Source organism: Melioribacteraceae bacterium (genome assembly GCA_019638015.1).
GTDB lineage: Bacteria > Bacteroidota > Ignavibacteria > Ignavibacteriales > Melioribacteraceae > JAHBUP01.
In genome coordinates this window covers 3,921,657-4,015,158 of record JAHBUP010000001.1, presented here as the reverse complement: position 1 = coordinate 4,015,158, position 93,502 = coordinate 3,921,657, and the positions used below count along the sequence as shown (strand labels likewise).

73 protein-coding genes (1 of these 73 running past the window's edge) are annotated in these 93,502 nt (G+C 33.9%); 47 read left to right on the top strand and 26 right to left on the bottom strand.

Translation table 11 applies throughout. From position 1 onward, the window contains the following. Nucleotides 1–50: 50 nt before the first annotated feature. The 34 genes from KF816_17125 to KF816_16960 all read left to right on the top strand — a co-directional run bounded on the left by KF816_17125 (nt 51) and on the right by KF816_16960 (nt 42,088). On the top strand, nt 51–1,139 hold the full coding sequence (locus KF816_17125; GenBank protein ID MBX3009750.1) for a hypothetical protein: 1,089 nt from the start codon (nt 51–53) through the stop codon (nt 1,137–1,139). A 334-nt stretch (nt 1,140–1,473) separates the two neighbouring features. Then, nucleotides 1,474–2,034 carry a hypothetical protein gene (locus KF816_17120; GenBank protein ID MBX3009749.1) on the top strand — a complete coding sequence of 187 codons (561 nt, stop codon included), beginning with the start codon at nt 1,474–1,476 and terminating at the stop codon, nt 2,032–2,034. Nucleotides 2,035–2,233: 199 nt separating this feature from the next. Next, the gene (locus KF816_17115; GenBank protein MBX3009748.1) at nt 2,234–3,046 is read left to right on the top strand and encodes a hypothetical protein; all 813 of its coding nucleotides are present in this window, start codon (nt 2,234–2,236) and stop codon (nt 3,044–3,046) included. A 239-nt stretch (nt 3,047–3,285) separates the two neighbouring features. Beyond that, nucleotides 3,286–3,801 (top strand): hypothetical protein, encoded by a 516-nt coding sequence (locus KF816_17110; GenBank protein MBX3009747.1) that lies wholly within the window; start codon nt 3,286–3,288, stop codon nt 3,799–3,801. A 223-nt stretch (nt 3,802–4,024) separates the two neighbouring features. Continuing rightward, nucleotides 4,025–4,966 carry an FRG domain-containing protein gene (locus tag KF816_17105; GenBank protein ID MBX3009746.1) on the top strand — a complete coding sequence of 314 codons (942 nt, stop codon included), beginning with the start codon at nt 4,025–4,027 and terminating at the stop codon, nt 4,964–4,966. A 192-nt stretch (nt 4,967–5,158) separates the two neighbouring features. Further along, complete coding sequence (locus KF816_17100; GenBank protein ID MBX3009745.1) at nt 5,159–5,647, top strand: hypothetical protein; 489 nt, start codon at nt 5,159–5,161, stop codon at nt 5,645–5,647. 238 nt (nt 5,648–5,885) lie between these two features. Further along, nucleotides 5,886–6,776: a hypothetical protein gene (locus KF816_17095; GenBank protein ID MBX3009744.1), complete on the top strand. Its 891-nt coding sequence runs from the start codon at nt 5,886–5,888 to the stop codon at nt 6,774–6,776. Nucleotides 6,777–7,096: 320 nt separating this feature from the next. After that, a complete protein-coding gene (locus KF816_17090; protein ID MBX3009743.1) occupies nt 7,097–8,440 on the top strand; it encodes a DUF4041 domain-containing protein in 1,344 nt (447 codons plus the stop codon). Nucleotides 8,441–8,647: 207 nt separating this feature from the next. Further along, nucleotides 8,648–9,286, top strand: a complete 639-nt coding sequence (locus KF816_17085) for a hypothetical protein (GenBank protein ID MBX3009742.1) — start codon at nt 8,648–8,650, stop codon at nt 9,284–9,286. Between the two features lie 212 nt (nt 9,287–9,498). Beyond that, a complete protein-coding gene (locus tag KF816_17080) occupies nt 9,499–10,296 on the top strand; it encodes a T9SS type A sorting domain-containing protein (GenBank protein MBX3009741.1) in 798 nt (265 codons plus the stop codon). 201 nt (nt 10,297–10,497) lie between these two features. Next, nucleotides 10,498–11,334 (top strand): hypothetical protein, encoded by an 837-nt coding sequence (locus KF816_17075; protein MBX3009740.1) that lies wholly within the window; start codon nt 10,498–10,500, stop codon nt 11,332–11,334. A gap of 194 nt (nt 11,335–11,528) precedes the next feature. Then, nucleotides 11,529–12,113 (top strand): hypothetical protein, encoded by a 585-nt coding sequence (locus tag KF816_17070; GenBank protein ID MBX3009739.1) that lies wholly within the window; start codon nt 11,529–11,531, stop codon nt 12,111–12,113. A gap of 235 nt (nt 12,114–12,348) precedes the next feature. Continuing rightward, nucleotides 12,349–14,001, top strand: a complete 1,653-nt coding sequence (locus KF816_17065; protein MBX3009738.1) for an ATP-dependent helicase — start codon at nt 12,349–12,351, stop codon at nt 13,999–14,001. Between the two features lie 228 nt (nt 14,002–14,229). Next, the gene (locus KF816_17060) at nt 14,230–14,790 is read left to right on the top strand and encodes a hypothetical protein (GenBank protein MBX3009737.1); all 561 of its coding nucleotides are present in this window, start codon (nt 14,230–14,232) and stop codon (nt 14,788–14,790) included. Beyond that, nucleotides 14,787–15,548 carry a hypothetical protein gene (locus KF816_17055; protein MBX3009736.1) on the top strand — a complete coding sequence of 254 codons (762 nt, stop codon included), beginning with the start codon at nt 14,787–14,789 and terminating at the stop codon, nt 15,546–15,548. Before KF816_17060 ends, KF816_17055 begins: the two co-directional genes overlap by 4 nt. A 195-nt stretch (nt 15,549–15,743) precedes the next feature. Beyond that, the gene (locus KF816_17050) at nt 15,744–17,180 is read left to right on the top strand and encodes a caspase family protein (protein ID MBX3009735.1); all 1,437 of its coding nucleotides are present in this window, start codon (nt 15,744–15,746) and stop codon (nt 17,178–17,180) included. Nucleotides 17,181–17,398: 218 nt separating this feature from the next. Next, nucleotides 17,399–17,887, top strand: coding sequence for a hypothetical protein (locus KF816_17045; protein MBX3009734.1), 489 nt, complete (start codon nt 17,399–17,401; stop codon nt 17,885–17,887). A 230-nt stretch (nt 17,888–18,117) separates the two neighbouring features. Next, nucleotides 18,118–18,540 carry a GNAT family N-acetyltransferase gene (locus tag KF816_17040; GenBank protein MBX3009733.1) on the top strand — a complete coding sequence of 141 codons (423 nt, stop codon included), beginning with the start codon at nt 18,118–18,120 and terminating at the stop codon, nt 18,538–18,540. A gap of 210 nt (nt 18,541–18,750) precedes the next feature. Then, on the top strand, nt 18,751–19,341 hold the full coding sequence (locus KF816_17035; GenBank protein MBX3009732.1) for a DUF4145 domain-containing protein: 591 nt from the start codon (nt 18,751–18,753) through the stop codon (nt 19,339–19,341). A 220-nt stretch (nt 19,342–19,561) separates the two neighbouring features. Then, a complete protein-coding gene (locus KF816_17030) occupies nt 19,562–20,341 on the top strand; it encodes a hypothetical protein (protein MBX3009731.1) in 780 nt (259 codons plus the stop codon). A 259-nt stretch (nt 20,342–20,600) separates the two neighbouring features. Further along, entirely contained in the window at nt 20,601–21,107 is a 507-nt protein-coding gene (locus KF816_17025) for a hypothetical protein (GenBank protein MBX3009730.1), read from the top strand. A gap of 785 nt (nt 21,108–21,892) precedes the next feature. After that, nucleotides 21,893–23,173, top strand: coding sequence for an HlyC/CorC family transporter (locus KF816_17020; GenBank protein ID MBX3009729.1), 1,281 nt, complete (start codon nt 21,893–21,895; stop codon nt 23,171–23,173). A gap of 1,096 nt (nt 23,174–24,269) precedes the next feature. Beyond that, nucleotides 24,270–24,929, top strand: coding sequence for an outer membrane beta-barrel protein (locus KF816_17015; GenBank protein MBX3009728.1), 660 nt, complete (start codon nt 24,270–24,272; stop codon nt 24,927–24,929). Between the two features lie 266 nt (nt 24,930–25,195). Then, entirely contained in the window at nt 25,196–26,404 is a 1,209-nt protein-coding gene (locus tag KF816_17010; protein MBX3009727.1) for a serine hydrolase, read from the top strand. Between the two features lie 183 nt (nt 26,405–26,587). Further along, nucleotides 26,588–27,094: a DinB family protein gene (locus KF816_17005; protein ID MBX3009726.1), complete on the top strand. Its 507-nt coding sequence runs from the start codon at nt 26,588–26,590 to the stop codon at nt 27,092–27,094. A gap of 142 nt (nt 27,095–27,236) precedes the next feature. Then, complete coding sequence (locus tag KF816_17000) at nt 27,237–28,670, top strand: DUF1593 domain-containing protein (GenBank protein MBX3009725.1); 1,434 nt, start codon at nt 27,237–27,239, stop codon at nt 28,668–28,670. A gap of 37 nt (nt 28,671–28,707) precedes the next feature. Continuing rightward, entirely contained in the window at nt 28,708–29,106 is a 399-nt protein-coding gene (locus tag KF816_16995) for a hypothetical protein (protein ID MBX3009724.1), read from the top strand. A 54-nt stretch (nt 29,107–29,160) separates the two neighbouring features. After that, nucleotides 29,161–29,571 carry a hypothetical protein gene (locus KF816_16990; GenBank protein MBX3009723.1) on the top strand — a complete coding sequence of 137 codons (411 nt, stop codon included), beginning with the start codon at nt 29,161–29,163 and terminating at the stop codon, nt 29,569–29,571. Between the two features lie 1,464 nt (nt 29,572–31,035). After that, nucleotides 31,036–32,484 carry a T9SS type A sorting domain-containing protein gene (locus tag KF816_16985; protein ID MBX3009722.1) on the top strand — a complete coding sequence of 483 codons (1,449 nt, stop codon included), beginning with the start codon at nt 31,036–31,038 and terminating at the stop codon, nt 32,482–32,484. A gap of 77 nt (nt 32,485–32,561) precedes the next feature. Beyond that, nucleotides 32,562–34,157: a T9SS type A sorting domain-containing protein gene (locus tag KF816_16980; GenBank protein ID MBX3009721.1), complete on the top strand. Its 1,596-nt coding sequence runs from the start codon at nt 32,562–32,564 to the stop codon at nt 34,155–34,157. A gap of 34 nt (nt 34,158–34,191) precedes the next feature. Next, nucleotides 34,192–35,259: an alpha/beta hydrolase gene (locus KF816_16975; GenBank protein ID MBX3009720.1), complete on the top strand. Its 1,068-nt coding sequence runs from the start codon at nt 34,192–34,194 to the stop codon at nt 35,257–35,259. A gap of 239 nt (nt 35,260–35,498) precedes the next feature. Further along, the gene (locus tag KF816_16970) at nt 35,499–37,379 is read left to right on the top strand and encodes a right-handed parallel beta-helix repeat-containing protein (protein MBX3009719.1); all 1,881 of its coding nucleotides are present in this window, start codon (nt 35,499–35,501) and stop codon (nt 37,377–37,379) included. A gap of 140 nt (nt 37,380–37,519) precedes the next feature. Next, a complete protein-coding gene (locus KF816_16965; GenBank protein ID MBX3009718.1) occupies nt 37,520–41,038 on the top strand; it encodes a CotH kinase family protein in 3,519 nt (1,172 codons plus the stop codon). Between the two features lie 159 nt (nt 41,039–41,197). Next, nucleotides 41,198–42,088, top strand: a complete 891-nt coding sequence (locus KF816_16960) for a hypothetical protein (GenBank protein MBX3009717.1) — start codon at nt 41,198–41,200, stop codon at nt 42,086–42,088. A gap of 77 nt (nt 42,089–42,165) precedes the next feature. Here the strand turns inward: KF816_16960 and KF816_16955 are convergent, their stop codons facing one another. The 4 genes from KF816_16955 to KF816_16940 form a co-directional block, all read right to left on the bottom strand. Next, on the bottom strand, nt 42,166–44,544 hold the full coding sequence (locus tag KF816_16955; GenBank protein ID MBX3009716.1) for an alpha-glucosidase C-terminal domain-containing protein: 2,379 nt from the start codon (nt 44,542–44,544) through the stop codon (nt 42,166–42,168). Between the two features lie 58 nt (nt 44,545–44,602). Then, the gene (locus KF816_16950; protein MBX3009715.1) at nt 44,603–45,247 is read right to left on the bottom strand and encodes a cobalamin-dependent protein; all 645 of its coding nucleotides are present in this window, start codon (nt 45,245–45,247) and stop codon (nt 44,603–44,605) included. A gap of 53 nt (nt 45,248–45,300) precedes the next feature. Further along, complete coding sequence (locus KF816_16945) at nt 45,301–45,942, bottom strand: hypothetical protein (GenBank protein ID MBX3009714.1); 642 nt, start codon at nt 45,940–45,942, stop codon at nt 45,301–45,303. A gap of 230 nt (nt 45,943–46,172) precedes the next feature. Then, nucleotides 46,173–46,676: a septal ring lytic transglycosylase RlpA family protein gene (locus tag KF816_16940; protein MBX3009713.1), complete on the bottom strand. Its 504-nt coding sequence runs from the start codon at nt 46,674–46,676 to the stop codon at nt 46,173–46,175. A 582-nt stretch (nt 46,677–47,258) separates the two neighbouring features. On the opposite strand from KF816_16940, the gene KF816_16935 reads away from it, so the two are divergent. Then, nucleotides 47,259–48,260, top strand: a complete 1,002-nt coding sequence (locus KF816_16935; GenBank protein MBX3009712.1) for a DUF4922 domain-containing protein — start codon at nt 47,259–47,261, stop codon at nt 48,258–48,260. Here the strand turns inward: KF816_16935 and KF816_16930 are convergent. Genes KF816_16930 through KF816_16915 form a run of 4 tightly spaced genes read right to left on the bottom strand, consistent with a single transcriptional unit; the run spans nt 48,257 to nt 53,081 of the window. After that, nucleotides 48,257–49,372 carry a SpoIIE family protein phosphatase gene (locus KF816_16930; GenBank protein ID MBX3009711.1) on the bottom strand — a complete coding sequence of 372 codons (1,116 nt, stop codon included), beginning with the start codon at nt 49,370–49,372 and terminating at the stop codon, nt 48,257–48,259. The two genes, KF816_16935 and KF816_16930, sit on opposite strands and share 4 nt — an antisense overlap. A gap of 57 nt (nt 49,373–49,429) precedes the next feature. Further along, nucleotides 49,430–49,771: an STAS domain-containing protein gene (locus KF816_16925; GenBank protein ID MBX3009710.1), complete on the bottom strand. Its 342-nt coding sequence runs from the start codon at nt 49,769–49,771 to the stop codon at nt 49,430–49,432. Between the two features lie 11 nt (nt 49,772–49,782). After that, nucleotides 49,783–51,165, bottom strand: coding sequence for a sigma-54-dependent Fis family transcriptional regulator (locus KF816_16920; protein MBX3009709.1), 1,383 nt, complete (start codon nt 51,163–51,165; stop codon nt 49,783–49,785). Between the two features lie 14 nt (nt 51,166–51,179). After that, a complete protein-coding gene (locus KF816_16915) occupies nt 51,180–53,081 on the bottom strand; it encodes a PAS domain-containing sensor histidine kinase (protein ID MBX3009708.1) in 1,902 nt (633 codons plus the stop codon). A gap of 208 nt (nt 53,082–53,289) precedes the next feature. Here KF816_16915 and KF816_16910 point away from each other — a divergent pair, with 208 nt between their 5' ends. Continuing rightward, entirely contained in the window at nt 53,290–54,510 is a 1,221-nt protein-coding gene (locus tag KF816_16910; GenBank protein MBX3009707.1) for a U32 family peptidase, read from the top strand. Here the strand turns inward: KF816_16910 and KF816_16905 are convergent, their stop codons facing one another. From KF816_16905 to KF816_16875, 7 genes are all read right to left on the bottom strand, one after another. Continuing rightward, nucleotides 54,511–54,888 carry an STAS domain-containing protein gene (locus KF816_16905; protein ID MBX3009706.1) on the bottom strand — a complete coding sequence of 126 codons (378 nt, stop codon included), beginning with the start codon at nt 54,886–54,888 and terminating at the stop codon, nt 54,511–54,513. Nucleotides 54,889–55,181: 293 nt separating this feature from the next. Further along, nucleotides 55,182–55,943 carry a hypothetical protein gene (locus KF816_16900; GenBank protein ID MBX3009705.1) on the bottom strand — a complete coding sequence of 254 codons (762 nt, stop codon included), beginning with the start codon at nt 55,941–55,943 and terminating at the stop codon, nt 55,182–55,184. A gap of 287 nt (nt 55,944–56,230) precedes the next feature. After that, the gene (locus tag KF816_16895; protein MBX3009704.1) at nt 56,231–57,811 is read right to left on the bottom strand and encodes a serine/threonine protein kinase; all 1,581 of its coding nucleotides are present in this window, start codon (nt 57,809–57,811) and stop codon (nt 56,231–56,233) included. Further along, nucleotides 57,811–59,307 carry a sigma 54-interacting transcriptional regulator gene (locus KF816_16890; protein ID MBX3009703.1) on the bottom strand — a complete coding sequence of 499 codons (1,497 nt, stop codon included), beginning with the start codon at nt 59,305–59,307 and terminating at the stop codon, nt 57,811–57,813. The genes KF816_16895 and KF816_16890 overlap by 1 nt, the downstream gene beginning before the upstream one ends. An 11-nt stretch (nt 59,308–59,318) precedes the next feature. Continuing rightward, the gene (locus tag KF816_16885; GenBank protein ID MBX3009702.1) at nt 59,319–61,031 is read right to left on the bottom strand and encodes a carboxypeptidase-like regulatory domain-containing protein; all 1,713 of its coding nucleotides are present in this window, start codon (nt 61,029–61,031) and stop codon (nt 59,319–59,321) included. 98 nt (nt 61,032–61,129) lie between these two features. Next, nucleotides 61,130–61,918, bottom strand: coding sequence for a PhzF family phenazine biosynthesis protein (locus KF816_16880; GenBank protein MBX3009701.1), 789 nt, complete (start codon nt 61,916–61,918; stop codon nt 61,130–61,132). Between the two features lie 41 nt (nt 61,919–61,959). Then, complete coding sequence (locus tag KF816_16875; GenBank protein ID MBX3009700.1) at nt 61,960–64,344, bottom strand: M20/M25/M40 family metallo-hydrolase; 2,385 nt, start codon at nt 64,342–64,344, stop codon at nt 61,960–61,962. 181 nt (nt 64,345–64,525) lie between these two features. Here KF816_16875 and KF816_16870 point away from each other — a divergent pair, with 181 nt between their 5' ends. The 3 genes from KF816_16870 to KF816_16860 all read left to right on the top strand — a co-directional run bounded on the left by KF816_16870 (nt 64,526) and on the right by KF816_16860 (nt 72,678). Next, entirely contained in the window at nt 64,526–71,659 is a 7,134-nt protein-coding gene (locus tag KF816_16870) for a lamin tail domain-containing protein (protein ID MBX3009699.1), read from the top strand. A gap of 8 nt (nt 71,660–71,667) precedes the next feature. Then, nucleotides 71,668–72,138, top strand: a complete 471-nt coding sequence (locus tag KF816_16865; GenBank protein ID MBX3009698.1) for a CoA-binding protein — start codon at nt 71,668–71,670, stop codon at nt 72,136–72,138. An 87-nt stretch (nt 72,139–72,225) separates the two neighbouring features. Beyond that, nucleotides 72,226–72,678, top strand: coding sequence for an Rrf2 family transcriptional regulator (locus KF816_16860; GenBank protein MBX3009697.1), 453 nt, complete (start codon nt 72,226–72,228; stop codon nt 72,676–72,678). Here the strand turns inward: KF816_16860 and KF816_16855 are convergent. The 6 genes from KF816_16855 to KF816_16830 form a co-directional block, all read right to left on the bottom strand. Continuing rightward, nucleotides 72,649–73,386 carry a class I SAM-dependent methyltransferase gene (locus KF816_16855; GenBank protein ID MBX3009696.1) on the bottom strand — a complete coding sequence of 246 codons (738 nt, stop codon included), beginning with the start codon at nt 73,384–73,386 and terminating at the stop codon, nt 72,649–72,651. The two genes, KF816_16860 and KF816_16855, sit on opposite strands and share 30 nt — an antisense overlap. A gap of 76 nt (nt 73,387–73,462) precedes the next feature. Further along, nucleotides 73,463–74,224: an iron-sulfur cluster repair di-iron protein gene (gene ric, locus KF816_16850; GenBank protein ID MBX3009695.1), complete on the bottom strand. Its 762-nt coding sequence runs from the start codon at nt 74,222–74,224 to the stop codon at nt 73,463–73,465. A gap of 1 nt (nt 74,225) precedes the next feature. Then, complete coding sequence (locus KF816_16845; protein ID MBX3009694.1) at nt 74,226–74,885, bottom strand: SCO family protein; 660 nt, start codon at nt 74,883–74,885, stop codon at nt 74,226–74,228. Next, entirely contained in the window at nt 74,882–75,736 is an 855-nt protein-coding gene (locus tag KF816_16840; protein MBX3009693.1) for a formylglycine-generating enzyme family protein, read from the bottom strand. Before KF816_16840 ends, KF816_16845 begins: the two co-directional genes overlap by 4 nt. Beyond that, nucleotides 75,696–77,141 (bottom strand): nitrite reductase, copper-containing, encoded by a 1,446-nt coding sequence (gene nirK / locus KF816_16835; protein MBX3009692.1) that lies wholly within the window; start codon nt 77,139–77,141, stop codon nt 75,696–75,698. Before nirK ends, KF816_16840 begins: the two co-directional genes overlap by 41 nt. A gap of 335 nt (nt 77,142–77,476) precedes the next feature. Beyond that, nucleotides 77,477–78,307 (bottom strand): 4Fe-4S binding protein, encoded by an 831-nt coding sequence (locus tag KF816_16830; protein MBX3009691.1) that lies wholly within the window; start codon nt 78,305–78,307, stop codon nt 77,477–77,479. A gap of 100 nt (nt 78,308–78,407) precedes the next feature. Here KF816_16830 and KF816_16825 point away from each other — a divergent pair, with 100 nt between their 5' ends. From KF816_16825 to yjjX, 6 genes are all read left to right on the top strand, one after another. Beyond that, nucleotides 78,408–79,484: a 4Fe-4S binding protein gene (locus KF816_16825; protein MBX3009690.1), complete on the top strand. Its 1,077-nt coding sequence runs from the start codon at nt 78,408–78,410 to the stop codon at nt 79,482–79,484. An 8-nt stretch (nt 79,485–79,492) separates the two neighbouring features. Further along, a complete protein-coding gene (nrfH, locus tag KF816_16820) occupies nt 79,493–80,107 on the top strand; it encodes a cytochrome c nitrite reductase small subunit (protein ID MBX3009689.1) in 615 nt (204 codons plus the stop codon). A gap of 15 nt (nt 80,108–80,122) precedes the next feature. Then, nucleotides 80,123–81,619: an ammonia-forming cytochrome c nitrite reductase gene (nrfA, locus tag KF816_16815; protein ID MBX3009688.1), complete on the top strand. Its 1,497-nt coding sequence runs from the start codon at nt 80,123–80,125 to the stop codon at nt 81,617–81,619. Between the two features lie 48 nt (nt 81,620–81,667). Continuing rightward, nucleotides 81,668–82,873, top strand: coding sequence for an alginate export family protein (locus tag KF816_16810; protein MBX3009687.1), 1,206 nt, complete (start codon nt 81,668–81,670; stop codon nt 82,871–82,873). A 158-nt stretch (nt 82,874–83,031) separates the two neighbouring features. Then, complete coding sequence (locus KF816_16805; protein MBX3009686.1) at nt 83,032–84,168, top strand: hypothetical protein; 1,137 nt, start codon at nt 83,032–83,034, stop codon at nt 84,166–84,168. Beyond that, entirely contained in the window at nt 84,165–84,704 is a 540-nt protein-coding gene (yjjX, locus tag KF816_16800) for an inosine/xanthosine triphosphatase (protein MBX3009685.1), read from the top strand. Before KF816_16805 ends, yjjX begins: the two co-directional genes overlap by 4 nt. Before the next feature lie 205 nt (nt 84,705–84,909). On the opposite strand, the gene KF816_16795 is transcribed toward yjjX, so the two are convergent. After that, a complete protein-coding gene (locus KF816_16795) occupies nt 84,910–85,629 on the bottom strand; it encodes a hypothetical protein (GenBank protein ID MBX3009684.1) in 720 nt (239 codons plus the stop codon). A 289-nt stretch (nt 85,630–85,918) separates the two neighbouring features. Here KF816_16795 and budA point away from each other — a divergent pair, with 289 nt between their 5' ends. Next, nucleotides 85,919–86,671 (top strand): acetolactate decarboxylase, encoded by a 753-nt coding sequence (gene budA, locus KF816_16790; GenBank protein ID MBX3009683.1) that lies wholly within the window; start codon nt 85,919–85,921, stop codon nt 86,669–86,671. A 3-nt stretch (nt 86,672–86,674) separates the two neighbouring features. On the opposite strand, the gene KF816_16785 is transcribed toward budA, so the two are convergent. Beyond that, entirely contained in the window at nt 86,675–87,145 is a 471-nt protein-coding gene (locus tag KF816_16785; protein MBX3009682.1) for a hypothetical protein, read from the bottom strand. A gap of 54 nt (nt 87,146–87,199) precedes the next feature. Further along, complete coding sequence (locus KF816_16780; GenBank protein ID MBX3009681.1) at nt 87,200–89,050, bottom strand: U32 family peptidase; 1,851 nt, start codon at nt 89,048–89,050, stop codon at nt 87,200–87,202. Nucleotides 89,051–89,264: 214 nt separating this feature from the next. On the opposite strand from KF816_16780, the gene KF816_16775 reads away from it, so the two are divergent. Next, entirely contained in the window at nt 89,265–91,565 is a 2,301-nt protein-coding gene (locus KF816_16775; GenBank protein MBX3009680.1) for a TonB-dependent receptor, read from the top strand. Nucleotides 91,566–91,623: 58 nt separating this feature from the next. On the opposite strand, the gene KF816_16770 is transcribed toward KF816_16775, so the two are convergent. Together KF816_16770 and KF816_16765 are read right to left on the bottom strand one after the other, a co-directional pair. Next, entirely contained in the window at nt 91,624–92,769 is a 1,146-nt protein-coding gene (locus KF816_16770; protein ID MBX3009679.1) for a helix-turn-helix transcriptional regulator, read from the bottom strand. Nucleotides 92,770–92,777: 8 nt separating this feature from the next. Beyond that, nucleotides 92,778–93,502 carry the 3' portion of an aldo/keto reductase gene (locus KF816_16765; protein MBX3009678.1) on the bottom strand. 259 nt of this gene lie beyond the right edge of the window, so the window shows 725 of its 984 coding nt (coding positions 260–984); its start codon lies off the right edge, out of view — the gene reads right to left on this strand; its stop codon occupies nt 92,778–92,780.

Here is a 93,502-nt window from a genome sequence, read left to right as displayed (position 1 = left end):
TGTGCACTTAAAGAGCATTATTTTAATCATTAAAATTAATTGAACGAGAAATGAGTATTCTTCCGAACGAAGAACTAATCAAGTTAACTTCTGGAGAATTAAAACAACAATTATTCAGTGTTCCAATTCATAGAGTAAAACTACTCTATTTCACTAAAAATAATCCACCCACGCATATTTCTAGAGCCAGTAAATCAATAGAAATTAAAATATCAGCTTCGATTGGAGGGCTACCTCTAAACGATGAGAATGTTGAATTGTTGTTTAAAGAAAATCCATATTTACAAGGATTAAGTGAAGAACAATTTATGGAATACATTAAGAATAATGTGGAAGTGAAAGTAAATGATTATACACTTGAAGAAGACGAACCAAGTATGATATTTTTAAGTCTCCCTATAGAAAAACCAAAAAGTGTAGTTGAAAATAAATTTAATCTTAATAACACCCCCAACTATTTAGAATTTAGCCCAGTCCAAAGATGGGAATATTTTAAAATGCTAGAAGATTTATCGAAACCCTATAGTCGAGATATAGTTTTAGTTTATCTGTATTGTCTTGAAAGAAGACTTCTCGAAAAAGAAGCTTACACGATAGCGACTAATGAAATCATCTCTTTAGTAAATTATAATAAGTTTTTACAAGACCAAGATTATCTAATTAAAATATTAATATTTGTGACCATAAAGTGGAATGATTCTTATTTTATTAAGTTATTACTAAAGGAATTAAACAAATATCCGATTAATCGATACAGTCTTATGATTAAATATCATTTAAAAATATCACTTAAAGCTGAGGATTTGTTTGTTTTGGTACAACAAACACCCAATATCAACAAGAGATACTTAAAGGAAAATTCAGATTTATATTTTAATGTTTTGGAAAACACATTTGAAGAATTCTTTGGTAGTAAAGAATATCACTTCTACAATGAATTTGATAAAGAAGAGATTCCACTAAGCTATTTTAATCCATTTCAAAATTATTCCAAATCATTGAGTGAGGAAATTGCAACATTTAAGATTTATGATTTTGTGTATTTTAATACTTTTCAACAGATAATTATATCATTTCACACCACTGTTCATGCTAGAATTAAAGAATACAAAAGGAAAAATAGAGCAAAAAGTAAGTGATTTTATACTCTTAGAAACAAAGATTGTCTACTTTAACCGATAGAATAAGTAAAGTCTATTGTCGTTTAATAAAATATATGCACATAACCCGCACTTCAGCCCGACCGCTTCCCTGCCTGCCGGCAGGCAGGTGTCGAATCGGTCGTAGTGAAAAGTTATTGGGTTTGGTATTTCAAAGTTAGTTGCTCATAAAATTGTGATTGCAATAAAAAACTGAATTATAAATAAAGTTGTGCATTTCAAACCGTCATTGTAATTATTGGCGGCGGGCTAAGCGCAACGCCGTTATACCGTAAATAAGGAATTGAGTGTTATGAAAAGTAATATGAAAAAAATGCTCATAAACATTATTATTCCCACTATATTTTTTGTGGTGCTGGGTATATTCTTTGTCGGTGGTTTTATAATTGATCCGCGCAATACTCTGTTTACTTTTACTATATATGGTTTTGCGGCAGTCCTTTTTTATAATCTTATCATTCGATATAGTGTATTGACATTTATTTTGTTCGGGCTACTGTTCTCATTGCTTGCATTAGTGATCTTCAAACCAACTGTAAATATTATGATGAATATTAGAAACATAAATTGGTTTATCCTGATTGGTATTATGGCATATATTATTTCAAGATTAAAAAAGAGGGGATATTATAAGGATTCCATAGTAAAAGTAATCGTTTCTTGGTTTATAGGATTTATAGTTGTCTATGTTACAATGACCGTACTAAATATATACATATATCAGTTCTATCAAGTAGATGAAAGGATTGGTTTATTATTCTACTTGAAACAAGCAATAAAGCTAGGCAGTATTTTGGGAATAGGAATTGGTTTTGGTATTATAGTAGCTCAATCACTTAACAACAGTACTGGAAATAATATTAAAACGGTATAACCCGCACTTCAGCCCGACCGCGTCTCCGACACGGTCGTAGTGAAAAGTAATTGGGTTTAGTTTTTCAAAGTTGGTTGTTCATCAAAGTGTGTTTGTAATAAAAAAATAGATTAATAACTAAAGTTGTGTTTTCATCCCGTCATTGTAGTTATTGGCGGCGGGCTAAGCGCAACGCCGTTAGGTGAACGGAGGGATAAAGATGAAAATAGGATTAATAACAATTCTACTTATTACTATTTTTATTTCAGCGGGATGCCGTAAAGAAGTAGTGACATTAAATCCGTATGAGCAATCCATTTTAGAAAGCGCAGTCTTTGCCAATATTACAAAACTACAATCCGGGAAAGAAAAAGAGATACTAACAAAAAATAATATCAGGAATATGATATTTATAAAAGAATATACTGATAGCAATATAATTGATAGTCTCGATTTCGTGGAACTTGATCAAAAAGGCAAGATAATTAGAAGAACATATTATGATGAATGTTTAGAAAAGATGGTTCGACAAGATTTTAACTATAATGATGAAAGGCTTTTAAGAGTAGATCATTATACATACAGATATCTGACAAATTCAGTGTTAGAGAGCTGGATGGAAAAGGATACTTCACGATTAATAAGTTTTGAATGGGAAGATTATACTTATAATGGCGACACAATTACTGTAGAATCTGGAGCTATGATTTGGAAATATATAATGGATGAAAATGGTAATATCAAAAAGAGTCAAACTATTGCGAAAACCAACAGCAATAAAATAGAAGGTATTTATTTAACTACTCCTCAAGGTATCCAATTAGAAATTATTCAAGAATTTAACGGATCACCTGTAAAAGATCAAAAACAATATATTGTATCTATAAATAAAGTAATTGAATGGAGTAGTTTATCCTCAATGCACATTCGAAAAGAGAATATCTATGATGAAAGAGGATTATTGATTGCTATGAATTATTACAGAGATGATAAACTTTATGCGATAACAAAAGTAAAATACAGCTATTACTAATCTGTAAGTATTAGTTCACCTAACCCGCACTTCAGCCCGACCGCTTCCCTGCCTGCCGGCAGGCAGGTGTCGAATCGGTCGTAGTGAAAAGTTCTGGGGTTTAGTTTTTCAAAGTAAGTAGCTCTTAAAATTGTGATTGCAATAAAAAACTGATTTATAAATAAAGTTGTGCTTTTCAAACCGTCAATGTTGTTCTTGGCGGCGGGCTAAGCGCAACACCGTTAGGTAGCGGGGTTAAAATGAAAAATAGAGTTGTAGTTTTTGTTCTGTTTCTTCTTTTTATGGCTTGTTCAAATAATGCTGTTGAGTATCCAAATATTGATACTAAATCATTATCTGCTCAGTTAAAGTGGGACATGAATTACAATTCTGTTAAATCCATTCTTACTGATAATTTTCAACTGAGATTTAGCAAAAAGATTCCACAAATGAATTCTGAAGGAACCGCCTATGAATATCTTGGTGGTAAATATCACAACTTTGCTACACATAGCTGGGTTGTTGCTTTTGAATCTGATTCCCTTCGCATGTTTTCAATTAAAATTGCTAAAGAGCAACCAGCTGACAATGAGATTGTTTATAATCAACTGATAGAACAATTTAATTCTGAATTAGCAAGTGATACGGTCGATGAATCTGACTCAAACAAATGGTATGTAAAAAACAATAACAATATAATTTCTGAGGTTTTGATTAGCATAACCTCTGATAAGACTGGAATAGCAATTATATTTTCAAAGTCCATAATTAAATAATAACGCTACCTAACCCGCACTTCAGCCCGACCGCGTCTCCGCCAGAGGCGGACAAGTTCGATGCGGTCGTAGTGAAAAGTTATTGGGTTTGGTATTTCAAAGCTAGTTGCTCATAAAATTGTGATTGCAATAAAAAACAGATTAATAAATAAAGTTGTGCATTTCAAACCGTCATTGTAATTATTGGCGGCGGGCTAAGCGCAACGCCGTTAGGTTTATTTCTATGTGGGACATAAAAACAGATTATAAAAATCTTTCTAAAGTTGAAACTTCGCTTTATGGAGAAGTTTGGGCACCAAATGATTTTGGACAGTATTCTAGATTTGTTTCATATCTAGCTGAGGTTATTGGCCAGAATGCAATTTGGAGAGGACAGTCAATAATTAACTGGCCATTCCATTCTTCGGCAGTTCGTAGAATCTTAAAATTTGGTTGGTCTGAAAAAGGAGGTATAGATAGTCCGCATGCTAAATTCGACTATGAAACTAATAATTTGCGGAAGGTAGTCACAGAGTATGAACAACAACTATTAATCGAAGCTAGAAGAATGGGATATGATTATCAAAACGGTAGAAGATTATACGACCTTGAATTATTAGCTATTCTTCAACATTATGGTGCAGCTACACGTTTAATTGATTTTACTAAAAACGCTTTTATTGCTCTTTGGTTTGCGTGTCAATCTGATAAGAATGAAACTGGTGTTGTTTTTACTGGAAGACTGGATAGTAAAAAAGGTAGAACAAAAAGGCTTATAAATTATAATGATATTATGATACCAATAGATAAACTATTAAGAAACAACCAAGATACAATGTTCATTTGGGAACCTATGCACATATTTCAAAGAATGAAAATGCAACAAGGAATATTTTTAGTTAGCGAACCGATTGCTGATACATGGGGTAGTTTACCAATAAAGAGTGTTGGCATTCCAGATCCAAAAGTTTGGAACTTTGACTGTAGTCTTATTCCGATTGCGATCACTCCAAAGCTTAAAGAAGATATGAATTCTATGGAATCAAATTATTGGAGTGGACTATTTGGTTATTCTGTTGCGACTTTATTCCCTGAAATAGATGGTTTTTGTAAGTATCATAGTTCTGAACAAGATTATGATTTAAATTTTCCTTTCCCAGAAAAAGTAAAATGGGAATTCTTATAAACCTAACACGCAACTCAAAACCGACTGCTGTATCCGGTCGTGGCATTAGCAGTTTAGCTTGGTAGTGTTTTATGAAAGTGAGAAGTAATTAAATAACATAATCAGTAAATCGTGGTGTTGGTAGCGTAAACCGTGCGGCAGCGGTTTAGTTGCAACATCGTTAGCCATACAATAAACAAATGGAGGTGTTTAATGAAAAAGTATTTCATTATCGTTTTATTATTCAGCATTCTTTGCTCATCATTCTCATTTGCTCAAAATTATTCGCTTAATACTTCTTATCAGCTTGGTAGAGATGGTGAATATTATGGCGTTTCTGCCTCAAGATGGATTAAAACATGGAATAATGAAAAGGTTATTCTAAGAGGAACGGCTGGGTTTGTTGTTGGCACTCATTGGGGCGAGAAATCAGATGTTAATGAATTTAGAAGAGTTGAACTTGGTATTGAAAGTCGAAATACTATGGTTACCGGCAAAGACTTCTTCAATATTATTAATGTCAGTTATCTATTAACATCTTACAACAGACAAGATGAAACTAATCTTGTGGGCATGAAAGAGAATGGTTGGATGTTTTCATTTGGTTTCGGAACGCGGTTAATTTCTCCAGCATTAGTTACTGCAAGATATGTCTGGGGACCACAAAGAGGAATACGTTTAGGAATTGAATTCGATTTCTAGAAAAGCTTTTTATGTTTTTTATTAGTCCAGAATTGTAATGGCTAACCAGTTCTTCAAGGCCGACCGCTTTAAACGTTGCGGCTTTTGCGTGGTTATTAAGTTGCGTTGTAATTATTAGTTGCTCTTTGAAGTAGGTTACAAAAGAAAAATAAATTATAAATAATCGGCATTGGTTTTCAAAGTTGCATTGCTGTGTTGGGCGGCGGCTTAAAAACAACGCCGTTAGCTAGCTAAATTTATGCAAGATATTTATTTCTATTACAAATTAATTGATGGATTCCAAAATTCTGAAGAAGAGTTTAATGGCTTATATGAAGATTTGGGAGAATGCATTGATTCTCTTGCATTTCTTGTTAATACGATATGGCAAGAAGGAATAAAAGATGATCCTTGGAATTATTATGCTGAAACGCTTGGGATTAAGTTTATTACACAATTATCATCATTAAAGAATCTTTCAAAGGGCACAAATCTAGTTTTTAATACATTCTCAAAATCAATAAATGTTATTGACGTTTCTTCCTTATATATCCTTATTAGATCGTTGATAGAGAACTATCTAATATTTTATTATTTGTATATCGAGAATGTGTCTAAAGAAGAAAAGAGAGCTCGCTGGATTGTTTATGAAATAAGTGGTTTGAAATCAAGACGAAAGATTCTTGATCCTAAAATAGTTTACGAAGAGAAAAGAATTAAACTAGAGTCAGAAAAATTGCAAATTGATAGTTTAACTCAAGAATTGAATAATAATATTTTTTATCAAACACTCGATCCAGAGGTTAAGAAAAAAATAAAAAAGAATAACCTGGCTAAAATTAAAGATTGGAGTGCAATTATTATTGAATCTAATCTAAGTGATAGATTTAGAAGAGCGTGGAAATTATATTCTAACTATTCACACAATGAATACCTCTCCTTGATGCAGATTAAAGATTATTGGTCGAAAGCAAATGATACTTTATCAGTTAGAAATCATGAGCTTTTTAATTGCTTGACATTATGTTCAGCAGTAATAATAGAATACACCAATCTTTATCCAGAAATTAAAATTAATTATGAAGGTCTGGATAACCATAAAAAACGAATTATTAATCTCTTAAATGGAGTTGCTAAAGGCGCTAGCTAACCCGCGTCTCAGCCCGACCGCTTCTTTGAATCGGTCGTAGTGAGTTTTTCGGGTTTGGTTTTTCAAAGTTAGTTGTTCTTAAAAGTGTGATTGCAAAACAAAACTGATTTATAAATAAAAGTTACGTTGACAAAACTTAGCCGTTTGTTATGGGCGGCGGGCTAAACGCAACGTCGTTATGTTGCTAAGTAAATTAACAAATTGAGGTTTTAGTGTTTATTAACCTTGACATCCAGATTCTTATTCAATTGCTCATCTCATTAGTCGTGATTTTTATCATTCTTCTCTTTCTATATCGAAAAAGTAAAAATTATTTCAACTTGTCCCAGAAGTATGAGCTAAATGTTAAAGAGCATAATGAATTTATTGATAGATATAAAGGTGTTATCAATATTGATGAAGCATTAAAGTCAAGACAGACTGAATTATTAGAAAAAGAGAAAGCAATATCTAACTTGCAAAGCGAATACATTGACAAAGAAAATAACTTGAATAATGAATATGTGGCAAAAAAGAAAATATTTGATTCATTATTACACGAATTACAAATACTTGAAGAAGATTTAGAATTTAAAAGCTTTGGACTATATAATCCCCACTATGATTTTGATACTTCGGAAAAATATCGTGCTAAATTAGATGAAATAAGAAATCAACAAAAAGAGATGCTTAAAAATAATACCGCTGCCGTTTGTCACGTTGAATGGACAGTAAACGGAAGAAAACGAGAAGGTCAACAGTTCACAAAAAAATATCAGAAATTAATGGTACGTGCTTTTAATAACGAATGTGATGCAACAGTACTTAAAGTTAGATGGAATAATGTTACACGCATGGAAGAAAGGATTAATAATGCTTTTGAAGCTATTAACAAACTTGGTACTGTACATAATATTGAAATAACAAACTCCTACTTGCATCTAAAAATGGAAGAACTTCGGATAGCTTTTGAGTATGAAGAGAAGAAACAACAAGAAAAAGAAGAAGCTAGACGTCGTAGAGAAGAAGCTAAAGAAGAAGAACAAGTACAAAAGGAAATCGATGAAGTTTTAAAGCAAGCTGATAAAGAAGAAATGATTTATCAAGATGCCTTGGAAAAAGCACGAAAAGAAATATCAACTGCCAAAGAAAATGAAATTATTGGATTAAATAATAAAATTGAAGAATTGCAAAAGAGATTATCTGAAGTAAATGAAAGGAGAGAACGAGCAATATCACGTGCACAATTAACAAAATCTGGTTATGTGTATGTTATATCAAATATAGGTTCGTTTGGCGAAAATATTTATAAAATAGGTATGACTCGAAGATTAGAACCACTAGATCGAGTACGTGAACTAGGTGATGCTTCAGTTCCATTTCGTTTTGATGTTCACGCTCTGATTTATTCAGATAATGCCCCTGAACTAGAAAATAATTTACATAAAGCTTTTGATTTGAAACGTGTGAATATGGTCAATAATAGGAAAGAGTTCTACAATGTTACTTTAGAAGAAATTGAAAAAATTGTAAAAGATGCCAATGGCGAAATAGAATTTATAAAATTACCAGAAGCACGTGAATTTCGAGAAACTCACGCTATACTTAATAAAAGTGCAGAACAAATTGAGAATAAACAGAAATATAATTTCCCAGATTCTTTATTAAATCAAGTCGCAACATAACCAGCCAATCAAGACGGACGCCGTTTTCGCATTTGGCATTTGTGTAATTATTGGCTTTGTAGTTCCGTGTAATATTGCTTGTGGAAAGTAGTTCTGTTAAATAAATTTTTTAATAATCATTGGTGTTTGCTTTTTAAGTGGCATTCCTGCTCTGGGGCGCCGCTTATCGGCAACGCCGTTAGGCGTATAATTAAATAGCGGAATTTTATGGAAATATTTCCAATAATAGCATTGGTAGTTAGCTTCGGTGTAAGTGTTCTACTATTACATTTTTATAATCGACGCTTTAAAAAAATACGAGAAATGAAAAAGGAACAGTGGGATGATTTTGTTAAAAAAATATTAAAAGCTTTTCAAGATGAAGTTATTAATAATTATAAAGACATTGTCGATTTATTTGACGGGCATCGTATTTCAATAAATTTCAGCCGAGGCAAGATCTGGAACATTAATAAATTACTTAAAGAAGTAAAACTTTCACACATAATTCAAACTAGTTTGAGAAAAGATGAAAAGAATAGTGTATTGAAAAAAATAAACCTAATTATTAGCGAGTCTGATGAAATAGTATCTCAACAAGAAGTTAACATACCTTTTGAGAAAGTTCCAGCTGAAGAAAGGAATATCTTGTTGGATTTATTAAACTATCACCAACTAAAAAATGATGAATATATATTTACAAAATTAAAGTCTCTATCAGCATTAATTATAGTTAGAGAAGAGACATTAAAAAAATTAAGTGAAGAAAATGCTGAATCACTGAAAATTACAAAGAGGAGTTATTATTTAGCCGCCATATCAATTTTCATAACAATTGCATTGGCAGTTTATTCTTTTTTAAAGTAAACGCCTAACCCGCACTTCAGCCCGACCGCTTCTTCGAATCGGTCGTAGTGAAAAGTAATTGAGTTTAGTTTTTCAAAGTAGGTTTCTCTTTAAAGTGTGATTGTAATAAAAAACTGATTTTTAAATAAAGTTGAGCTTTTCAAACCGTCGTGGTTGTGTTGGGCGGCGGGCTAAGCGCAACGCCGTTAGTTGCCAGTTTATTAGAGGCGATTATGAAAAAGATATTAATGATTTTGAGTATTCTGTTCTCTATTTCGCTGATTGAAAAAGTAAATGCTTGTAGTTGTGAATGGATTGGACCATTTTTTACAGTAGCCAAGGGAACGCATCTTGTTGTTCTAGTAAAAATTAAAAACTATGGTTCATTCTCCGGAAATATGCCAATGTCGATGGAAGTAGAAGTAATAGAGCTTATAAAAGGAGATGATACTAGAAAAATAATAAAAGTATGGGGAGACACTGGAATACTATGCCGTCCATATCTCAGCAGATTCCAAAGTGACAGTATTTGGGTGTTGTCTTTGTTCAAGAGTCGTAGTGAAGGTTATTCAAGACATCCTGAAGAAAAAGAAGGCGATTATAATATATCCGGTTGTGGTGAATATTATATGAAAGTTAAAAACGATACAGTTATTGGGTTGATTGAAAACGTCAATTATAATGATCTACCTCAATATATGAATCTTACGAATTTCATTGCTTCAGCGAAGCAAATACTTACATCTGTCAAAAAAGAACTACCATATTCCTTCGAGTTGAGCCAAAACTATCCTAATCCTTTTAATCCAACAACAAATATTTCATATTCAATAAAAGAAGAGGATTTCGTAAAATTAAATATCTATAATACTCTTGGAGAAGAAGTTGCTGTTCTAGTTAATGAGCGGCAGAAGAGAGGGAAATATTCAGTAACATATACCGCGCATAATATTTCAAGTGGTTTTTATATTTATAGAATTATAGTAGGTAATTCCTATAGTTCAGTAAAGAAAATGATGTATCTAAAATAAAAGGCAACTAACCCGCACTTCAGCCCGACCGCGTCTTTGACACGGTCGTAGTGAAAATTTATTGGGTTTAGTTTTTCAAAGTTGGTTGCTTTATAAAGCGTGATTGTAATAAAAAACAGATTAATAAATAAAGTTGAGCTTTTCAAACCGTCGTGGTTGTGTTGGGCGGCGGGCTAAGCGCAACGCCGTTATACAAAGATTATGATGAAATTTTCGGAAAGACAAGGATTTAAGAATTTTAATGATTTCATTCAAACTGATTCAATGGATGATTCATTACGTAATTCAATATGGAATACAATTCTCACTGTTTATTATTCTAAGCATATCCATAATTGTGTTAAAACAATTGCTTATCATTTTAGAAAAACTCCACTAGACGAACTCCCATATGAAGATTATGCTAAACGTGAATGGTTAAAAAAATATTTCTTTGGTCTCAACTGGTATGAAGTCTATGACTTGATTGAATTCTTGGTAACGCATCACAATTTAATTATTGAAGAAAAATACTCTAGTAAAACACGACAACAATGTGAGATGTGGAATTATATTCTTGAAAGAGATAATTCTGGCTATAGATTTATTGGTGAATCATTGGCCCCAATTTCTAGTCCTGTAGAAATTAGTGAGGTTAATAAAACTTTAGAATTAACTACAAAATATAGACTTAAAGGTCCCTTTGATCATATTACAACTGCTATAGAACATTTAAGTAAAAAACCAGAACCAGATTTCAGAAATTCGATCAAGGAATCAATAAGTGCTATTGAATCGATTGCAAAGATCATCTCAAATGAAGATTCTCAAGGTTTATCTGGTGCATTAAAAATATTAGATGAAAAAGTAAATATACACGGTGCACTAAAGACTTCATTTCTGAATTTATATGGTTATACGAGTGATGAAGGTGGAATAAGGCACTCATTACTTGAACAGTCTAAAGTTACTTATGATGAAGCTAAGTTTATGTTAGTTAGTTGCTCGGCTTTTTTAAATTATCTTATAGCCAAATCTGTTGAAGCGAAAGTATTATAATCACTTTGTATAACATGCGTCTCAAGCGGAACGCTGAGGCCGGTCGTGGTATTTGCAGTTGAACATTGTTGCAAAGAGAAAAGAAAAGTAATTAAATAACATAAACAGTAAATCGTTGTGTAGGTAGCGTAAACCTTGTGGCGTCCGCTTAAACGCAACGCCGTTATATGGTTAAAAATCAAGGGAGGGTTAAAATGGTAAGGATGATAGTAACAACATTACTTTTTATTTCATTATCTACAACTCTATTGTGCCAAGAGGCAAAACAAAATTATAATATTCTCTTTACGAAGGAATGCAGTTTACCAGACGCTTCCGATATATTATATAATGCATATTCAAACGTTTCCGGAATAGAAAATATTACAGATTTGAAGCTAGAAAGAATCCAATTCAACTATGGGAAAATATCAATGCATATTGATGATAAGCCTAATTCAGAACAAATTGATAAATTGTTGAAAAGCCAAAATCTTGTTTCGTATGAAATTATCATCACTAAAAATATGTATAAAGATTATCATGAAGTACAAAAGAATAGTAACAAAAAACAAATCGGCTATTCCCAACCAAAGAAATATCAATTGAATCTCAAGTATAATTTCAAAACAAATCCTCAAGAGGAAATAAATTTGCTAACTGAAGTATTTGGCAAAAATAATTATGAATTTGAAAAAGATGCAAATGAGCTTATAATATCCATCCCGAAAAATAAATCAGAATCATTTATCAACGGATTAAAGAATAATAATAAAATTGTATATGTCCAAGCTCTGTAACCATATAACCCGCACTTCAGCCCGACCGCGTCTCCGCCAGCGGCGGACAAGTTCGAACCGGTCGTAGTGAAAAGTAATTGGGTTTAGCTTTTCAAAGTAAGTTGTTCTTAAAAGTGTGATTGTACTAATACATAGATTAATAAATAAAGTTGTACATTTCAAACCGTCATTGTTGTGTTGGGCGGCGGGCTAAGCGCAACGCCGTTATATGCTTAGTGAATAAATAGGTAAATGAATGTCTGAAGAAAATAAATATGAAAAATCTGATAAAGAACGAAGTGAATCTGTAAATAAAATTCTAATATCAACCTCATCAAAAAAAGTTGTCGTAGCCGGTCCTGGGACTGGGAAAACTTTTCTTTTTAAAGAAATTCTAAAAAACAAATCAAATACGCTAACTCTTACTTTTGTTAATTCCTTAGTTGAAGATTTATCTCTTGAATTATATGGAATGTCCGATGTTAGAACACTTCATAGTTATGCAAGGGGAATGCTTGCTAAGCTCTCAAATTCCGAAATTAATGTATTTCACAAATTTTCCAGAATTGTTAAAGAAGATGCCAAGATTCTACTCAATGTAGAGATAGATTCCAGTAAATTATTTCACGAAAGAGATGATGATAATGATCATCTTAAATTTTTCAAAAAAAGGCGTGACTATTATAATTATTACGGCTATGCATCGATCATTTTTGCAATTGTTAAATATTTTGAAAAATATAAAGAAAAAGTTCCTATTTACGAACAAATATTAATTGATGAATTCCAAGATTTTAATTTATTGGAAGTTTCACTTATTGACCTATTATCTGAGAAAAGTCCAATTTTGTTGGCTGGTGATGATGACCAAGCACTTTATGTATTTAAGAGCGCAAAAACAAAATACATTCGAGAAAGATATAGCGGAGTAATACCAGAATATGAAGCATTTACACTTCCATATTGTTCTCGTTGCACAAATGTAGTTGTTGAAGCTACAAATGATGTTATTAATGAAGCTAAAAAGCACGGATTATTAAACGGACGTATTGAAAAGGAATACAAATATTTCAATGATGAAAAGAAGAATAAGATTTGTGAATTACATCCTAAAATATCATATGCACAAGTATTTGATAAACAAATTCCTTGGTTTATTGAAAAGAGTATAAAAGAACTAGTCAAGCAAGAAAGAAAAAGTTTTTCAGCATTGATAATCTCGCCATATAAAAAGCAATCACATAATATTGCTGATAGCCTGATCGCAAAAGGGTTTCAGAATATTGATTTCGTTATCAAGGACGATGATGATATCAACATACTAGATGGATTCAAATTATTAATAGAAAACAAGAATGACAATCTTGGTTGGAGGATTGTAACCAAATTTATTCTACCAGAAGAAGACTTTATTTCTTTGATAAAGGGAACTGATGCTCAACCTGATAAACCAATCAAAGAGTTTCTTACGAAAGAGTATAGGGACAAGATCAATTGTATATATAAAGTTCTCAAATATATTAAAGAAGATAAGCCTATTAATAAAGATGATTTTGATAAGGCAACTTCTACACTTGATATTAGTTCTTATTCAGTTATAAAAGAATATCTATACAAACAAATTGATAATAACAATATAAGAACCGGAGATCCTGCATTACGAAAAATTCCTATTAAGTCTACGACAATCCAAAGTTCAAAAGGGTTAGCTGCTGATATTGTTTTTATTACACATTTCGATGATCGTTATTTCATAAAAGATACAAATGTTACCGATCAAGACATTTGCAATTTTCTCGTAGCAATTACAAGAACTAGAAATAAACTATTCTTGATTTCATCCCTTAAGGAGGAACCAACATTTTTAAAATGGTTGAATAAAGATCGTTATGAGAAAGTTACAGATTGAATAATAATAAAACGCATATAACCCGTTTTCCAAGCCGACCGCTTTAAACGTTGCGGCATTTGCATGGTTATAAAATAGCGTTGCAAAAGTTAGTTGCTCTTTGAATGTAGTAAAGTAAACAATGTTTATAATAAATTATTGGCATTGGCTTTTCAAAGCTGCATTGCTGTTTTGGGCGGCGGCTTAAAAACAACGCCGTTATGTGGTTTAATAAAATCGGAGGTATAAATGAGTAATCCTAATATTTCTGAAATTGATGCACTTAAAATTGTTGACGATACTCTCAGTAAAGTCAGCGAACAAGATGGTAAAAAAAGAATTATTGAGTGGATAATATCTAAATATTTTAATGACTCAAATGCGTCATTTTTTGAACCTACTATTGAAAAGAAAAAACGCGCAGCAAAGAACAATAAGCCCAAAAAGCAAAGTAAAGTAAAAGCATCCTATAGTATCATAAAGGATATGATACTAAAACCAAAAAACAAAAAGTCACTAAGAGACTTTGTTAATGATAAAAAACCTTCTAATCATAAAGAAAAAATAGTTGTCTGCATTTACTATTTAACCAAAACACTTGAAAAACAGAATGTGAATATTAATCACATTTATACTTGTTATAAAGATGTAGATTGGAAAGTCCCCAAAGACTTTAAGAATATGTTGCATCAAGCTGGATCTGAGGGTTGGCTAGATACAAAAGAGGGAGAAAATCTTCTAGTAACTCCTATTGGTGAGAATTTAGTTGAACATGATTTACCTCGTAAAGAAAAGGTGAAAAATAAATGAAACCTGAGGAAATATTAAATAATCTTCCACCGAAAATAAAAGATGAATTATTTAATTCGTTTAATGAGGTTCTGAGAAATTATAGAGAGCAAAGATGGGAGCCCTCTGAATTGAATGGTGGCAAGATGTGTGAGATTATTTATACAATAATTCGTGGTCATGTTGATGGACATATTCCTGATACGTCTTCAAAACCTCGTAATTTTGTTGATGCGTGTAGAAATTTAGAACAAGCACCTAATACATTTTCTCGTTCTATTAGAATTCAGATTCCAAGAATGCTTATAGCACTTTATGAGATTAGAAACAATAGAGGTGTTGGTCATGCTGGCGGTGATATTAATCCCAATCAAATGGATGCAATTGCTGTTGTGTATATGACCAAATGGCTCTTGTCTGAACTTATTAGAATATTCCATAATGTTGAAATTGAGATTGCACAACAAACAGTTGAAAAAATTATTGAGATTCTTTCACCAATTATTTGGGAAGTTGAAGGTAACCTTAGAATTTTACAAACAGATTTGACTATGAAAGAATCTACTTTATTGCTGCTATATCATTCCCAAAATGAATTAGATGAAACTAAACTAATCCAATATCTGGAACATTCAAATTCTACAGTATATAGAAGAGATGTATTAAGAAAGTTACATAAAGATCGGCTTATTGAATACAATGAAAAGACTCGAGTATGTCGAATATCTCCGAAAGGTATTGAATATGTAGAAAAGGAGGTATTACCCAAAACCACATAACCAGCGTTTCAGCCCGACCGCTTCTGGCGAACCGGTCGTTTGGTTGGTCGGGTTTGGTTTTTCAATGTAAGTTGTTCATTAAAGTGTAATTGTAATAAAAAACTGATTTTAAAAATATAGTTGTGTAAAGTTTGTTGCATTGTAGTGTTGGGCGGCGGGCTAAACGCAACGCCGTTAGTTTACTAGGAGTTATTAATGAAAATCGCAATAGTCGTTGGAATAAGTGAACATGACAATGTGTCGTATAATTTAACCGCTCCTCAAAATGATGTTGATTATATATATGAAGCATTGCACGAGACTGGTAATTATGAAGAGTTATTAAAAATTTCTGAAAAGTTATCTAGTGTAAAATTGAAGGAAAGAATAACAGATTTTATTGAAAAATTCAAAGAACAAGATATAGAGGAAGTATTCTTTTATTTCAGTGGGCATGGTAATTTCGATGGCAAAGAATTTCATTTTATTCTGAGCGATTATAAAGATACCCAACCCAAACAAACTTCTTTAGAAAACTCAGAATTAGATAGTTGGTTAAAATCAACAAATCCACAACTTGTTATTAAAGTTGTTGACGCATGTAATGCTGGTGTTCAATATGTAAAAGATCCGCAAGCATTTAAAAAATATATAGATGATTCGAACAAGAAATTTAATAATTGTTATTTCATGTTTTCATCTCTTAGCAATCAATCATCGGTTGCCAGTGACAAAATAAGTCTGTTTACAAGTAGTTTTTTACATTCTTTAACTACAAATGCCAATGCTATCATTAGATATAAGGATATAATCGATTATATTTCTGATGATTTCGAAAATAACACATATCAAACTCCTTATTTTTTAGTGCAAGCAACAAATACAGAAAAATTTGGAGCTGTTTCAGAGGCTTATCGCAAAAAAGTTGATGATTTTATGGCCGATAAAGTTAAGAATGACGATATTAAAGATGATGAGAAAGAAACAACCCCAGATATTTTAGACTTTGTAAAAAAGGAAGCTGCTAAATATTGCACCGAAGATGAACTAATATCCCGCCTTGAACATATTAAGAACCAAATCATCGACTATAAATTAAATTCAGAGTTAAGCAATCTGTATGATATCAAATCAACGTTTTTAGAAGAATATGGCTCGTTTTTCAAAGGTTTAAATCAAATAGGAGATTGGCTAGAAGAAAATGATGCTAAGTATTTCGCCGAAGTTAAAAGAGAACAAGAAGCATATTATATAGCAGATCCATTTGATGCTATGACGGCACTTACGGGTGGAGAACGAAGAAAAATTAAAAAGTATAGAGAAGTTATTGTTGGCATTGAAATCACACAAGAAGTGCCTTACAAGGCAATTGAGATTATCGGTTATCCAAAGTACGAAAACTTGGAATATAACGGTTTGTTATTACTTTTCGTTTTTTCTAAAACAAAAATTAGGTTCTTCTATTCTTTTATTTCGTTCAAACAATTAAACTGGAATGAAAAAAGAATTAAAGGAGAAACGAAATGGAAGACACTTGAATGTGATTTGAAAGATATTGAAACCGTATCTAATGAAATCAATAACATTTTGGGAATGTACCAGAAATTTATATTAGACCCATTAGAAAACAGATTTCGTGATGACGTAAACTAACCAGCCGCTCAAGTCCGCCCGCTGAAACGATTTGAGTGTTGTGCAGTTTTAAGGTTACCTTTTTCGTTCAGCATTTTGTTCTAAGTAGTTTGTAATCGTAAGCTGGGTCGCCGCCAGTGTTGTGAAATATACTGGCGGCTACAAATTAATAACATTCGTTGTTAGTTAAGCATTGCTGTTCTGGGCGGCGGCTTAGCGGCAACATCGTTAGGTGCAAAGTGAAATTAAAAATATATAAAGTTATCACTGTGGTTTACATTAGTGGAGTTCTGCTATCTTTATTGTTAATGTTAGTCATAAACAATAATGACCCCTCACAAGAAAAATATAACTTGTGGTATCAAGAGCTGTCAAAAGAGAAAAGTCCTTTCTATTGCAGTGGATGTAAAAATCAACTTTCAAAAAATGAAGTAATGAATATAAACGTTGATTGGTTAATAAGTGAAAAAATTGTTAATTGTCCCTACTGTGGTATTGCTCTGTATAATAGTAAAGATAAAGGTTCAATTAGTAAGCTTAGAGAATTTCAGAACGAAGAGAAGCAATTATTTATCGGTAAGTATGGTTCGATCCAGCCAAAATGGGAAAGATTTGCTGGTTGGCTTTTTTATTCTTTCATCTTGTTTGTAATTATATTTTATATAATTAGTAAGGTATTTTTATTTCTTGCTTGGATAAATAAAAAAAAGATACTAAATGAATCCTAAATAATAGTTTCAAATATTGCACCTAACCCGCGTCTCAGCCCGACCGCGTCCTCGACACAGTCGTAGTGAAAAGTTATTGGGTTTGGCTTTCAAAGTCGGTATCTCTTAAAAGTGTGTTGAACTTATAAATAGATTAATTAATAAAGTTGTGTATTTCAAACCGTCGTGGTTGTGTTGGGCGGCGGGCTAAACGCAACGCCGTTAGCTTTACAAAAACCGTAAGGTATATTATGATAAGAGAATACCATGAAACAGATTTAAAATATGTTATTGAAGTATGGCATAGCTCAGTATTGATTGCGCATAATTTCCTAACGGAAGAATTTATTAGAATCGAGCAGAATAATTTGATAGATGTATATATCCCAAATACGAAAACATTTGTTTATTTGTATGATAATATTGTAGTAGGTTTTATATCATTAATTGGAAACGAGGTTGGAGGATTATTTGTTTCTCCTCTTTATCAACGCAAAAATATTGGTAAACTACTAATAGAGTATTCTGAAAAATTAGTTGGCAAATTAGAAGTTGAAGTTTTTGACAAGAATATTATTGGTAAATCTTTTTATTATAAGAATAATTTTTTGTTAATAAAAGAATCAATACATAAAGAAACAAGCGAAAAAGTTTTGCGTTTACGTCAAAAGTAAAGCTAACCAGCTCTTGCACCCGACCGCTTCTTTTCAAAGCGGCATTGGAGAAATTATTGGGTTTGGTTATCAAAGTAAGCGTATAGATGAAGTTTGTTCTAATAAACAAATTAGTTAAAAAATATTGGCAGTGGTTCTTCGTTTCGTCATTGCTGTTCGGGGCGGACGGGTGAAAAGCCACGCCGTTAGGCCAATTGTTAAGGAGTTATTATGATTTCAGAAAAAAGCACACAGTCATATTGGGATACTTTTTTTAAGAATCAAATTGAAGGTGAATCTGATAGAGCTACGGTTATAATAACTTCTTCAATACTTGATCAAGCTCTTGAATCAGTTCTTAGAAATTACTTAGTTCAACTTAATTCAACTGATGATCCATTGTTCGACAGCGCATATGCACCATTATCAAATTTTAGTGCTAAAATAGATTTGGCATTTCGAATTGGCTTACTTCCTCCAAATTTTGCTAAAGCTTTGCACCTCATTAGAAAAATTAGAAACGATTTTGCACATAATGTTAGTGCTTGCACATTTAATGAACCTCAAGTTAGAAATCGCGTTCTTGAACTTAATAAAACGATAGGTGTGACAAATTTGCTATCTGGTAAATTAAAGAATTTCCAGCCTGGAGTACGTGGTGATTTTGAGATGAATTCTTCTTTACTTATATGGATGATTTGGGCAGATGCTGAAAGGATTCAAGCTCTAAAGACTCCAGATGAATGGAAACCTTCAGAAGAATTAACAAATAAGATTATTGATTCTGTTGAAAAAGTACAAAAACAGACGAATACTGTTTAATAAATATTTTCTATGGCCTAACCCGCAATTCAAAGCGACCGCTATCTTCGATGCGGTCGTTTGATGTGGTTATCGGCATTCGTTTTCGAAATAAGTTTGTTGTGTAAGTTGGATTTAGTTAACAAAATAGATTTAAAACAAAAAGGTAGTTTGCAATTGTGGCATTGTAGTTTTGGGCGGCGCTTTAATTGCAACGCCGTTATACGCTCGGAGTTAATATATGTCAGATTCATTTTCAAAAAGAAAAGGTTTCATTCCACAAGAAATAGAAATTAAAATCAGAGAAGAGGCGCCATTTGAACTCAGAGGTGTATTAGTAGATTTATTTTACGAAATCGGATTTACTCCTAGCTCTCTTAGGGCAATTTTTTGTCAAGTTTTACGAAAACGTGCTGATGAAAATAATTGGTCAGAATATCCAAACATTGATAACGAAGTTAGATATTTGATTGACAATTGTGAGTGGTATAAAGTTTATGATATTGTTGAACAAATCGCTCAATCACTAAATTCGCACAATTACGAAAAGTTTGAGAATGAGTTAAATGAATATTTCAAATCAGAAGGCATTGGCTGGAATTTAGAAAATGGTTATTTAGAAATGAGAGGTTCTGAAGCTTTTCAAAAAATTGTTCATGATGCAAAAGCTACAATGGAAAAAGAAAACAAAGTTACTGCAAGTAGTGAATTGCACGAAGCTATTCAAGATTTATCACGAAGACCTGATCCAGATATTACTGGGGCTATTCAGCATTCAATGGCTTCATTGGAATGTATTGCAAGAGAAATAACTGGAGACAAAAAATCAACTTTGGGAGTCATTTTAGGAAAGAATAAAAAAATGATTCCTCCACCTCTGGATAAAAGTGTTGAGCTTGCTTGGGGCTTTGCATCAGAAATGGAACGGCATTTGCGAGAAGGTCGAAATCCAAGTTTTGAGGAAGCGGAATTAATTGTTGGTATTTGTGCTTCTGTAGGTAACTATTTATTAAAAAAATAAAATGTCGCGTATAACCAGCGTCTCAGCCCGACCGCTTCTCCGCCAGAGGCGGACAAGTTGGAATCGGTCGTAGTGAAAAGTAAATGGGTTTGGTTTCCCGTAAAAAGCACGGGACAGGTTTCAAGGTTGGTTGCCCATTAAAGTGTGATTGTACTAATAAATAGATTAATTAATAAAGTTGTGCATTTCAAACCGTCATTGTTGTTGTGGGCGGTGGGCTAAGCGCAACGCCGTTATACTGCGAAGGTTATCACTAAATATGGAATCTATTTTAGAAAATAAATTAATGACCTTATATAAAGATCAGATGATTTCCTTCTTAAAATCTAACCCAGAGCATTTTGATGAAGCAATTCAATTGGCAATTTCTGATAAACAACCATACTCATGGCGAGCGGCATTTTTATTATGGGGAAGTATGGAAGAAAACGACAAACGAATTCAGAAACACATTAGAGCAATTGTAAATTGTATTCAAGAAAAGGAAGATGGTCATCAAAGAGAATTACTAAAAATTCTTTATAAGATGAAAATTAGTGCAAAATGTGAAGGACGGATATTTAATATATGTATGAATTTATGGGAACAAAGAAGTAAAGCTCCATCGTTGAGAATGACCTCATTTAAATTTATTGTGAAAATTGTTAAAGAACATCCAGAATTATTAGAGGAAATTAATATTGTTACACAAGATCATTACTTAGAATCATTGTCCCCTGGTGTAAAAAGATCAATAGAAAAACTAATGCAAGAGATAATTCAGTAAAAGGCGGTATAACCTGCACCTCAGCCCGATCGCTTCTCCGCCAGAGGCGGACAAGTACGAAGCGGTCGTAGGGAAAAAAAATAGTTGAGTTTTACAAACATAAAAAGTAGAAGTGGTGGGATTCATACAGTAAAAAAAATAAAACAAAAAAGGTATTCAGGTAAAGTAGAAATAGCTGCTATTGACGGCGCTTTACCCGCAACGCCGTTAGGCTCCAAGATTTGATGTATCGTAATATTTAAAACAATAATTGGTTTTATATAAAAACTGGTTTAGCTTTTTATAAGTTCTATATAAGGGGAAATCAAGAGAGTTAGCCACCAACCGAAATTGGTTCAGAATCTGGTTTTAAAGTTGCATTTATAAAAAGTGTTGGTAGCTTATAAAGCTAACAGAGTCATCAAAAAGGGCTGGCAAAAAAGTGAAATAGTCGAGATATTGAGTTGAGGATAATATTTATATAACATTTTCATTACGGGGTTGTTTGTTCATTTAAGAATGGGCTTAAGTTAAAAAATGTATAAACCTAACCCGCGTCTCAGCCTTACCGCTTCTCCGCCAGAGGCGGACAAGTTCGACACGGTCGTACTGAAAAGTAATTGGGTTTAGCTTCCCGTAAAAAGTACGGGACAGGTTTCAAAGTAAGTAGCTTTATAAAGTGTGATTCTTAAACAAAACTGATTTTACAAATTAAAGTTGAGTTTACATTCCGTCATTGTAGTTCGTGGCGGCGGGCTAAGCGCAACGCCGTTATGTTGCTAAAATTATGAAAGGATAATTTAAATATGTATGAAATAGTAATTATTATAATTCTTCTGTTGCTAAATGGATTGCTTGCAATGAGTGAAATCGCTTTTGTATCTGCCAAACGTTTCAAACTAGAAGAAAGAGCAAAAAAGGGGAATGTATCAGCTAAGAAAGCATTGTTGTTATTAACGGAGCCTGAGAAATTTTTATCAGCAATTCAAATTGGGATTACATTAATCGGAATTCTGGCTGGTGCATTTGGTGGTTATGCAATGGCTGAAGATTTAAAACCATTTTTTGAAAATATTGCTTATTTAAAACCATATTCAATTGAATTATCATTTTTTCTAATTGTTACAATTATTACTTACTTATCATTAGTAATAGGTGAACTTGTTCCCAAAAGTATTGCCATGAATAATCCAGAAAAAATTACATTACTAATGGCGCCCATGATGTATCTTATTACAAAGGTATTTACTCCACTAGTTATCTTTTTAAGTATGTCAACAAAAATAGCATTGTTTCTGATACGGGTTAAAAAAAACGAGGAACCACCTGTTACAGAAGAGGAACTAAAATCGCTATTAACAATTGGAACATTACATGGAACTTTTGAGAAAGAAGAATCAGAAATGATTAAAAGGATATTTAGTTTTAATGACAAACGTGTTCCTTCTATAATGATTCCAAGAACTGAAATAGAATGGATAGACTCTTCGATGACAAACGAAGAAATTTTTCAGTTTATATCTTCGCATCATCATTCAAGATATTTTGTATGCGAGAATAATCTAGATAATATATTAGGATTTATCGAGGTTAAAGAATTTTTGATTAAATATCATATTGAACCATTTTTTGATATTCGCACCATTTTAAATGAAGTTCTAGTAATCCCAGAATATATTTATTCAATAGACCTTTTCGAAAAATTTCGCAACCTAAAAACAAATCTTGCATTAATCGTTGACGAATATGGTGGCTCTCAAGGACTAATTACACTACACGATTTGATTGAGGATATATTTGGAGAACTCCCAGAAAAACATGAAGAATCAGAACAAAGAATAATAAAAAGGAAGGATGGAACATTTTTAGTTGACGGTTCTACAGAAATAGCTAAAATAACCGACTTCCTTTCGATTGAAGTATTTGCTTCTGGTTATTCAACACTAAGCGGTTTTATAATGTATAAGCTTGGTAAAATTCCAAAGGAGGGAGATATAGTAAATTATGGTATGTATCAATTCGAAGTAGTTGATATGGATGGTAAAAGAGTTGATAAAATATTGATCAAGAAAATTGTTGAAAGTTAGAATTGCAACACAATAAGCCAATCAAGGCGGACGCCGTTTTTAGTGCGGTATTATTTAAATTTTTTTGTTTGGTTAAAAAATCAAGTTGCTCTTTTAAATAGGTTATTCTAATAATTTTTTAAATAAGTAAATAGTTGTTGGTATTGTTCGGCATTCCTGTTCTGGGGCGCCGCTTATCGGCAATTCCGTTAGGCAGAAAAGGGAAAATATGTATTTAATAGCAGTCTTTGGTTTTTTAATGATGATGTTTAGCATTGTTATGGTTGTAAATCCAGACTCCTTTTCGAATGGTATTATTTGGTTTAGTAAAAAATCATACTTTCACTTATTTGAAATTATTAGCCGAATAATTGTGGGCATCATTTTTATTACTAATTCGCCCAGTACTGTTTTCCCCAAAGTAATTTATATGATTGGTTTTATATTGGTATTAGTAGGCTGCGGTTTGGCATTAACACCGCCACACCTGCATAAGAAATATGCGGTGTGGTCAGCCAACAGTTTTAGAAATAAATTTCGCATAATCGGTATTGTTTCTATACCGTTGTCATTATTTCTAATTTATATAGCAATAGGAAAACAAATTGCCTAGCAATGAATTTTAGAAACATTTTGCACTTTGGTTCAAAGTAGCTCACTAGAAAAGTGTATCGTTATACACTGACTAAAGAAATTATTGATCGTCTCAAATAGATTCAGAAAGTTGAATAGAAATAAAAGCGAAACGGGACAATATATATTGCTAATAAAGCCTTAACTGCCTAACCCGCACTTCAGCTCGACCGCTTCTCCGCCAGAGGCGGACAAGTTCGAATCGGTCGTAGTGAAAGATAATTGGGTTTAGCTTCCCGTAAAAAGTACGGGACAGGTTTCAAAGTTGATTGCTTTATAAAGTGTGATTGTATTACAAAACTGATTCCAGCCCAAAAACGATGGGCAAGTATAAATAAAGTTGTGCTTTACAATTCGTAATTGTAGTTATGGGCTACGTCTTAGCCACAACGCCGTTATATTGCTAAATAATAAGGAGTATATCGTTGATAATTTTTTACGGGTTCTTAATTCACTTAATTTTTAACAATAACCCGAGGTTGATATGAAAAAGTTATTTGTTCTATTCGTTTTGTTTATGTTCAGCAATTTATCAGCACAAGCTTTAGAGCCAAAGTCAATGTTTTCGAATGTCTGTTTTGGGGTTTTAGTTGGATCAAGTTTTAACACAATACCAACCGCTGGAGCTACGATGAGCATTGAGGTCAAATCAAATGTAACTTCAAATATTAATGCAAAAATATCACTTGGCTATTCAACTCTTTATAATGATAATTCTTATGAAATAAGAAGTTATAGATTTGTGAGTTTTGACAACTATTCGAAATACCACACTAGATTATTTATGGTGGACAGAGTAAAATATACTATTATTCCTGTTACCCTGGGTGCAGAATATCTTATTACCGAAGCACAATTATCACCATTTACTTTACTTGAGGTTGGTTATAATTTCTCAAGCTCCATAGCTGAAGGAATAACGCACGACGGCATTGCTGGAACATTTGATACAGTAAACGAAATACCAGCGGCGTATCGAAAAATAGCCCCCGGATTGGAAGATGGTTCATCATTTAGTATAGGGGTCGGCATAGGAGCTAGATATAAACTTACCGATAGAATGGATATGAATATTAGATATATTTATCGTTACAACGATACTATAGTCAACAATAACCAGATATTATTTGGATTAACATTTTAGTGAGAAATGCAATATAGCCCGCCAATCAGAGCGACTGTTTTAATCGTTAGGACATTGTGCGAATTATAGAGTTGAGTTACTTAAGATTATTGCTTATTGTGTTTAGTGAATGATATGAATTTAAAAATAATTATCGGTATAGCTTCTCCGTGTTGCATAATTGTTATTGGCGACGCTTTAAGTGCAACCTCGTTATATCACTTGTGTCCTTGAATAAGTTAACGGCAAGCTTTACTCAAATTATTGTAATTATAAAGAAGAAAACTGTGAAAATTAAATTTGCATTTACCTATTTCTTAATGACAATTATCGGGTATCAAATCCTACTAGCTCATAATTTTACCAATATTAAAGAAGATAAAAAAACGACAATTGACAGTATTGTTGAAAAGAAAATGAGAGAAGTAAAGATAGTTGGAATGGGATCAGCAATCATTATTGACAAGAAAGTAGTATGGACTAAAGGTTATGGTTATGCCGACAAAGAAAAAAATATCCCATTTACTCCTTCAACGATTATGAATATTGCTTCTATAAGTAAAACCTTTACAGGAGTTTGTTTAATGAAAGCGGTGGAAGATGGAAAAGTATATCTTGATGAAGATATTAACACTTATCTGCCGTTCAAAGTAATTAATCCAAATTATCCTAAGGAAAAAATTACATTAAGACATTTAGCCACACATACTTCTGGACTGGCTGATCGGTATCCTTTTTATACTGACAGCATGTATTTTTACGGAGGTAAAAAACCAGAACCATTAGGTAATTTTTTAAAAAATTATTTTGTGGAGGGTGGAAAATATTACTCAAAAGATAATTTCTTGAAAAAAAAGCCTGGCTCTTACCGTGAGTATTCCAATATTGGGGCTGGTTTAGCGGGGTATATTATTGAGTTGAGCACCGGACAGAAGTTAAACAAATATGCAAAAAAAAATATTTTTGAGCCTTTAAAAATGGAAGATTCGGGTTGGGCCTTAGAAGAAATTAATATCAATAATCACGCCCTCCTCTACCAAAGACAAGGAGATAGTATCATAACTGTCCAATTATATGAAGTCACAACTTATCCCGATGGTGGTGTTCGAACTTCCGTAAACGAGCTATCAAAATTTTTTATTAGTTTATTGAATGATGGAGAATACAATAACGTTAGAATCCTTAAAAAGGAAATGGTTGATGAAATGCTTCGCTTTCAATACACCGAGCTAAATAAGCCTGAGAATGTAGAGTTAAAGAAAATTAATCAAGGGATTTTTTGGGCTACGAAGATGAGTGCTTCTCGAATAGGACACAATGGCTCTGATCCCGGAGTAAGAACCTTTATGCTTTCCGATATAACTAAAGAAATCGGGGTAATCATATTTTTTAATACTTCGCTCAGTGAAGAGGATGAAGGTAAATTTTTTGACATTTATGTAGAACTCTACAAATATGGATTAAAATTAAAAAATGATAAAACAATCAGACGTTAATAACTTGTATATGGTAATAAGTGGTGCAGTAAAATCGAAGGTTAATTGGTTTTTATTGCACAATTTACACCCTGGTTGCACAAACGTTGGCGCAGGTTGTAAGTGCGGAATTCCTGTTATGGGGCGACGGTTATTTGCCCCCACGTAAGAGCTATTTCAATTAGTATTTAAGAGAAGTATGATATGGAAGCTTCCCCAAAACAAGATAAAGTCCTGGAATTATTTCAACAAGGTCCAAATATTCTGGAGAACGCTTTATCAGATTTGGGTGATAATGAGTTAGATTATGTTCCTTCAAATGGAGGTTGGACCATCAGACAGATTATTCATCATGTAGTTGATGGAGATGACATTTGGAAGATTGGTATCAAGATGGCATTCGGAATTGAAGAAAATGAATTTAATCTTAATTGGTATATAGCACTTCCACAGATTGAGTGGGCAAAACGTTGGAATTATGAAAAAAGATCTATCGACAAATCATTAACTTTATTTAGAGCAATTAGAAGTCATATACAACAGCTGTTAGAAAATGGAAGTGAAGGATGGGACAATTTAATCAAATTCAGAAATCTTAATGGAGAAATTGAGGTAGTTTCAGTTGGCTTTGTCATACAAATGCAAGTAGAACATGTTGAACATCATGTTAAACGCATATTGGAAATTCGAAAAGAAATATCCGGCGCTTAACTCTCACTTCTGCCCAACCGCTTCTCCTGTAAAATGCCCTGGACAGGTTCGAACCGGTCGGGATAAAAAGTAACGCCGTTAGTGGTTTTTTCCCGGTGATATTTTTAAACCGAATAAATAATTATCGCGGAGAAATATCTTTATGAAACAAACCTTACTTTTAATTAGTATTTCTTTACTGCTTGTTTCATCATCTCTTTATTCTCAAGTAAATCAAAAGCATAGAGTAATTATCTTAACAGATATTGAAGCGGATCCGGATGATACACAGTCTTTGGTTCGACTATTTCTTTACTCGAATGAAATTGATATTAAAGGATTAATTGCCACAACCTCATGCTGGAAAAGAACAAGCATCGCACCGGAATCAATAATAAATTTGATAAAAGCTTATAATGAAGTTTATCCCAATTTGATAAAGCATGCCCAAGGTTTTCCGAAACCGGAGGAACTCTTAAAACGGGTAAAGAATGGTTTGCCGAAATATGGAATGCTGGGGGTCGGCGAAGGAAGTGATTCGGAAGGTTCCGACTGGATTATAAAAATACTTGAAGAAAAAGATGAGCGCCCATTATGGATATCGGTTTGGGGCGGAGTAAATACACTTGCTCAAGCTTTGTTCAAAATAAAAAATACAAAAACAGAAAAAGAAGCTGGTGAATTATTTGCAAAGCTTAGGGTGTATGCTATCTCCGATCAAGATGACAGCGGCATTTGGATAAGAAATAATTTTCCGAACCTGTTTTATATTGTTAGTCCGGGCGATGATTACGGAAGCGCAACATGGAGTGCGATTAATAGTTATATAAATAAAATAAAAAATGATGAGATAAGTAACAGTTGGCTGGCAAAAAATATACAACAGGGGCATGGTCCTCTCGGTGCTATGTATCCCGATGTAGCTTACGGGATGGAAGGGGATACACCGGCATATTTATCATTAATACCTAATGGACTCAATCAACCAGAACATCCAGAATTAGGTGGTTGGGGCGGTCGTTATGAACTTTATAAACCCGATTTTACCAAATTAAAAAAAGGTGATTCGGGCGTTCCAATTGAACCGGAAACCAGAGCAATATGGACAAATGCTGTTGATACTTATTCACCATATATTCATAATGATTATGGACGTAGCGTAAAAGAAGACACTGTTTCATTCTCTGATAATAAAGTTACACTGTGGCGATGGAGAGAAGATTTTCAAAATGATTTTGCAGCACGTATGGATTGGTGCACAAAGTCCTACGAGGAGGCAAATCACCCACCACTTCCTGCATTAGCTCATCAAGAGGAACTAACAGTAAAATCTGGTGAAGGTTTTGGATTAGATGCGAGCGGTACAACTGATCCAGATGGAGATAATCTCAGTTATTTATGGTTCAATTATCCTGAAGCGGGTTCCTATAAGAAGTTGATTAAAATTGATTCCGCCGAAAATGCGCGCGTAGTATGGGTGAAAGCGCCAATAGTTGAAAAAAAAGAGACAGTTCATTTCATATTAAAAGTTACAGATAAGGGACAGCCACAACTATCGAGATATAAGAGAGTGGTTGTGAATATAATTCCAAATTAGTCTTGATGATTAAATTCGCATAAAAATAGAATAGAAAATGATTAAAGAATATAACAAACAAGATATAGTAAAAAGAAAAGATGAAGAACAACCATTCGCGATTTCTAAAAAAGGAATGCGCTATCATCATATTGGTATTCCAACTGACGAGGTTAGGCCAAACGAAAAATATTTGGAACATCTAAAATTATTTGTATCTGGTTTTGAGACAAGTGAATATGGAATTGAGTGGATGCGCTTTGAAAAAGATTGCCCAATTTCGGAGATAATTAAAAAAATTCCACATATAGCTTTTGAAGTCGATAATCTTGATTCTGCTATTGAGGGAAAAGAATTACTTGGTGAAGTGAGCTCTCCCGGAAAAGGTATTAGAGTAGCAATGATAATAGAAAATGGCGTCCCGGTAGAATTTATAGAATTTAAGAAAAGCATATAAATATCATACTCTTTTTATCCAAGAAGCAATCCTTGATTTGCAATTGAAGGAATAATGAAAATGAATATTATTAAAGCAGAATACTATGAGATAGTGATTGATGATTCTTTTGGAGCCGCTGAAGAAATGCTCTCAATTATCTCCAAGCTAAATATTAGTCTGTTGGCATATAAATCTATTTTAATAGACGTGGATAAAACAAAATTTACATTATTCGCGAAAAAATCAAATGATATGAGTAATGAATTAAGAAGTAAAGGTTATACAGTCGAGGGTCCATTCTCCGGTTTATTTATTGATGGTGATGATGTCCCCGGAGCGCTGGCAGAAATCTTCAAAAAACTTTGCGAAAAAAGAATACGGGTAAATGAATCAAGCGGAATAGCGAATATAAATGGTGGCTATGGTATTGTTTTATATTTGGATAAAGATGATATAGAAAATGCTTATAACGTATTGAGTTAATAATACTTTTGGTAAACTAAATCTTAACAAACGGCCAATCTGGCTCACCAACTTCTATGCGGCGGTGAGCGAAAGCTATAATTTTGATAAAACAAATATTATTGACCCGCCCACGGTTTTGTTTGCCAACAATAAATTAGTTTTTTCCTTCTTTCAGAGCATTTAATATACTTATCATCAATTGATAGTTTATATGAAAATGAGAGTATTACCTTCAGTAACCTATTTGTTTTTCTTCATCCATCTTTGAAAAGAAGTTAACTTACCATGTGGTAATATCAGATGAATAATTGAATAAAATTATAAATAACTCTCCCCACAAAATCTATACAGCGTTAAAATCGGTTTTAGTAAAATTTATCCTACCAGTTTTTAATTTTTCAAAAGTTCTTCAAAAAGTGTATTTTGTACGTCATTAACATGTATATTCACAAATAAGAATATGAATTCTATAATTCTCGGTAGCTGCACGAACACGGGAATAACCGGATAAAGCGCTAATAAAAATAGTTAACATAACTAATAATATTTTTGAATAAATGGAGAGTTAATATGAAGAAACTAATAATCCTTCTAATACTACTAAACACTCTTGTTGGTTTTGATTCATTAGCTCAAAGTATGCCAGCAGTTTACAGTGTAGAAAACACCGGCGCCAATTTTCCCAAACCATATTTACCAACAATAAACGAACTTCCAGTAATCCCTCACTTACCAGATCCATTCGAGTATTCTAATGGTAGCGGCCGTATTAAAAATTTGTCCGATTGGAGATACCGAAGAGCGGAAATAAAATCTGAAATTGAACACTATGAAATTGGCACGAAACCGGATCGTCCAGAAAATATAACTGCCAGCTATTCTAATGGTACTTTAACTGTAAATGTAACTGTTAATGGACAAACGCTGACTCTAACTTCGGCAGTTCTTCTTCCCACAGGTAGCGGACCTTTTGCGGCTGTAATTGGTATGAACAGTCCAAGTGGTAGTATGCCCGCGAGTTTATTTACAAGCCGAAATATTGCTAGAATTACTTATAGTCATAATCAAGTAACAACTTATGGAAATCCAACCAATAATGATCCCTACTACAAACTTTACCCAGAACTTAACATTGATAATACAGGCCAGTACAGCGCATGGGCCTGGGGTGTAAGTAGAATAATAGATGGATTAGAATTAGTGCAAGGAGTTTTACCAATCGATCTAAAGCGTCTTGCGGTAACGGGCTGCTCGTATGCTGGTAAATTAGCTCTCTTTGCCGGGGCATTTGATGAGCGAATCGCACTTACAATTTCACAAGAATCGGGCGGCGGCGGTTATACAACATGGCGATACTCTGAGGAAATAAATAAAAGAGAGAGTGTAGAAACTTTGGGTAAAACAGATTATAGATGGTTCAGGGAATCTTTAAAATCATTTTCAAATTCTGTTAATAAACTACCATATGATCATCATGAATTGATGGCAATGGTAGCTCCACGAGCCCTCTTTGTGACCGGAAATCCGGGTTGGGTTTGGATGGCAGATGAATCGGGACATGTGGGGAGCAATGCAGCAAAAGAGGTTTGGAAAGCTCTCGGTGTTCCCGATAGATTCGGATATAGTCTTGTTGGTGGTCATGGACATTGCTCTGTCCCGGAAAGTCAAATACCAGAACTTGAAGCTTTTATCGAAAAATTCCTTCTTGGCAATAATAATGTGAATACAAATGTTGCTACAACTCCATACACTACAGATCTATCTCCATGGATTAAATGGACAACACCCGAACTCTCTAACGATACAACATATTTTACCACTTTAGTGAATCCTTCAGATAGCCAAACAGGTTTGCAAACAAATATTACTTTTAAATGGAATAAAATAATTCAAGCTGAAAAATATTATATCCAACTATCAACAGATCCGAGATTTAATACAATAATTAAAAGCGATTCAACAACTGCAGATACATTGATAACATTTGATAATTTATTGGAGAGAACTAAATACTTTTGGCGGATTCGAATAAAAAGTAAGGGAGGATTGGGTCCCTGGAGCAGTATAGGAAATTTTGTTACAACATTATCAATTCCAACAGCTCTACCCAAATTAGCGTCTCCCTCACCGCTTCCAAGCCGTACCGGTTATGTTACTTTTAGCTGGAATAAAGTTGAAGAAGCAACCGAATACACTGTACAGGTATCAAGAGCGCAGAACTTTGCAACTATTTTCAAATCCACCTTAGTAACTGATACATTATCAACAGTTTCATTTTTTTCTGAAGGGATAAAATATTTCTGGAGAGTTCAAGCTCAAAATTTTGCCGGTTCAGGGCCATGGAGCAATGTTGGCGAATTTACATTAATTTATATTCCAACTAATCTTGTAGCGCAAACTAATGCTTCAAATGAGATCGTACTTTCTTGGAAGGATAATTCGGCAATTGAAGATGGATACATTATTGAACGCAAACAAATTTCGGAGACATCTTTTTTAATAATTGATAAATTGACTGGAAGTTTAAGTACATATACAGATAAAAATGCCGATCATACAAAATCGTATGTTTATAGAGTTAAAGCGTACAAAGGTGAATTGGAGTCGGAATATAGTAATGAAGTGTCTTTTGTTAGCGTAAGTGTTGACGAGGAAGAAGTAATCCCGTTAGAGCATTCAATAAGCCAGAATTATCCGAACCCTTTTAATCCAATTACGAAACTGAAATTTGCTTTACCGCAAAGAACACACACAAAGCTTGGTATTTATGATGTGCTTGGTAGTGAAATTAAAACATTAGTAAATATTGAACTTGAAGCCGGACATCACGAAATTAATTTTGATGCGAGTAATTTTCCGAGCGGCGTTTATTTCTATAGAATTCAAACAAATAATTTTGTCCAAACAAAAAAAATGATACTGCTTCGATAATTTGCAGCCGATAAGTATTAGTAGAATAAAAGAAAAATTTTTTTCGTATTGTGATAAATAAATGGAGAAGTTTAATAATGTACAGTCAGCCCAAATCAAACAATAATGTTGAATTTAATTACCCATCATTGTTAAGAGATTTATCACGTAGCGCGATAATATTAATTATAATATTTACCATCTTTCCTAATTTTACATTTGCGTTCAGTAACTCAGGTGTAAAATCAACTTCCTCGCGCAAATGGGTTGGAACCTGGAGTACAGCTCAGCAACTTGTTGAACCCGGGAATAATCCGCCGAGTCCGGGACTTAGCAATAACACTCTTCGTCAAATTGTTCGTGTGTCTATTGGCGGAGATAGTTTACGCATCCGGTTTTCCAATGAGTTCAGCACAAGTCCTGTAACATTGAATTCGGTTACTGTTGCTCTATCAAAAGGTAATGGAGTAATTGATCCAAGTAGTGAAAGGAAAATATATTTTGGTGGAAAGACGGATGTAATCATGAGTAGAAATTCCGCGGTTACATCCGATCCGTTTCAATTCAATTTACCACCAAGAACTGATATTGCTATCACAATATATTTTGGAAATACATCTCCCGATGTAACCGGTCACCCCGGTTCGAGAACCACTTCGTATATACTCCCTGGAAATGAAATTTCTAAAGTGGATTTTTCAAATGCAGTAAAGACAGATCATTGGTATGTTATAAATACAATTGATGTACTTGCTTCAGATTCTGCTGCAGCTGTTGCAATTATTGGAAATTCAATTACTGATGGACGCGGCTCCGGGACCAATAAACAAAATAGATGGCCGGATGAGCTTGCTCGCCGACTTCATGAAAATTTAGCCACACAACAAGTTGCTGTATTAAACCAGGGTATTGGTGGAAATTGTGTTCTACGAAATTGTTTAGGTCCTTCAGCAATAAGTAGATTAAATCGTGATGTAATTAAACAAAGTGGAGTTAAATGGTTAATTATCTTTGAAGGAATTAATGATATCGGACAAGCTTGGGGGGCTCAGGGTGCGGCTAAAGTAGCTCAAGATTTAATTGCTGCATATTCACAAATGATAGACAGTGCCAGAGCAAATGGAATCATTGTTTATGGCGCAACATTAATGCCTTTTGGTGGATCATCATACGATTCACCGGATCGGCAAAATGCATGGAGAACAGTTAATGATTGGATTAGAAATAGCGGTCGCTTTGATGCGGTAATTGATCTTGAAAAAACTTTACGGGATCCCGCTAATCCATCAAGAATGTTGCCTATTGCTGATACAGGTGATCATCTTCATCCAAATGAAACCGGACACAGAATGATTGCCGAATCTGTTGACCTCGCTTTATTTGGTGACAAAATTAGTGATGTAAAAAATGAAAAATCAGATAATGTAAAAGGCAATTTTTCACTTTTACAGAACTATCCAAATCCATTCAATCCTATTACAAAATTAAAATTTGCTCTTCCTCAAAGATCGATGACCAAATTAGTAATTTACGATTCACTTGGGAGAGAAATGCAGACAATGATAAATAAAGAATTAGAAGCTGGATATCACGAAATTAATTTTAATGCAGGCAGTTTAAATAGTGGAGTGTATTTTTATAGAATTTACTCTGGTGCGCTGACTCAAACAAAGAAAATGATTCTACTAAGATGAATAATTCGCATATAATAATTAATTAGGATTTTCAATGTATGAAATTGTAATAATCGTTTTGTTTATTTTACTAATTATCATATTACTCCCCGGCTATACTCCATCTATTAAAAACTCCGCCGGCAAACTGATGCCAAATAGTATTGCTGAGTTAAAAAAAATTAGAATTGGAAATTCCTTGCAATGGATATTAATACGTTCTGAAAATATTAATAATCCAATAATACTATTTGTACATGGCGGACCGGGAACTTCGCAATTAACGCTCATGAGAAGAAATACTCAACCGCTCGAAAAACACTTTATAATTGTAAATTGGGATCAGAGAGGAGCCGCAAAATCATTTAAAGCAATTAAAGATAAAGAGAGGATGAACATTGAGCAGTTTGTTTCTGATATAAATGAACTTGCTGAATATTTAATCAAACGATTTAATAAAACAAAAATTATCTTGGTTGGACATTCATGGGGAAGTGTTATTGGAACTCTTGCTGTTCATAACCACCCCGAATTGTATTCGGCTTATATCGGAATTGGACAAATGTCCAATGTTGAAGAGAGCGAAAAAATTTCCTACGAGTGGACGCTTCAGCAGGCGGGTATAAATCATGATATAAAAGCTGTTAAAAAATTAACAAATATTGGACTACCGCCTTATACTGGAAATTGGAAACAAAAATTTCTTATCCAAAGAAAAATTCTCAGTAAATATGGTGGTGAATTTTATAGAAGCAAAGCGGGGGCTATCGGTGTTGTTCTAAAAAATCTTGTCTTTTCAACTGAATATACAATCGTGGATCGAATTAATTTTTTCCGGGGAATATTTAAGTCACTGGATTTGTTATTTCCCGAGTTGTTAAAAATAGATTTGTTTAAGCTTGTCCCGGAGTTGAAAGTGCCGGTATGGTTTATCCTGGGAAGGCACGATTATGAAGTTCCATCCATTTTATCTGCAAAGTATTTCGAATATTTAAAGGCACCAAGCAAGGCACTTTGTTGGTTTGAAAATTCAGCGCATTTACCTAATACCGAAGAACAAGAAATTTTCAATCAAATATTAATTGAAAAAGTATTGCCCATGATAATTTCTGCAGAAAATTAAAGGTTTTTTTCTGGTAGATTAAACTTTACTTAAAACTATAGTTATTAAAGTGGTCTCAATAAATTGTGTATCATATGAACAAGCGGATGTTCGAAAGCAGCTCATTTATTTAGTATTAGCGAGATAAGATAGGGTAATTATAATACTGGAATAAAAACGTAATAAATACACCATTTACTGAATATTATATATATTTATAATAGTAGTTCGGGACATTAAAATTAATAAAGGAGCATCCAATGAAAATTAATCAAAACCGAAAAGATAAGAGAACAAAGTCACTCCTCTTCTATTTAATAATTTTATTACTTCCCGTTCTAAATTATAGCTCTCTTCAAATTATTGCTCAGCCATCGGGGGGACCATACGGACCAATTCAACAAACTTATGAACTTCCAAAATCAGCGAGACAAATATTTTATGTTTCTACAGATGGAAAAGTAGAAAATTCCGGTCATACCATTTCAAACCCAACTACAATTGAAGCGGCTATTGAAAAGGTAAAAACCGGAGACGCTATAATAATGAGAGGGGGAGTATATCGTACCGGTAATTTGACTTTAAATCAAGGCATTACAATACAACCTTATAAAGATGAACAACCAATACTAAAAGGTACTTTTGTTGCCACAGAATGGACTAATCTTGGTAATGGATTATGGACAACAAAATGGTCTCACCTGTTTCCCTCAAAACCAGCGGATTGGTGGAGAAGAAATAGAGAAGGAAAGAAGACTCCACAGCATCGTTTTAATAATGACATGGTTTTTGCAGATGGAAAATTTTTACAATCAGCTGGTTGGGAAGGGGAAGTTGATAACAACACTTTTTACATAGATTATGAAACTGGCTTGGTATATATAGGCGTAGATCCTCAAAAATATCAAATAGAAATTACAGCATATGATGCGGCACTTATTAGAACGACTAAAGATGTTCACAATAAAAAATCAGATCGCATAGGACCTACAATTCGAGGAATAACTTTTACACAATATGCATACCGGGCAATTGAAATTGAAGGAACAGATCCTGAAGGGCTATCCGCCGAAGCAAATCATGGTAAAGAAGTTGTTGGATCAACTTTTGAAAATTGTACTATTACTTATTGTTCACGTGTTGCCGGTTACTTCCGAGGTGATAAAATGACCTTCCGTAATTGTCTCGTGAGTGATACAAGCACCGAAGGTATTTATATTTTAAGCTCCAATGATGTGTTATTGGAAAAAAATGTGATTAGAAGAAATAATATTGAGCAGATTACTGGCTACTACCCAGCTGCAGTAAAAATATTTAATCAATGTTACAGAGTTACTTGCAATGATAATCTTGTAATTGAACACCCCTATTCAAATGGTATATGGTATGATGTAGGAAATGTTGATGGCGTTTTTACAAATAATTGGATTGAGGGAGTTGGAAACATTAAAAGTAATTTTAATATCAATCAACCCTGGCCAAGTGATAATGGCTTTTTCTTTGAAATATCACAAAAAGCAATTTGTGTTGGAAATGTATTTGTTAACTGCGATCATGGAATTTGGGTGTTAAATAGTTCTGATGTACATATTTATAATAATACCTTTATTAATAGCACTGCTTGTATTGCCCGTAATGAAAGAAGTGCACAAGGTGATCATTTTGGTTGGCATCCAAGCACTGGCCCCGATGTTGATGAGCGTGATGGACATATTTTTGTCAATAATATAATGGTTGCCGATGATAATTTTGATAGGCCGCTCTTTTACGTTTGGCAGCCGGCGGCATTGTGTGAAAAAGTTAACAACTCACAACTAGAACAACTTGATTTTAATATATACATACGTGAAGGTGAAAAATATACGGCACCTCTAATTCTATGGAGCCCGGCAATGAATAATTTGTGCCAATTAGGAATAAATTCATTGGATGAGCTAAAAAAACTTTATCCATCATTCTCCTTAAATAGTAAATATTTGCCGGCTTATAGAGGTCCCTTATTTAAAAGTAGTTATTTGAATAATTATGAACCATTAGAAAAATTTTCTGAAGCTTATAAGGCGCAAAATTTGCCAGCAAACATCAATAAACTTATTAATCGCTCTAAACCATATATTGGCGCATATCCCCCGGTAAAATAATTGCTGCGGGCATTATAGATTGATTTATAGTTTTTATAACGGTGAGCGAAAGCATTACTGATATACCATTATTGTAATTTGTCAGTAAGTCGAATTAGATTAAAGAATAAGTCTTGTTTAAAACATAATAGGAATTTTAAATGAATAAGTATTTAATAATCTTATTTTTATTACTGCCCACATTGGCGTTCTCTCAAAATGTAGTGATTAATGAAGTAATGGCTTCAAATAAATTAACAATTAAAGATGAGGATGGAGAAGCAAGCGATTGGATTGAATTGTACAATAAAGGAAATTCAGAGATAAATCTTTTGGGATATGGTTTGAGCGATGATGCCTCTAACCTTCATAAATGGAAATTTGGAAATATTTCTATTGTTCCAGGAGAGCATTTAATTGTATTCGCTTCCGATAAGGATAGGGTATCTGTACTTAAGCATTGGGAAACTATTATTACGCAAGGAGACAGATGGAAGTATATAATAGGCAGTGCGGCTGTTCCTTCAACTTGGATTGATCCATCATTTAATGATACTCAGTGGACTGAAGGCGCTAGCGGATTTGGATTTGGCGATAATGATGACGCAACTAATTTAAGTTCAGTTAGTCCTTTCATTTCTCTTTTCGTTAGAAAAAAAATAAATATCGATGATGTTAATAAAATTATGAGAGTTGTTTTACATGTTGATTACGATGATGGTTTTGTAGCATATATTAATGGTGTTGAAGTAGCTCGGGCTAATATCGGTAGTGTTGGCACAAGACCGGCTTGGAACGCCCTGGCATCGAGTCGTGAAGCGGTAATGTACAGTGGCGGTTCGCCGGAAAAATTTGAAATTACACTTAAAAAAGATTTATTTGTAAATGGCGAGAATACCATTGCCATTGAAGTACATAATGCAAGTTCAACTTCAACTGATTTATCTCTTATTCCTTTTCTTTCAGTAGGATTAAGTGAAAAGCCGGTTGGTGCAAAGGGATCTCCCGCAATACTTGGATTAGGAAATACATTGACCAATGCCCATACTAATTTTAAAATTTCAGCCTCCGGTGAGACAATTTTATTGAGTTTGCCAAATGGTGAACTTATCAATAGTGTGGGTGTGCCAGAATCGGCAACAGATATTTCATATGCCCGAATCAAGGATGGTAATTTATCATGGAATTTTCAATTTCCTTCCCCAGGAAAGGCGAACACAGGCAAAGAATTTATGGGTTATGCCGATGCTGTTGTTACTTCTCTACAAGGAGGATTTTATCCTGCAGCAATTAATCTTACTCTAAATGCCGGCGAAAGTAAAATATTTTATACGATTGATGGAAGCGATCCCGACACAAATTCAATTAAATATTCTGGTCCTATCAACATTCAAAAGACGACAGTTATAAAAGCATTCAGTTTAAAACCAGCTTACCTGCCCAGCCCAATAATTTGCCAAACATATTTTATTAATGAAAAAACAACACTACCGGTTATTTCATTATCATCAGATCCATACAATCTTTTTGATTATAATTATGGAATTTATGCTAATGGACCAGGCTGGACTTCCGCCAACCCTAATTTTGGTGCGAATTTTTGGATGGACTGGGAAAGACCTGCTCATATTGAGTTTTATGATGATAATAAAAAACTTGGCTTCTCAGAAAACTGTGCAATTGCAATTTACGGTGCATGGAGTAGAGCTTTTCCACAAAAATCTTTCTCAATTAAATTTAAAGACAGTTATGGCGCATCTAAAATTGATTATCCACTGTTTCCAAATTTTGATATCACCTCATTTAAATCATTTGTGCTAAGAAATTCGGGTAACGATTTTCAATACACTCATATTCGTGACGCAATGATGCAGACTTTAGTAAAAGATTTAGATATTGACTATTTGGAATATCGACCGGCAACGACTTTTATAAATGGTGAATATTGGGGAATCTATAACATCAGAGAAAAAATAAATGAGCACTATGTTGCCGCACGACATGGAGTAGATCCCGATAGTATCGATATGCTAGAAGGTAATATGACTGTTATTCATGGTGATGCAAATCATTATCAAGAGTTGATAAACTACATAAGTACAAATGATATGACCACCGATGCAGCTTATAATTACGTAAATAAGATGATCGATTTGGATGAATGTCTTTTATACTTTGCTGCGCAAGTTTATTATAACAGTCAAGATTGGCCTGCCAACAATATTAAATACTGGCGTGAAAGAAGTGATAAAGGAAAATGGCGTTGGATACTTTACGATTTAGACTTTGGTTTTAATTTATACGAAAGTAACGGACAATCGGAAAATCATTTAACTTATTTACTCTCGGGAATTGAAACTCGTCCCGGTTCAAATCCCACCTGGTCAACATTACTTCCGAGGAAGCTAGTAGAAAACCCCAAAATAAAAAATAAGTTTATTAATTTAATTGCAGACTTACTCAACACAAATTTTGAAAGCAATCGAGTAGTAAACATTATTAAAAATATGGCAGATCATATATCGAGTGAAATTTCAAGGCATCGTGCCAGATTTAGTATTGGCGGTGAAAATCTCGATAGAATGAATTCGTTTGCCAAAGATCGACCAGGGTACCTCAGGGGATTTGTACGCGATTTCTTTAAATGCGGCAATAATGTAAACATAACAATAAATGCCAGTGAAGGGGGACGAGTTGAATTAAACTCACTAAGTTTTGAAAAGTCCAAACTACCATGGACTGGTATATATTTTCAGAATAATGCTATTCAGCTTAATGCAGTTCCTAAACCGGGATATAAGTTTGATGGCTGGAGCGGTGCATTCAATTCAAAAGAGCAATCGATTGCAGTTAATATAGCAGTATCAGCAAGTGTAACTGCTAATTTTTCTGTTGATGCCAATTCCACAACGAATATTGTAATTAATGAAATAAATTATAACTCACATCCTAATTATGATTCGGAAGATTGGATTGAACTTTATAATGTTTCGAAATCGCCAATAGATATTTCTGATTGGATTGTTAAAGATGAATCAAACGACAACGCTTATTTAGTGCCAAACAACACCATAATAAAAGGTGAAGGATATCTGGTCTTTTGCCGCGACACATCTGAGTTCAGAAAAGTTTATGGAAACGAAATTCCAATACTAGGTGATTTGGGATTTGGATTGAATAATAGTGGAGATCAAGTTCGAATATTTGATCAAAATAATTATTTGGTTGATTCGGTAGCCTACGATGACGCAGCTCCGTGGGTTCTGGAGCCGGATGGAAAAGGACATACTCTTTCCTTGGTTGATCCTTTTTCAGATAACAGTCTTCCCTCAAGCTGGAAAGCATCTCTTTCTATAGGAACTCCATGCAAGAAAAATGATTTTTTGGTGACAAGTATCGAGAATGATGCCCGACCTCTTGAGTTTAGATTAGCACAAAACTATCCTAATCCTTTTAATGCATCTACAATAATATCATTTAGTTTAGCTTCATCAGGAGTTGTAAGTGTGGAAATTTACAATGCTCTTGGAGAATTAATTCGCACCGTTGTAAACGAATATCTTGCGTCGGGAAGTTATTCATTTACAGTGGACCTTTCTAATGAATCCTCGGGAGTATATTTGTGCCGAATGCTGGCAAATAATAAAAGCTTTGTTAAAAAAATGATTTCAATAAAATAGAAGTAATAAATATTTGTAGTCTTAGATATTTCATGTTGAGTTGTTAATTAAAATTACAGAAAAATAAAGTACGAATATCATAATAGAATTCTATATTGACGAGAACTAAATTTGCTTACAAATTTTTTATAAGATAAAACCAATTTTATAGGTCAACAAATGTTAAAAAGTATTCCGGTAATAACTGTTTCTGCAACCACACTTGCTGAAGCTTACGAAAAAGCACTCGTTTCGCTTTACAATAATGGAATGCAATTCAAAACTCAGTATGATAAACCTGGTGATCCCTTAAGCATTGATTCAACCATGAATATAACTATCCTTGAACCTTTGACCGATCCAATGATTCACCGAGCGTTTCCAGGCGGGATTGATAATCTGCGCGAGTATGTAATGGAACTGTCCGGCTTTAAAGATCATTGGGTAAAAAATATTAATGACGAGAACGATACGAGGTGGGAGTACACTTATCATGGAAGACTTGCGAATTATGGAGCTTGGAAAGAGTTGATTAATGGTGAATCAAAACAAGCCGGACATTTTTCGATTGACCAAATTGAAGTAGTAATTGAAAAATTAATTAAGCAGCCATACACAAGACAAGCGCAAATGATTACCTGGATGCCAAATCTTGATGTTGATTGCTTCGATCCCCCATGTTTGCAATCATTATGGTACAGAATTATTGAAGATGAAGAGGGAGTGTGGTGGTTAAATTGTAACGTAAGATTCAGAAGTAATGACGCATGGGGTGCAAGTTTTATGAATATGTTTGGCTTTATTAATTTTAATAAAGATGTAATTGCCGCCGAAATATCAAAGCGAACGGGTAGAACCGTAAATCTTGGTAGAATGAATTGGCATGCCGATTCATATCATATTTATGGGAAAGATATAGAAAATGCCAGACAGCTTCTTTTTGATAGAATTGACAAAATGAGCTTTGAAGAAAGAACTTATAACTTTTACGATGATTTTATTCAAGAGATGTATAATGATGCAGAGGCCATCATTAAAATGAAAATTAGTGAGTATGATAATCTGCATTAATCTTATTTATTAACAACACTTAAATCCCACTAAATTTAAAAAGAGCAGCGCCGATTTTCTGAGCTGCTCTAAAGATTTCATTTCAAATTATAATATTTGTAGCCATAACCAGGTATTGATAAACTGAATTTATTATTTGCTATCGTTATTACATCGTTCGTTATTAAATCGATAGCATTATTTACTTTATAAACCCCAGGCAGCCCAATATTTACATTCTGTTCTTTTTCGTTTTTATTAAGTACAACTAAAATTCTCTGATTCAAGTCTGAACGAATAAACGCATATAAGTTTTGATCGGCATGCAAGGTTAAAAAATCACCATATCTTAGTGCTGAATTATTCTTTCTTATATTAACAATATTGCTGACCTGTGAAAGCATGTTGCTTTCATTTTCATTTAATTCATTATCGAATCGCATCATTCTTCTGTTGTCTGGGTCGGATGCGCCGGTCATCCCAAACTCGCTTCCATAATAAATTACTGGTAATCCCGGAATTGCATGCATGTATGCATAATATAGTTTTGCTTTTTCGTAACTTGAAGGATTATCAACCCGTGGAGGATTATTCCAGCCCTCTTCAATTGCACTCCACTGACTCAATTCCAGATCGCCATCGGCAAAGGACATAAATCGATTTTTGTCATGACTATCCATAACGTTTCCCATCAAATTATTCTCGCCATAAACTAAAAATGATTTTTTAATTTCGGCATCTAGAGATTTAAATGACATTTGCGGATCGAGTATTGTTGGAAGCGCTACATCATAAACATTAAAATTAAATTGAGCGCTTAATTGTCCATTGTTTACGTATGAGCTAATTAATTCATAACTTCCAAAAGTTTCCCCAATTTGGTAAACATGACGTTTTTCTGGTATTTCAATTTCCTTTTTAATTTTGCGAGTTAGAGTACGCCAAAAATTGTTCGATATATGTTTAACCGCGTCTTGCCTAAATCCATCGGCTCCGGTTGTTCGAAGCCACCAAATAGCGTTATCAGCCATAAAATCTATTACTTCTTTTGAACTGACAAAATTAAATTTTGGAAGGTAGGGCTCAAACCAGGTAGTTAGCCTTTGCTCATCCCACAAACGTAAATTCATTCTTCCATCGGGTAAATTAAGATTGCCAAACCAATCCGGTTTTTGTTTTACAATCGGGTGAAGTTCGTGAACATGATTGGCTACAAAATCGAGAAGTATTTTTATTCCCTTACTTTGTGCTAAACTGACAAGTTCGCGCAGCTTGTTCATATTTCCAAATTGATCTTCAACAATATTTGAAGATATAGGCCAATAACCATGATATCCAGAATACCATCGATGTGGTGCGGGAGCTTCTTTATATGCTTTATCGGGATTATCGTTTACGGGAGAAATCCACAGTGTATTAATTCCAAGGTTTGTAAAGTAGCCCTCATTTAGTTTATTGATTATTCCCTGAAGGTCACCTCCCATATAATTTGCTTTGATGTGGAGTGAATCATGTATAATTGGTTTGTTTATTGATTTATCCCCATCATTAAATCGATCTATCATTAGCGAATAAATAATTGCGTCATGCCAACTAAAGTTATCATTACCTGCGGGAATTCCATCGTGCAATTTAACCGTTTGAATATTTGATGAACGCCCTCTCTTTGAAACAATAACTCTTAAAGTGTTTTGTCCTTTGTTTTCATTTCTGGAAACTGCAACCTCAATTTTATTCTTTTGCGAAATACGGAAAGGATGTCTCTTGTTGTTCAAAAGAACAATAACGTTTTCTTTCTTAATGCTGCTGCCATCTTTTTCATTCTCATATAAAAATGAAAATAGAGATTTCTGTTTGGAAATCTTTTTATCGGCTATATGAAGAAAGTGAGTTCCAACATTTAAATCTGCAACATTAAAAATAGAGTTGAAATCCCCCATCCCATTCGGTTTTCGATCAGGATTTAGTGGATCAACTATTTCTTCCCCATCTCCAAAAAATTTATACTCATATCTTCCCGGTTCAAGTGCAACTTCTGCGGTAAACTCTCCATCCCCATCTTCATCTTTCATTGGAAGATTTCCCCGATCCCATCCATTAAAACTTCCGAATAGGGTGAGCGATTTATATTTTTTTTCGGGTTTATAGTTGAACTTAAATTTCTGATTAATTTGTGAACGAACTGGAATTGAATAAGTTGAATTGCTCAATTGAAAATCCAATAATGTAGTACCAGAAAAAGTTAGATCGGGATAAAATTTTATCATCCCCGTCTTCTTATTGTAAGAAACATCTAGCAGTTTATTTTTTTTGAATCGCACATCATATTCTTCTGCGAAAAAAAGGTCGCTAACTAAAATGGAATCTGCTTTACCTGCAGTTAGATTAATTGGCTTAATAATATCCAGATCCTGTTTTTGTGAAATGATCAACTGGGGAATAAAGTAAAAAAGAAGTATCAATAATAATTTCTTCATCAAAGCTCCAATTAAAATAAGATGGTCTAAAATAAGAGATTGGCGGGGATCTTAAAAATTATGTTTTTTGAAATGATACAAGGAATTCTTCCAATTCATTGAGGGATTCAATATATCTTACATTATCAAATTTCGATAAACCTTCAGATCTTCCATCGGCGAGCGCTTGTCCGCCAACCAATATTTCTTGATCAGGTTTATTTTCTTTTATTAGTTGAATCAGCTTAATCAATCTCATAATATTTATATAAAAGCTGCTACTTATTCCAACAATATCTGGATTTTTCTCGGTTATAATTCTCAAAACTTCATTCTGCGGCGTATTTGAACCTAAAAAGCATGTATCCCAGCCGCTGGCCTCAAAGTAACCAGCAACCATTTTGGCCCCTAATTCATGGAACTCTTTATCTATTCCTGTTATAACCGCTAATTTTCCTACCCGCTCTTTGGATGCAAATGAGTAGTTTACTAATTCAATTAGGGAGTCTGTGATTTTAGTAGCTATATGTTCATCAGCAATGCCACATCTTTCTTTTTCCCACAATGTACCCACCCTGTACATCGAGCGCTGAAACAAATGAACATAAATATCTTTTAGTTGAATTTTTTGATCGATTAGGTTTACAACAATTTGCGTGCACTCTTTTTTGTTTCCTTCCAACAGAGCATTTAAATAATGAAGATAAATTACTTCGGAAATCATATAATTCTATGTCTTTTTATTTGAAACCATAAAACGAAGGAAAAAATTCCACGTTATCTTTTCTTTTTTGAGTTTATTAAACGGGTGATTCGATAAGAAGTATAGCTAAAGAATGGGGCAGTAATTACATCAATTGTGTAATGAACATGCTGTAATATTACGGCTGTTGCTACTAATATTGTAATAATTAAAAAAATCCATCTAAATTTTTTATGAGGGCTAACGAGAAAAAGCAAATACATTGTTGCTGTATGCCCCGAAAAAAATAAATCCTTAAGTAATGTTTCCCCTCCTCCAAAAAACGCAATGAAAGGGTCGTCCATAGGGATTATTCCAGGGGGAGCTTCAAGGGGCATAAAATAAATGGTAATTACTCTCATGGAAATTACTAATGCATAAGCTTGAATTGCCCAAAGCATATTGCGGGGGTGCTTCGTCATTGTTATTAATGCAATAAATAAAGCACCATACATCATTATAAATGTAACCCATGTCAAATCTATTGCTTCAAATGAAATAAGAAGCGGGTCGTTAAATGTAAAACCAGGGCGTTGCTCAATATACTTTAAATATCTTGCAATAATATAGAGAGCAACAGCAAGAATTATTATACTATAAAAAAAGTGCCAGCGGAAGGATTTGTCGCTCAGTTTTTCGATCCAGACAGATTTTATTTCGGCTATAGCTTTATTCATACATTCAATAGTTAACGAGGGCAAAGTTATTATTATCGAACATAAAAGTAAAATTAATACTACTAAAATACGTTTGAAAAACAATTAAAGCAGCGATGCCATATTAGCTTTATTATATTCAAGTTAGTCAGCGCAATGATTTGAAAAACATCTAAAGGCTATTTTATGGGGAGATTTATTTTATAATTATAAAGAAAAATACGGGCTGTGTCTAGCCCGCATTTTCAAAATTAACGAAGGGTAGAAGCAACATCCAATAGGTTTGAAATTTGAAGGCGTTCAACTTTTACCTTTACCACACCTTTTTTTATCATTCCCAGAGATTGGGCCGTACCTTTAGAGAGATCTAAATCTCTTCCTTCGATAAATGGTCCTCTGTCGTTAATTCTAACAATTACAGATTCACCATTCTTTAGGTTTGTCACTCTTAAGAGAGTCCCAAATGGTAGTGTTTTGTGTGCTGCTGTTAGAGCCATCTGATTATACGACTCACCATTTGCTGTTTGTTTGCCATGAAACCGGGGACCATACCAGGAAGCCTTCATTATTCCAATTTCTTCAAATGAGATTGGTTCAACAACCGGTTCGGCATCTTTACTGATTACAACTTTTGCGCTGTTATTCTCAAACGCGGAGGTGTCTCCCAAATTAATTAGCGAGGCACTTATTCCGGTTAGAATTAAAAACACAGCATATTTTATTTTTATCAAATTATCCTCTTGTTTGTGAAACATAACTAATAGGTTATATCAGAGAATCGGAAATATTACAAACTCAAATTTTTATACTTCGAATAGCATTTTTTAATGCCGATCGTTTTATTCCTTTCAAATGCAAATTGTTTATTGAAAGTAATGATTCATTTGAGAAATTGTTATCCGAATAGTTGGAGGTTTTGAATTGGGAATAAATTTCTGGTGAAATTGAAGAATTAATTAATGTGAAACCATCCTCAATATGATATTCGATATTAGAAAATAAATTGCAAGAAACAGGAATTTGCTGAGTTGAGTTGATCTCTGAATTGAAAGAAAAACTCACTAGAAGTAACAACACAAAGGGCAGAAAAATATTATGTCTTAATCTTGCTAAATTCATTTACTCTATGATCGAATAATTAGGGGGCAAATTTAGAGAAAATGGTTTCCAATCACAACTCGAGTTTTGAGCGAAATCACATCCCGTGGGGTCGAGGTAAGTTTTTCGACCATTTTCAAAGAAAAAAAATTAATCAAGACAAGTTTTTTTTTGCTCTTTGGGCTTCTGAAAGATAAATTACAAAGGATTTAAATTGATTAATAAAAGTTAAGTATAAAATGATTTATCATAAGAAGCCCGGGAAGAACGATCGCAATAATTGGTATTCTGAACAAACAAAATTATTGATTGTTGATCAGCAGGGATCGTGGCCTCTATTTTCTAGAAATTATCAGGCCCTTCAAAAAGTTGAAACGAAAACGATTGATTTCGGTTCATATACAATTACAATTCAGCATAATCCGGAAAGATTAATTTCATCAACAGCGGATGTGGCGCCAGAAGCTCTGTCTCGGCGAAATTGTTTTTTATGTTTAGAAAATCTATTTGAACAACAAAATGGCTTAACATACAAGGAAGATTATCTGATACTTAGCAATCCATTTCCGATTTTTCCGGAGCATTTCACAATTGCTAAAAGTAAACATATTCCACAAAGCATATTTCACAATTTTGAGGTAATGCTCGAAGCGGCAAGGGATTTTTGTTCATACTATAGTTTGTTTTATAATGGGCCAAATTGCGGGGCTTCTGCCCCCGATCATATGCATTTTCAGGCGGGCACAAAAAATTTTACAGTTACCGAGAGAGAATATTCCAAAATAATATCGCTCCACACAAAACAAATTTATTGTGGTGAATCAGTTGAAGTAAGATTCATTGAAAATTACCTGCGTTACTTAATTTGTATTGAGGGAAGAAATAAAGCAGAATTAATAAGGTTGTTCAAGAAATTTTATATGTTTTATGAAAAAATTACTGATGAAAACAAAGAACCAATGATGAATATTGCTTGCAGTTATTCCGATAATTTTTGGCGGGTTTTCATATTCCCAAGAAGAGCCCACCGCCCATTTCAGTTTTATGAAAAGGGAAACAAGCAAATTGTTATAAGTCCGGCCTATATTGATATGTGTGGATTGCTAATACTTCCGCGAAGGGAAGATTTTGATAAAATTACAAAGGAAGATATTGTTAGTATTTATAATCAAATTACCATTGATAAAGAAAGATTCGAATTTCTTAAAATAAAAACCGGATCAATTTTTAATAAAGATTAGATTGATTTAATTCCGATTACACTTATATCATCATCCATTTCACCGCCGGTATAATCAAATATTTCTTTTTTAATTTGTTCAACGCAATCTTCTTGTGGGTTTATACTTTGAAGAAAATTTAGAAATCTTTCCTGCTCGTAAAGCTCACCGGCTTTATTCCGCGCTTCAATTATTCCATCTGTAACTAGGAATAATTCATCGCCAGAATTAAGTTTTAATTCAATATCATTGTAATCGCCTTGATGACTAAAGCCAAGCAGAGTGCCCTCGGAAATAAATTTATCGGCTTTTCCGTCAACCGATCTAAAAAATAATGGAAGATCACCTGCGCCCGAATAGCGAGCGGTTTTGGTTTTGTTATTTAATATAATTATTGAAAGAGTAACGAATACTTCAGAAATTCTTTCATCTTTAAAGACTGACTCATTTGCTTTTTGCAGAATTTCGCTGGGTTTAAAATCTGTTGTTGACTCCAATACAAATCTCGTTGCGCTTCTAACGTATCCGGCATACGCAACAGCAAAATACCAGGCGCCCCATCGCTTACCCATAACATCACCAAGAATTACAGCAAGATTATCATCATCAATTTTGAAGTAGTCAATAAAATCGCCGCCGGGAATATTTTTATAAGGTAGATGCCAATGTTTAATTTTGAATCCATCAAATGTTGGAAATTCATCCGGCACAACCTTTGCGCCCATTGTATCGGCTGCTTTTTGAACTTCTCCCACAATTTTTGTTCTCTCTTTTTCGAGTGTCTTAAGTATGGCGGAAACTTTAGCTATTACTATTTTGGGGCTTGAGGTTTTGATGATATAATCCTCAATCTCCATATCATATCCCTGTAATATATCATCATCTTCCCCTTTAGCGGTTAGAAAGACAAAGGGGATTTTTTTTAATTCGGGCTCCTCAAGTAATTTTCGTCGAAATTCATAACCATCCATTACGGGCATCATTACATCGCTAATAATAATATCGGGACGAATGTTATAAACTACGGCCAGGGCTTCTTTGCCATTTAAAGAATGCTCAACTTTAAAACCTGCTTTTGTAAGATTATATGTGAATAGTTTTGCAATATTTACTTCATCTTCAACCAATAAAATAGTACCAGTTAACTTATTGGCGTTATCTTGTTCCACAGTAAATTCCCTAAATAATTTTTAATTATGAAAACTTTTAATTGCGTCTTGCAAATCAGTAAATGATTCAAACACCCGGAAGAGTCTTGTTAATTCAAACATCGCTCTCACGGCCGGTCTAAATCCAACCAGTTTTAAATCCCCTCCCATTTTTGCAACTCTTTTTAGCGTATTAACTATAACGCCCAAAAAAGAAGAATCAACAAAATCTACGTTGGAGAGATCAATAATAACTTTTTTGTAACCTTGATCAATCCTATGAGAGATTCTTGCTTTAAAGTCATCAGCTTCTACAAGTGTAGCACGTTCCATATTAACAATTTCAATTAAGATATCATCAATTACTTCTTCTATTATTGGCATAATTTCTCCCTCTAATCTTTTCGATGATCAATGTTATACTTATCCATTAACCTATACATTGTAGCCCGCCCAATTCTTAATTTACGAGCAGCTTCAACTACATTATCTTGTGTAATCCTCAACGCGTGTTTAATTGCTTCCTCTTTTAATTTTTCAAAAGGAATTACTGGAGATTCATCTCCAAACAAAACATTATCTGATGGAATAGAAGGATTAATGAATTGCCCTTTAATAACTGTAGGTAGAACATCCACATCTATCATATCGCTATCACTTAAAATCATACAGCGCTCAATCGTATTCTCTAATTCACGAACATTACCGGGCCAGTCATAATCATACATTATTTTAAGAGCTTGCTTTGTAACTCCCTTCACCTCTTTGTTTAGCTTTTTATTGAACAACTGCAAAAAGTGATCAACTAGAATAACAATATCACCTTTTCTTTCTCTCAAGGGTAATATATTAATTGGGAAAGAGTTTAGGCGATAGTATAAATCCTCTCTAAACTGTTTATTCTCTACGGCGTTTTTTAAGTCTCTATTTGTAGCAGAAATAATTCTAACATCAGTTTTTATTACTTCGTTGCCGCCAATTCTCTCAAATTCTTTTTGCTGAATAACCCTTAATATTTTTGCTTGAAGAGACATTTCCATTTCACCAATTTCATCGAGGAAAATAGTTCCCCCCTTCGCCAGTTCAAATTTGCCGATCTTTCTTTGGTGAGCACCTGTGAACGAACCTTTTTCATGTCCGAATAACTCGCTTTCTAAAAGTTCTCTTGGAATTGAGGCGCAATTAACTACAACAAAGGAATTGTCCTTTCTTATTCCATTATAATGAATTGCTCTTGCAACAAGTTCTTTCCCGGTTCCACTTTCACCATGAATCAAAACGGTTATATCATTATCCAGCACTTTTGAAATCATACGAAAGGCGTCCTGCATTTTTTTATCTGCTGAAATGATATTTTCGAAGCTATATTCAGTTCTAATGTTTTGTTTTAGTTTTGATATCTCTCTTTCAAGGTCATGATTTTTAATTGCGTTTCGTATCGCGGGTTCAAGTCTGTTTTTATCAACAGGTTTTGGAAAATAGTCATAAGCCCCTAATCTTATAGATTCAAGGGCTACGTCAACACTTCCTTGTGCCGATAACATAATTACCGGTAACGAAGGCATTTGAAGTTTTACTTTTTCAAGAATAACGTTTCCATTAATATCGGGCAACATTATGTCCAACAAAACCAAATCCGGATTTTGATGTAACGATTGAAGAAGATCTGCTCCATTAGTAAAAGTCTTAACAGAATATCCCCACTGATTTTTTACCCAGTGAGTAAGCATTTTCAAAATGGATTCTTCATCATCAACAATAAAAACTAATTTTTCCAATTTTCCCTCAATAATTATTTTGGCAAGCGGATAATAAATGTAGATCCTCTATCAACCTCACTACTAACCTTAATAATTCCTTTGTGTAAATCAACAATCTGCTTAACTGTTACAAGTCCGAAACCTGTTCCTCCAACCTGAGCTCCAATTCTTTGTACTTTTGTAAATTTTTGGAATAGATTAGGAATTTCTTTTTCGGGTATTCCCACCCCCGTATCACTTACCGCAATCTCAACCTCGGAATCAAAATCTTGTATCAATACTGAAATTCGTCCACCGGGATTTGTGAATTTTAATGCATTGGACAATAAATTAAAAAGCACTTTAGAAATTCTATCTTTATCGAGTTTTATTTCTATTTCTTTTGCTGCAAACTCGGTAGTAACAGAAATCTTTTTCTCATCCATTGCATCTTTAAAGCTATTAATTATTTGAGTGGCAAGTTCAACAATGTTGGTGCTTTCTTTGTGAAGCTCTTCTACCCCCGTATCGAGTTTGGAGAAGTCGAGTAAATCATTAATTAATCTTGCAAGTCTTTTCCCTTCGGTTAAAATAATATTGCTGAATTCTTTAACAGATTCCGGTGGCAGTTCAGAATCTGATTCAATAGTTTCGGCAAAACCAACGATTGAGGCAAGGGGAGTCCGAAGCTCATGCGATACATTTGAAATGAATTCACTTTTTAACTTATTAAGTTCTTCAAGTACTGTAATTTTGTGTCGGGCTCTTTCTCTTTCTATTGCAATTATTCTATTTGCCTCAATCAATTTAGAATTAAGATCTTTAATTTTTTGTTCGTCTGCTTTTCTTCGGCTAATATTTCTGCCGATACTCAACATTCCAGTGATCTCTCCCTCGTTCATTACCGGTTTTGCGTTAATCTCAAAAGTAATGGCACGATCAAATCTGTCTAAAAAAACCGCTTCAAAAGTGGTGATATCTTCCGTAACTAAAATTTTTGAAAACGCCTCGGTAATTTTATTTTCATATTCTTTATCAATGAACTCAAGAAAATGCCTTCCCTTCATTTCTTCGGGAGTGTAGCCTAAAGCTCTTGCCCCATTTTTATTGACCATCCAAAAATAGCCAAATCCATCAAGTATAAATATCAGATCATCGGCGGTATCAACTAATAAACGAAATCGTTCTTCCGATTTAACAAGTTTAAGCTGAATAAATTTTTCTTCAGTAATATCACTCAGCGTTCCCACAACGCGAACGATAACGCCCCCCTTTTTAATTGGAATTCCAGAGTGTCTAATCCAATGTTCCTTTCCAAAACGGTCTTTCATTCTATATTCAACTACAGCATCAGTGCCGGCTTTTAATTTTTTTATAAATCTCTTGAAATTCATAAAATCATCGCTGTAAATAGAGCGAAGCATCTTGGTTTTATTACCATAAATCTCTTCGGGGGTAAATCCAAAGAGAGTTCTCACAGCATCAGAAATAAAATTGTAATCGGTACCTTCTGCATTTGAAGAATAAAAAACTGTCTGTATGCTATTTAAAGTTTCTGATATACTTTGTTCTTGTTCTTTTGCTTCGGTTACATCATGAAAAAAGGAAACTTTATTAACATCAGAATCGGGGACATTAAAAGTATCAACTCGAAACCATCTGTCGCCTATATTTGCATCGGATAATTTAAATAGAAAGTCTAAAACCGAAGTTGAATCATTGCTTAAAAAGGGAAGTGCCTCTGAAGTAATCTTAAAATTTCGAGGATCGTATAAATCTATATTCTGAAAAAAAACATCACCGAAATCATACTCGGGTCCTAAAAGATCAAGCAATTTTTTATTTGGTATAATTGAAGAATCTTTATGAGTTAACAACATTGGTGCTAAGTTTTGGTAGAAGAACTCAGCTCCTGGGAAGATTAAATTTTCTGTTGTGTTAGTCTTTTTTTTCACTTTAAACTTTATAAGTTGAGATTCCCATTCTTCAAATAATGGACTTAAGACTCATCTACAAACTTTTTTATTATTTTAGTCTAAGATAATAAAAAGGAAAGAGAATTTTTTACTGTTTCAGTAAGATATCTTTAAGCCGAAAATAAGGTACAGGCAGCTACTCTGCGCAACTAAAAACTGTTTTTAAGTAATTATAAGCTGAACGAAAATGAACAAACTAAATAAAAAACCAGAACTCCTCGCGCCGGCAGGAAATTGGATGATGTTAAATACGGCAATTCATAATGGTGCCGATGCAGTTTATTTTGGAGTTGAAAATCTAAATATGCGTGCCGCAGCTAATAATTTTGCGGTAGCGGACTTACCAAAGATTGTTGAATTGTGCCATTCTGCCGGGGTGAAGGCACATTTGACTCTTAATACCATTATTTACGAAGAAGAGCTTGAGCAATTAGATAAAATAGTTAATGCGGCAAAGCATTCCGGTGTAGATTTAATTATCTGCTGGGATATGTCGGTAATTAACAAGTGTTTAGATTACAAGATGCCGTTCTGTATTAGTACTCAGGCCTCAATTTCTAATTCAGAATCTTTGAAGTTTTATGAAAGACTAGGTGCTTCCCGGGTAGTGTTAGCACGAGAATGCACTTTAGAAAAAATTAGTGAGATTAAATCAAGGACATCACTCGAAATCGAAACATTTATTCACGGGGCAATGTGTGTAGCGGTTAGCGGCAGATGTTTTATGAGTCATGAGCTATTCAATAAAAGCGCTAATAAAGGGGAGTGTCTTCAGCCATGCAGAAGAGAATATGAAATTAAGGATGTTGATGATAAATACACCCTAATACTTGGTGAAGATTATATTATGTCACCAAAGGATTTGTGTACAATCCAGTTTGTTGATAAACTAATTGAGACTGGAATCGATTCATTTAAAATAGAGGGAAGAAAAAGAAGTCCTGAATATATTTCAACTGTTGTTTCAACTTATAGAAGAGCAATCGATTTGTATTTTGAGGGAAATCTTACCAAAGAGATTAAAAACAATCTTTATGAAGAGTTACAAAAAGTGTACAACCGGGGATTTTCTTCCGGTTTTTATTTCGGAGTACCCGGTGGAGAAAGTTTTACCGATAAGCATGGAAGTAGCGCGACTACTAAAAAAGCGTATGTTGGCAAAGTGCTGAATTACTACAAGCAAACAAAGATTGTATTTGTAAGGTTAGAAGCCGAAACTCTTAAAGTTGGCGATTCGGTTTATCTTATTGGAAATACTACGGGAGTTATAAATCATAAATTATCCAATATGGTAAAAGATAATATTGAAATTGAGATGGCGAATAAAGGAGATGAAGTTACTTTTGTTTGTGAAGATACTGTACGGGTTAATGATAAAGTATATAAAATAATTGATGTTGAGACTTAATTACTTCCACTGCAGCTTTGGTTTTCCGCCGCCAAAACTTTCCATTGCTTCTTCCAAATTGGGGAATACTTTAAATACTTTATCCATTCGAGTTAATACAAATACAAGCGAGGGCATTTCCTTATTGTAAACAAGTCTCAAATCACCATTAATAGAATTGACTTTTTTAAGCAGGGCCACCATAGCTCCCAAAAAAGTGGAATCAACATATTCACACTTGCTCAAATCTATAACTAATTTATTAGAGCCCTTGGCAATTAATTCGCCGATATACTCCTTAAAGGTAACGGCTTTTGCAAGCGTAGCTCTATTAAGAAGAATATTGACAATCGTAATATCATCTTTTATTTCAAAACTAAAATCGAATGAATCCAACATTTTCCAACACTTATTAATAATGATGTGAAATATATAAATAACTTGTTTAATTGAGAAATTAGATAAGCGGGGGTATCTCTAAATGACCGCTATTTAAAAATCGAAAGGCGAAGGTGCCTTTCAAACTTACTCCCTTCGCCGATCTTAAGGACGGAGTCCATGTGTGTGTGTTTGAATCATGGGCAAGAATAATGCCCGAAAAAAATGTTCAATATTTATTGAATAAACGAAGTCTGTGAGTGATAATCGTCCGATTTGGTGCGAAAATATTTCGTGGAAGTCGAAAAATTTTCTTACCAGCTGAGAGGAAAAATCAGATCGATGCTAATGGTTTCTGTTACAGGGGAGTAATTTAATTTTGAGTTTAATTCTTGAGGCTCTGCAACCGAACTTGAAAAAAATAGAAAATCAATCTGACTGTAAAGCCAAACAACGGCAAAAGAGGTGATCAATAGATTTCTTGTTTTATATGAGGAGTTGTACTGTGAAAATTTAGTTTCAATTAGCGCCTGATTTGTTTCGTTTAGATAAGCAGATTCCTTTTCATTTGTATTAGAGATTGAATTCAACATCATTATAAAATTAAGAGCAACAACCCCGGTGGTAATTATTCCTTTTGTGGTGTTTCCAATACTTATTTGTCCCCAGCCCGGAACAAGTAAGTTTTTAAGAGCTGAAGTTTTAAAATGATTATAATCAATAATCGGTAGAGGTGAATCTATTTTAACATTTTGGAGAGGATCAAGAGGCAGTGGATTTTGTTGATCATAATCTCTTTTAACCTCATCAAAAATTGCAACCAACACCGGAGATATTTGAGATGGATTTGGATTGTACTTCCTATTAATCAATAATATGTTCTGAAAAGAGGTTTTGGTTTCTACAATGCCTCCGAGGGAATAGTGAGAAATGGCTTTCATCAAATAAATTTCAATTCTTAGAGAGTCTGAAATATTCTCATTGTTCAGCAATTGCTCCGATTTCAAAATTACTTTAGAATACTCAAAATCTTCAAAATCTCTCTTTAATTCCAAAAACGAATTAACCTGTCCCATTAGAGAACTGGAAACCAGTATTACCGAGAATATGGTTAAAAATGTTTTTATCATCTTTAAGAGAAGTTTATTCTATGTTTGTTAAAAAATACGACTCTCCAACTTATAAAAATAAACAACCCTTGGCAATTTGCAGCTTATTTTTACTTATTAAAGAATTGTGAGATGAAATCGAATGAACCCATATAAACCCCAGCTTGGTAACAATTACTTATATGGTTCTGCCAATTTATATTAATTAAGAAATGTAAAGTCAACATGAAAAATCAGGGAAAACCGAGATTAAATTATGGCTTCCTAAAACTAAATTTGAGTCTTAAAGAATCTCCGGCGCGAATATAAAAAGCAGTATCAATATCACGGTAATCATTGTTTCTTATTATTAATCTAACAGGACCCGGTTTTACTTTTAGAAAATCGGGGGATGGAATTTGTCCCCTCTTTTCTCCATTTATATATACATCTCCAAAAGGATGAACAAAACATTTAACGAATCCCATAGTTGCATCAAGCGAAATACGTACATTTTTTACCTCACCGGCTGCAATATTTATTGTTTGTGAGAAAACGGGATAATCGGGATGAACCAGTTTTAGTGTGTACTCTCCAGCTTGCAAGTTGATCGGTCTAATGCTAACATTTGGAGTTACACCTATTCGTTCACCATCAATAAATACTTCAGCCCAGGGAAGGCACTCAACTACCAGCCCTCCTAAACCTAACGACTTTGGTTCAGCCATGCTGGTTTGAGAATTATTCTGAGTTGGGTTATTTAATTCATTAATATTTTTTTCTTCTTCCGTTAATGGAATCTCTGAAGATTCATTAGCGCTATTACTATCTATTTGAGATTTGGAATCATTTTGAAGAGATGAAGGATCTTCAATCTGCTCCTGCTGATTGTTTGTAATAGTAGGATTACCATCAGTTGAAAATATTTGAGAGAGCACAAAGCCACCAATTATTAAAATAAAAATAGCTATGAACCCTAAAGCAAGCTTTGATCTTTTTGCATCATTATTAAAATTATTTACTACTATTGTTGGCTGATCAAGACTTACATTCAATGATGTTAATATTTCTTCGGCCGATTGAACTCTGTCGGCAATTTTCTTTTTTAAAAGCTTAAGAAGAATTTCTTGAACATTCTGTGGTAATTCTTTTAACTTTTCTGGGAGATTGCCTTCATCATATCCAATTATTTCGTTTAGTGTTAGACTTACATTATCTCTTAGAAATGGATTTTTGCCGGAGAATAATTCAAACAGAACAACGCCTGTGGAAAACAAATCACTTTGTGGAGTTAACTTAGCCCCGCGTACCTGCTCTGGACTCATATAACTTGGAGTGCCAACTATTGAATATGGGTTTGTAACAAAATTATCTTCTGAAGAAAGCGCGAGACCAAAATCACCAATCTTTAGCGTTAAATTTTTATCTATAAATATATTTTCCGGTTTTATATCTCTATGAATAATTTGATTTTTATGAGCATAATCCAATCCTTTGAGAAGCTGAATCATTAAGTGCTCTTTTTGCTCATGTGAAAGAGATTTTGTTTTAAGCATATTACGCATGCTTTCCCCTTCAATATATTCAAAGGAGATATAGAAAAACTCTTTACTCATGCCAAAATCTAACACTTTAATAATATTGGGATGATCAAGTCGTGCTAGTATTTTTGCTTCCCGCTTAAATCGTTCAACAATTGAATGATCTGGCAGTTTTTTTGTGTTAAGAACTTTTAGAATTATTTTTTTACTAAGATAAATATGATTGGCAAGATAAACCCCTGCATGTTCATCTTTTTTAAGAACTTCTATAATTTCAAATTTCTCAAATAATATTTCGGAGGTTAATCCTTGCATTAATTACCGTTTTCTCCAAGTTCTTTTAGTTTGAGCTGTATCCATCTAACCGATACATTTAATGATTTTGCGGTTAGTGTGCGGTTTCCATTAAACTCATCAAGACGTTTCTTTAGAAGCAGCATTTCAAATTCGTGCAGAGTGCCATTAAAATTTTCAAGATCTTTTTCATCTTCAAGAATTATATGTTCAGGTAAAATTTTATTTCCATCGCATAAAATTATTGCTCGTTGAATAACATTTATTAACTGACGAACATTACCGGGCCAAAAATAGCTTTCCAGTTTTTTTACCGAGCCGGGATCAATTGTAAGTTCCTGCTTCCCAATTTTTTTCACGAAATGTGCCGCGAGAAGAGGGATGTCGGTTCTTCTTTCTCGCAAAGGGGGAATGCGAATAGGAAATACATTTAACCGGTAAAACAAATCTTCTCGAAAAGCTCCATCTTTTACTAATGAATGCAGCTCCTTATTTGTTGCGGCAATAATGCGAACATCCACCTTTTTAACTTTTACATCACCAAGTCTAATTATCTCACGATTTTCTAAAACGCGCAATAATTTAGCTTGAAGCGCCGAGGATATATCGGCAATTTCATCAAGAAAAAATGTGCCCGAGTCAGCGGCCTCAAGTAAACCCTGTTTATCGTTATTGGCTCCCGTAAACGCGCCTTTTTTATATCCGAATAACTCGCTTTCTAAAAGTGTATCGGGAATAGATCCGCAGAATTGAGCTAAAAAAGCTTTCGATTTTCTCACACTTAACTCATGAATTGCTTTTGCCGCTACCTCTTTACCGGTACCGCTTTCCCCAACAATTAAAACCGTAGCGTCTGTTTGAGCAACTTTATGAATTAGATGAGAAAGATTTCTCATTGCCGGACTGTCGCCAATCATATCAGGAATTTCTTCGGTGGATTGTAGCCGGTTAATGAGAATTTGATTTTGCTTTTCTAACTCTTCTATTTTAATAATTCTATCTAATGCTAATGAGGCAAGATTTGAAAAGAAACCGAGAAACAATAAATTTTCATCTGTGAATTCACGTCTGTCAAGCTGGCTGTCGGCAACAATAACTCCCCAAACTTTTTGATCCCTAATAATTGGAACACCAATTACCGATTTAATTCTTTGGATTTGCACACTTTCAAATTGTGAAAGGTGAGGATCACTCATAACATCATGATATAGTAGAGGTCTCTTTTCTTTAATTACTTTCTGTAAAATTCCCGAAGAAAACTGATGAAGATCGGTAATGCTTTCGTTTGAAATTTTACGTGCCGTTACAATTGAAAAGCTGTCATTATTCTCGTCGTACTTTACAAATAAACCACGCTCTGCATTAATAACTTTTATAACTATATCTATTGCATCTTCAACAAGTGACTCTTGCCGTGTAGAAGAATTGAGTATTTCGGAAAACTCGAACAAAGCTTCAAACTCATCTTTGCTCAAATTTTTAATGTGATTAATATTTTCAACAAAAAAGTTTGACATAGTTTATTCTATTATTGAAGTACAAAGGATGCGGGTTTTGATTTACTAACATTTTGATATTCATCTATACACAAAATTACCCAGAAATAATCACCTGATGAGATGACGTTGGGCACAACAACTTGAACATCGTTGCTGGAAATTAATCCACTTTCCCAAATTAAAAACCGGTTTATATCATCCGAAAAAATTTGAATTCTATATTTAAATGAAAAACCGGGCTCAAATCTATTCCAGATAATTGTAAAGTTTGGCGCTACCACTTCTCTGTTTACAGGAGATCGAGGTGTTACCTCCTGCTTAATAATCCTTTTAATATTTGATGAACCAATATTGAATACTTTTCGATTATCATCTTTTGCAATTATTGAAAATGATTTACCAACCGCTTCTTCTAATGAAGCAACACCAAGTTCACTTGGATCAAAATCTCTTTCGTATGCCCTGGTAGAAGGATTAAAGAATAACTGTTTATTGAAATTAAGTTCTTGACATCTTATAAAAACCGAATCAACATCATTTTCAGCGTCGTTAATGGTTGTTTGTATATATAATCTATATAACTGTCGGTTTGGGAATAAATTAGTAACTACCGTATAAATTGAAAAATTCTCCAGCAGTGGAATTTTGTTCATAAATAATTCTAACGATACAGTTCTTTGGCTTTCAAGATTAATAAAAATAGAATCGGGACTGTAGCCAGATTTACTGTAATAGAGCCATCCGCTTTTAATATTTAGATTTGCAAGAGAAAATCTGCCTTGATTATCTGTCTCGATAAAAATATTCTGATTTTTCCAATAAACTTGAACATTGCTCAATACAACTCTCGGAAAGGCAACGGTTCTGATTACTCCATCAATCTGTGGCATTTTGCGCAGAAAAATATCTAGCATAACATTACGTTGATTTTCAATGTCAACAAAAGTTGAATCGGAACTGTAGCCTGTCTTGCTGAAATAAATCCACCCATTTTTTACAATCAAGTTTTCAAGTTTGAATTTTCCCTCATTGTCTGTTTCAACGAGAATATTTTGATTTTTCCAAAAGACTTGAACGCCGGGTATTATATTTCTTGGCAGGGCTTCGTTTCTCACGGTTCCTTCAATTGAAGGTAACTTCTTCATAAAAAAGTCTAATGTAATATTTCGCTGGGTTTCAAGATTTACAAAAACAGAGTCATTGCTATAACCTGGTTTCCTAAAATATAGCCAACCATTTTGAATTTTGAGGTTTGGTATTTTAAAACTCCCGTTATCGGCGGTTTCTACCATAATATTTTGATTCTTTAAAAATACTTGAACGCCCCCAATAGCAGTTCTTGGTAACGTTTCCGTTCTAACTAAGCCATCAATTCCAGCTTTTGAATAATTAAGAATTTGATCGTCAATGCGTCTTGTTTTGCTGTTGCCCCACTCAATTGAAATTGAATCATTATAAAATCCATCTGCCTCAAAGATTAATAATCCGTTAATTCTTTGAATTGCGGAAAATTTAAAATAACCATCAGAGTTGGTGGTAGTCCACAAACTAGTATTATTCAATAATACTTTAACGTTAGCAATGGGGAGCTGAGGAATTGAATTAGTTTTAACATAACCGTCGAGTATCCCCAGATTATAATCGGGATTTTGTGGATCGAGTGGATTTATCCTAGGCGCATCGCAAGACAAAAGTGTAATAAGTACAAATAAGAATAAAACAAGAGTACGAAAAATTTTCATAGAGAGAAGTGTCTCATATTCAAAAATGAATAAATATTCAAACTTAAATTAGGAAAAAATATTTGAATTTGGCGCAAATATCAGAACAATAATCTTAATTATAAAGCCAAAAATAAACTTCCTTGCGAATAAAGCACACATTTCCCCGAAATTCTTACTCGCGGATCTAAATTTTCACAAAAAAGTTCGCCTCCCCGTTTTGAGAGCTGAAGGGCACGAAATATTTTCTTATTAAGTTTTTCGGACCAGTAAGGAATTAAAACTGTGTGAGCGGAACCGGTTACAGGATCCTCGTTAATTCCTTCGTTAGGCGCAAACATGCGGGATACAAAATCTGAATCACTTCCAGCCGCTGAAATGATGACTGCGTGGGGGTGAATATTCTTGATTAGCTCAAAATCCGGTTTTACATTTTTAATATACTCTTCAGAATCAAAAATTATTAAAATGAAAAATCCGTTTTCCAAAACTTCAACCGGTTCCTTATCAAAACATTCTTTTATTTCTTTCGAAACTCCAACTTTGTGAGGCTTATTAATTGGAAAATTTAATGATAGATAATCATACTCTTTGGTTACAATTAACTCACCACTTTTTGAAATAAATTTAATTTCATTAACATCCTTTTCAATGAAATTAAAAATTACAAATGAAGATGCGAGTGTAGCGTGTCCACAAAGAGGAACTTCACTTATTGGAGTCATCCAACGAATTTTGTAATGATCACCTTCTTTAACAAAAAAGGCGGTCTCGGAAAGATTATTTTCGGCAGCAATATTTTGCATCAATGAATCATCAATCCATTCTGGAAGCGGAACTACCGCGGCAGGATTTCCGCCAAATAATTTTGATGTAAAGGCATCAACAACATAATAGGGAAGCGTCATCACAATCTCCAAATCATTCGTAAAATTATACCGAAATAATTTTATTTAATAATCTCAATTTCGTAATACAAAGTAGAGTGTGGAGCAATAACAAACCTCTTTTTACCCGCTTCATATTTGCCATAAAAACTTCCAACTCCGTAAGCTAAATCAGAGGGCACGACAGCAATTCTTTTTTCACCGATTGTCATGCTTGAAACCAATTCATCAAAGCCCGGATTAATTTTTGAACTGCCAATTGTGTATTCAAAAATTTCTCCTTCGTCGCCAAAATCTGGTTTACCATCAATAGAGCTTCTAAAATTTAACTCATCAATCAATACTTTTCCTTTATACTTTAACTTAATTAGTGTACCCGGGTTTAGTTTATTTCCTGAAACATTCTGAACAATCACATAATTAATACCTGAAGCCGTTGTTAAAGAATTTTTAAGGTTTTTTTGACTCCACTCTAATTCTGCTTTTTTCTTTTTTTCAAATTCTGCCTGTACTTTAATACTTGCATCGTCAACCATTTTTTTGAATTGCTCTGTCGTTGGTTTAAAACTATTAGCTTTTTCTCCAATTCTTGTGATGGATATACTTTTTATAGTATCTCCCTGAACTACTTTATACACAACGTCCATTCCCTCAAAGACTTCTCCAAACAAAGTATAATTGCCATCGAGATATGAACGATCGCCAAGAGTAATATAAAATTGACTCCCATTAGTATGGGGTCCACCATTTGCCATGCCCAGCATTCCGGCTTTGTTGTGCGAAAGTCCCTTATAAATTTCATTTGGGAATTCATATTTGGGTCCTTCAACTTCACTATTCGAATTTCTAATATTTGGTTTCCCTGCTTGAATAACGTGCCCGGCAACCACTCTATGCCAAATCGATCCATTGAAAAAGGGGTTTCCAACTGGTACAACGCCATTATCAATTTTCCCTTCAGCAAGACCAATAAAATTAGCTGAAGTCATCGGCACATTCTCATAATCAATTTTAAGTGTAATTCTACCTCTGTTTGTGTTTAGATCGGCATAAATTCCATCGGGATAAAATGCGCCTTCGCGGGGAAGTAGTTTATCTAAATTTGCGGTTCCAAGAGCAAGAACTGCGATTACTATTGAAGATTGTTCTTGATATTCTGGAATAATTTGATCGTAAGTATCGAGATTTGTATGCCATGTATTTCCATACCTGTGTGTACCTTCTAATCTTAGCCAAGGAGCCGGTACACCTTCCATTACAAAAGAATGACTATCGGTTCCACCTCGTCCGGCTTTTCGGAAGGGACTCATCTCGGCAAGTTTAAAACCAAATTTTAGATTTGCCTTCTCTAATGGTTCGGCCACTTTTTTTAGAGGCTCAACCATTACTTTAGGTACTAGCAGACTAGTAAGAGCATTTGTTCCGCTATCTTTATTATACACAATAGATATTTTATCAAGTTTATTTTTATTCTTTTGAACCCAAGATTTTGAACCAAGCAAACCTCTTTCTTCGGCAGCGTAAAGTTGAACCATAATTGAACGGCGAGGTTTAGCTCCGGCAGTAGTAATCATTCTTATTGCTTCGAGCATATTAGCAACGCCTGAAGCGTTATCAACAGAACCGGTAGCAACATCATATGAATCTAGATGCGCACCAAGAACTACATATTCATCCGGAAATTCTGTTCCTTTTAAAACTCCTAAAACATTTGGATATTTAACCGGACCTGGTTTAAAATGATTGCGGATATCGAATTCGAGAACTACTTCTTCTCCCTTTTCGATTAAAGATTTAATAAGATTATAATGTTCATCAAGAAGTTTAATATCACATAACACAGGTAAATCATCAAATGATTTTACCGTGCGGGCATCAAGTGCTCTAATGGGCACTCGTGAAAGTTGAATTGTGCCTAGCGCGCCGGCGGCAATTAATTTTTTTGTTAATAAAGAAATAGTATCTCGATCAATTGGTAAGCCTTCACTTACGCCATCAATTAAAACCCATGCGCCTTTTAAAGAACTCTTCAAAGAATCATAATTTTTTTCTGAGGGCATTAAAACAGCACGCCCCTTTTGCTTTCCCTTTGTTCCTGCTGTGTACGATGGAGTCACAAACTCTAAATTTATTAGTTGAGGAGAAATCATTTTTCCAAACCAGGCTCCTCTATTGAAGCCAACCGGTACTGAAGCAACATCATCAAGCTCAACCTCCAAACCCATTTTAATCAATTCATTTTTTACCCACTCAGCAGAATTTAAATAAGCATCCGAGCCGGTTATTCTACCACCGAATCTATTGCTCAGCATATCCTGCCAATACATTGTGCGGTTATCTGTTTTCCCAATCTCTAATATTTTTGCAGTGAAAATTTCGTTTTGTGAAAAATTTTGATATGTAATAATTAGGTGAAAGAATAGAATAAAAATGAATATGCGCTTCATATGATTTCCATTATTGTTAACGGGCTCAAAATTAAACATTTGGATGAATAAAATTGCAGTGGATTCAATTTTTTATAATTTGGTTTCAGATTCAAATTCGGGGTTGAAATATAATTTTCTTTCTTGCAAAGTATTAATTCTTTATTAATATTACCTAAGTAATTTGAAGCTGTAATATTAAATGAAAAGAACTCCTATCAAAACTTTGGTTTTGACCGGGTTGATTTCTTTTTCCTTTATTAATGCACAGTCAGGGGGCTCGCTAACTTTTTCTGAAGTAATGTTCATTCCTTCTGAATTGAATGGGGAATTCATAGAAATCTACAATTCTTCTGAAACTGAAATTGTTGACTTATCAAAACTGAAGTTCAAATACTACACATCAACCGCCGATAATATTATTGAGTTTATCGGTGGCCGGTTTCTATTGCCTAATAAATATGCCATTATAATAGAAGGGGATTACGATTATGCAAATGGCGCTTACAAAAATTTAATACCGCAAGATGCGCTGGTATTGAAAATAGGAGATAACTCGTTCGGCACAAATGGAATGGCTAACTCTTCAAGTCGCGAGATTTATTTGTTGAATAGTAGTAACGAGGTTATTGAAACGTACATTTATTCTGCTGATAACTTATCTGGTATTTCGGATGAAAAATATTTATTAAATAAGGATAATAATTCAGCTAACTGGCGCAACTCTCTTGCTCTGAATGGAACCCCGGGTAAAATAAACTCTATAACCCCAACAATAACTAATGACGATTTGAGTATTCAGATTATTGGAATCGATCCACCTCTCCCGGCTGAAAATGAAATTATAAAGGCACAAATTCTCATAAAAAACCTGGGTACACAAAAGGCCATAAATTTTAAGATAGAAGTTTACATTAACTCAAATCATGATGGCGAGCCACAGCCAGAAGAAAATATATTTGAAAGAATTATTGATCAGCTAGGTTGGGGTGACTCTCTTCTTGTAGAGGTCGAATTTGCCGGTTCAGCGATCGGGGAAAATAAGTTGTTCGCAAAAGTAATTTTCCATCAAGATGAAAACCAATCCAACAATATTTCTACTTTTACTTTCGCAGTGACTGAAAAAAATGCAGGGTATAACGAAGTAGTGATTAATGAAATAATGTATGCACCGGCAAGCAGTGAGCCTGAATGGATAGAAATATACAACCGATCTGATCGAGTAATTAATTTAAAGAATTGGAGAATTGGAGATTCAAACCAACTTATTGAAATCAGTAATGAAGATTTTCAAATTTACCCTTACGAGTACTTGGTAATTAGTGACGACCAAACAATTTCTAGCTACCATCACATTAAATCCAAATTGTTAATAAAAACCTTGCCTACATTAAATAATAGTGGTGATGAGATTATTTTAATGAGTAATAAAAACAAAACTATTGATTCAGTAAAATATTTATCTAGTTGGGGAGGGGCTGAGGGAAAATCCCTCGAAAGAAGATCTGCAGGTGAACAGAGTAATTCTGAAATTAATTGGGCAACTTCAATTGCTATTTTGAATTCAACCCCAGGAGAAATAAACTCAATAACAAAACGAGATTATGATTTAGGAATAATGCTAGTTAAAGTTGAACCTGAAAAACCAATAGTTGGGGAGGAGTTTATTATTTCGGTATTAGTAAAAAATCTTGGTCACCAAAACACAAATAATTTTTCTCTCAAAATATTTAATGATGCAAATAGGGATTCGATTGGAGAACAAGATGAGCAAATTTTTATTGCAACAAAAACTGAACTGGTAGTTGATGATTCTATTGAATACACAGTCAAATTTACTATAGACAAAATTGGAGCATTTCAAATAATAGCCGAACTTCTCTGTGCCGAGGATGAAAATCAGTATAATAATAAAAAGACTACTTTAATAGATGTTGCTGATAAACAGGTTAATTTCAACGACATAATTATAAATGAAATAATGGTTGCTCCCACAAATGATGAGCCCGAATGGATTGAACTACAAAATATTTCTAACAGAATTATAAACATTAAAAATTGGAAAATCGGAGATAAAAGCTCATCAGTTATTATTACAACAAAAGATTTATCCCTTTCACCAAAAGAATTTGTAATAATTTGTGGCGATAGTTCTCTTCTGAGTATTCATTCACTAACCTCTAATTTTGTGTTGAAGTCGATGCCCACCTTAAATAATAGCGGAGATGATGTTGTAATCCAATCCAGTACCGGTTTTATAGTCGATTCATTAAGATATGAAGGGCATTGGATTACCTCGGCAGGAGGAAGATCTCTTGAACGATATTCCGCTACCGAACCAACAATTATTAGATCTAATTGGCGATTCTCTGAATCGAACACAAAAAGCACACCGGGGAATATTAACTCTATATCAAAAAGAGATTATGACCTAACTATATCTTCAGTAACAGTCGCACCCAACAAACTTTTTGTTTATGAAGAGCTCCATATAAAAATAAATGTTAAAAATGTTGGCTATAGAAATTCAACTGATTACACTCTTCAGCTTTTTAATGATTTGAATAAAGACTCAATAGCTGAATTGAATGAAAGAATATATTCTAGCACACTAAATAGTTTAGAAAATAATGACTCCACAGATTTTATAATACCCTACACATTTTTTGATTCGGGATCCTACCAGCTAATAATTAACTTAATTTATGCGGAGGATCAGAAAAAATCCAACAATAATCTTACTATCACTTTGTATGTGCATAACAAACCTGAAGCGTTCAACAGCATCATAATAAACGAAGTAATGTTTGCGCCAATAAATGATGAACCGGAATGGATTGAATTACAAAATAATTCAGATAGAGTGATTAACCTTAATGGTTGGAAAATCGGAGATAATACTTCTTTTGTGATCATCACTTCAAAAGATATACTCGTTCAACCAAGTGAATATTTTTTGATTTGTGCTGACAGCTCGGTTTTATACTATCATGCAATTACATCTGCATTATTGGTTAGCTCAATGCCGTCTCTGAATAATAATGGGGATGATGTAATAATTAAGGAAAGAACAGGAATTACAATCGATTCTTTGCGATATGATGCAACATGGGCTTCTAAGCCGGTCGGCCGCTCTCTTGAAAGAATATCTTCTCTTGGACAAACAATAAAAATTGACAATTGGCGCTTTTCGGAAGCAAGTAAGAAAAGTACCCCGGGAGAAATAAATTCAGTCACAACGAGAAAACGGGATTTAAGTATCGAGATAAAAGAGGTGACACCAAAACATCCAATCGTTGATGAAATCCTTACAATTTCAGTGTCTATAAAAAATGTTGGATTGATTTTATCTGATCAATTTGTAGTAGAGCTATATATTGAAAATTTCGAAAATACCCTAAATGGAAAAAGAGATTTAATACATTACGCTAAATATGATCCGTTGAGTATTAATGATTCGTCGAATATTTCAATTAATTACAAAGTGCAAACTGAGGGGACAAAAAATATTATTGCTCTTCTTAAATATGCGGAGGATGAAAATTTATTGAACAACGAAAGAATTTTTAATTTTACTGTAAACGAAAAACAAGCATCCTATAATGAAATAATTATTAATGAAGTTATGATTGCCCCTATTAATGATGAGCCGGAATGGGTTGAATTGAAGAATGTTTCTAGCAAAAACATTAATCTAAAAAACTGGAAAATAGGTGATAATGCCTCATCGGTTATTCTAGATACAAATGATTTATTCCTGGAGCCAAATGAGTATTTGGTGGTTAGCAACGACAGTTCACTACTAAATTATTATTCCATCAGTGCGAGAACTATAGTTAGGCCAATGCCGGCATTCAATAATAATGGTGACGAGGTTGTAATCAAGAATTTGATTGGGAATACAATTGACTCATTAAAATATTCGATGTCTTGGGTTACTACACCGAACGGCCGATCAATCGAAAGAGTTGCTCTAAAAGAATCTACCACAAATCAATTAAACTGGAGATATTCGGAAGCAAGACTTAAAGGTACTCCGGGAAAGACAAATTCAGTGTCTCAAAAAAAATATGATGCATCTATATTAAATCTTAATTCACCTCAAAAATATGCTGTGCTCAACTCCGGCTTAAATTTAAATGTTGAAATTAAAAATATTGGTGAGGATGAAATTGCGCTCGTGATTGTTAACTTATTTCACGATAAAAGCGAAGATGGGATTGCACAACATAATGAAATATTACATCAGATTAGCTTTCAAAACTTTTTGAGCGGGGAGATTAAAATCATTGAATTATCAGTTTCTAATTTTAATAAAGGGAAAAATAAATTTATTGTAGAGGTGAATTGTTCCAATGATGAATTTACAGATAACAATTCGGCAAGCTTTAATATTGATGGTGTTACAATAAATGAAATACGTGGCGATCTAATAATCAATGAAGTTATGTATGCCCCATCGGCACCGGAAAGCGAGTGGATTGAAATTTTCAACAACAGTGAAAAAGTAATAAACCTAAATGGCTACAAAGTTGCGAACTCTAAAGACACAATCCTTATTGCTAATAAAAACGTTGAATTACTTTCAAATGAAATATTGTTAATAGCAAAAGACACTGCCGGTTTTAAAAAGTATCTGGAAATTCCGCGACTTTATTTAAGTCCATTTCCAACGTTGATGAATACTAAAGACAAAATAATTCTACTTGATTCACTTGATCGAATAATTGATTCGCTCGAATACAGATCCACGTGGGGTGGTGCCGGGGGAAAATCACTAGAAAAAATTGAACCTGGATTATCCTCGCCAGATTCAACAAACTGGAGAACCACAGTCTCAAGCGTAGGGGGAACACCCGGGTATCCGAATTCATTTTCACGAAAAAATTTTGATGTTGAGGTTTTAAGAATATTCTATTCGCCAGAGATGCCTGGGGTTGCGCAAGAGGTTAAAATTAATACTCAGATATTTAACCGAGGAAAACAAATTGCTTTGTTTAAGTTGCAGCTAAATTCATTATTATCCGATGGAGTAATCGAAAATCGAGAGAATACAGTTACCCAAATGCTTCATCCGGGCGATTCACTGTTATTTGAGTTTAATTATACAATTACAAGTTTGATGACAAAACAAACATTTGAAGTTAACGCATTGTGGGATATTGATGAAAATATGCAAAACAATAAAATGCTCTCTTCTCTGTATCCGACTTATAATTTCAACACTGTTTTAATAAATGAAATAATGTACAATCCAATTAACGGGGAACCCGAATGGATTGAGCTATACAACAATTCTAATTACCCAATTTTCCTGGATGGATGGAGTGTTTTAGATGTACTTCCTAAAAGTTCAATAAGTAAGATACAAAACGATAATTATTTGCTACCTTCGAACAAATATTTGATTATTGCTAAAGATAGTACAATTAAAAATTATCACAGATCAATCAACTCAAAATTGATCGTTTCTAATATTCCTAATTTGAATAACGATGTTGATGGTATTGTTATTAAAGACTTTTATAATAGAACTATTGATTCGGTTAAATATGACGGTAAATGGGGAGGCGTCGGAGGAAAATCATTAGAAAGAATTTATCATAAAAAACCAACCTCTGATAATAAAAATTGGGGATCTTCCATAGATATTGAATATAGCACACCTGGAAGAACAAATAGTTTAACACCGAAAGAATTTGATCTAACTGTCGCATCAATTTCTTCAACACCTTCTTACCCAATTTATGGAGAAAATATAAAACTGGCGGCACTTGTCAAGAATGTTGGATTATCAACTGCAGATAATTATTCAGTTATATTTTATAGAATTGAAAACAACGACACACTTTTTTTGAGCTCAGAAAAAGGGGTGACGTTAACGTCGAATGATTCGATTATGGTATACTCACAATTTGAAATGAACATTGTTCAACCTATACTTGTGCTTTGTAAGGTATTATTTCAAAATGATGAGGAAATGTTTAACAACTATCTCATTGCAGAAATAAAACCAGGTGCCGGGAAATATAGTGTTCTAATTTCTGAAGTAATGTATGATCCATTAAAAGGGGAAACCGAATGGATTGAAATCTTCAATGCATCAAGCGAAAACGTGAATTTGAAGGATTGGTCAATCAGTGACTTGTTACCATCACCTACAATTGTTAAAGTCACTTCTAAAGATGTTTTTTTACTTCCAGGAGAGTATGCTGTAATTGCGGCAGATACTGCTAGCTATCAGTATTTACCACCGGAAAAATTTTTCCAAGCCAAGTTTGGAGCGCTTGGAAATAGTAATGATGTAATTCTAATCTACGATTCACGCGGTGCTGTTATAGACAGTTTAAATTATAGTTCTGGGTGGGGAGGGTTAAAGGGGAGATCTTTAGAACGGATCACTTTTACTCAGAGCACTAATGATAGCACAAACTGGGCATCCTCTATTGAAGATGACTTTGCTACTCCGGGATTTTCCAATTCCATAAATAATCTACCATATTATGGTTATGGATCTATTATTATTAATGAAATAATGTACGAGCCGAAAATCTCAAACACTGAATTTATTGAGTTCTATAATAACTCATCGGACTCAATTCAGATTGGAGGAATGAGATTAATTATCGGGACAAATACATATCATAAAATATTGGAAAGCTCATTTAAACTTTCACCCAAAGAATTTTTAGTTTTTGTTTCAGATTCTTCTATCTTTTCAAACTACAGCCGGATTAAAGAAAATCAATCAATTGTTATTTCAAAAACTAAATTTTCTTTATCTAACAATGGTAACCAGCTTGTTATAAAAGATTTAAAAGGAAGGACGCTCGATTCAGTTTACTATAACCCCACTTGGCATAATAAAAATATCATATCAACCACAAACAGATCGCTGGAAAGATTAAATCCCGGTTTATCTTCAAACAATCCTTCAAACTGGAGCAGTTCGGTTCATATTGAAGGGGCTTCGCCGGCATATCAGAATTCGATTTATTCTGAGAATTCAGTTTATGAAGCTAAAGTAACAGTTAAACCTAATCCATTTTCCCCTGATAATGATGGATTTGAGGATTTCGCGATTATTAATTTTGATTTATCTAATCCATTTTCGCAAGTTAGAATTAAAGTTTTTGACAGTCGCGGCAGATTGGTTAGAACAATAAGCGAGAACAATTTGGCAGCTTCTCGAAATTCAGTTATTTTTAATGGACTCGATGATAATGGAAATCCATTAAGAATAGGGATTTATATATTACTTATTGAATCGGTATCAGCGAACAATGGAGCTCTTGATGTAGTCAAAATACCGATTGTAATCGCCCGGAAACTTTAGGAGTAAACATGAATATAGAATATCAAGAAAAAGTAAAAACATTTTTAAGTAAAAAGGAAATTGCAATTGCAGGTGTCTCCCGCAAACCTGTTGGAGAAGTTGGAAATCCTATAATGAAAAAATTTATTGAGGAGGGATACTCGGTCTATCCCTTGAATCCATCTGGGGAAGTAATTGAGGGAGTGCAGTCCTATAAAAATCTCAGCGTATTGCCTCAAAAAGTTGAAGCAGTATTTATTGCAACCAATCCCCAAAAATCGATTGAAGTTGTTAATGACTGCGTTGCAAACGGAGTAAAAATTATTTGGTTTCATAAATCATTTGGGAATGGAAGCTATAATAAAGAAGCCGCAAACCATGCAGAAAAGAATGGTATTACAGTAATACATTCAGGTTGTCCTATGATGTTTATTTCAAATGCCGATATTGCTCATCGTTGCTTTAAGCATGTATTCTCCTTTTTCGGCAAACTTAAATAAATATTGGTCTTATCCTCTGTTACATTGGAGTAAAGTGGTTTTATTAGAATGTAATATTTATTTTTATCTCAAAAATAAGTTGGAACAATGACTGTCTTTTTTTCAAAAGCATGCGAATTGGGGATTCAGGCCGTGTTATTTTTATCAGCCAGGGAAACTCGCATATATAATTCTGAAGAGGTTTCTAAAGAATTAAACGTTCCCAAGGAGTTTGTTTCCAAAGTAATGCAGATATTAACTTCAAGCGGAATAATTGGCTCGAAAAAAGGTAAGAATGGTGGTTTTTATCTTGCTAAAAAAGCCGCTGATATAAAATTAATTGATATTGTTGAGGCAATTGATGGGTTAGAGAGTTTTAGATCGTGCGTGCTGGGTTTCCCCGGTTGTTCTCATGAAACACCCTGTCCTGTTCATGAAAAATGGGGTAAGCTTCGAGAGGAAGCTTTGAAAATGTTAAGTGAGGAAACATTGGAAAATCTTAAAGATAAAACCTCATCAAAAATTGCTTCACTACAAGCTGCGCTTAGCAAGGATAAATAAATCTTTAGATGTTTTCTCATCAAAATCATTTAGTTGAAAATCCCCGCCAAATGTTATCTTTTCAAATCCATTTTGTTTTAATAACCGCATTAATTGTTTAACCTTATGAGGGTAGTGTATGGTGGTTACTAATGTGAATTCTTTTGGTTTATCTAGAGGGAAGGTAAGAATATTAAAGCCAATATCTTTTTTAATGAAATCATAAAACCGGATAATTACTAAATTATCTCTCACAGCAATATTGTTAATTCTTTTATTCTCTTTTAGAATCAATTTATAATTTAGCATGTGGAGAAATAATTGTCCTCCGGGCTTAATTCCATTGTAACAATAATTTATTGCTTCGGCTAATTCCTTTTTATTGAGATGAGCAATAGTATTTCCAACCGAGATGATTGCATCATAAGTAGAAATAGATGATGCTTCAATGAATGAACCAACTTGTGCCAAAATCTTAACATTATAATTACTCGAGATTTGCTTTGCGGTTTTTATCATTTCAGGGGAGATGTCGTAAGATTTAACTGTATGTCCATTTTTTAATAGTGCAATAGAGTCCAATCCTATTCCACAGCCGATATCTGCAATTTTCCCCAGTTTTGGAAAAATATTTTTATACGCGCTTTTTCTTATTTCCAGATTCTTATCGAAATCAATCATCAGACCATAGAATTTAGAAACCACATCATAAAATTTGTCGCTTTTCATTTACTTCTCAGAAAATTATAAAATATAAACTCGCGGAAGAAATTTCCACGAGTCTTAAACTGAATATATAAAAATCTCACGCTTTTATTTGCATTAATACTTCCTCTAACACGATCGATTTAGGAAAGAGAATATTGTTTTCTAGATGAATGTGCTTGTGAAGATCCTTTTCGAATTCATCTAATTCCTGATATGTAATTGAGAAAGTTGTGCATGCATCTTCAGGTAGATCATAATTATTAGTCAACTCTCTTATTTGTTGAAGAATTTCTCCGGCGGAATCATGCTCCTGTTCCATTTTATTTATTGGGTTTTTAATGGAACCATATCCCTCGTTTTTAGGCCTTTCATTGAAATTCTTGCAGTCAACTATATACTTAATTAAAGGAAATAATATTTTTTCTTCTTTTAGCATATGGCTTGTCATCTCATTTGCAATGGTTGAGAACAGTGAGGCGACTTCGAGCAGATATGGATAACGGCCACCATGTTTGTTGGCAACTTTGTTTACATGAGCGGTGATTCTTGGAATTGCCTCCTTTACATAAGCATGATGATTATTAACAATATATTGACAAAGAAATGTTAGCTCCCAACTTTCAAAACGTGTGTTGGGATCAACTCTTTGTGAGATTACTTCTTCAAGTTCGTCATAAAATTTTGCCAGATCAATTTTTTTCTCTTCGAGCGCTGATCCGATCTCTTTTTTTCCATTGCAGCAAAAATCAATTCCATATTTTTCCATCACCTCTACTGCTTTGAAGTTTTTTAGAACTAGATCTTTTATGACCATTTTGCCATATATATCGCTACTGTTATTTGTTTCATTAGCTTTCATTTTATATACCTTTGTTTTTGTTATGTAGTTCAGTTATTGTCGCTGATAAATCCTGGTTTAATCCAAAATGCTGGAAGGTTATTTCACCCCGTTCATTAATTATATTAATAATGTTTGAATGGGAGTAGCTACCTTCAGGTTCCTTTTTATATTTGAATCCTGTGACGGCTGCGAGTTCATCAATTCCATCTTTCGTGCCCGTTATCAATGTCCATCTTTTGGAATCAAGCTTATAGCGTTCGGCGAAATCTTTAAGTGCTTCTGGAGTATCTCTCTCGGGATCAATTGAGATTAAAAGGAATTCCGTATTCTCCAATTTGTTTTTTGAAATTGAAGCTTCAATTTTTTTCATATCATTTACAATTATTGGGCATGCATAAGTACAACTCGCGAAAAACATAGTCATTACTATTGATTTACCATTTAATTGCGCGAGAGACAGTTCTTTGTTTTCTTCTGTTACCCATTTTGAATCTAATTGAAATATTGAAGTTTCTGATATTTCTCCTTTCCCGCTTTCAGTAGCGCAGCATGATTTTTTTCTATTATTAGAATGACTCTCGTCAGCGGCTACATTTTTTCTCTGAGAAACTATTAAGCCAAAAACAGTTAATAATAGGATAGAAGAAAATATTGTTGAAATTATTAGTGCTCTTTTCATTTTGTCACCTCGTTAGATAAACTGCTCACACAGCGAAATCCTAAATTGTTAATGGTGTAATTTGCTTTTAAGCTGCTTCGAAAAGCGAAACGCATAAATGCCGGGTAGTTTTTAAAGTTGGAGGCGCTGAACGATCCGCTACCGCAGAATAAATTCTTTTCGATGCTACTATCTCCTCTCGATTCTCCAGTAACAAGCGTCGTAAAAAAGTCGGATGTCCATTCCCAAACCAAACCATGCATATCATAAACTCCCCAGTAATTTTTTTGATTTTGTCCTACCGATTTAAATTCTGCGGGAGTTGGTTTGGAATACCACTCTATTATTTTATTTAAATAATTTTGATCTTTTGTTGCATCAAGTTTATTTGTGCTGGCTCGGGCAGCATATTCCCACTCCGCAATTGTGGGAAGCCTCTTACCTTCACACTCACAATATTCTTTAGCGGCGAACCATGAAACATTGGTTACTGGGGCGGTAAGATTTACTTTTTCTCCCGGTTCGGTGTCGGTTCTCCATTTTAATAAATAGGAGTCGTCGGCGAACAATTTTTTAATTTTCGATTTTTTCCAGCGCGGATTTTCTTCAACAAACTTTATGAATTGTTCGTTCGTAACTGGGTATTTATCCATATAAAATGAAGCGACTTTTATTTTGGTTGCGGAGGAATCAATATATAGAGGTTCATATTGTCCCCCTTTAATAAGAACCATGTTGTTAGATTTGATTCTAATTGGCTGTGCTTCGGTGCTGCTTAGAAATATAAAACAAGAAAGCAACATGAATATGTAAATAAATCCGGTTTTCATTTTATTTACCGCTACCTTTTGAGTTTCTAACTTTTTCAACATCCTTTTCGGTTACCTTCATTTTGGAATTATTGAATTTATTATATACATAGGTAAGTACGGCGGCCGCTTGTTGGTTATTCAGATTTTGAGGGGGCATCACGCCATTATATGTTTTTCCATTTACAGTGATAGGGCCCGTTTTTCCTGAGATTATTGTGCTGATTGCGGCTTCTTTATTCTTTAAATAATCTGAATTCAATAGTGGCGGAAAAACATTTGGTAATCCCTTCCCATCAACTTGATGACAGGCAGCGCATGATTCATTATATATACTTTGCCCGAGTCTCATAAAATCTGGTTTTGAATCTGAGGATTCGGCTGCGGTTTTATTTTTATTAAGATCGTTTGAAAAGGCCGTTCCTAAATAAATGCTTTCTTTAATTTTTCCCGAATATGTTTTTAAATTCTTTTCTCCTTCAACTTCAAGCATGCCTAACGCGCCTTTATTAAATGCTCTAAAAATTGAATGATCAACAAGTATAAATTTTCCCGGCACATCAACTTTAAATTCAACAATTGATGAACCACCCGCAGGAACGACAGTTGTCTGTACATTTTTTTGTAATGCGTTTGTGCCCCCTTCACTGTAGACTAAATCAAATATTTCACCAATAACATGAAACGAAGAAATTAAGTTTGGCCCGCCATTTCCAACAAATAAACGAATCCTTTCCCCGGTCTTTGCTTGGATAGCTTTATCCCCCACGAGAGATCCAACTGAGCCATTAAACACTACATAATCGGGAGTTTCTGTTAAAGCTTTTTCCATACTAAAGGATTGCAGTCCCGTCTCCCCATAATTTCCAACCGTATAGAATTCACTTTGCATTATATAATATTCTTTATCAACTGTGGGGAGCGCTTCTTTGGGCTGAACATAAATTAAACCATACATACCGTTGGCAATGTGTAGCCCAACTGGTGCCGTAGCACAGTGATAAACATATAAGCCAGCGTTCAAAGCTGTGAAGGAAAATACTGATGTATGCCCTGGTGCAGTAAAAGATGCTTCGGCACCACCCCCGGGACCGGTAACCGCATGCAGATCAATATTGTGTGGAAGTTTGCTGCTTGAATGATTATGAAGTCGGAATTCAACAAAATCCCCCTCGCGGACCCTTATGAAACTTCCAGGAACATCCCCGCCAAAAGTCCATACCATATATTTAACTCCGGTTGTTAATTCTTTCTCAAGTTCAAGGACTTCAAGATCGATAATAACTTTTGTTGGATAGTCTCTGGTTATTGGTTCTGGTACAAATGGAGCTTTGGTCAGCTTAGCCTGTTCACTCCCAATAATCCGGTCACTTTTCTTTTCAGAACAACCAAGACCGGTCATTAATAATGTTGATATTGAAAATAATAAGATTAAAAAAGATGTGAACTGATTAATAAATTTTTTCATACAAACCTCTTTTTTTGATAAAAAGCACAAAATGTCCGATTTTATAATATAATAATTTGATTTTCCTTTTAACTTTAAGCGCCACACAAACAGAATATAATGTCTGATTACAAATTAAAGAAGACTCGCTGTCTTGTCAAGTAAAAAAATCGGCATGTCCGATTTAAGCTTTCATTTGAATTATTCATTAGTAGGAGCAGGGTTTTGTGAGACTCACACCATGTAGTTATAGGTTATAGACATGAAAAGATATCGATCCAAGAAGTAATAATGGGCTACCTCAAAACTCTAATTCAAGTTTATGTTCTGCCTAACTTCTCCCTCAGGATTAATATTTACAAATCAACTTGCTTAAGTATTTCCCCTTGAACACCAATTATTGTTACCAAAAGAGGAACTCTGCGATTAGCAGATTCAGCTGCCTGCTGGGCAAGTTGTACAAGTCCGCCACAACAGGGAACCTGCATAATGACTACGTGAATAGAATTGATATTGGCTTCATCAATCATTGCTATCAGCTTATTCAAATAAACTTCCTTATTACTATCAAGCTTGGGACATGCTATTGCTAATGATTTTCCATTAATGAAATCTTTATGAAAATCTCCATAAGAAAAAGCACAGCAATCGGCTGCGAGTAGCAAATCGGAGTTGCGGTAATATGCAGAATTTGGCGATACAAGGTGCATCTGAATTGGCCACTGTGTTAAGTGAGATCTTCTGATTCCTACTTCTTCAATATTATTTGGAGATTCAAATGACCTAGCTTGCGATCCTGAACAACCACCAGATGGTTTGTTTTCTACAACATCAATTTGGGGGATATTAATTCCATTGTCATTTAAATAATCTAGAGCTTGAGCGAGAAATGCAAATTCTTTATGTTCTTTTAAATGACTAAGGTGGGCCTTAATTACATTTTCTCCCCCTTTTACTATATAGTCCATTACTTTTTTTTCATCATAGGGTTCCGCTTCCCGTTCAATTACAGCTAATGCTCCATTTGGACAATGTCCGATACATGCACCCAGTCCATCACAAAACAGATCACTGATCAAGCGAACTTTTCCATCAATAATTTGAAGGGCTCCTTCGTGACATTCGGGGACGCAATCGCCACAACCATCGCACTTATCTTCATCTATTTGAATTATTTTTCTAAGCATATTTTTCCTTTTGTAAATCAGAATATATTTTCTGATATTAAATTAGTTAATTTATAAAAATAATGCAACAGCACATCTGTACCGGAAAGGCAGCTTGGAAATGGGTAAATATGTTAAAAACAGTGAGAAATCATTACAAAAGATAAGATTTGGGATTCAAATAACGTTTTCACTTTTGTGCATATGGATTGGAATTGAGTTTCACTCATTTATTCAATTTTTAGAAACTGAAGGAGCGACAGGAAGTTCATACAGACCTCCCGGAGTAGAGGGGTTTTTACCAATTAGCGCATTAATGAGTGTTTACTATTTTTTCCTCACAGGAACAATCCACAATGTTCATCCAGCCGGTTTTTTTATTTTTTTAGCGATAATTGGTATTTCTTTTGTATTCGGCAAATCATTTTGTAGCTGGTTTTGTCCTGTTGGTTTTTTATCCGAAATGATTGGTGACTTTGGTGAAAAAGTTTGGAAAAAACTTTTCAAAAGAAGAGTAAAACTCCACAGATTGATAGATTATCCGCTACGCTCGTTAAAGTATTTGCTTCTTGGATTTTTTGCCTATGCAATATTCTCGATGTCTGTACTAGCGCTGGAGTATTTCTTGAACGATTCCTACAATATTATCTCTGATGTAAAGATGTACTATTTCTTCGCCAACATTTCTCAAACAAGTTTAATTGTTATTGGCATCTTGTTTTTCTTATCAATCCTAATTAGAAATTTCTGGTGCAGATATTTATGTCCTTATGGAGCTCTGCTTGGATTACTCTCGCTCGCAAGTCCTAACAAAATAAAAAGAAATCCGATTAGTTGTATTGATTGTGGATTGTGCGCAAAAGCATGTCCCTCCTTTATCAAAGTAGATAAAGTATTGACTGTTCGATCGGATGAATGTACTTCTTGTTTAAGTTGTGTAGATGCCTGCCCGGTGGCAGATACATTAGAAGTGAGAGATTCGTTCTCTAAACAAAAAGTATCAAAAAATTTGATTGTATTTGGAATAATTACTTTGTTTATTGCAATAACCGGTTTAGGCATGATTACAGGGAACTGGCAAAATCACATCTCAAGAGAGGAGTACTTCGAAATTCACAAAAAGAAAGATTCAATCGGTCATCCCACGAGTACGGCAGACATAAAAGAGTTAAATGAATCAACGAAAAAAAAGAATTAAGGTGAACAATGAATTTTACAAAAGGAATTGTTGCGCTCTTGAAAGCAATATCACCACCACCAAGATGGAATGCTCCCGTCCTCTTTTTATTAGCAATAATTGTTGGACTTGGCTTCTTCATTATTTACATTTCCAATGCGGCATCTTATTTGTCGGACGACCCACAAACCTGCGTTAATTGTCATGTGATGAATCCACAATATGCTACTTGGCAGAAAGGAAGTCATGGCAGAGTAGCAACGTGTAATGATTGCCATGTGCCTCAAGATAATTTTGTAAATAAATACTGGTTCAAAGCTAACGATGGCTTGCGCCACGCCACATATTTTACAATGCGCTGGGAACCACAGGTAATTCAAATAAAGGAAGCGGGGAAATTGGCAGTTCAGGCAAACTGCATCCGTTGTCATTCTAATAGTATTCATCCAATAGCACTTCGCTCAATAAATAACAGAAACGTTGCAGACCAGACAGGCAGATTTTGCTGGGAATGTCATAGAGAAACTCCGCATGGCAGAGTAAATAGTTTATCCTCAACACCATATGCCGATGTACCGCAATTAAAACCGGCGGCTCCCGAATGGTTAATCAAATATTTAATGGAAGAAAAAAGTAAAAATTAATTTTCAGGAGAAATCATGAGCTACATTCAAGAATTAACAAAAAAGAAACCATGGCTTAATTGGGTTTTATTCATTGGAACTGTAGTGGTGGTATTTTTTATAGGTTTATTTGCTTCATCAATTATTGAAAGAAGAGGAGAATCATTTACTCTTCAAGCTGTAAAACCGATTGCCGAGTGGGAACCGCGTAATGAAATTTGGGGAGAAAATTATCCTCGCCAGTACGAAACCTACCTGAGCACACTAGATACTAATTTCGCCAGTAAACATGGCGGCTCGGCAATGATCGATTATCTTGAAAGATATCCTGAACTTGTTATAATGTGGGGCGGATATCCATTCTCAAAAGATTATAATCAAGGAAGAGGGCACGGTCACGCAATTAGAGATATTAGAAATACTCTGAGAACAGGCGGTAAGGTAAATTCACCACTACCTGCAACTTGTTGGACTTGTAAAAGCACAGATGTTCCTCGCGTTATGGCTGGCGAAGGAGTGGTAAACTATTATAAAGGAAAATGGATTGATAAAGGTCATGAACATGTAAATCCAATTGGATGTCAAGATTGCCACGATCCTAAAACTATGAATTTAAGAATTACTCGACCTGCACTAATTGAAGCTTTTGAAAGACAGGGGAAAAAGATTTCAGATTTTACTCACAATGAAATGAGATCATTAGTATGTGCTCAATGCCATGTTGAATATTATTTCGACAAGAAAAAACATGAAGGGGCTCAGTACTTAACTTTTCCCTGGGATAAAGGGTTTAGCGCAGATCAAATGGAAAAATATTATGATGAGATTGAATTTTCTGATTGGACACATTCACTGAGTAGAGCGCCAATGATTAAAGCTCAGCATCCCGACTATGAATTATTTATGACTGGAATACATGCTAAAAGAGGTGTGAGCTGTGCCGATTGCCATATGCCATATAAAACTGAAGGTGGAGTTAAATTTACAGACCATCACATACAGAGCCCTTTGAATAATACAAACAATTCTTGTCAGGTTTGCCACAGGGAAAAGACCGAAAATTTAATGAGAGATATTTACGACAGACAGGATAGCATCGAAGAATTGAGAAGAATGGCAGAAAAATCTATTGCTTCGGCACATCTTGAAGCAAAAATTGCATGGGAAAAAGGTGCTACAGAATCTCAAATGAAAGAAGCATTAACACTTATTAGACACGCGCAATGGCGTTGGGATTGGGTAGCCGCAGCGAATGGTTTGGGATTTCACGCTCCGGTTGAGGCGCTTCGAGTTTTAGGTACTGCATTGCATAAATCGGAAGAGGCTAGAAAAGTATTAGCCGCGGTATTAATTAAAGTTGGTGCCGGTTATCCTGTTGCTCTCCCGGATTTTTCAACAAAGGAAAAAGCTCAAAAATTAATTGGGCTAAATATGGATGAACTTAAAAAAGATAAGGCTGAATTACTAAAAAGTACAGTTGTTGAGTGGGATAAAAAAGCTAAGGAAAGACAGGGATCACTGAAAGTGTATTAATTAATTATTGGTTTCTTCGATAATATAAAACACTAAATTGGAGATTTAATGAAAAGGTTGATGCTAATACTTGTTCTGGTTTTTTCTATTGTTCAGGCTCAAGAGCGAGTTAAATTTAATGGTCAAATAAGACCACGATTTGAAGTTGATAATAAGGATTTCAAATCTACAACTGAATCAAATACATTTACTGCACTCAGAACGAGGTTTGGAGTATCCCTTCTCCCGACGGCTAATACAAGCGGATTTATTCAAATTCAGGATTCCAGAATTTTTGGGGAAGAGACATCAACAACTACTAATATGAAAAATCTCGATCTTCACCAAGCATATTTAAAAATAGATAATTTGTTTGATCTGCCTTTTGACATAAAAGCCGGACGATTTGAAATGGCATATGGTTCGGAACGTTTTATTGGATCCGTTAATTGGAATAATGTTGGTCGATCATTCGATGGCGCTATTCTTTCATTAAAAGGAGAGAAATATAAAATCGATTTTATTGGAACTAGAGAATTTGAAAGGGGAAGATTGGGTGATACATTAGATCAGAATGTATATGGAGCATTTGTTGATTTGATGTTAGTTAAAAGTTATAAAATTCAGCCATTTGTTATAATTCAAAACTCGGTAAAATCTAATGCTTTAAAAAGAACTACTTTGGGATTTTACATAATGGGTGAATTGGGTCAATTTACTCACGAGATTGATTTTGGATATCAGACGGGATCATTTATTTCATCCAATAGAAAACAGGATATTGAGGCTTACACTTTTTCGTTTAACGCGGGATATACATTTGATACACCTCTCAAACCGTACATTGGCGGTCAGCTTGATATCGCAAGCGGAGACGATAATATTGCGGATAATACATTCAAGTCATACGCGTCACTTTATGGTACCGGTCATAAATTTTTTGGATACATGGATTATTTTACGAGTTTTCCGAATGATGCCTACGGTTTTGGAATTTCAGATTTAGTAATTAAAGGCGGGTTATCTCCATTGTCAAAATTAAAATTGAGTTTACATTTTCATCTTTTTAATTCGATGGAAGATTATACATTAATTAGCGGAGCTAAGACAAAACAATTTGGAACTGAAATTGATCTTGTTGCGAATTATAAATACAACGAAGTCGTAACTTTTGAGGGGGGCTTTTCGATGTTTTCGCCTGGAGATATTTTTAAGGAAAGAAGAGGAAAAGATTCCTCTTCATGGGGTTACTTTATGGCAATCGTAAGCTTCTAAAATTATTATATTAATTAAAAAGGTAACGCGGTTAATTCTACGTTACCTTTTTAAATTTCTACCGAATATAACTAAACAATAAATTTCTAACATTCTTGTCCGAATAGCATTTATTAACTAAATGTTCTAATTTTTGATCGAATTAAAGTTGATAAAAAATGAAAAAATATTTTCCAAGCTTATTAATCGTACTTATAACTGTAGTATCGGTACACGCTCAAACAGTCAAAGTAAAACTAGAAGTTATATCTCCAAATCTGCCTGATACTGCAAAAATTTATGTAGCCGGTAATCATCCCGAATTTGGTAGCTGGCGCGCAGATAGAGTTGAACTTAGAAAGATTGGGAATAATATTTGGAATAAAGAATTTTTCTTTGAAAAAGGTACAAGACTCGAATATAAATTTACACAAGGAAGCTGGGGAACTGAAGCGCTGGCAAGTGATTCCACAATTATGCAGAATAATGTGCTAGTGGTAAATAATGATACAACAGTCTTTTTAACAATATTAAACTGGCGAAATAATTTTAATTTCAAAGTTAGGGGACAAATAACCGGAACTGTTAAATATCATAAAAATTTTGTGATGGATGGATTAAAGCCCCGGGATATATTTGTTTGGTTACCGCCAGGTTATGAATTAAACAGATCAAAACGTTACGCCGTATTTTACATGCATGATGGACAAAATTTGATTGATCCCCGAACTTCCAATACTTTTATTGATTGGCAGGTTGATGAAACCACCGATAGCTTAATTCGTATTGGTGAAATTGAGCCATTTATAATTGTTGGAATCAACAACACCGAAGACCGAAGTATTGAGTATAGTAACACGGATCTCGGTAAAAAATATGTTCGTTTAATAATTGAAAACATCAAACCATTTATTGATAATGAATATAGAACATTAACTGATGCTCATAATACAGCGGTTGGAGGATCTTCAATGGGAGGATTGATCTCGATGATATGTGCTTGGGAAAATCCAAAAGTATTTTCGAAGGCAGCATGTTTTTCACCAGCGTTTAGGTATAGAGATTTTGATTACACAATTATTGTTGAAAAAGATAATTCGATAAATAACGAGTTAATGATTTATATCGATAATGGAGGCATTGATCTCGAAAAAGTTCTTCAACCTGGTGTTGATAAAATGATTACCATATTAAAGTCAAAAGGATTTGAGGAGGGAAAAAATTTATTCATTCACATTGATAATGAAGCTCCTCATAATGAAGCCGCCTGGGCAAAAAGGGCACATCTACCTATTAAATTCTTTTTCGGCAAATGAAAATATTAGTCGGTTCATTAAATCCCGTAAAAATCGATGCTGTGAAAGAAGCATTCTCCCATTACTTTAAAAATATTGAAGTGTTGGGAATTGAGGTGGAATCGGAAGTGCCGAATCAGCCGACTGGTGATCAGACATTTCAAGGAGCGTTGAATAGAACTAACAACCTGCTAAACATTAATATAAAAGAAAATTTGAGTGCGGAATATTTTGTGGGTATCGAGGGGGGAATATCTCTATTATTTAATAAGTGGTTTGCGTATGGCTGTATGTGCGTGATGAACAAAGATGGAAAGACCGGTTTCGGATTATCACCCGGCTTTGAGCTTCCGCAAAAAGTTGTTAGTCAATTATTGAAGGGAAAAGAACTCGGGCATGTAATGGATGAAATTATGAATGAGCAAAATACAAAACAGCGGGGAGGGGCAATATCATTTTTTACTAATGGTGTGATGAGTAGAAAGGAATTATATGTTGAAGGACTTAAAACAGCGATAATTCCATTTCTTCATGAGTATCTATTTTTTAGAAAATAGTTGTGTAAAAAGGGGAAATGATTATCTCACAAAGGCATATGATAAAAATCAGATTCTTATCAAAATTGTAAGTTCAACCATAAATCATAAGTCAAATCTTTTCATAATTCATTTCATATTTTTAGAGAAATAATTGGTCAGCAGTCAAATTCAAATGACTATGTATTAGTTATCAAAGATGTAAAAAACGTTTTATAAATATCGACTAGTTCACTTTCACAACTTTAAAGAAAAATTCAAAATCTTCTTTTTCTACCGGCACTACAACCCGCAAATATTTTACCTTTGGATTAAAAGGAATGAATATTAGTCCGCCAATTACTTCATCCTGCTCAAGCTCGGTTAGTCGCAATGCTTCGTTTCTCCAAAATTCTCTCTTTGTTTCCATCTCTTTCATCGACGCATCATAATCAATTTCTTCTCTAATTTGAACATCTGCCCATCGCCCAACTTTATGAATTATTTTGTGACCGTCATTCCTGCTGTTATTATCGGCTAATGTTCCAATTATACTTAAAAGAGTAAATGCTGCGTTAGCTCCAGTAGCAATTTCATGAAATGTCTTTCTTGATTTAATCCCTTTATTAATGGCGTCAATTTCATTTTCGGGATTAACAGCATTAAATATCGGAAAGCGGTGATCATTGCTTAGTAAATCGGATTGTAATGCCTCGGCAAATATTTCTGCGGGGTCGATAATTGCTGGCTGGTTGTTTAGGTTCTGCACATCAACATAAAATATAAATTGCCCTTCAGATAGGCCGTCAAATTCAACACTCACAATTGAATTCTCTGATTCTTTTGTAACAATCTCTCTGCCGTTATAAAGTTCTTTTTCATCAAGTGGATCAACCTTGTATAATTGTCCCGATGAGCATCCGGCGGTAACTACAAGAATTAGTACAAATAGGAGATAGCGTTTCATACAATCACCATTTTTTTTTGATTAGTATTTAGTTCAAAGAAGGTGCCAAAAAAATGAGTTCAATTATTCTTATAAAAGCAATTTTATTTTGATGATGACCAATAACAAGATATTAGTGTACAAAAAAATACACATCTATATTTTTTTCAGCCATCAACTATTATGGCTGTTAGCTCATTTAGAATTAGGATTGGTAAAATCTTGAGAATTCTGCATTTAAGAATAAACTTAAAATGACTTATATTGATTAATATTTTTCAATCTAATTATAAGAAAGTAGCTTGCCGGTATGAAGAAAATTATATTTTTAATTGTTCTATGTGTGCAACAAATTGGATATAGCCAACAATTAACCCAAGTTTCAACAATAGATGCTCTTTTAGCCGGGCATTACGATGGGGTTATTTCGGTGACAAAACTGCTTGAGTTTGGAAACTTTGGAATTGGCACTTTCGACAAACTTGATGGCGAGATGATTGTGTTTGATGGAATCGCGTATCAATTCAAATCGGATGGGAAATTATACTCTGCTGAAGGGGACAATACTTCTCCATTCGCCTCCGTTGTAAATTTTAAGTCAATAAAATCATGGTATTTTACAAACAGTAATCTTACTGAAATAGAATCTAAAATCGATTCATTAATTACTAATCTCAATATTCCTTATGCAGTTAAAATATCGGGGAACTATTCTTATATAAAAACCAGAACGGTTCCTTTGCAGGAGAGGCCATACAAAAAATTAGCTGAAGTAACTAAAACCCAACCGGTATTTGAGTGGAGTGATCAAATGGGGAATCTTATAGGATTTAGATTGCCCGATTACATGAAGGGAGTTAATGTCCCCGGCTATCATTTACATTTTATATCGGGCGATAAAACTAAAGGGGGACATCTGCTCAATTGCAGATTTGAGACTGCGTTAGTTGAAATTATGCCGGTTTATGAATTTAAAATGATTTTACCTGAAAATTCGGAATTCGGTAAAATTGATTTTTCTAAAGACCGCTCATATGAACTACAGAAAGTGGAAAAGGAATAATATTTATTTCTCACTATTAATAAATTTAGCCTGGTCAAAAACAGTCTTTTGAATTTCATCTTTGGTAATATTATTTATAGCGCTTAATTTTTGAATTTCCTGGCTTGCCTCTTGAATCACTCTATCATACTCCGCAAGAACTTCCTCTTTAAAATTTCCACTTTCCTCTGCGGCATATTTAAAAAACTGCATTTTATTTAAGAAATTATTCAAAATATGATGAACAGCTCTCATTGTTGAATAGAAGAGATCAATCTTTTCTTTCTCCTGGGAGAGTTTCTTTTCGTAATTGAATCTCATCATAAAAAAAAGAAGAAACGATGTAATTATTATATAGAACCAGCCCTTAAATGTTTGGAGCAGTGTAAGTGTATCGGGAATATCTGCCATCAATTGAAGTATTCTATCTGAAAAAAATATCCAAAGACTTCCAAATAGAAAATAGACAAGAGTAATTTTTATGTAAGGTTTCATTCCCCCTCATTTATTTATTGTCTGATTGTTTAAAATAAAACGTAAAATTTCAAATTAAGCAACAATTATTTCCATTAAACAATCCTTGCAATTAAAGTTTAACAGATATTTCCTACTCTCATTTACAAGAAATAGGGGCTCATCGACCCGTTTATCCGTATCAAAAGGGCACAAGTTAAGTTCATCTTTGATGCAATATTTGCATGTCATAACAACTTTGCCCGTAAAATCTTTTTGCTTTTCAAATCCAGGCTCAATTTTTTCGAAGCCAAGTTTGCTATAAAACTTTTCTGACAAGTTATTAACAACATTTGATCTATAATCAATGGATTGATCTTGTGAAGCCGATTTATTATTAGGGTTAATATTTTTTAGTGGTGTTGTTGAAAGTTCTTTATCCCGTAAATCAATTTTTCTGGTTTTTAATCTTTCGTTTTCAAGTTCATTTAAAATTGTTCTTCTCATTTGATTTAAAAGTTTAACAGGAAAGAAAAGAATTTGATTCATTGTAATATGAACCTCATTTACCGAAAAGATAGTATCGCCGCTTTTCAAAAACTGCTTTTTAATATTCTCCATAGAGTGGATCGGGTTCTCGGCAATCTCCTTGTTTACATCAAAATTTATTTTTACGGAAACATTATCACTATCAACAACTTGAATTGAAATTCCCGTCTCCGAATCTTCAATAAAAACATCAACACTTATTTTACGATAACTTTCTTTACTTAATTCTTTATCAAATGCATGATCGAAATTGCGGTAAATTTTTGTTCCCTTTTTTATCCCCAATAAATCTTTAGTAAAGATAGTTTGTCCCTCGGCGCGATTTACGTTCATACCGAGAAGTTCTCCTAACTGGTTATAAAAACAGATCCCATCGCCATTAGTAATCTTTTCGGATGTACCAATAATAAAATGTTCTTTTCCAGTTTCGGTTACTTTACCAAGATATTTGCCCGTTGATTTAGGAGAATCATGCGAAGATACTTTATCCCCCCTATCATTTATAAAATAAGAAGTATAGCCGCGGTTAAATGTTTTTTCTGGATCCGGTTCGAAGGAAATTACCGAATAACCGGATGATGCTTTTTCATATTGATGATTATTTTTTATTATATCATCAAGTTGCGCACGATAAAACGCGGTAATATTTTTTACATACGAGGCATCTTTGAGCCGTCCCTCAATTTTAAAAGAGGTAATACCGGCATTTACAAGATCATTTAAATACTCTGAAAGATTTAAATCTCTAAGTGAAAGTAGATGTTTATTTTCAATTAAAGTTTTGCCTTTGGAATCAATTAGTGAATAGGGCATGCGGCAATTTTGCGCGCATTCGCCACGGTTCGCGCTTCGTCCGGTTAATTCGTGACTCATATAGCATTGTCCGCTTAAACTTACGCACAGAGCACCATGAACAAAAAATTCCAGCTCCGCCTTTATTTCTTTTTTGATCTCTTTTATTTCATCAATTGTAAGTTCACGGGCAAGAATAATGCGTTTAATTCCGGCTTCATCTAAAATTTTAATTCGTTCAATTTCATAATTGTGTGTTTGGGTTGAAGCGTAAAGTTGGATTGGAGGCAAATCCATTTCGAGAAGTGCCATATCTTGAAATATTACAGCATCTACCCCTATCTCATATAATTTATTTATTAAGGATTGTGCTTCCTCAAGTTCATCATCGAATAATATTGTATTAACAGTAACATAAACTTTAACCCAAAATCTATGTGCAAATTTAACTAGTTGTTCAATATCTTCAATTGAGTTTCCGGCACCGACTCGCGCGCCATAATTTGGTGCTCCAATATATACGGCATCGGCACCACAATTAATAGCGGCAATTCCACACTCTAAATCCTTTGCGGGAGAAAGTAATTCTAATTTTATATTATTCATTCTTCCTTTCAAATGATCTTATTCGAAAAAGAGTTTTTGTCTTGATTCAAATATATAAAGATATTTTCTTTTCTCAGAAATTATCCACAATTTTCAGTTGTTTGAGTGCTTTCCGGGCGGTTCGAACCTAAGTTAATGGTTCTGACTTATCGGGTGGAGCGATTTCCCCCCTTTTTATTGCGTTTTTTGTTCCAGACTAAAACAAGAGGAAAAAATGAAACACTTCGTAATTGTTTTTTTATTGGTAATCATGTTTGGTAATCATTCAAAAACTATTTCACAACAAGAGAATTACTTGGGAAGCATTAAAGGAAAGATTGTGGATTTTGAGACCAAGCAATCTCTTCCTGGTGTAAATGTTATCATAAAAGAGTCTTTGATTGGAACATCCTCAAATTTCGACGGAGAGTATGAGATTCCTCAATTAAAAATTGGTAGTTACTCCATTGTTTTTTCATTTATCGGTTATGAAAAAATAGTCATTCCCGATATTATCATTCGTTCTGATAGAATTACTTATGTAAATGTAGAACTGAAATCGGTAATGATAGATCTTCAAACCGTGGAAGTTACAGGGGGATATTTTAATAACACTCAACAGCAGCAATTAAGCGCTGTTTCATTTTCATTTGAAGAGATAAGAAGAGCCCCAGGTGCTGGTGGTGATGTGAGCAGAATAATCTTTGGACTTCCTTCGCTTGCAAAAATTAATGATACAAAAAACTCATTGATCGTTCGAGGTGGTAGTCCAGTAGAGAATGGTTTCTTTGTTGATAATATAGAAATTCCTAATATTAATCACTTTCCGGTGCAGGGATCGAGCGAAGGACCTATTGGAATTATAAATGTAGATTTGATTGATAATGTAAATTTCTACAGTGGCGGATTCGGATCAAACTATGGCAATAAACTATCTTCTATTATGGATATAAAATTCCGTGAAGGCAATCGAAGTACAACGGATGTTCAGCTTGATATGAGCATGCAGGGTTTTGGGGGAGTTTTTGAAGGACCAATCAATTCCGGACGAGGGTCGTTTATTATATCCGCTCGAAGAAGTTATCTTGATTTTATTCTTGATCTGATGAATGAAAATGTTGGGCTACCGATCTACAGTGATGTTCAAGGGAAGGTTGTTTATGATATTTCTGAAAACGATAAACTTTCGTTAATTGATATATTCTCTTACGATCAACAAAAGATGAATCAAAAAGATGCCGCGGAAAATCATAATAACGTATTTATTGATTACAAGTATTATACAAATACAATCGGGATTAATTGGAGGCGGCTATGGGGAACTCTTGGATACTCGAATACATCAATCTCTCACACTTTCGCTAAAACCGATGGCCGATTTTTTCAAACACATAATGCGAAATTACTTCTTAATAATTTATCAGATGAACATGAATTCAAATTGCGCAACAGCAATAATTTAATTTTATCATCCCATGTTAATCTCAACTTTGGATTTGAATACAAAGGATTTTCTGCAAAATACAATCAGTTTTATAATGAGTATCAAGATTTAATGGGGAATAGAACTGAAGCTTTAAACCTCGACAAACAAAATAACTCATTTATTGTAGGTACTTTTACAAGTTTAGAGTGGCATCCATTCAGCAAGTTAATTATCAGGCCTAATATTCGAGCCGATTATTACTCAGCCAATCAAGCTACAACAATTTCTCCCCGTATTTCTGCTACTTACTTGTTCAATCAGTTAACTTCATTGACCGGCTCATATGGCTATTATTATCAAAATATTCCTGCAGTAATTACAATTCAGAAAAATGAGTTTTCAAATTTGAAGAATCCTAAATCTGTGCATGCCGTGATTAGTTTAAATCATCTTTTATCCGAAAGCACAAGACTAACTTTAGAAGCATATAGCAAAGAATACTTTAATTTTCCGATGAATCCCTCACAGCCTTCATTGTTTCTGTTCGATCAAGCTGTCCAGGAAAATTTATTTTTAACGCACTCTTCACTCAATGATAATGGTGAAGCCCGAAGTAGAGGTATCGAATTAACAGTACAAAAAAAGTTAGCGGAAGATTTCTATGGCCTTGTCGCCGCTTCATACTCCAAAGCTGAATACAGAGGTTTAAACAACAAATGGTATAAGCGTATTTACGATAATCAATTTACTTTTGCAATTGAGGGGGGATATAAACCAAATGATAGTTGGGAATTCTCCGCCAGATGGCTCTTTGCCGGCGGCGCTCCATTTACACCTTTTGATATAAATGCCTCAACTATTGCTAATAAGGGTATCTTTGATGATGAAAGAATAAACTCTGAGCGACTACCCGATTTCCATTCATTAAACATTAGAACTGACAAAAGATTTCATTTCAAAAACTCAACATTAATTGTCTATTTGAGTGTCTGGAACGCTTATGCAAGGAATAATATTGCATCTTATGCCTGGGATGAAATAGAGAATAAGCAGCGCGAGGAAAAAATGTGGGGATTGCTTCCAATTTTCGGAATAGAGTTTGAATTCTAAAAATAATATGAAAGAACTTGCGGCAAAAATAATTTTATTTGTAGTGATTCTTATTATTCTATTGTGGATTGTTTTGCTGAATCGTTGAATTTCTGAATTGTGATGGTGTTTGTCCGGACATTTTTTTAAATATAGTGTTGAATGATGTTTTCGAATTAAACCCGGAATCCATTGCGATAGCTATAATGCTGAAATTAGAGTTGGCGGGATCATGAATTCTTTGTTTGAATTCCTCCACTCTATATTCATTTATAAAATCGTAATAAGTCCTGTTCAGTTTTGAATTGATAACTTCAGAAAGATGATGATTTGAAACTCCCAATAATTCGGCGAGTTTATTTAAAGTTAATTCGCTGTTCAAATATGGCTTCTGCTTTTCCATAACATCTATCAATTTTTGTTCGATTTCATTCGCAGATAAATCATCAAGACCGCTTTTCTTATATTTTACCGGGGTCTCCTCTTTGTCCATTATTACATTACTTTTCATAAAAATTTCTGGTTGACTCAGATTTAGGTAACCGACAGAGTAAATTATTATTGAAATTGATGTGTGCAGCACTATATTGAAGCTTTGGTTTGCATCAACAATAAAATCTGTTATTTTTGAAACTGCAACAGTCAACCAGCAGAATATCATTCCGAATGTTAAATATTTCAGCCAATCGAGGTTTATTTTTTCAATATTCGAATAATTTTCTTTTATACGATTGTTGTATTTCATGACTAACCCGACAACAAAAATCGTGTATATTACGCCTTGAACTGGCATAAACGCTTCTATTATATCATATATTAATGACTGTTTGTTAACTAGCATCATTTCAACAAAAGCAAGCTTTTTGTCTGCTGGATAAATGAATACGGGAAGCATAATTAAGTAGACAAATATGATAGGTATAAAATGAAGAAAATTTTTCAAATGAAAATGTTCAGTTTCTTTGGTTAAGAATCTAACATAAAAATAGAATAGAGGACCATATGTTAATGCTAACGGGTATGTAAACCCAGAAAAATGAATGTATGTTCTATACCATCCGAGAGAATAATAAACAGAAGATAAAAGTTCTAATGACAAAGCAAATATTACTACTGAGAGAAAAATGTTTGCTGAATGATTCTGTTTTTTAAAATACAACGCTATTGAAAGGAGTATCCCTTGTATAGATGCCAGTAAAAATATTGTTTCAAAAAATTCTTTCATCTTTATAATTACCAATAATGGTGTACTGTTTTTTTAATCTTCTCTACATAAATATTTTGGATAGTATTCATTACATCATCGGATATCGGAGGTAATTCGGAAACTGTGAAATTCTCCTCTGCCTGGATTACATTCTTTGCTCCTGGAATGGCGCACGTTACGGCATCACTCATCAATATCCATTTTAGCGCAAATTTTGTCATTGAGATATTTTGAGGAATCAAAGGACGCAGTAATTCAACTACTTCCAAACTTAAATCATAATCAACTCCGGAGAATGTCTCTCCTTTGTCGAATGCTTCCCCATTTCTATTAAATTTTCTATGATCTTCATCCTCAAAATTTGTTTTCTTTGTCATTTTTCCGGTTAGCATTCCGGATGAAAGAGGTAGTCGAGCTAATATGCCTACTTGTTTCTTTTTAGCTTCATTGAAAAACAATTCTGCCGGACGCTGTCTAAATATGTTATAAATAATTTGTACCGATTGAACATTTGGAAACTCAATTGCTTTTAGCGCTTCTTCAACTTTTTCAACACTAACGCCATAGAATTTTAATTTACCTTCTTTTACTAAATCATCTAAAACCGAAAATGTTTCGGGCATATAATAAACTTGGGTCGGGGGACAGTGAAGTTGTAGCAGATCAATGCAGTCGGTATTCAGGTTCTTTAAGTTTATCTCAACAAACCTGGTTAAGTTATTTTTATTATATCCTTTAGCGATGTGTGGAT

Bases quoted from the DNA above. Each gene is read 5' to 3' on its own strand.
- KF816_16885 (MBX3009702.1), bottom strand. From the start codon at position 61,031: ATGAAAATTTTTCGTACTCTTGTTTTATTCTTATTTGTACTTATTACA.
- KF816_17020 (MBX3009729.1), top strand. From the start codon at position 21,893: ATGTATGAAATAGTAATTATTATAATTCTTCTGTTGCTAAATGGATTG.
- KF816_17070 (MBX3009739.1), top strand. From the start codon at position 11,529: ATGGTAAGGATGATAGTAACAACATTACTTTTTATTTCATTATCTACA.
- KF816_16900 (MBX3009705.1), bottom strand. From the start codon at position 55,943: ATGGGACAGGTTAATTCGTTTTTGGAATTAAAGAGAGATTTTGAAGAT.
- KF816_16940 (MBX3009713.1), bottom strand. From the start codon at position 46,676: ATGTTTCACAAACAAGAGGATAATTTGATAAAAATAAAATATGCTGTG.
- KF816_16805 (MBX3009686.1), top strand. From the start codon at position 83,032: ATGAAAAAATATTTTCCAAGCTTATTAATCGTACTTATAACTGTAGTA.
- KF816_16925 (MBX3009710.1), bottom strand. From the start codon at position 49,771: ATGCCAATAATAGAAGAAGTAATTGATGATATCTTAATTGAAATTGTT.
- ric (MBX3009695.1), bottom strand. From the start codon at position 74,224: ATGAAAGCTAATGAAACAAATAACAGTAGCGATATATATGGCAAAATG.
- KF816_16945 (MBX3009714.1), bottom strand. From the start codon at position 45,942: ATGAATAAAGCTATAGCCGAAATAAAATCTGTCTGGATCGAAAAACTG.
- KF816_17080 (MBX3009741.1), top strand. From the start codon at position 9,499: ATGAAAAAGATATTAATGATTTTGAGTATTCTGTTCTCTATTTCGCTG.
- KF816_16830 (MBX3009691.1), bottom strand. From the start codon at position 78,307: ATGCTTAGAAAAATAATTCAAATAGATGAAGATAAGTGCGATGGTTGT.
- KF816_17120 (MBX3009749.1), top strand. From the start codon at position 1,474: ATGCTCATAAACATTATTATTCCCACTATATTTTTTGTGGTGCTGGGT.
- KF816_16995 (MBX3009724.1), top strand. From the start codon at position 28,708: ATGATTAAAGAATATAACAAACAAGATATAGTAAAAAGAAAAGATGAA.
- KF816_17105 (MBX3009746.1), top strand. From the start codon at position 4,025: ATGTGGGACATAAAAACAGATTATAAAAATCTTTCTAAAGTTGAAACT.
- KF816_16955 (MBX3009716.1), bottom strand. From the start codon at position 44,544: ATGAAGAAATTATTATTGATACTTCTTTTTTACTTTATTCCCCAGTTG.
- budA (MBX3009683.1), top strand. From the start codon at position 85,919: ATGAAGAAAATTATATTTTTAATTGTTCTATGTGTGCAACAAATTGGA.
- KF816_16975 (MBX3009720.1), top strand. From the start codon at position 34,192: ATGTATGAAATTGTAATAATCGTTTTGTTTATTTTACTAATTATCATA.
- KF816_16795 (MBX3009684.1), bottom strand. From the start codon at position 85,629: ATGAAACGCTATCTCCTATTTGTACTAATTCTTGTAGTTACCGCCGGA.
- KF816_16860 (MBX3009697.1), top strand. From the start codon at position 72,226: ATGACTGTCTTTTTTTCAAAAGCATGCGAATTGGGGATTCAGGCCGTG.
- KF816_16985 (MBX3009722.1), top strand. From the start codon at position 31,036: ATGGCAATGGTAGCTCCACGAGCCCTCTTTGTGACCGGAAATCCGGGT.
- KF816_17000 (MBX3009725.1), top strand. From the start codon at position 27,237: ATGAAACAAACCTTACTTTTAATTAGTATTTCTTTACTGCTTGTTTCA.
- KF816_16870 (MBX3009699.1), top strand. From the start codon at position 64,526: ATGAAAAGAACTCCTATCAAAACTTTGGTTTTGACCGGGTTGATTTCT.
- KF816_16980 (MBX3009721.1), top strand. From the start codon at position 32,562: ATGTACAGTCAGCCCAAATCAAACAATAATGTTGAATTTAATTACCCA.
- KF816_16785 (MBX3009682.1), bottom strand. From the start codon at position 87,145: ATGAAACCTTACATAAAAATTACTCTTGTCTATTTTCTATTTGGAAGT.
- KF816_17085 (MBX3009742.1), top strand. From the start codon at position 8,648: ATGGAAATATTTCCAATAATAGCATTGGTAGTTAGCTTCGGTGTAAGT.
- KF816_17025 (MBX3009730.1), top strand. From the start codon at position 20,601: ATGGAATCTATTTTAGAAAATAAATTAATGACCTTATATAAAGATCAG.
- KF816_16775 (MBX3009680.1), top strand. From the start codon at position 89,265: ATGAAACACTTCGTAATTGTTTTTTTATTGGTAATCATGTTTGGTAAT.
- KF816_17110 (MBX3009747.1), top strand. From the start codon at position 3,286: ATGAAAAATAGAGTTGTAGTTTTTGTTCTGTTTCTTCTTTTTATGGCT.
- KF816_17095 (MBX3009744.1), top strand. From the start codon at position 5,886: ATGCAAGATATTTATTTCTATTACAAATTAATTGATGGATTCCAAAAT.
- KF816_17005 (MBX3009726.1), top strand. From the start codon at position 26,588: ATGGAAGCTTCCCCAAAACAAGATAAAGTCCTGGAATTATTTCAACAA.
- KF816_16905 (MBX3009706.1), bottom strand. From the start codon at position 54,888: ATGTTGGATTCATTCGATTTTAGTTTTGAAATAAAAGATGATATTACG.
- KF816_16845 (MBX3009694.1), bottom strand. From the start codon at position 74,885: ATGAAAAGAGCACTAATAATTTCAACAATATTTTCTTCTATCCTATTA.
- KF816_16990 (MBX3009723.1), top strand. From the start codon at position 29,161: ATGAAAATGAATATTATTAAAGCAGAATACTATGAGATAGTGATTGAT.
- KF816_16840 (MBX3009693.1), bottom strand. From the start codon at position 75,736: ATGTTGAAAAAGTTAGAAACTCAAAAGGTAGCGGTAAATAAAATGAAA.
- KF816_16890 (MBX3009703.1), bottom strand. From the start codon at position 59,307: ATGTCAAACTTTTTTGTTGAAAATATTAATCACATTAAAAATTTGAGC.
- KF816_16910 (MBX3009707.1), top strand. From the start codon at position 53,290: ATGAACAAACTAAATAAAAAACCAGAACTCCTCGCGCCGGCAGGAAAT.
- KF816_16880 (MBX3009701.1), bottom strand. From the start codon at position 61,918: ATGACGCTTCCCTATTATGTTGTTGATGCCTTTACATCAAAATTATTT.
- KF816_17060 (MBX3009737.1), top strand. From the start codon at position 14,230: ATGAGTAATCCTAATATTTCTGAAATTGATGCACTTAAAATTGTTGAC.
- KF816_16875 (MBX3009700.1), bottom strand. From the start codon at position 64,344: ATGAAGCGCATATTCATTTTTATTCTATTCTTTCACCTAATTATTACA.
- KF816_17065 (MBX3009738.1), top strand. From the start codon at position 12,349: ATGTCTGAAGAAAATAAATATGAAAAATCTGATAAAGAACGAAGTGAA.
- KF816_16950 (MBX3009715.1), bottom strand. From the start codon at position 45,247: ATGATTTCCGAAGTAATTTATCTTCATTATTTAAATGCTCTGTTGGAA.
- KF816_16970 (MBX3009719.1), top strand. From the start codon at position 35,499: ATGAAAATTAATCAAAACCGAAAAGATAAGAGAACAAAGTCACTCCTC.
- KF816_17040 (MBX3009733.1), top strand. From the start codon at position 18,118: ATGATAAGAGAATACCATGAAACAGATTTAAAATATGTTATTGAAGTA.
- KF816_17035 (MBX3009732.1), top strand. From the start codon at position 18,751: ATGATTTCAGAAAAAAGCACACAGTCATATTGGGATACTTTTTTTAAG.
- KF816_16855 (MBX3009696.1), bottom strand. From the start codon at position 73,386: ATGAAAAGCGACAAATTTTATGATGTGGTTTCTAAATTCTATGGTCTG.
- KF816_16960 (MBX3009717.1), top strand. From the start codon at position 41,198: ATGTTAAAAAGTATTCCGGTAATAACTGTTTCTGCAACCACACTTGCT.
- KF816_17125 (MBX3009750.1), top strand. From the start codon at position 51: ATGAGTATTCTTCCGAACGAAGAACTAATCAAGTTAACTTCTGGAGAA.
- KF816_16865 (MBX3009698.1), top strand. From the start codon at position 71,668: ATGAATATAGAATATCAAGAAAAAGTAAAAACATTTTTAAGTAAAAAG.
- nirK (MBX3009692.1), bottom strand. From the start codon at position 77,141: ATGAAAAAATTTATTAATCAGTTCACATCTTTTTTAATCTTATTATTT.
- KF816_17100 (MBX3009745.1), top strand. From the start codon at position 5,159: ATGAAAAAGTATTTCATTATCGTTTTATTATTCAGCATTCTTTGCTCA.
- KF816_17115 (MBX3009748.1), top strand. From the start codon at position 2,234: ATGAAAATAGGATTAATAACAATTCTACTTATTACTATTTTTATTTCA.
- KF816_17050 (MBX3009735.1), top strand. From the start codon at position 15,744: ATGAAAATCGCAATAGTCGTTGGAATAAGTGAACATGACAATGTGTCG.
- nrfA (MBX3009688.1), top strand. From the start codon at position 80,123: ATGAGCTACATTCAAGAATTAACAAAAAAGAAACCATGGCTTAATTGG.
- KF816_16810 (MBX3009687.1), top strand. From the start codon at position 81,668: ATGAAAAGGTTGATGCTAATACTTGTTCTGGTTTTTTCTATTGTTCAG.
- KF816_16770 (MBX3009679.1), bottom strand. From the start codon at position 92,769: ATGAAAGAATTTTTTGAAACAATATTTTTACTGGCATCTATACAAGGG.
- yjjX (MBX3009685.1), top strand. From the start codon at position 84,165: ATGAAAATATTAGTCGGTTCATTAAATCCCGTAAAAATCGATGCTGTG.
- nrfH (MBX3009689.1), top strand. From the start codon at position 79,493: ATGAATTTTACAAAAGGAATTGTTGCGCTCTTGAAAGCAATATCACCA.
- KF816_17030 (MBX3009731.1), top strand. From the start codon at position 19,562: ATGTCAGATTCATTTTCAAAAAGAAAAGGTTTCATTCCACAAGAAATA.
- KF816_16780 (MBX3009681.1), bottom strand. From the start codon at position 89,050: ATGAATAATATAAAATTAGAATTACTTTCTCCCGCAAAGGATTTAGAG.
- KF816_17015 (MBX3009728.1), top strand. From the start codon at position 24,270: ATGAAAAAGTTATTTGTTCTATTCGTTTTGTTTATGTTCAGCAATTTA.
- KF816_16965 (MBX3009718.1), top strand. From the start codon at position 37,520: ATGAATAAGTATTTAATAATCTTATTTTTATTACTGCCCACATTGGCG.
- KF816_17055 (MBX3009736.1), top strand. From the start codon at position 14,787: ATGAAACCTGAGGAAATATTAAATAATCTTCCACCGAAAATAAAAGAT.
- KF816_17075 (MBX3009740.1), top strand. From the start codon at position 10,498: ATGATGAAATTTTCGGAAAGACAAGGATTTAAGAATTTTAATGATTTC.
- KF816_16825 (MBX3009690.1), top strand. From the start codon at position 78,408: ATGGGTAAATATGTTAAAAACAGTGAGAAATCATTACAAAAGATAAGA.
- KF816_16935 (MBX3009712.1), top strand. From the start codon at position 47,259: ATGATTTATCATAAGAAGCCCGGGAAGAACGATCGCAATAATTGGTAT.
- KF816_16895 (MBX3009704.1), bottom strand. From the start codon at position 57,811: ATGCAAGGATTAACCTCCGAAATATTATTTGAGAAATTTGAAATTATA.